Origin of the sequence: Mesorhizobium sp. CA8, assembly GCF_020164955.1 — a bacterium.
Taxonomy (GTDB): Bacteria; Pseudomonadota; Alphaproteobacteria; order Rhizobiales; family Rhizobiaceae; genus Mesorhizobium.
In genome coordinates this window covers 1-109,819 of record NZ_JAIUHG010000015.1, presented here as the reverse complement: position 1 = coordinate 109,819, position 109,819 = coordinate 1, and the positions used below count along the sequence as shown (strand labels likewise).

Below are 109,819 nucleotides of genomic sequence, written 5' to 3'. Positions count from 1 at the left end.
GCCGCCCTTGCCGAAGCGAAGGAGCTCGGACGGCCGATCCTGCTCTCCATCGGCTACGCCGCCTGCCACTGGTGCCATGTCATGGCCCACGAAAGCTTCGAGAACAACGCCGTGGCGGCCGTCATGAACCGGCTCTACGTGAATATCAAGGTCGATCGCGAGGAGCGGCCCGACATCGACCAGATCTATATGGCGGCATTGCAGGCCCTGGGCGAGCAGGGCGGCTGGCCGCTCACGATGTTCCTGACGCCCGACGGCAAGCCCTTCTGGGGCGGCACCTATTTTCCGCGCGAGGCGCGTTACGGAAGGCCAGGCTTCATCCAGGTGCTGGAAGCGGTCGACAAGGCCTGGCGCGAAAAGCAGCAGAGCCTCGCCGGAAGCGCCGACGGGTTGATCGCCCATGTCGAGCAGCAACTCGCTGGCGCAAAAGGCAAGGCGGTGCTCGACCGCGACACGCTCGCCGATCTCGCCGGCCGCATCGACGGCATGATCGACCGCGATCTTGGCGGCTTGAAAGGCGCGCCGAAATTCCCCAATGCGCCCTTCATGCACGCGCTCTGGCTATCGTGGCTGCGCGACGGCCAAGCGAACCATCGTGATGCCGTGCTCATCAGCCTCGATAAAATGCTCGCCGGCGGCATCTACGATCACATCGGCGGCGGCCTCAGCCGCTATTCGACCGATGCCGAATGGCTGGTGCCGCATTTTGAGAAGATGCTTTACGACAACGCCCAGCTCATCCGCCTGTGCAACTGGGCCTATGCCGCGAGCCGCAACGACCTGTTCCGAATACGAATCGAAGAGACCGTCGACTGGCTGCTGCGCGAAATGCGGGTCGACGGCGGCGCCTTCGCCGCAAGTCTCGATGCCGACAGTGACGGCGAGGAGGGGCTTTTCTACACCTGGAACCGCGACGAAGTCGAAGCCGCGCTCGGCGACGATGCGTCGACCTTCTTCCGGTATTTCGAGCTCGCCGCCCCGTCTGCCTGGGAAGGCAAGCCGATCATTCGCCAGAGCGAGGCGCAGCAAGCTCAAGGCGTCGCCGACTACGCGCAACTTGCGCCTCTGAAGGCAAAGCTGTTGGGCGTTCGCGAAGGGCGGGTCAGGCCAGGGCGCGACGGCAAGGCGCTCACCGACTGGAACGGGCTGATGATCGCCGCGCTTGCGGAGGTGGGTCGCTCGGTTGGGCGGCCCGACTGGATCGACGCGGCAGCCAAGGCCTTTGACCATATCGTCGAGGCCAGCCAGGACGGCCGCCTGCCACATTCCATGCTCGGCGCGAAAAAACTCTTTCCGGCGCTGTCCAGCGACTACGCCGCCATGACCAACGCGGCGATCGCGCTGTTCGAGGCGACCTGCGATCCGGTCTATTCCGATCGCGCCAGGCAGTTCGTCGGCGAGCTCGACCGCTGGCATCTGGATGGCGATCAGACCGGCTACTGGCTGACGGCGTCGGACAGCGGCGACGTGCCGATCCGCATCCGCGGCGATGTCGATGAAGCAATCCCCTCGGCCACCAGCCAGATCGTCGAGGCGCTGGTGCGGCTTTCCTCGCTCACCGGCGATCCCGATCTCTGGGAAAAGGCCTGGGCGACCGCCGAACACGCCATGGGCCGCGCATCCCAGCAGGCCTATGGCCAGGCCGGCATCGTCAACGCCTGCGCGCTGGCGCTCGAACCATTGAAGCTCGTCATCATAGACAAGCCGGAGTCTTCAAGCCTCGTTCCGGTTGCGAATCGGAACCCCGACCCACGTCGGGTCGACATCTTTGTGCCGATTGGTACGCAAGCGAATCGACCGTCGCTGCCGGGCGGCGTTTTGCCGCCGACGGACAAGGCGGGCGCCTGGTTCTGCAGCGGACAGGTGTGTCTGCCGGTGGTGACGGATGCGGAGGAGTTGGAGAAATTGCTGCGGCGATAGCGCCGAGACGGATGAGGGGTGTTCCAGCGGAGTGAGACGCTGGCTTTCCCTGGAGCACCCCTCATCCGTCGCCTTCGGCGACACCATCCCCCACAAGGGGGGAAGGGCCGCCCAATCACGTATTCATCGAATCGAAGAAATCCGCGTTGGTCTTGGTCTGCTTGAGCTTGTCGATGAGGAACTCGATCGCGTCGGTCGTGCCCATCGGCGCGAGGATGCGGCGCAGCACGAAGATCTTCTGCAGGTCCGCCCGCGGCACAAGCAGGTCTTCCTTGCGGGTGCCGGACTTGAGGATGTCCATCGCCGGGTAGATGCGCTTGTCGGCCACCTTGCGGTCGAGCTGGATTTCGCAGTTGCCGGTGCCCTTGAACTCTTCGAAGATGACTTCGTCCATGCGGCTGCCGGTATCGATCAGCGCGGTCGCGATGATGGTCAGCGACCCGCCTTCCTCGATATTGCGGGCGGCGCCGAAGAAGCGCTTCGGGCGCTGCAGCGCGTTGGCGTCGACACCGCCGGTCAGCACCTTGCCGGATGACGGCACCACGGTGTTGTAGGCGCGGCCGAGGCGGGTGATAGAATCCAGAAGGATGACGACGTCACGGCCATGCTCGACCAAGCGCTTGGCCTTCTCGATCACCATTTCGGCGACCTGCACGTGACGCGCCGCCGGCTCGTCGAAGGTCGAGGAGATCACCTCACCCTTCACCGAACGCTGCATGTCGGTCACCTCCTCCGGACGCTCGTCGATCAGAAGCACGATCAGATAGCATTCGGGATGGTTGGCGGTGATCGAATGGGCGATGTTCTGCATCAGCACCGTCTTGCCGGTGCGCGGCTGTGCGTTGATCAGCGCGCGCTGGCCCTTGCCGATCGGCGCGACCAGATCGATCACGCGTGGCGAGATGTCCTTGGAGGTCGGATTGTCGACCTCCATCTTCAGCCGCTTGGTCGGATAGAGCGGCGTCAGATTGTCGAAATGGATCTTGTGCCGGATCTTTTCGGGATCGTCGAAATTGATGGTGTTGACCTTGAGCAGCGCGAAATAGCGCTCGCCCTCTTTCGGACTCCGGATCGGTCCTTCGACCGTATCGCCGGTCTTGAGCGAAAAGCGCCTGATCTGCGACGGCGAGATATAGATGTCGTCGGGGCCCGGCAGGTAGTTGGCGTTGGCCGAGCGCAGGAAGCCGAAACCATCCTGCAGCACCTCGACCACGCCGTCGCCGATGATCTCGATGTCCTGGGCGGCGAGCTTCTTCAGGATCGCGAACATCAGCTCCTGCTTGCGCATGACGCTGGCGTTCTCCACCTCGAGCGATTCGGCATAAGCGATCAGCTCTGGCGGCTTCTTGTTCTTGAACTCTGCGAGTTTCATTTCTTGCATTAGATAGACTCTGGGTAGGCTTTGGGGAGAAAAATCGGCTGAATACGACAAATGCCGGGCGCGGCCGAAAGCGAGTGAAAGGGGCGGCGCATGACGGGAAGGAAGACCCGTCTTTTATCGTCGGTCGCCTGAAAGAGCAAGCCGCCTTTTGCGGATCCTGGCTGGGCCGGGGGAAGCTAAAGCATGATCCCCGAATCGGGGTCAGCGTGAGCTAAAAGTGGGAACCGGCTTTCGGAAAAAACCATGCTCCTGATCTAGAACGGCTTCACGATCACCAGGATGACGATGACGATCATCAACAATGTGGGGATCTCGTTGACGATCCGCCAGTGCCGCGCCGGTTTTTCGTTCTTGTCCTCGGCGAATTTCCTGACCGCGCCGGCGAGATAGCCATGCAGGCCCGACAGGACGAGCACCAGCGCGATCTTGGCGTGCAGCCAGCCGCCCTGGAATGCAAAGCCTTTCCAGGCCAGCCAAAGCCCGAACACCCAGGTCACGATCATCGCCGGATTGATGATGGCCCTGAGCAGCCGGCGTTCCATCACCTTGAAGGTCTCGGACTGGACCGAGCCTTTCTCGGCATCGACGTGATAGACGAACAGCCTGGGCAGATAGAGCATGCCGGCCATCCAGGAGATGACCGCGATCACATGGATCGCCTTCGCCCAGAGATAGAAGCCGTCGCCGGCCACGACATAGAGAAGCGCCGTCGCCACGACGAGCAGGGCAATGCCGATCACCATGCGCTTCATCGCCTGGCCAGTGCTGTTCCCGCTGCTCGCGCTGCTCTCGTTGTTCATCGCTGGCCCCTCACCATCTTGACCATCGCCTCGACATGCGCCACCGGCGTTTCCGGCGTGATGCCGTGGCCGAGATTGAAGATCAGCGGCCCGCCACCCAAGTTCCTCAAAATGGCATCGACTCCGTCGGCCAGCGCCTCGCCGCCGGCGACCAGGCGCAGCGGATCGAGATTGCCTTGCACCGCGCCGTCACGCTGCAATTCCTTCGCCATCGACAAAGGCACGGTCCAGTCGAGGCCGAGGCCGGCAATGCCGGTCTTCTTCCTATAGTCGCGATAGCGTTCGCCGGCTCCCTTCGGAAAGCCGATCACCGGCACATCGGGGTAAACCGCTTTCACCTGACGAACGATCTTGGCCACCGGTTCGACGCAGAAGGCCTCGAAGGACGGTTCGTCCAGCACGCCCGACCACGAATCGAAAATCTGCACCGCATCGGCGCCGGCTTCGATCTGGCGGATCAGATAGGCGGCCGAATGATCGGCCAGTGTCTTCAAAAGCTTGGCAAAGGCTTCGGGCTCGCGATAGGCGAAAAGCCGCGCCGGTCCCTGGTCGGGCGTGCCGTGCCCGGCAATCATATAGGTCGCCACCGTCCAGGGCGCTCCGCAGAAGCCGATCAGCGTCGTCTCGTTGGGCAGTTTCGCCCGCAACCGGCGCACGGTCTCATAGACCGGTTCGAGATTCACGTGAAACACATCGCCGTTCAATGCTGCAATCTCGGCAGCCGAGATCGGCTTCAGGATCGGGCCGCGGCCTTCCTCGAAGCGAACCTCGCGTCCCAGGGCATTGGGCACGACGAGAATGTCGGAGAACAGGATCGAGGCGTCGAAGCCGAAGCGTTCGATCGGCTGCAGCGTCACCTCGACGGCGAGGTCCGGATCGTAGCAGAGATCGAGGAAGGATCCCGCTCGCTTCCTGGTCTCGCGATACTCCGGAAGATAGCGGCCTGCCTGACGCATCATCCAGAGCGGCGGCGGTGAAACCGTCTCGCCCTTGAGGACGTCCAGCATGATCCGTTTCCCAGCCATCCTGCGCTGCCCTCTCCGGTCCCTTTAAATCAAATATCTATTTTAAAAGAGTCTTCTGATTCTAAGAGTCTGTTGGTTGTGATGGTTGCGACCTGTCCAGCCTGCGGCTCGAAAAGGCCAGTCAGCATATTGTCGCGTACTCGCTTTCGCAATTTGGATGGCTCTGGGGACAAAGCGGATTCAGGCTTTGGAGTCAAAAGCTTGGGCTTTCCGTTCCGAACTCCGTGCTGTGGACGAAATCGGCCAACAAAAGTTGATCCCCGGTTTTGTCCCCAGCGCCGCGACAAAGCCTACAGCGGGTCGAATTGTGGACAAGCGGCCATCTGATACAGTCGTTTGCTTAGCCGAGGCCTGCCCATCCAGCCTTGTCCACAATTGCCCACAGCCTGGACCCATCCCTGTGAACAAACCTCAGAGCTTCTTCCACCTGCACCTGATCTCCGACGCCACCGGCGAGACGCTGCTGGCGGCCGGCCGCGCGGCGTCCGCGCAATACAAGGACGCGCGCGCCATCGAGCATATCTATCCGCTGATCCGCACTGAGAAGCAGGTCGCCAAGGTCTTCGATGACATCGAGGAGGAGCCCGGCATCATCCTCTACACGGTCGTCGACCAGAAGCTCGCCCGCTCGATCGACGAGCGCTGCGCGGCGATGGGCCTGCCTTGCGTCTCGGTGCTGGAACCGGTGCTCACCGTCTTCCAGTCCTATCTCGGCACGCCGGCCGGCCGCCGCGTCGGCGCCCAGCACGTGCTCGACGCCGAGTATTTCCGCCGCATCGATGCCTTGAACTTCACCATGGAGCATGATGACGGCCAGCTCCCGGCCAATATGGACGATGCCGATGTCGTGCTGATCGGCATCTCGCGCACCTCGAAGACGCCGACCAGCATCTATCTCGCCAATCGCGGCATCAAGACCGCCAACATCCCGATCGTGCTCGGCGTGCCGCTGCCCGAAAGCCTGATCGTCGCCAAGACGCCTTTGGTCGTCGGCCTGGTCGCCACGGCCGAGCGTATCTCGCATGTGAGGCAGAACCGCATTCTCGGCAACAGCGCCGCCTTCGTGCCGACCGACTATGTCGACCGCGCCGCCATCAACGAGGAGCTGGCCTATGCCCGCCAGCTCTGCACGAGGCATGGCTGGCCGATGATCGATGTCAGCCGCCGCTCCATCGAGGAAACGGCGGCCGCCATCGTTGCCCTTCGGGGCAAGACGCGCTAGGGCAAGCGACATAGGTGAGCACTCCGTCCAACACCCCTCATCCGACCGAGCTTCGCTCGGCCACCTTCTCCCACAAGGGGAGAAGGAAGAACGCGGCACCGGCATCCCGCAATTACCACTAGATAGCGGTTTTGCAGCGGCGATGGCCCAGGACTTTCCTTCTCCCCTTGTGGGAGAAGGTGGATCGGCGCGACAGCGCCGAGACGGATGAGGGGTGTCGGACGGGTCGCAATCGTTGGATGAACCATCATGGCCGAGAAAATCATCCTCGCTTCGGGCAGCCCGTACCGCAAGGCGATGCTCGTCAATGCCGGCCTCGACATCGAGGCGGTGCCGGCAAATGTCGACGAGCGCGCGCTCGAGGCTCCGCTGAAGGACAGCGGCGTTTCGCCGGAGGATGTCGCGTCGATCCTGGCCGAGGCCAAGGCGACCGACGTCAGCGAGCGCAGGCCAGCTTCCCTCGTGCTCGGCTGCGACCAGACCCTGTCGCTGGGCGACGAGATTTTTCATAAGCCCGCCGACATGGAAGGCGCTCGCCGCCACCTGCTCGCGCTCTCCGGCAAGACGCATCAATTGAACAGCGCCGCCGTGCTTTGCCGCGACGGCCAGGTGCTGTGGCGTCATGTCGGCGTCGCCAGCCTGACCATGCGCAAGCTCGATCCTGCCTTCATCGGCCGGCACCTGGCCCGCGTCGGCGCCAAGGCGCTGTCCAGCGTCGGCGCCTATCAGATCGAAGGCGAAGGCATCCAGCTGTTCGAGAAGATCGAGGGCGACTATTTCACCATCGTCGGCCTGCCGCTTTTGCCGTTGCTGAAGGAATTGCGCGGATTGGGAGCGATCGATGGCTGAGGCAAAAGCTTTTGTCACCGGACATCCGATCGCCCATTCGCGCTCGCCGAAGATCCATGGTTATTGGCTGGCGCAATATGGCATCGACGGCAGCTATGAAGCGATCGACGTCGCGCCGGCGGATTTCGCCGCCTTCCTGAAATCCCTCGGCGAGAACGGCTACCGTGGCGGCAATGTCACCATTCCGCACAAGGAAGCCGCTTTCGCCGGAGTGGCCCGCCGAGACCATGCGGCCGACGCGATCGGCGCCGTCAACACGCTGTGGTTCGAAGATGGCCTTCTCTGGGGCGGCAACACGGACGGCTACGGCTTCGCCGCCAACCTCGACGACCATGCGCCGGGCTGGGCTGCCAATGGGCCGGCCGTGGTTCTGGGCGCCGGCGGCGCCTCCCGCGCGGTCATCCATGCGCTGAAAGAGCGTGGCATCAAGGATATCCGCATCGTCAATCGGACGCTCGCGAGAGCCGAGGAACTCAGCCGCCACTTCGGCGCCGGCGTTTCGGCGCACGGCGCGGGCGCGGTCCGCGAGCTGCTTGCCGATGCCGGCCTGCTCATCAACACCACGGCGCTTGGCATGCATGGCAACGAAGCCCTCGCCGCCGAGCCGAGCGCGTTGCCCGGCCACACCATCGTCACCGACATTGTCTATGTGCCGCTCGAAACGCCTTTGCTTGCCGCGGCCAGGGCGCGCGGCCTGAAGACCGTCGATGGGCTCGGCATGCTGCTGCATCAGGCCGTGCCCGGCTTCGAGCGCTGGTTCGGCCGGAAGCCAGATGTCACGCCCGAATTGCGGCGCATGATCGTTGCCGACATCGAGGGCCATTGATGATCGTGCTCGGCCTCACCGGATCGATCGGCATGGGCAAGTCCGCCACGGCGAAAATGTTCGCCGAGGCCGGCGTGCCTGTGCATGATTCGGATGAGACGGTGCATCGCCTTTATTCCGGCAAGGCAGCGCCTTTGGTCGAAGCGGCTTTCCCGGGCACGACGCAGGCAGGCGCGGTCGATCGCGCGAAGCTCGCCGGAAAAGTGCTCACCGATCCAGCTGCGCTGAAGCAGCTCGAGGCGATCATTCACCCGCTGGTGCGCGCCGACGCCGATGCGTTTCTGGCGAGACATCGCGCCGCCGGCGCGCCGCTCGCCGTGCTCGACATCCCGTTGCTGTTCGAAACCGGCGGCCGCAACCGCGTCGACAAGGTCGTGGTCGTCACCGCGTCGCCCGAGATCCAGCGCCAGCGCGTGCTCGCCAGGCCCGGCATGGACGAGGAGAAGTTTTCGTCCATCCTCGCCAAGCAGGTGCCCGACGCCGAAAAGCGCCGCCAGGCCGATTTCGTCATCGACACCGGCCATGGCTTCGATGCGGCGCGAAAGGCGGTCGAGGCGATCATCGCCGAACTCTCAGGGGAAAAGTCCGGCAAAGCCGGCTCCTGACATTACAGCGCCGCGCGTCCGTTCGGACGCGCAAGGACGCTGTAACGCTTTGATTTCGCGCATGATCCTTTTCCGAAAATCGATTCCGATTTTCGGAGGTCATGCGTCAGGCCGTCACCAGCCCCCATTGCCATTTTGTTCTGGTGTATGATTCTGCTCGCTTGGGAAGCGAACTGATTCGAATGCGTGAAATCATCTTCGATACGGAAACCACTGGCCTCGATTTGCGCGACGACCGCATTATCGAGCTCGGCGGCGTCGAGCTGGTCAACCGTTTCCCGACCGGCCGCACCTTCCACAAATTCATCAATCCGCAAGGGCGCGCCATCCACGCCGAGGCGCAGGCCGTGCATGGGATCAGCGCCGCCGACCTGGTCGGCAAGCCGACCTTCGCCGAAATCGTCGATGAGTGGCTGGCCTTCACCGACGGCGCCAAGCTGATCGCGCACAACGCCACCTTCGACCTCGGCTTCCTCAACCTCGAATATAGCCGGCTCGACCATCCGGCCATCGATCCCGGCCGCATCGTCGACACGCTCGCTTTGGCCCGCCGCAAGCATCCGATGGGCCCAAACTCGCTCGATGCGCTCTGCCGGCGCTACGGCATCGACAACACACGCCGCACCAAGCACGGCGCGTTGCTCGACTCCGAATTGCTGGCCGAGGTCTATATCGAGCTCATCGGCGGCAAACAGGCGGCGCTGGTTCTGGAATCCGTGGCCGTGCAGATGAACGGCGCCGGCGAGGTGGCCGATATCGACATCTCCATCGGCGCCCGGCCCATCGCCCTGCCGCCGCGGCTGAGCGAAGCGGACCGCGCGGCGCATGCCGGGCTGGTTTCGACGCTGGGCGAAAAGGCGCTGTGGCTCAAGGTGGCGGTGGCTTGAGCGGGCGCTGTTGGCGCTGACGTTGGAGATTGGCCAAAACCTCCGTGACGTCGTCATACTCGGGCTTGACCCGAGTATCCATGCCGTGCCCGTTGCCGTAGGGTGCAACGGAGCAGAATTCTGTAACCGTTGCAACGCATTGGCTTAACGGCATGGATTCCAGGGTCTGCGCGCGTCGCTCCGCTCCTTGCTCCGCCCTGGAATGACGACCGCGCGGAGGTTTTCGCCAATCTCCGACGTCTAAACAAAACAGCCCGGCGCGAAGCCGGGCTCTCGAAGTGGTATGGCGTCGTTCGCCTCAGCTCACCTGGACTTTGCTCGCCGCAGCCTGATCCTCGGCAATCCTCTGCTGGAACATCTGCGCGAAGTCGATCGGGTCGAGCATCAGCGGCGGGAAGCCGCCATTGCGGGTGGCGTCGGCGATGATCTGGCGGGCAAAGGGGAACAGCAGCCGCGGGCATTCGATGAAGAGCAGCGGCAGCATGTGTTCCTGCGGGAAGCCCGAAATGGCAAAGACGCCGCCATAGACCAGCTCGACATTGAACAGCACTTCCTGGTCGAAGGAAGCCTTGGCGTTCAGCGTCAGATTGACGTCGAACTGCTTGTCCGAAAGCGGGTTGGCGTTGACGTTGACATTGATGGCGATGCCCGGAGCCTTGTCGCGGCCACGCAGCGAATTGGGCGCGCCGGGGCTCTCGAAGGACAGGTCCTTCACATATTGCGCAAGCACATTGAGCGAGGGCTGGTTCTGGGTGCCGTTGCCGTTGCCGTTGGCGGCGCCGGTCGCCGCGTCATCGTTGCTGGCCATGAGCCTTTAAGTCCTTTTGCCTGGGCAGCATTGCTGACCGGATTGAAATCGCGGGTTCGCTACCATGCTCGGCCGGACAAAACAAGTTTTGCCGCCCCTATCGGCGACAGGTCCGGGACTAATCGTTTTTCAGCCGCCGCCAGGGCGAATTGTGGTCCGGCCGGTTCGGATAATCGTCGCGCGAATAGTCGCTGTCGTCGAGGTCGATGACGTTGTCGCGCCGGCGGGCCGAAAAGCCGCTGCCGAAGCTGGTCGCCATGACGATGCGGTTCTTGAGCAGGCGCCAGGCGAAGTCCCGCAGCGGCGGCAACAAGAGAAGAATGGCGAAGATGTCGGTGATGAAGCCCGGGATGATCAGAAGGATCGCCGCAAGCACGATCATCGCGCCATGCGCGAGCTGGCGGCTGGGGTCGCGCCCGGCATCCATTTCCGTCCGCACCCGCGCCATGACGCCGAAACCCTGATGCCGAAGCAGCAGGCTGCCGGCGACGCTGGACAGGATGACCAGCCCGACCGTCGCCAAAGCGCCGATTTCGCGGCCGACGACGACGAAGCCGGCGATCTCCAGCAGCGGCAGCAACAGCAGGAACAACGGAATGAAGGAAATGCGCAAAGTCTCGACCGATCGCTTTCTTCTTTTGCGGCGCTCGCGGACAATCGCCGCTGGCCTTGGCGCCTTTAGATAGGTATGGCTGCCTTTGATTTGAATGATAGCGCCTGCCGTTCTATATGCTTTGGGTGTTGAACGCTATGCGACCGCGATCCCCGAGGGGTTTACGCCGGTGCGGCAAGGACAGGGATCGAGTTGGCGGAAATTATGGGTTTCTTCGACTTCGGCACGATTTTCTTTTTGATTGCGGCGGTTGTGATCTTTTTCCAGCTGCGCAACGTGCTTGGACGTCGCACTGGAAACGAACGCCCGCCCTTCGATCCCTATTCGGCGAGCCGCACGCGCGAGGCCGATGCGGGGCAGAAGCCTGAAAATGTCGTGTCGCTGCCGCGCAAGCGCATGCCGGGCGAACCCGCGGCCGACACCTATGCCGCGATCGACGCCTTCGCCAAGCCGGATACCGACCTCAACAGGGGCCTGCGCACGATCAAGGACAATGATCCGTCCTTCGATCCCAAGACCTTCGTCGACGGCGCCAAGATGGCCTATGAGATGATCGTCATGGCCTATGCCGACGGCGACCGTAAGACGCTGAAGAATCTCCTGTCGCGCGAAGTCTATGACGGCTTCGTCGCCGCGATCGGCGAACGCGAGGCGAAGTCGGAAAAAATCCAGTCCTCCTTCGTCGGCATCGACAAGGCCGATATCGTCGCCGCCGAAATGAAGGGCTCGGAAGCGCATATCACGCTGCGCGTCGTCTCCGAGCTGATCTCGGCGACCCGCGACCAGGCCGGCGCCGTGATCGACGGCGACCCGGAGACGGTGGCCGAGGTCAAGGACGTCTGGACCTTCGCCCGCGACACCCGCTCGCGCGACCCGAACTGGAAGCTCGTCGCCACCGAAGAAGAAGACTAGATCCAGGCGGCGGGGCTCGGTCGTGCCGCTCTCTCCCATACTCAGCGAAAAATCTTTTGACGACCTGCCCGGGTGGCGCGGGGATGATCATACTGCAGCCTTCGCTGCGTTTCGCCGCTCGGCTTTCCAGGCGCCGATAAAACCCTACCGGACCGGATCGCTTGGCGTCGATTTCAATGCGTTTGCCGATGCCTATGCCGAGGCGCGCGCCGTTTCGGCGCCGGGCAGGTCCGAGGCGCGATCCTTCTTCGAGCGGCATTTCGTACCGATGCTGGTCAAGGCTGAAAACGGCTCGGGTCTCGTCACCGGCTTCTACGAACCCGAGGTCGAGGCCTCGCCGGTCAGGACCGGGCGGTTCACCGTGCCGTTGCTGTCCCGCCCCTCCGACCTGATCGACGTCGACGACGGCAACCGGCCGGCCGGCATGGATGCCTATCTGGCCTTCGCCCGCCGGACGGATGGTGTTCCGGTCGAATATTTCGACCGCGGCGAAATCGAGCGCGGCGCGCTCGCTGGCAAAAATCTCGAAATCGCCTGGCTCGCCGAGAAGGTCGACGCCTTCTTCATCCATGTGCAGGGCGCTGCGCGCCTGAAGATGACCGACGGCAGGCTCGCCCGCGTCACCTATGCCGCGAAGTCCGGCCAGCGCTTCACCGGCCCGGGCAAGATCTTGAGCGATCTCGGCGAAATCCCGCTGGAAAAGGTGACGATGCAGTCGATCCGTGCCTGGTTCAAGGCGCATCCCGACCGGGTCGACGAGATCCTCTGGCAGAACCGCTCTTATATCTTCTTCCGCGAGGCCGCGGTCGATGACGCCGCGCTTGGTCCGATCGCCGCTGCCAAGGTGCCGCTGACGCCGGGCCGCTCGGTCGCGGTCGACCGCCTGCTGCACACATTCGGCACGCCCTTCTACATCGATGCGCCGACCCTCACCGCCTTCGATGAAAAACCGTTCCGGAGGCTGATGATCGCGCAGGACACCGGCTCGGCCATCACCGGACCCGCGCGGGGCGATCTCTTCGCCGGCTCCGGCGGTGCCGCCGGCGAAATCGCCGGCGTGGTCCGCAACGCGGCCGACTTCTATGCGCTGGTGCCGCGTGCGCTTCTGCATGGAGCGACCCGGTGAGCCGCCGTGACGACCATCTCAGCGACGACGACCGCATCCTGTGGAACCTGGTCGCCCGCTCGGCCCGGCCGCTGAAGGGCAAGACCGCCGTCGAGATCCCCGACATCGTCGAGCCCAAGCCCGAGCCGCCGCGGCCTGCCGCCAATGGCGTCGCGGCCGTGGCCGCCAAGCCGAAGACCCCGCATGTGGCGCACTCGCTCGACGACCAGACGCTGCACAAGTTGGAGAAAGGCCGGCTGCCGATCGAAGGCCGCGTCGACCTGCACGGCATGACGCAGGACGAGGCCTATTCGCTGCTGCTGACCTTCCTCAACCGCGCACATGCCGGCGGCGTCCGCTACGTGCTGATCATCACCGGCAAGGGATCGTCCTCGGGCGGCGACGGCATCCTGCGCCGCGCCGTGCCGGCCTGGCTGTCGACGCCCGCCTTCCGCCACCTCGTTTCCAGCCACGACCATGCCGCCCGCAACCATGGCGGCTCGGGCGCTCTCTATGTTCGGCTGCGGCGGACGCGTCCATGAGGCGACCGGTGTGACCCCGTTCGGCGAGAAGCTCAGGGCGCTGCGCGCCGAGCGCGGCGTCAGCCAGAAGGCGATGGCCGAAGCCATCGGCGTCAGCGCCGCCTATCTGTCGGCGCTCGAGCACGGCCGCCGCGGCGCGCCGACCTGGACCCTGATCCAGAAGATCATCGGTTATTTCAATATCATCTGGGACGATGCGGAGGACCTAGCCCGGCTCGCGGAAAGCTCGCATCCCAGGGTCAGGATCGACACGTCCGGCCTGTCGCCGGCGGCGACCGAGCTGGCCAATCTGCTCGCCGAGAGCATCGAGAGGCTCGATGAGGCGGAACTGCGCCGCCTCAGCGCATCGATCCGCACGGCTCTTGGCCGGCGTCCATAATTCCAGGTGTCTGGCACCAGCGGATCGCATTGTCCGCTGGCGCTTGGTTCGGCTCTGTCTGAAGTCTTGAGATCAGGGTTTGCCGGCGCTGCCGCCATTGGTGCTGCCCCGGCCGCCATTGCCTTGATGGCCCTGATGATCGCGGCCACCATTGCCGCCGCCAAGGCAGTTCGCGGAGCTGACGCTGCAGCAGCGGCCGCTCCACAGGTCGTTGAGACTGGTCTTGGCGCAGCTTTTGGTGGTCTCGTCCGCCAGGGCCGATCCGCTCAGGGCCGACGCGGCGATGGCCGCAAGCAAAGTGTTTCGCAGGCAAGCAGTCATTGAAATTCTCCATGGTTGGGTTTGTCGTCCACGGCTATGTGTCGCCGGCCGAACGGAAACGGTTCATGGAGTCGAGAAAAATTTCGAAGTGCGTGAGCCTGAGGCTTTCGCCTACTGCACGGAACCGACAAGCACCTGCTGGCCGTCGCGGATCGAGACCCAGCGTCCGGTGTTGTCGATCGCCTGGCGCTTGAGGAAGCGATAGCCGGTCGCGTCCCAGGCTTTGATCTTGTCGGTCAGATTGTCGAGAACGTAGTCGCCCTTGTCGGTGCGCACCGTCAGCACCGAATGGCCTTCGCCATCGGGCTTGCGCACGACGGTGATCAAAAGGTCCGCCAGCGACATGCCCATTCGGTAGAGCTGGCGGCGCTTTTCCAGCACATAGTCCTCGCAATCGCCATAGCCGTCGTCCGGATAGGCCCAGACTTCGTCCTTGCCATAGTGATCGAGGTCGCTCATCGGCTTGACGGCGGCGTTGACCTTGGCCGTCACGCTGATCAGCCGGCGCCACAGGCTATCCGTCATCCTGGCCGGATCGAGATCGACCGGGCGGATGTTGCATTCGCTCGGATGCGACTTGCAGAAATCATAATGGCCGATCGGCTGCGACGTTAGGCCGCCCGTGGACATTGCGCCCGCCGCCCATGCCGGCGCCGCCCAATGCGCAGAGATCGCCAGTCCTGCGGCTGCGCATAGGCGCAGTATCCGCGTCATCGCTGAGGAAGTCATTGCCCCCGCCCTGTTCTTTATTAACGAAACGTTAAGGGCGATTTACAGTCCGTGTCAATTAGAGACGACGGCCAGTTTGACGGCATGGTTACCTGGACGATCCCGTAGCGACACTTTCGCAACAGAGGCATGGGCGCAACACCGCCAGCCGCCGGGCGGCGGCGGAACGAAGGAGTTGCGCCGTTCAGCTTTTTGCGGAACGGACCAGCTTCGGCTTTGTCGCCACCCGGTTCTGGCGGCCATAGCTGGAAGTGAAGTCGACGATGCGCGGCACGATCTCCGAGCGGAAGCGCGAGCCGTTGAATACGCCGTAATGGCCGACGGCCGGCTGCATGTAATGCGCTTTTTTGTCGGCCGGGACGTTGACGCAAAGGTCATGCGCGGCCTGGGTCTGGCCGAGTCCGGAAATGTCGTCGTTCTCGCCTTCGATGGTCAAAAGCGCGACGTTGCGGATCGCCCTCGGATCGACCGGCTCGCCGCGATGCGTCATCTCGCCTTTCGGCAAAGCGTGGCGCACGAACACGGTGTCGACCGTCTGCAGGTAGAACTCCGCCGTCAGGTCCATCACCGCAAGATATTCGTCGTAGAAGTCGCGGTGCTTCTCGGCGCTGTCACCGTCATGCTTCACAAGGTGCATGAAGAAATCCTTGTGGGCGATGATATGGCGATCGAGGTTCATGCTCATGAAGCCCGAAAGCTGCAGGAAACCCGGATAGACCTCGCGGCCGAAGCCTGGCACCGGCCACGGCGCCTGCATGATGACATTGTCGCGGAACCAGTCGCTGCCTTTTTCCTCGGCCAGGAGATTGACCGCGGTCGGATTGCGGCGGGTGTCGACCGGACCGCCCATCAGCGTCATGGTCGAGGGCACGAACGGGTCGCCGCGCTTCTCCATCACCGAGACCGCCGCCAGCACTGGAACGGAAGGCTGGCACACGGCCATCACATGCGTGTCGGGGCCGAGCGCGTGGAACATGTCGATGACATAGTCGATATAGTCGTCGAGATCGAAGCTGCCTTGCGAGACCGGCACCATGCGGGCATCGACCCAGTCGGTGATGTGCACGTCGGCATGGGGCAGCATCGCCTCGACCGTGCCGCGCAGCAGCGTCGCATAATGGCCCGACATCGGCGCCACGATCAAAAGCTTCGGGTCGGGCTTGCGGCCGGCGGGCAGCGCGCGCTCGAAACGGATGAGGTTGCAGAAGGGCTTCGACCAGACCGTCTTTTCCGTGACGTCGACGTTTTTCCAGTCGACCACGGTCTTGTCGAGGCCGAATTGCGGCTTGCCATAGCGCCGGGTGGTGCGCTCGAAGAGCTCGGCGGTCGCAGCCACCGAGCGGCCGAAGGGTGTGTGGGAAATCGGATTGAGCGGGTTGGAGTAGAAGAGCCGCACCGCGTCGGCATAGAGACGGGCCGGCTGCAGCGCCGCATGGTTCAGTTCGTAGAGCTGGTAGAACATCGCGAACCTCGCTGCCGTCCGACGACCAAAAGGACGACGAACAGCGCCGAGCCTTGAATGTCTCCCGGCGAGGTTAGCAAGATATTGTTGCGATGCAATACGTCATTTTGTCTGACGAATGCTTCTTTGGTTTAACCTGTTGAGAATCAGCCTCGAACGGTGGAGCCGGCTCAGTGTGCAGTGCCGAAGTGTGAAGGATATGTGTCCGGCCCCTCATGCCGGACACCGGCCACGATCCGGGACCCGCAGGCTCGCCTTGGATCGTGGTGCGACAGCAAGAGCGTGGTGCCGAAAAAGCGCGAGGCGGCTCGGTCGAGCCCAGGCTCCGTTTTCGATTCAGAGCCGGATCAGACGCGCGCCATACAGACTGCGGTGTGGCCCGAACCGATGAAGCCGAGCTCGCTGGCGGCGCCGCGGGACAGATCGAGCATGCGTCCCCTCACGAACGGACCGCGATCGTTGATGCGCACGACCACGCTGCGGCCGTTGTTCTTGTTGGTGACCCTGAGCTTGGTGCCGAAGGGCAGGGAGCGGTGGGCGGCGGTCAGTGCCGAGGGGTTCATGCGTTCCCCTGAGGCGGTTCTGGAATGCAGCGCATACCAGGAAGCGCGACCGCACTGCGCGGCGGCGGAGGAGGCGGACGAGGCGCCAGCCATCAGGCCAGCCGCGATCGTTACCGCGACAAGCGCGGTCCGGTTGGTTTTCTTCATGCTTTGGGGGAGGCTCCGTTGATCGAATAGCCCCGCCTAGGTGCCGAATGAGGCGGGAAATGCGGCAGCGTTCTGGCGGTTCCATGGCGGCGGCACACGTTTGGAGTCGCCGCGAAACAGTTTGTCATGATATTTCTGAAGCCGGAGGGCCGTATTCTTAAGGAATATCGGACCGGCATCCGGGAACGTTCCGGGCAAGATCGGTCTGCAGAATTTGCACTACAGAGGAACCGAACTGTTTCGATTCCTCAGCGTCTTTGTTGCGTCCCCGTTGCTGTTCAGGATCGACTTTAGAAGAGGGTCAATCCGATGCGATTGATCAGATTTGTGCTGGCGCTGATTGTGCTGTCTGTGGGTGTGCTGTGGTCGCTGCAAGGCCTCGGTCTGGTCAAGGGCAGCTTCATGACCGGGCAGGCGCAATGGCTCTATATCGGCCTCGTCACCTTGCTGGTCGGCTTGGTCGGGCTGCGCTGGGCGAACCGCTCGCGCATCTGATCTTGCGCATGTGATTTTTGAATTGCCGGCCGACGCCGGCGCCGCGCTCAAACCCGGCCGAACAGCTGGTCCAGGATGGCGCCTTCGATCCGGGCAAGCTCCGCCGAACCGTGCCGCCGCGGCCGTGCCACCGCCACGTCGAGGTCGAAAGCGATCTTGCCGGCGCTGATCACCACGACGCGGTCGGCCAAAGCGACGGCTTCGCCGACATCATGCGTCACCAGCACGGCGGTGAACTTCTGGTCGAGCCATATGCGCTCCAGAAGCTGCTGCATCTCGATGCGGGTCAGCGCGTCCAGCGCGCCGAGCGGCTCGTCCAGCGCCAGGATCTGCGGCTGGCCGACCAGCGCGCGGGCAAGCGCCACGCGCTGTTTTTGACCGCCCGACAGCACCGACGGCCACTCGCCGGCGCGATCGGCGAGCCCGACCTCGTCCAGCATGGCAAGCGCCCGCTGCCTGGCCTCGGTGCCGCCGGCGATGCCGGTCAGTCCGATCTCGACATTTTTCACCACGCTGGTCCAGGGCAGCAAGCGCGGTTCCTGGAACATGAAGCGCGTGCGGCTGTGACCTTCCTCGTCCGAGAGGGTCACTGAACCGCTGCTCGGGCGGTCGAGCCCGGCCAGCAGCCGAAGCAGCGTGCTCTTGCCGCAGCCGCTTTTGCCGATGACGGCCAGGAATTGTCCGGCCCGCACGTCGAGGCTGATGCCGTCGAGGACGATCTTGTCACCGAAACGTTTCCCCACCTCCTTGAAGGCGAAGGCCCGGCGGCCCCCGACCGAGCCGATCGCCCGCGCATGCGCGGGCGCCGCGATGAGGGAACGTGCAGTCAGGGTGGCGGCCGGCATCTTTGTTCTCACCCTTTCTGGAAGGCGGGATGCCAGCCGAGCGACAGGCGCTCGAGCAGGCGGGCCAGGCTGTCGGCGAGCTTGCCGAGCAGCGCATAGATCAGGATCGACAGCACCACGACATCGATCAGCAGGAACTCGCGCGCCTGCATGGCCATGTAGCCGAGGCCGGAACTGGCCGAGATCGTCTCGGCGACGATCAGCGTCAGCCACATGATGCCCAGCGCATAGCGCAGGCCGACGAAGATCGAGGGCAGCGCGCCGGGCAGGATCACGCGCAAGAACAAGGCGCGCCGGTCGAGCCCGTAGACCCGGCCCATCTCGACCAGCTGCGGATCGACGCTCTGGATGCCGAGCAGCGTGTTGACATAGATCGGGAAGAACACGCCGAGCGCCACCAGGAAGAGCTTGGCCTCCTCGTCGATGCCGAACCACAGGATGACGAGCGGGATCAGCGCCAGATGCGGGACGTTGCGGATCATCTGCAGCGTGGTGTCGGTGAGGCCGCGGCTCAGCGTCGACAATCCGTTGGCGAGGCCGAGCGCGAAGCCGATCGAGCCGCCGATGGCGAAGCCCGACAGCGCGCGCAAAGTGGAGACGCCGATGTTGCGGATCAGTTCGCCCGACAGCGTCAGCCGCCAGAAGGCCTCGGCCACCGCGCTCGGCGCCGGCAGCACATTGGCCGGGATCAAGCCGGCGCGCGCGGCGGCTTCCCAGCCGGCGATGATTGCCGCCGGCAGCAGCCAGCCGGCCGCGCCGTTGTGGGCAAGACGCGCGGCAAGCCTCACGACGCCGCCTGCAGTCGGCCGGCGCCGTGGAAGCCGACGGTGAATTCGTTGGCGATGTCCTTGTGCGCCCGCTGCCGCTGCGTGCCGAGGCCGAGCCGCGGGAACAGGAGTTCGGCGACGCGGTAGGCTTCCTCGAGATGCGGATAGCCGGAGCCGATGATGGTGTCGATGCCGATCGCCTGGTATTCGCCGATGCGCTCAGTGATCTGCTCCGGCGTGCCGACCAGCGCCGTGCCGGCGCCGCCGCGCACAAGTCCCACGCCGGCCCACAGATTCGGCGAGACGACGAGCCGGTCGCGCCGGCCGCCATGCAGTTCGGCCATGCGCCGCTGCCCGACCGAGTCCATCTCCTTGAGGAAACGCGCCTGCGCGTTTTCGATCTGCGCGTCGGTAACATGGCTGATCAGCCGCTCGGCGGCGCGCCAGGCCTCGTCCTCGGTCTCGCGCACGATGAAATGCAGCCTGATGCCGAAACGCAGTTTGCGGCCGCGCCGCGCCGCCTTCTCGCGCGCCGAGGCGATCTTGCCGGCGACCTGCGCCGGCAGCTCGCCCCAGGTTAGATACATGTCGACGAGGTCGGCCGCGAGCTCCTGGCCGGCGTCGGACGAGCCACCGAAATAAAGCGGCGGCCGCTCCTGCAGCGGCAAGAGATCGAGGCGGCCGTTCTCGACGCGGTAATATCTGCCGTCGAAATTCACCCGCTCGCCGGACACCAGGCCGCGCCAGATGGTGAGGAATTCCTGCGCCTGCGCATAACGCTCGTCATGCGGCAGGAACACGCCGTCGCCGGCAAGCTCGGTCGGATTGCCGCCGACCACGACATTGAGCAGCAGGCGGCCGTTGCTCAGCCGGTCGAGCGCCGCGGTCTGGCGCGCCGCGAAGGTCGGCAGCGTCACGCCGGGCCTCAGCGCGACAAGGAATTTCAGCCTTTCGGTCAGCGTCGCAAGGCCGGCGGCGGTGATCCAGGAATCCTCGCAGTTCTGCCCGGTGGGCAACAGCACGCCGGGGAAACCCAGCCTGTCGACCGCCTGCGCGATCTCCTTGAAGTAGCCGAATTCGGGCGGACGCTGCTGCTTCTCGGTGCCGAGATAGGAACCGTCGCCATGCGTGGGGATGAACCAGAAGAAATCGAGCGGGCTTGATGATGCGGTCATGGCTGATACCCGGGAGAAGACGGACGAAAACAAAGGCGGCGCCTGGCGTTCGCCGCCCGGCGCGGTGACAGGGCTCAGTTGCCCGGCGCGGTCCAGACGGCGTCGGATATGCGCACGGCTTTCGGGATCAGCCCAAGCTTGAAGAAGCGGTCGGCCGTCGCCTGCTGGCCGGCGACGATCTCGTCGGTGATCGGGTAGATGCCGAATTTGGAGCGGTTGGCGGCGATGGTCTGCGCATCGAGCGGCACGCCGGTCACCTCATGCAGCGCCTCAGCCACCTTGTCGCGGTTCTGGTCGGCCCATTTCGCCGCGTCGCCAAGCGCGGCGATCGTCGTCGAGACGAAATCCGGATGCGCCTTGGCGAAATCCTTGTTGGCGAGGAAATAGGTGTTGACCTTGAGCACGTCGCTGGAGCGGGCAAGCACGCGTGGCTGGTAGCGGGTCTCGGCGATGGCGAAGAACGGATCCCACACCGCCCAGGCGTCGATCTGGTCGCTGGCGAAAGCGGCGGCCGCGTCCGCCGGGCTGAGATAGACCGGCGTGACCTGGTCGAAGGAGATGCCCGTCTTCTCCAGCGCCGCGACCAGGAGATTATGCGCGCTGGTGCCCTTGCCGACGCCGATGCGCTTGCCCTTGAGATCGGCCAGCGACTGGGTCGGCGAGGTCGGCTTGACGAAGATCGCTTCGCCGTCGCCATTGGAGGGCAGCGCCGCCGCATAGACGATGTTGGCGCCGGCCGACTGGCCGAAGATCGGCGGCGCGTCGCCAGTCCAGCCGACATCGATGGCCCCGACATTCAAGGCTTCCACCAGTGGCGGGCCGGCGGTGAACTCGACCCATTTCACCGCCACACCCTTGTCGGCCAATGCCTTTTCGATGATCTGCTGCTGCCGGGCGATCACCGGCAGGCCGGCCTTCTGGTAGCCGATGTTGAACGCCTTGAGGTCCGGCGCCGCGGCGCCGAAAGATGTCGTCCCAAAAGATGCGGCAAGGGCCGCCGCTGCCAGCAGGCCGAAAGCGCGTCTCGTCAGATTGAACATGATCCTCTCCTTCGATGGCCCGGCTGTGGGGCCGTTTGGAATGAGGTCAGGTTAGGTAACTCTATAAAGTTAGTAGAGGAATGATCTTGCGAGTTCGCGGCGCAAGCTGGAATCGTTTTTCCACAACCGGCTCCGCCGCCACGCGCCGGTCCGCCTGGAACAGGGAACGCCGCTGCGGCCTGTCATTGCGACCAGTACTGCCAGGCCCAGTAGAAGCTCTCGTCGCGCGGCGGCAGGCGGTCGCGTTCGCCGGCAAACAGCACCGGGGTCGGCGATTTCGGCTCGTCCTGCGGCCGCTTGTCTTCCAGGCGCTTTTCGCTCGGCGGCAGACGCAACAGCCATGTGCCGACATGCGCGAACAGCACTGCGGTGGAATGGGTCATCGTCTTTCTCCTTTCGCTTGCGTTCATTCCCGCCCCGCCCAGGGCACCAGGACCCGCTCGATCCGGCGGATGACGAATTCCAGGGCAAAGGCGATAATCGCGATCACCAGAATGCCCATCACCACCACGTCGGTGACCAGGAACTGGGCCGCCGACTGGATCATGAAGCCGAGCCCGCGCGTCGCCGCCACCAGCTCGGCCGCCACCAGCGTTGACCAGCCGGCGCCGAGCGCGATGCGCAGGCCGGTGAGGATCGAAGGCAGCGCGCTGGGCAGAATCACATGGCGGATGACCTGGGCTCGGGTGGCGCCGAGCGATCGCGCCGCGTCGACGCGCTCGCGCGAAACACCCCGCACGCCGGCGGCGGTCGACAGCGCGACCGGCGCGAGCATGGCGATGGCGATCACCAGGATCTTCGACGGCTCGCCGATGCCGAACCAGATGATGATCAGCGGCAGATAGGCGAGCGGCGGGATCGGCCGCAGGAATTCGAGCAGCGGATCGAACACGCCGCGCCCGACCCGGCTGATGCCGATGGCGAGGCCGACCGGGACGCCGACGAGGATCGCGGCGATCAGCGCCGCGAACACGCGCCAGAGTGACGCGACGACGTGCTGGAGCAGCGTCGCGTCGATGAAACCGTCGCGGGCGACGATGACGAACTTGGCCCAGACAGCCGCCGGCGAGGGCAGGAAAACCGGCGGCACCAGCTGCAGCGAGGCCGACACCGTCCAGGCGGCGAGCAGCACGAGGATGGTGATCGCGCTGACGAGCCTGGCTGAAACGGCCGTCCGTTTCGGCCGCGGCCGCGACCATGGTACCGAAAATCCCTCGGTCTCGCCGGCCTTAGCTTTCGCGCGTTCGCTATAGGCGTCGACGCTCATGCAGCTTCTCCCTCGAAGATCGCATCGGTCAACTCCGCACGTGCCGCGGCAAAGGCCGGATCCGCCTTGATCGCGCGGATCGGCTTGCCGGCCGCGTAGCGGCGGCCGAAACAGGTTTCGAAACTCCGCACGACGTGCCCCGGTGCCGGCGCCAGCACGACGATCCGGGTGGCCAGCACCAGCGCCTCCTCGATACCGTGCGTCACCATCAGCACGCCGACCTTGCTTGCGGCCCACAGATCGATCAGCGTCGTCTGCATGCGCTCGCGCGTCAGCGCGTCGAGCGCGCCGAGCGGCTCGTCGAGCAGCAGGAATTCGGGTTCGGCGGCCAAAGCGCGGGCAAGGCCGACGCGCTGGCGCATGCCGCCGGAAAGCTCCCAGACGCGCTTGTCGCCGGCATCGCCGAGCTTGACCAGCGACAGCAATTCGTCGGCGCGGCGCGCCCGCTTGTCGGCCGACACACCGCGCAGCCTGAGCGCGAAGGCGACGTTTTCCCGCGCCGTCAGCCAGGGGAACAAAGCATCGTTCTGGAACACCACGGCGCGGTTCGGCCCGGGCCCGGTGATCGGCCGGCCGCCAACCGTGGCCAGACCAGCCGCGGGCTCGACCAGGCCGGCGGCGACGTTGAGCAGCGAGGTCTTGCCGCAGCCGGAACGGCCGACCAGCACGACGAAATCGCCCTTGCCGACGTCGAGCGAAACGCGCTCGACCGCCGGTGCCGGCTGGCCGTTATAATGGACGCTGACCTTATCGAGGGTAAGATGCGGCATTGGGTTCTGCCTCTGCTGCCAAGCAATTCCAGGAAGTGTGAAACGCTTGGGCCCGGCGGCTTCGCCGTAGCTTGCGTCCGGAATTGCGTTAAACGAGAAAGGGCGCCTGCCCCGAAGCCGCGCCTCGTAAGCGGTTTCGGGACAGGCAAGCGCAAGGCCAGGGAAGAAGGCGCCGCGCTTCGGACAATCCCCGGAAAGGCGGTCATCCCTCCGGGAATTGCATGGAGAAAGCTCAATTCGAGGCGAGCGCCTCGCTGGCATATTTCGCCGTCACATATTTCGAATAGTCGGGCAGCACGGCATCGACCTTGCCCTGCTCCTTGAGGAAGGCCGACGTCGCCGCGACGGCCTTGACGGTTGCGCCGCCGAGGAACTTGTCCGAAGCCTGCTCTTCGAGCGACGGGAAGACATAGCCCTTGAGCAGTTCCGGCACCTCCTCCAGCTTGGCGCCGGTGAGCTTGGCGATCTTGCCGGCCTCCGGCGAAGACACCGACCACGCCTTCGGCTTGGCGAGGAACTGCGCATAGGCCTTGCCGGTCACCTTGACGAAATCGCTCACGGCCTCGGGGTGCTTTTCGGCAAAATCGCTGCGCACGATCCACGCATCGAAGGTCGGCGCGCCCCAGGCGGCCACCTGCGAGGAGTCCAGCACCACCTTGCCGGACGTCTTGACCTGGCCGAGGGCCGGATCCCAGACATAGGCTGCGTCGATGTCGCCGCGCGCGAAGGCGGCGGCGATCTCCGGCGGCCTCAGATTCAGGATTTGCACCGACTTCGGGTGGACGCCTTCATGCTTCAGCGCCGCGAGCAGGCTGTAATGCGTGGTCGAGACGAACGGCACGGCGACCTTCTTGCCGGCGAGGTCGGCGACCTTCTCGATGCCTGAGCCGTTGCGGGCAACCAGCGCTTCCGACGGGCCGATCAGGCCGACGACGAAGATGGTCTCAATCGGTAATTCGCGGCTGGCGGCCGCGGCCAGCGGGCTCGAGCCGACATAGCCGATATCGACCGAGCCGGAGGCGATCGCGGCGATCACGTCGGCACCGGAATCGAACTTGCGCCAGTCGATCGCGGCCTTGGTCGCCTTTTCATAGGCGCCGTTGGCCTGCGGCACCTTCGAAGGCTCGACCACCGTCTGGTAGCCGATGGTGATCTTGAAATCCTCGGCGCTGGCCGGACCGAGCAAGGTGGCGGTGGCAAGCGCCGCCGACGAGAAAAGCAGAACGCGTCGTGAAAGGATTGACATTGAAAGGCTCCATAACCCCTGAAACTGGATTGCCTTTCTATCGTCTGCTAATTCTATTTAGTTTGTAGAGTTACATCCTTCCAACGAAGGGCGCATTGTTGGAAAAGTGTCACCGGGTACCGACGGAATGGGCGCAAAAGGACGGTCGCGGATAGCGGGGGAGGACGCCTGCTGCACCTTCGGTCGCCCTTGGGATTGGCGGAGCCGTCCCTCAGGTCGTCACTCTAGGGCGGAGCAAGGAGCGAAGCGACGCGCGCAGACCCTAGAATCCATGCCGTGACACAGGAGCGATGCGGCGGTGCAGAACTATCTTTTCAGACAGGTTCGACGGAGTTCCATTCTCAACCGCTGCATCTCTCGCGAAGGTAACGTCATGGATTCCAGGGTCTACGCTCCGCTTCGCGTCGCTCCGCCCTAGAATGACGAAGATGTAGTAGGCCGCCGGATGCCAGTCGAACGAAAAATCCGCTCATCATCCCATCTCGGCAAATCCATGCCGCAAATGGCGCGGCAATTGGAACTGCGGTTTCGTGCCCGGGCTGCTTAGTATAGTAATCTTATCAACATTGGGAGTGAGAGAACGATGCGCGACCCTCTGAAGACCGTTCCGGCGATCGTTCGCGGCCTGCAGCCGAGGCCGCCCGCGGCGTTCGCCGCCCACTGATCGCTCCGTCACGTTTCGGGTAGCAGTCATGGTTGGACGCGCCAATTCCATCATCATTGTCGGCGGCGGCGCCAGCGGCGTCGTGCTGGCCGCGCATCTGTTGAAGTCGCCCAATCCGGACCTGCGCGTCACTCTGATCGAGAAGCGGCCGCATTTCGGCCAGGGCATGGCCTATTCGACGCTGCTTTCGGCGCATGTGCTCAACGTCAACGCCTCCGGCATGAGCGCTTATGCCGACGACCCGACCCATTTCGCGCGCTGGGTCCTGAAGCGTGGTCTCGCCAAGCCGGACCAGGGGCCGTTCTATGCGCCGCGCAGCCTTTACGCCCGCTATCTGCAGGACGTGCTCGAGAGCCTCGAGGAGCGCGAGCGCGAGACCGGGCGTCTCAGGCTGATCCGCGAGGAGAGCCTGTCGATCTCGCCGACACCGTCGGGTGTCGAGGTCGCGCTCGCCAACGGCACCAGCGTCGTGGCGCATCTCGCCGTTTTGGCCACCGGCCATGACGAGCAGCCCGGCGCCTTCCAGGGCCATGCCATCCGCATGGGGACGGAGGCCGATACCGCGCTCGATCCGCAAGCCGCCGTCCTGCTGCTCGGCACGGGCTTGAGCATGGTCGACGCTTTCCTGTCGCTCGAACAACGCGGCCATCGCGGCGCCATCGTCGCGGTGTCGCGGCGCGGCCTGCTGCCCTCGCCGCATCGCAAGGGCAACCCGATCAAGCTCGATATCGCCGATATCCCGCTCGGCACCCAGCTTTCCTATTTCGTCGGCTGGTTCCGCAATCTGATCCGCGAGACCCAGAAGGCGGGCGGCGACTGGCGCGACGTCGTCGATGGTCTCAGACCCTTCAACCAGACGATCTGGCAGAACTGGCCGTCCTCGGCCAAACGCCGCTTCGTCGAGCACACCAAGGCCTGGTGGGACATCCACCGCCACCGCATGGCGCCGGAAGTCTACGCGCGCGTCACCGAAGCGGTCAGCTCAGGCCGCATCCGCCTCGTCGCCGGCAGGGTGGTGGAGATAGAACCGAACGATGGCTTCGTCGTGAAGATCCAGCCGCGCGGCACGCAGGATGTCGAGACCTTGGAGGTCACCCGCCTCTATGATTGCATGGGCATCGCCCGCGATAGTTCGAGGACGTCCAACGGTGTCGTGCGCTCGCTGATCGAGCGCGGCCTGGCGCGGCCCGACCCGCTGCGCCTCGGCCTCGATGTCACCGCGAAATGCGAGCTGATCGCGGCCGACGGCACGGTGTCGTCGAAGCTGCTCGCCGTCGGCCCGCTGACGCGCGGCACCTTCTTCGAGATCGACGCCATTCCCGACATCCGCGTGCAGTGCGCGAAGCTGAGCAAGCAGTTGCTGGGATAAGGCAGAGCTGGAGCAATTCCAGGAAAGGTGCGTAGCGGCTGGGCTCGGCGACTTCGCCGTAGCCTTCCGTCCACAATTGCGTAAAAACAAAAAACTCTAGCCGCCCAGCGCCTCACAGACGACGCGCGCGGTTTCGGCGCCGGAAAAATTCTGCTGCCCGGTGACGAGGTTGCCGTCGCGCACGGCAAAGCCGCGCCACAACCCGGCCTGGATATAATTGGCGCCGATCGCCTTGAGCTCGTCCTCGATCCGCCACGGCATCAAATGCTTGCCGCGTTCGAGTGCCCCCATCGCCCAGGTGGCGTTGTCGGCAAAATCCTCCTCGGCATTGGCAAAGCCGGTCACCGTCTTGCCCGCGGCAAGCAGCGATCCGTCGGCGCGCCTGGCATAGCGCAGGATGGCGGTGCCGTGGCAGAGCGCGGCGGCCACCTTGCCGGCCTCGTGGAAGGCGACGAAGGTCTGCTGGAGACCGGTCGCGCCCTCATAGGTGAACATCGGCGACTGGCCGCCGGCGACGACGATGGCGTCGAAGCGAGCGACATCGATCTCGGCCACCGGCCGCGTGTTGTCGACCATCGCTTGGAGCTTTGGGTTCGAAATGAAACCCAGCGAGATGAGATCGGTTTCCGAATAGCCCGACGGATCGCGCGGATCGCTCAGCGCGTCGGCTTCGCATTTGCCGCCATCGGGCGAAAAAATTTCGACCTCGTAGCCGCGCTCGGTGAAAGCGAACCAGGGATGGGTGAGCTCGCTCCACCAGAAGCCGACCGGCCACCCCGTTATGGTCGAGACGGACGGACTGGCGATCACGATCGCCACCCGCTTCGGCTTTCGTGCATTGACCGGATTGGGGTCCCGAACACTCATTTTGCTCTCCCTTTATGAAGTCGTCGCCGACAAAGCCAGGCACGGCAATCTGGCCACATGGCGGGGTAAATTCCGCTTTTGCCGCGCGCGGCCCTTGCCTAGGATCGGCGCATGACACAACGCGGTAGACTCTATGGCTGCCCGGTCGAGTTCGCGCTCGACGCGCTCGGCGGCAAATGGAAGACGGTGATCATTGCGCGGATCAAGCAAGGACCGCTGCGCTATTCCGAACTGCGCCGGCTGATCCCTGCGCTTTCCGACAAGATGCTGACGCAGCGCCTGGCCGATCTTGTCGAGATCGGCTTCGTCACGCTCGAAACCTCGCCGGATGGCAAGGCGCGCTACGCGCTGACCGAGCGCGGCCGTGACCTCGCCGCGGCGCTGCAGGCGCTCTACGATTGGGGCATCCTGCATGGCCGCGCGGAGGGCGTGCGCTTCCGCACCGACATCGAAGCCGCGGCCTAAAGCAATTCCGGGAAAAGTGCGCAGCGGTTGGGCTCGGCGGCTTCGCCGTAGCTTTCTGTCCGCAATTGCGTAAAACAAAGCTCTAGCCCTAAATCAAACAGCATCGGCAAGCGCGCCGCGAAAGCCCGCGACGTCGGTGACGACGGCTTCGCCAACAAAGCGCAGCGTCGCCATCGAGCGGTCGCGCGCTTCGCCATTGCCGAAGCCGCAGGCGTCCTCGATCACCACGGCGACGAAGCCGTTGTCGGTCGCCTGGCGCGCCGTCGGCTCGATGCCGATCTCCATGGCGATCCCGGCGAGCGCCACCGCACGGACGCCGCAGTCACGCAGCGCAAAGCCGAGCGGCGTGGAATCGAAGGCCGAGAGGGTCAGCTTGTCGAACACCGCCTCGTCCGCGCGCGGGGCGAGTTCCGGCACGATCCGCGTCGCCTCAGCGTCGCGCGGGAACCATGGCTGGACCGCGTCGGGGCTATCGCACCGCTGCCAGGCCATGGCGGTGCGCAGCTGCGTGGCGCCCATCCATTTTTTCGGCAGCGACAAATGACGCGTGAATGCTACCCGCATGCCTGCCGAGCGCGCCGCTTCCAATGCCGTGCCGGTGCGTTCGACGATCGCCGCAGCGCCTTCGACCTGGCGGCAGATGCCGACCTGCATGTCGTAGACGACCAGCGCCATGCGGCGCGGATCGCACCATTCGGCCAGGCGCTGCGGAATCTCGATGCCTTCGCCGGAGCAGATCATGCCGCCGTCCGATCCCAGGGTTTGGCGATGTCGACGGTCGGGTCGAACAGGAATTCCAGCGGCAGCGGCGCGTCGAAAGCGATGAAATGCCATTCCAGCAGCCCGGCCTTGGAGAGCGGGAAATCATCGGTATAGCGCATGGCCTGCTCGATGCTGTCGAGCTCGAAGACGATGATGACGCCGCCGACATCGGCGCGCGCATAGTTCTCGCGCACGATGCCTTGCTTCCACAGCCGCCATACATTCGAGACCTCGTCGCGCAGATAGGGCCTGAGATCGTCGAGCGTGACGCCGGCCTTGAAATTGTCATAAGCAAGAATCTTCATCGGCCGCTCCTTGGCACTTGCTGTCCGCCCCCGCGCTTCATTCGGCTAGCATGATGGAATCGGCATCGGCAACGAACGATATGGTGCGTTGAACAGCCCCTTGAGCTGGTCCTCTGTGTCGCTTGATTTGAGGCGAAGGCGGCCGGTCATTGCCGGCATGGAGGAACGAGAGTGACCATCGAAAGGTTGAACCCGCGAGGCATGCACAGCAACCCCGCCTATTCGCAAGGCGTGTCGCTGCCTGCTTCCGCACGCATCGTGTTGGTCGGAGGGCAGAACGGCGTCGATGGCGAGGGCAACATCGTCGGCAAGGGCGATCTCGCGGCGCAGACGACGCAGGCGCTGGCCAATCTGGCCAAGGTGCTGGAAGCTGGCGGAGCAAAGCTGGAGAATCTCGTCAGCCTGTCGGTCTATGTCGCTGGCGACCAGGATATCGCTCCGGGCTTTGGCGCCTGGATGGCGTTCTGGGCCAACCGTGCTCCGCCGCCCATCATGAAGGTGCTGCGCGTTGTGGGCTTCGGCAATCCGGACTTCCTGATCGAGATCGAGGGCCAGGCGGCGGTTGCGTAGTTTCCCGCTTGAGGGGACAGACGACGCGTCCGTGAAATTCCATTCCTCCACTCGCCGCCGGATTGGCACGATCTATCTTCTTTCCTGATGAAAAGGGCTGGAAAAGACAGGGCGCGCGATCCGCGAAACCGGAATGGATTCCCGCGGCTTCCCGCGCGAGATTGCCGACATCCGCCTCGAACTGCTTCGATGGAGCACTCAAGATGAGCGAGCAGACAAAAGCGGCGCCGAAGGGCGCGCACATCAGCCTGTCGAGACTTCGTCCGCCTTACGCTTCGGTGCTCGACCTGATCGGCCAGACGCCGATCGTCGAGCTGACCAAATTCGACACCGGCAAGTGCCGCCTGTTCATCAAGCTCGAAAGCCAGAATCCGGGCGGCTCGATCAAAGACCGCATCGCGCTGTCGATGATTGCCGCCGCCGAGAAGGCGGGCAAGTTGAGGCGCGGCGGCACCATCGTCGAGGCCACGGCCGGCAACACCGGCCTCGGCCTCGCCCAGGTCGGCATCCCGAAAGGCTACCGCATCATCCTCGTTGTGCCCGACAAGATGTCGCGCGAGAAGATCCAGCATCTGCGCGCGCTGGGCGCCGAGGTGCGCATGACCCGCTCCGATGTCGGCAAGGGCCATCCCGAATATTACCAGGACATGGCCGAGAAGATCGCCGCCGAGCTGCCCGGCGCCTTCTATGCCAACCAGTTCGCCAACCCGGCCAACCCGTTGGCGCATGAGACGACGACCGGCCCGGAGATCTTTTCGCAGCTCGAAGGCGATGTCGACGCTGTAGTGGTCGGCGTCGGCTCCGGCGGCACGCTCACCGGCCTCGGCCGCTTTTTTACGAAACACTCGCCGAAGACCGAGATGGTGCTGGCCGATCCGGTCGGCTCGGTGCTGGCGCCGCTGATCAAGACCGGCAAGATGGAAGAGGCCGGCAGCTGGACCGTCGAAGGCATCGGCGAGGATTTCGTGCCGCCCAATGCCGATCTCTCTCTGGTGAAAAAGGCCTACTCCATTCCTGACAAGCAAAGCATGCTTGCGGTGCGCGATCTGTTGTCCAGGGAAGGCATCCTGGCCGGCTCGTCCTCGGGCACGCTGCTGTCGGCGGCACTTCGCTATTGCCGCGAGCAGACGGTGCCCAAGCGCGTCGTCACTTTCGTCTGCGACAGCGGCAACAAATATCTTTCGAAAGTCTTCGACGATATCTGGCTGGCCGAGCAGGGCCTTGCCGACCAGGAACAGCATGGCGATCTGCGCGACCTGGTCATGCGCTCGCCGCGCACCGGCGACATCGTGACCGTCGGCCCGGAGGAAAGCCTGCTCAACGCCTATGGCCGCATGCGCCGTTCCGACGTCTCGCAGCTGCCGGTGCTGGACGAAGGCAGGCTGGTCGGCATAGTCGACGAGAGCGATATTTTAGCCAAGGTCGACGGACCCTATGACGGCCGCTGGGACCGTTTCAACGCGCCGGTGCGCACGGCCATGACGTCGAACCTGCACACGCTGCAGGCCAATCAGACGCTGGACGCGCTGCTGCCTGTCTTCGACCGCAACGAGGTCGCCATCGTCTTCGATGGCGAAGAGTTCATCGGCCTGATAACTCGTATCGACCTGATCAACCATCTGAGGCGCCGCGCAAGATGACTTCGAACGGCAAGAACCGCCTGGCCTTTTCCACCCGCGCCATCCATGGCGGCCAGAGCCACGATCCGCTGACCGGCGCCGTGATGGTGCCGATCTATGCCACCTCCACCTACCGCCAGCAGTCGCCCGGCGTGCACAAGGGTTTTGAGTACGCCCGCAGCCAGAACCCGACGCGCTTTGCCTTCGAGCGCGCGGTGGCAGACCTCGAGAGCGGCTCGGCTGCTTTCGCCTTCGCCTCCGGCCTGGCGGCGATCGGCACGGTGCTCGAGCTCCTCGATGCCGGCGCCCATATCGTCGCCACCGACGACATCTATGGCGGCTCGTTCCGCCTGATGGAGCGGGTGCGCAAGCGCTCGGCAGGCCTCCAGGTGAGTTTTGCCGACTTCACCGACCTCGCCGCGGTCGAGGCTGCGATCCGCCCGGAAACAAAACTGCTCTGGGTCGAGACGCCGACCAACCCGCTGCTGCGCATCGTCGATCTCGAAGCGGTCGCCGCCCTGGCCAAACGCAAGGGGCTGCTCACCGTCGCCGACAACACCTTCTGCAGCCCCTATATCCAGCGCCCGCTGGAGCTCGGCATCGACATCGTCGTGCATTCGACGACGAAATATCTCAACGGCCATTCCGACATGGTCGGCGGCGTGGCGGTCGTCGGCGACAACAAGGACCTCGCCGCCCAGCTGAAATTTCTGCAGAACGCCATCGGCGCCATTTCCGGCCCGTTCGACAGTTTTCTGGCGCTGCGCGGTATAAAAACCCTGGCGCTCAGGATGGAGCGTCATTCGGCCAACGGCCTGAAAATAGCGCAATGGCTGGAAACGCGAAGAGATGTCCGCCGGGTCATCTATCCCGGCCTCGCCAGCCACCCGCAGCATTCCATCGCCGTCCAGCAAATGCACGCCTTCGGCGGCATGATCTCGGTCGACCTCGACCGCGACCTGACGGGAACAAAACGCTTCCTCGAACGTACGCAGCTCTTCACTTTGGCCGAAAGCCTGGGCGGCGTCGAAAGCCTGATCGAGCACCCGGCGCTGATGACGCATGGCTCGATCCCAGCGGAAAAGCGCGGTGCGATCGGGATATCGGATTCCCTGGTGCGGCTGTCGTGTGGGATCGAGGACGGCGATGATCTGATCGCGGATCTGGAGCAGGCACTGGGGTAGGTGAGGTCTTGGGGGCAGTCGTCGAGTTCCGTCACACCCCCCTCTGGCCTGCTGGCCATCTCCCCCGCAAGGGGGGAGATTGGATGTCGCGACCGCTTTCGCGAATCATCGACGTTGCAGGAAAGGCGCCGCCGGCGGAGCTGCTAATCTCCCCCCTTGCAGGGGAGATGCCCGGCAGGGCAGAGGGGGTGTTGTCTCGCCAACCTGTCCTTCGTCATTCTAGGGCGGAGCAAGGAGCGAAGCGACGCGCGAAGACCCTAGAATCCATGCCGTGACGGTTGAGAGCTACCACGGTTCAGAACGCTCACCAGCCGATCCCGCGAAACAGCTCGAACCATTCCGGGTTGGCATTCTCTATCAGCTCGACCTTCCATCGGCGAGGCCAGCGTTTCAGTGACGTCTCACGCTGGATGGCATCAGCGATGTCGAAATATTCCTCGTACCAGACGAGACGCTGCACACCGTAACGGCTGGTGAAGCTGGAACCTTGGCCATTGTTGTGCTCAGGCATGCGACGCGCAAGGTCATTGGTGACACCGATATAGATCGTGCCGCCCTTCTGGCTTGCGGTCATGTAGACGTAACCTGTCATGTCGCGACCTATCTGGCGCCATTGCCAGCCGCTATTCCGGACCGTTGCATTCTATGGCCAATGTCATGGCATGGATTCTAGGGTCTGCGCGCGTCGCTTCGCTCCTTGCTCCGCCCTAGAATGACGAAGCGCCATTTGCATCGCCCTGACTACGAGGGGCGCTGTCCCGCTGACCTCTCGGTATGTGTGCCATTGCGCGCCGCCATCCACCCTCTAAACTGCCCCAACTTGCGATCTCCGGAGGCGCCATGCGCGTGATCGTGTTGGGTGGCGGCGTGGTCGGTGTCACCACGGCCTATCAGCTGCAGAAGGACGGGCACGAGGTCGTCATCCTCGAGCGGCGCGCCGAAGTCGCCGCCGAAACCAGCTGGGGCAATGCCGGCATGATCGCGCCGGGGCATTCCTTCGTCTGGTCCTCGCCCAGGGCGCCGATGATCCTGTTGAAATCACTGGTGCTGAAAGACCAGGCGCTGCGCTTCAAGCTTTCGGCCGATCCGCGGCTCTACAGCTGGTCATGGCTGTTCCTGATGGAATGCACGGCCGAAAAGGCCAGGCGCAACACGCTGCTTAAGCATCGGCTCGCCGTCTATTCGCAATCCGTGCTGCACGAGGTCGTCGCCGACGAGGCGATAGACTATGACCGCAACGATCGCGGCATCCTCTATTTCTATCGCAGCCAGCAGGCGCTCGACAAAGGCGTCGAGCATATGAAGCTGCTGGAATCCGACGGCCAGCTGATCAAGGTGCTCGACCGCGACGCCATCGTCGCCCTCGATCCGGCGCTGGCTTCCGCCAAGGAAAAAATCGCCGGCGGCATCCATTGTCCGACCGACGAGACCGGCGATCCGGCGAAATTCACCCGCGCGCTGGCGGCAAAAGTGGCCGCGCGCGGCGGCGAGATCCGCACCGGCACGACCATCACCGGCATCGAGACGTCCGGCGACGATGTCGCCCGGGTGCTGACCGACAAGGGAAGCGTCAAGGGCGACGCCTATGTGCTGGCGCTCGGCTCCTACAGCCCGCTGGTCGCGAGCACCGTCGGCATCAGCTTGCCGATCTATCCGATCAAGGGCTATTCGCTGACCATTCCGATCGGCAACCAGCCGCGGCCGCCGACCATCGCCGCGATCGACGAGCACAATCTGGTCGCCGTGTCGCGCTTCGGCGACCGGCTGCGCGTCACCGCTACGGCCGAGTTCGCCGGTTACGATACCAGCCACAAACCGGCCGATTTCGCCTTCATGAAAGGGGTGACCGAGGAGCTCTATCCCGAAGGCGCCGACTACGACCGCGCCGAGATGTGGGCGGGCCTGCGGCCGATGACGCCCAACAATCTGCCTGAATTTGGCCGGCGCCGCCTCAGCAATCTCTATCTCAACACCGGGCACGGCCATATCGGCTGGACCATGTCGCATGGCTCGGCCCGCATTACCGCCGACCTGATCGCCGGCCGCAAGCCGGCGATCTCGATGGACGGAATTTTGAACTGAGAGCATGATCCCGGAGGGGATCGAGCAGGAAAGGGAATGCCATGTCTGTCAGCGCGGCCGCTACCCGCCCGCAATCGCCAGGGCCGATCGATTTGGGCGTCCTTCCGTCGGAGATCGACGGCGGCCTCGCCTCGCGCGCGGCGATCGGCTTGGCGATCCTTGCCACCGACCAGACGCTGGAGCACGAGTTCCGCGCGCTGATCCGCATTCCGGGCGTCGCCTTCTACGAGGCGCGCCTGTTCAACGACAACGACATTACGCCCGATACTTTGCGCGCCATCGGCCCGCGCATCACGCCGACCGTCGATCTGATCCTGCCCAGCATCCCGCTCGACGTCGTAGGCTTCGGCTGCACCTCGGCCACCATGACGCTCGGCGAGGAAGCCGTCTTCGCCGAGATCCGCAAGGCGCGGCCGGGCGTCGCCTGCACCACGCCGGTCACCGGCGCTTTGGCCGCCTTCAAGGCGCTCGGCGCCAGGGGCATCGGCCTGCTGACCCCTTATGCACCCGAGATCAACCAGGGCCTGCTCCGCTATTTCACCGGCCGCGGCCTCGACATATCAGCCGTCGCCACTTTCGACCGGCGCGACGACCGCGAGGCTGCCCGCATCTCGCTCGCCTCGATTGAGTCGGCGGCAGAGCGCATGGCCGCCGTGCCGGGGGTGGACGCGATCTTCATCTCCTGCACCAGCCTGCGCGTAGCGGAAGCGGTCGCCGAGCTGGAGCGGCGCATCGGCATTCCGGTCACCTCCTCCAACCACGCCATGGCCTGGCATTGCCTGCGCCTTGCCGGCATCGACGACATCGTGCCGGCGGGTGGGAGGCTTTTCGCGCTGCCTGCCGTTTGATCGGCGGAGGCGGACTTTCGGGCCGATCGGAAGCGCATCCGGCATCCAATCGCATAGGGCGCTCCCCTCTCCGTCTCGGCTTCGCCGAGCCACCTCTCCCCCGCCTTTGGCGGGGGCGAGGAACCCTTGCGAAGGGCGCTGCCTAGGCGATTGGCGTTTCCTTGCCCCCACAAAGTGGGGGAGAGGTGGCCGCGCAGCGGACGGAGAGGGGGAGCGCTGCCCTTTTGCGATTAACGCAGATCGCCGTGTTAACCGAATCGGAAGGAGATGTTTAACGCTTCCTCTCTATGTCCCTCCCCCGGGAGGCAAAGACAGAGCGAGCATGATGAACGACAGCCCCGAAAAGCGAAATGAATGGCGTGCTATCTTTTACGTGCAGGCGCGCGTCGCTATCCTGTTTGTGCCGGTTGTGCTCAGCCTCCTCCTCATCGGTCTCGTCGCCGGCAATGAGCGAAAATCCGTTCCCGACGCCGTCGATCCGACCGTGACGAGCTCGGTGCGTTAAACCGGACGCTTGGCCGCCGGCTTGCCCGGCGCCGTCAAACAAACTTCGGGATCGGCCCGTTCTGCGTCGTCGTATCGCCTTCGAGGTCGATGAACACCTCGTCGACGAAGCACCAGCCCCAGCCTTCCGGCGGGTCGTAGCCCTCGATGATCGGATGCCGCGTGGCATGAAAATGCTTTGTCGCGTGGCGGTTGGGCGAGTCGTCGCAGCAGCCGACATGGCCGCAGGTGCGGCAGAGCCTGAGATGCACGCACCAGGAGCCGCTCTTCAGGCATTCCTCGCAGCCCAGCGCGCTCGGCGTGACCTTTTTGATGTCCTTGGTGTGCCTGCATTCGTCCATCACGGTCTCCTCGCCGGTTCGGCATTTTGCGCCAGATAGCCATGGAGCGCCGCCACCACCTGCGCGCCCTCGCCGACGGCGGCCGCGACACGCTTGGTCGAGCCGCAGCGCACGTCGCCGATGGCGAACACGCCGCTGCGGCTGGTCTCCATCAGGCCGCGGCCCGGCGCCACGTCCGGCCCGGTGCGCACGAAACCCTTGGCGTCCAGCGCCACGTTGCAATTCGCCAGCCAGTCGGTGTTCGGGTCGGCACCGATGAACAGGAAGAGGTGGCGGATGGCGCGCGTCGTCTCTTCGCCGGTCGTCCGGTTGCGCCAGCGCAGCGCTTCCAGATTGCCGTCTTGGCCCTCCAGCGCCGCGATCTCGGTCTCCGTCAGCACCTCGATGTTGGGCTGCGCCGCGATGCGCTCGACCAGATAGCGCGACATGGTGGCGTCGAGGCTGTCGCGGCGCGCCAGCAGCGTCACCTTGCGCACCTGGCTCGCCAGATAGACGGCCGCCTGTCCCGCCGAATTGCCTGCGCCGACCAGCGCCACCTCCTGCTCTTGGCAAAGCCGCGCCTCGATCGGCGAAGCCCAGTAATGCACTGAGGTTCCCTCGAATTGCGCGAGGTTCGCGATGTCAAGGCGGCGGTAGCGCGCGCCGCTGGCGATCACCACCGCGCGTGAGCGCACGCTCTGGCCGTCGCCGATGGCAAGCTGGTAGCGGGCGCCGTCGCCGGCGTCGTCGAGCAGCTTCGCCTCGTCGGGGATGACCATCTCGACGCCGAATTTCTGCGCCTGGTTGTAGGCGCGCGCCATCAGCGCCATGCCGGTGATACCAGTCGGGAAGCCGAGATAGTTTTCGATCCGCGCCGAGGCGCCCGCCTGCCCGCCGAAGGCGCGGCAATCGAGCACGATGGTCGACAGCCCTTCCGAGGCGGCATAGACCGCGGCCGCCAGCCCCGCCGGCCCGGCGCCGACGATCGCCACGTCATAGACCTTATCGGCGTCGATCGGCCGCAGCAGGCCGACACAGCGGGCAAGCTCGGTCTCGCCCGGATTGTGCATCAGCTTGCCGTTCGGACAGAGCACGATCGGCAAGTGGTGCGGGTCGACGTGAAAGCGCTCGATCAGCGTTTTCGCGCAAGGGTCGGTGTCGGAATCGAGAGCACGATGGGGAAGTCCGCTGCGCCGCAGGAAACCCTGCAGCCGCAGCACGTCGCCATTGCCCGGCGGGCCGATCACGACCGGCCCGCTGACGCCGCTTTCGAGCAGGCCGACACGGCGCAGGATCAGCGCGCGCATGACGCGCTCGCCGAGATTGGCCTCCTGCACCATCAGGTCGCGCAGCCGCTGCGAGGGGATGACGATCGCCTCGACCGGTCCGTTCGCCTCGGCATTGACCAGCGACGGCCGGTTCGACAACTGCGCCAGCTCGCCGACAAAGTTGCCGGGGCCGTAGGTGATGATCGCCTCGCGCGGGCCAAGCCCGCCGGCCTCGGTGATGTCGACCTTGCCCGACAGGATGAGGATCACGCCTGGCGAAACCGTGCCGGCGGTCACGATGCGATCGCCGGCGGCATAGGCACGTGGCTCGCCGAACCGGCGCATGCGCTCGATGTCTGCGTCGGTGAGGATCGGAAACATTTGGTCGCGGCGCGCGGCGATGGTCGGGCTGACGGAAGGGGCCATGAGACGGACCGTAGCGTCAGGGGCGATGTGTTTGAAGCGGTTTGTTGGGGGGCTGGCCGGAAGGGAGGTTGGCCCACGGCCTGCAACTCAGAGGCCAGGGGTAATTGTGAATGCCGTGAATCTCACAAGCTATCCCGTTGGCAGTCGGGATGAGATGGTGCCCAGAAGAGGACTCGAACCTCCACTCCTTGCGGAACACGGACCTGAACCGTGCGCGTCTACCAATTCCGCCATCTGGGCTGGTGGGCGCTCATGTAAGCGGGCAAGCGATATGTGTCAACGCGCTTTTTTCGAGACCGCATTGCCTGAGCCGGCTTGCCTCACCCCTCCAGCACTTCTTTCTTTGCAACGGTGGAATCGGCGTGGAGCTTGTAGATCACCGGCACGCCGGTGCCGAGCTCGAGCTTGACGATCTCATCGCCTGACTTGCCGTCCAGCGCCATGATCAGCGCGCGCAGCGAATTGCCGTGCGCGGCGACCAGTACCGTCTCGCCGCGCAGTACATGCGGCTGCACCTCGTGCAGGTAATAGGGCCACACGCGCGCGCCGGTGTCCTTCAGGCTTTCGCCGCCGGGCGGCGCGATGTCGTAGGAGCGGCGCCAGATATGCACCTGCTCCTCGCCCCACTTCTTGCGCGCGTCGTCCTTGTTGAGGCCGGAGAGATCGCCATAGTCGCGCTCGTTCAGCGCCTGGTCGCGGATCGTCTTGAGCTCGCTCTGGCCGACGATGTCGAGAATGTGCTGGCAGGTCTTCTGCGCCCGCTTCAAGGCAGACGTGTAGGCGATGTCGAATTTCAGGCCGCGCGCCTTGAGCTTCTCGCCGGCCGCGAGCGCCTCGGCGGTGCCCTGGTCGGTCAGGTCGACGTCGCGCCAGCCGGTGAACAGGTTCTTCAGGTTCCATTCGCTCTGGCCGTGGCGCACGAGCACGAGAGTTCCCGACATGTTTGCTCCTTCGAGATTTTGCGGAAGAGAGACGCCTCAGCTCAAGCCGAGCACGTGCCGCATGGAATAAAGCCCGGGTTTTTTGCCGCGCGCCCAAAGCGCAGCCTTGACGGCGCCGCGGGCGAAGATGGCCCGGTCCTCGGCATGGTGGGACAGCGTGATGCGCTCACCGGTGCCGGCAAGGATCACGCTGTGGTCGCCGACGACGGAGCCGCCGCGCAGCGTCGCGAAGCCGATCGAGCCGGCCTTGCGCACGCCGGTATGGCCGTCGCGCACCCGCACGCTGTTCTCGGCAAGGTCGATGCCGCGCCCCTTCGCCGCCGCCTCGCCGAGCAGCAGCGCCGTGCCGGACGGCGCGTCCACCTTGTGGCGATGGTGCATTTCCAGGATCTCGATGTCGAAATCCTCAGGGTCGAGCGCCTTCGCCGCCTGCTCGACCAGCACGGCCAAAAGATTGACGCCGAGGCTCATATTGCCGGATTTGACGATCGTCGCATGGCGCGCGGCGGCGGCGATCTTCGCATTGTCCTCGGCCGAGCAGCCGGTGGTGCCGATGACATGGACGATGCGCGCCTGCGCGGTATAGCCGGCGAATTCGACGCTCGCGCTCGGAGCGGTGAAATCGAGCACACCGTCGGCCTTGGCGAAGGCCGGCAGCGGGTCGTCGACGATCGGCACGTTGATGATGCCGATGCCGGCAAGCTCGCCGGCATCCTTGCCGAGATGGCCCGAGTCTGGCCGCTCGATCGCGGCGGCGACGCGCGCGCCGGGCATGGAGTGGATGGCGCGGATCAGCGTCTGGCCCATGCGGCCGGCGGCGCCCACCACCACCAGGCCCATATCGCCGGCTTCACTCATGCGCTTCTCCTGACGGTTTTCTTCGCGCGGCTGCGCGGTGCGGGAGTTTGGGCCGAAGTCTGGCTTGCCTTGACGTCGTCGACAAGCCCCAAGCCTTTCTTGCCCTGGATCCGGTGGAAGCGGGCATAGATGCTGTGCGGGTCCGCCATCAGCGAGGCGTGCGTGCCTTCCTCGACCAGCCGCCCCTCTTCCAGCACGATGATGTGGTCGGCATTGACCACGGTCGAAAGCCGGTGCGCGATCACGATCGTCGTGCGCCCCTCCATCACATGGGTCAGCGCTTCCTGGACGCGCGCCTCGGCCTCGTTGTCGAGCGCCGAGGTCGCCTCGTCGAGCAAAAGGATCGGCGCGTGGCGCACGATGGCGCGCGCAATCGACACGCGCTGGCGCTGGCCGCCGGAAAGCGTCGAGCCGCCTTCGCCGACCGGCGTGTCGTAGCCTTGCGGCTGCTGGCGGATGAACTCGTCGGCGGCCGCCTGTTTCGCAGCCTGCTCGATCTCGGCGTCGGTGGCCGACAGCCGGCCGTAGCGGATATTGTCGCGGATCGTGCCCTCGAAGAGATAAGGCGCCTGCGCCACATAGGCGATCGATTGGCGCAGCGAATGCTTGGTGACCTTGGCGATATCCTGGCCGTCGACCTCGATCGAGCCCTTGTCGACGTCGTAGAAGCGCTGCAGCAGCGCCACTATCGTCGACTTGCCGGCACCCGAGGCGCCGACGATGGCCGTGACCTTGCCGGCCGCCGCGGTAAAGCTCAGATCCCGCAACACCGGCGTGTCGGCGCTGTAGCCGAATGTCACATTGTTGAAGCGCACCTCGCCGGTGGTGACCTTCGCCTCGACCGCATCGGGGGCGTCGCTCTGCTTCGGCTCGAGATCGAGCAGCTCGTAGATCATGCGCGCATTGACCAGCGCGCGTTCCATGCCGACCTGCGTGCGCGCCAGGCGCCTTGCCGGGTCGTAGGCCATGATCAGCGCGGTGATGAAGGAGAACACCGCGCCCGGCGGTTGTCCGAGCACCAGCGCCCGATAGCCGGAATAGGCCAGCACGGCGGTAATGGCGAGGCCGCCCAGAATCTCGGAAATCGGCGACAGCCGCTCCGCGACGCGGGCGATCTTGTTGTTACGCTGCTCGGCGGCGTCGGCCATGATGCCGATGCGGCGCGCCAGCTCGTCCTCCAGGGTGAAGGCCTTGACGATGGCGATGCCTTGCGTGGCCTCCTGCACCGACCCGTTCAGCCGCGAGTTGATCAGCACCGATTCCCGGTTGATCCGCCGCAGCCGGCGGGTGATGTAGACGACGGCCCAGATAAGCGGCGGCCCGATCAGCAGCGAGCTGAGCGACAACACCGGGTCCTGGTAGATCATCACGCCGACAAGCGCGACCAGCGAGACCGCGTCGCGGCTGATGGAGGTCAGCGTCAGCGACAGCAGGTCGCGAATGCCGCCGACATTCTCGTTGACCTGCGCCGCCAGCCGGCCGGAACGGGTCTCGTTGAAGAAGTGGACGCCGAGCTTCATCAGATGGTCGAAGCTGCGCTTCTGATAGCGGGCGACCAGATTGTTGCCGATTCTGGCCAGCGCCACGGCCTGGCCGTAGCCGGCGAAGCCGCGCAGCAGGGAGGCGCCCATGAAACCGGCGCAGATCCAGACGATCATGTCGCTGCGCCGTTCGTAGAAGATCTGGTTGATCATCGGGGCCATGATCCACGCCGTGAAGGCGGTGGTGCCGGAGACGATCAGCAGGCAGGCGACGGCGACGACATAGGTCCAGCGGTATTCCCTGCCGTTTTCGGCCAGGATGCGGCGCAGCACCGCGCTGACCTCGGCGGGCTGAACTTTCAGTTTAAGGGAAGTTTGAACAGTCAAATCAGGGGCGCTTCGTGGTTTTCCGCGTGTCGGATGGGCCGCATTTCCGGCATCCTCTTAACGCCCCGGCTACGGCTTGCCTATGGCGAAACTTCGTCGCGGCGCCCGGTCGATATCCCGAAACCGGGCGCGATCAGGCGCGCCAGTACCGTCCCGCCGTCTGCACGCCGAACAGCGAAGGCGTCCTGGCATAGGCGGCAAGGCCGAGCAGCGCCGCCAGCGGATGGGTGATGACATAGACCGGCATTTCGCGCATCAGCGCGCTGTGCGGCGCCTTGTCCTCGAAGGCGGCGCGGAAATTGCCTTCCTTCAGCGCCGGCACGATCTTTTGCGCGATGCCGCCGGTGAGGAACACCCCGCCGCGGCCCATGAACACCAGCGCCAGATCCCCGGCCGTGCGGCCGAGGCAGGTGACGAACAGTTCCAGCGCCTCCTCCGCCACCGGATCGGTTTTGGCGAGCGCGGCCGCGGTGATCTCGGCCGGCGTCGTCAAGGGCGTCGGCTTGCCGTCCGTCCTGGCCACGGCGCGGTAGACGTTGACCAACCCGCGTCCGCACAGGATCTGCTCGCCGGAGATGCGGCCTTCGAGCTTGTCGATATGCGGGAACACCGCGAAGTCGCGCGGTGTGCGCGGGCCGATATCCATATGCCCGCCCTCGCCCGGCACCGGGATCCAGTGGTTGAGCGCATAGATCAGCCCGGCGACGCCAAGGCCCGTGCCGGGGCCGAGCACGACGCGGCTTGCATGGGGTTCCGGCGCGCCGCCGCCGATCTTTTCCATATGCTCCTCGCCGAGCGCTACCACCGCCAGCGCCTGCGCTTCGAAATCGTTGAGCACGACGACCTCGCCCAGGCCCAGATTGGCAAGCATCTGCCGGGGTTTTACGACCCAGGGGCAGTTCGTGAGCGGGATCTCGTCGCCGTCGACCGGCCCGGCGACCGCCAGCACGGCCGAGTTCGGCCGGATGGACGAACGGTCGAGCACCGCCGCCTGGATCGCCTCGTCGATTATCTTGAAATTCGCCGTCTGGACGATCTGCGGCTCTGTCGCTTCCGAATTGGCGTCGAGCACGATCGAGAAGCGCGCATTGGTGCCGCCAATGTCACCGATCAGGACCGGAAACCGCAGTCCCTTCTCGTCTTCGCCTGCCATGCTCTTGATCGTCCTCGTTGTGGCGCCCCTGCGGCGTCTTCAATCGCCCATTTCAATCGATTGACTAGCGCATGACCCCGCAAAGGGGAAGCGGGTTCGGCGTCAGGCTTGAACTCCTGGCTCGCCGGCGCCCTCTTCGCCCTTGAGGGGGAGATGGCCGCAAAGCGGCCAGAGGGGGCCGTCTCACATAGATCGCCAGCGTTGTCTTTCGTCGCGGAAGACGCTGGCGCTTTATGCTCGGCGACCCCTCTGTCGCCTTCGGCGACATCTCCCCCTCAAGGGGGGAGATTACCCAGGGCCTCAGTTCCCCGGCCGTGGACGCGGCAGCGGGATGCCGATCTTTGGCGTCGGCGCGAAAGCGCTTGCCGCCGCCGGGATTGCGGCGTTGCCGCTGGAGATCGTCTCCGCCGGCTCGGTCGGCTGCGGTTCGGCCACGGCGATCGCGGCGCCGCCGCCATGATAGGTCACCGCCTCCAGCGATGGCGCGTCCGGTGCGTTGACCACGTCCTGGCATTGCTTCGGCGGGTTGGCCATCGTCATCAGGTCGCGCGCCTTGGGCGCATCCGGGTTCTTGTTCGGCCGCCACGGCTCCTCGGTGAACCACCAGGCCAGCGGCTTGCCGCAGCCGTCGTCGCCCGGCGTCGCTTCCTGCCCCTTGCAGAAGGGCGAGCCAGGCTGGCAGCCGATGCGCATATGGAAATGATAGTCATGGCCCCAGAACGGCCGGATCTTACGCAGCCAGGAGCGGTCGCTGCTGACGGTGTCGCAGAGCTTCTTCTTGATACCGGGATTGACCAGGATGCGCTCGACCTCTGGGTAGCTCGCCGCGCGTTTCAAAAGCCGCGTATGCGCCGGCGTCCACAGCGCATCCTTCACCAGATGCGTCTTCTCGTCGACCATCAGCGTCGCGCTCATAGTCTCGCGCTGCGCGATGGTCAGCGGCCGCTTCGGCATCGGCGTCAGCCAGATATCGGCGTCGAGCCCGATCTGATGCGAGGCGTGGCCGGTCATCATCGGTCCGCCGCGCGGCTGCGAGACGTCGCCGACCAGAAGCCCCGGCCAGCCGTCGGCCTGAGCATCGCGCGAAAGCTTTTCGATCAGCGCAATCATCGCCGGATGGCCCCAGCGCCGGTTGCGCGACGGGCGCATCACTTCCCAGGTCGGGCCGTCCATCGGCAGCGCCACGCCGCCGGTGAAGCAGCCTTTGGAGTAGAAGCCGAAGGATTGCGCGGGCGCCACGGCCGGCAGTTTTCGGGCGCCGAACAACTCCTTGGCGCGGGGTTCGGCCGAAATGGCGACGGCCGCCAGCGCGGCCAGGGCCACCAGCGCCAGCGCGGCAGTCAGGAACGGCTTGCGGTCAGGCAGCGATCGCAAATTCATGAGGCTGGGTTCCCTCTCCAGTCTACCCCTTTGCCGTATGGCCAGGCGAACCCGGCCAGGGACGAATCATACCACGCCGCCCGTCCCGCATCGATCAAAGCAGTAGAACACGATGTCTCGTCCGACCGCTTCACTCCGGCGTCATCTTCTCATCGAGCTACGCGGCTCTCCGTCCCGCCAGTTGCCTTCGGCCCACATCCGCTCCAGCGCCACCCGGTAGTTGGGAAACCGGAAGCGGTAGCCGGCCGCCTTGATCGCCTGATTCGCGACGCGCTTGTTCTCGCCATAGAAAGACCGCGCCATGGGCGAAAGTTGGGCGGTCTCGAAGGGAATTTCCGGCGGCGGTGTGACACCCATCAGCCCGGCGGCGTAAGCGACGACATCCTGCGGCGGCGCCGGCTCGTCATCTGTGACGTTGAAGATCCCGCCGAGATTCTTTTCGGCAAGATGCCAGAGCGCGCCGGCGATGTCGTCGCAATGGATGCGGTTGAACACTTGGTCCCTTTTGACCAGCCGCCGCGCCGTGCCGTCCTCGAGATTGGCCAGCGCATTGCGCCCCGGCCCGTAGATGCCGGAAAGCCGCAGGATCGCCACCGGCTTGCCGATCTCCCGGCCAAGCTTCAGCCATTCCTGTTCGGCCGCCACCCGCATCGTCGAACGCTTCGACATCGGCCGGCAGTCGCTGGTCTCGTCCACCCAGGCGCCGCCATGATCGCCGTAGACGCCGACGGTCGAGAGATAGCCGATCCACTCCAGCGCCGGCATCTTTTCCTTGACGGCATCGCCGGCGGCGTTGAGCACCGGATCGCCGCCCTCGTCGGGAGCGATCGAGACGATGAGATGCGTGGTTTTGGCAAGCGCGTCGCGGAGCTCGGGCGACAGCGCGCCGTCGAATTGCAGCGGCTCGATGCCGGCCGATCGCAGCGCCTCGAACTTTTCCGGCGCCCGGGTCGTGCCGGAGACCAACGCGCGTCGCTCGTTGGCCCGCGCGAAAGCCTTGGCCGAATAGCCGGCGCCAAAGATGAAGAAGCGTCTTTCGCCCATCAAGGAATCCCCTTCAATCGGCCTTCATGGCCAGCGCTCCCAGCCATTCCTCCCGCACCGTCGCATCGGTCTCGGTTTTCGCAGCGGTCGCGGCAAGGCTGCCAAACTCGCCCTTGGAGAGCAGTCGCGACAGAGCCCAGATTGCCGCACCCCGCACCAGCGGCGAGGCGTCGCCCAGCAGGCGGCGCGCAATGGGCGATAGCGAAGCGTCGCCCGAATTGCCGGCGGCAATCAGCACATTGCGGATGAAACGGTCGCGGCCGATGCGCTTGATCGGCGAGCCCGAGAAGAATGAGCGAAACCCTGCATCGTCGAGGAGCAACAGCTCCGAAAGCGGCGGCTCGCGCAGATCGGTGCGCGCGGCAAGCTTCGCCTCCGAAGCCGCGCGGGCGAATTTGTTCCAGGGGCAGGCGGCCAGGCAATCGTCGCAGCCATAGATGCGGTTGCCGATCGCCTCGCGGAATTCGCGCGGGATCGCCCCCTTGTTCTCGATGGTCAGGTAGGAGATGCAGCGCCGCGCATCGAGCCGGTAGGGCGCGGGAAACGCGTCGGTCGGGCATACGTCGAGACAGGCGCGGCAGGAACCGCAATGGTCGATCTCAGGTTTGTCCGGCTCCAGCTCGGCCGTGGTGAAGATCGTGCCGAGGAACAGCCACGATCCATGCGCGCGGCTGACCAGATTGGTGTGCTTGCCCTGCCAGCCGAGGCCGGCCGCTTCCGCCAACGGCTTTTCCATCACGGGTGCTGTATCGACAAACACCTTCACATCGCCGCCGGCCTTCGCCACGATCTTGCCGGCGATGTTCTTTAGCCGGCCCTTCATCACGTCATGATAGTCGCGGTTTTGCGCGTAGACCGAGATCGCGCCGCGGTCGGATTTTGCGAGAACATCGCGCGGATCGCGGTCCGGGCCGTAATTCATGGCGAGAACGATGATCGAGCGCACCTCCGGCCACAGCGCCGAGGGCTCGGCCCGGCGCTGAAGCGTCTCGGCGATCCACTCCATCGAGCCATGGAAACGGTCCGAGACGAATTCGGCCAAGCGCGCGGGCGCCAGCGGGATCGCGTCCGGCCTAGTCACGGCAACCGCCTCGAAGCCGGCGCGGCGCGCCTCCGCCTCGATCAGCGCGCGTAAGGTTTCAGAAGTCGAGGTCCGCATAATGCGATACCGGCGACAGGCCGCGTACCCGGTCGGAGAGCAGCGGCCGGAACGACGGCCGTGATTTCACCCGTGTGTACCATTCGCGCGCGGCGCCATGCTCGCGCCAATCGATCTCGCCGAGATAGTCGAGCACCGAAAGCGTCGCCGCCGCCGCGAGATCGGCATAGGTCACCTTGTTGCCGGCCAGCCAATGGCGCGTGCCGGCCAGCCAGTTGGTGTATTTCATGTGCTGGCGGATGTTGGCGCGCGCGGCGCGGATCGCGGCCGAATCCGGTGAGCCGCCGCCGGCGGTTTCCGGCATGACCGGCTTCAATACGCGCTCGCGCACCAGATGCCGCGTGACTTCGCTTTCGGCCTTCGCCAGATACCAGTCGGTCAGCCGGCGGATTTCGGCGCGCTGCATCGGGTCCTCTGCGAACAGCCGCTTGTCGCGCTTCAACACGCCGCGCGTCTCATCCAGATATTCGGCGATCACCATGGCCCCGACGATCGGCACGTCGCCTTCGGCGAGCAGGATCGGCAGCGTGCCGGCGGGGTTCAGCGCCAGAAACTCCTTGCGCCGGGTCCAAGGCTTTTCCTCGATCAGCGCCAGCTCCTCGCCATACTCGCCGAAAGCGAGGCGCACGAACCGGCAGGTGGCGAACATGGGATGATGGAAAAGCGTCAGCATGGTTCCGCGATGATAGGGCGCACTGGCAATTGGCCGGCCGCGCCGGTAAGTCTTGGCCGCCCGATTCCAGGGACTGTCATGGTGCTGCGACCTATAGGGGGACTTCCGCCCCATGACAAGCAAGCCCTTCCCTTAGCCGTCATTCAAAAGCAGAGGTTGCCATGGAAAGCCAGACCATCGTCGAAGCGCTGCTGCTTGGGCTGCTGGAGGGCCTGACCGAGTTCATCCCGGTGTCCTCGACCGGCCACATCCTGCTTGCCGGCCATTTCCTTGGTTTCCATTCCACCGGCAAGGCCTTCGAGATCCTGATTCAGCTTGGCGCGATCCTGGCGATCCTCAGCGTCTATTTCAGCAAGCTCTGGCAGATGCTGGTCAAGCTGCCCAGCGACCCGCAGACCCGGCATTTCGTCATCGGCATCCTGATTGCCTTCCTGCCGGCTGCGGTGATCGGCGCGCTGGCGCATGATGTCATCAAGACAATCCTGTTCGAATCGCCCCGGCTGATCTGCATCATGCTGATCATTGGCGGCGTGGTGCTGCTTATCGTCGACCGCATCACCTTCAAGCCGCGCTTCCACGATGTCGCGCGCTTCCCATTGAGCGTTTACCTCAAGATCGGCCTGTTCCAATGCCTATCGCTGATCCCCGGCACCTCGCGCTCCGGCTCGACCATCGTCGGCGCGCTGCTGATGGGCGTCGACAAGCGCGCGGCGGCCGAGTTCTCCTTTTTCCTCGCCATGCCCACAATGGTCGGCGCCTTCGCCTTCGATCTCTTCAAGAACCGCAACGTGCTGACCTCGGCCGATTTGCCGATCATCGCCGTCGGCTTCATCGCCGCCTTCGTCACCGCTTTGCTCGTGGTGCGCTTCCTGCTCGATTATGTCTCACGGAACGGCTACGCGCTGTTCGGCTGGTGGCGGCTTGCGGTGGGTATTGCGGGGCTGGCGGCGCTATTCATTTGGGGGTGAGAGCCCGCAGGAATGGGAACCAAACGCGGCGCTCCCCCTCACCCAGCCTCCGCTTCGCTCGGCTGACCTCTCCCCGAGGGGAGAGGAGACTGTTGGCCCCGGCGCCAACCTCTTCTCCCCACGGGAGAAGGTGGCCGCGAAGCGGCCGGATGAGGGGGCCAGCGCCGCCGTATGCGATTGTCCTGCCCTTGTAGCGGGGTAAGCCCGCTCAATTCCTTCCATAAAACGCGTTCTCGACATGCACCGGCCAGCGCCAGGGCAGCACCGCCACCATGTCGAAACGCATCGACAGCCGGCCGTAATCCGGCTGGCGCGACAGCCACAAATCCGCGGCGCCCTCGATCCGGCGCTCCGATTCACGGCCGATCGCTTCCATCGCCTCGATCAACGTCCGCCGCGCCTTGACCTCGACGAACAGCACGAGGTCGCCGCGCCGGGCGATGAGGTCGATCTCGCCGAGTCTGGTGCGGTGACGGCGGGCAAGGATGCGGTAGCCTTTCAGCATCAGCGCCAGCGCCGCTAGCCACTCGCCGCGATGACCGCGCCGATAGGCTTTGCGGCGATGGCCGACCGTGCGTTCAGCCATCCCCGTCCGCCTTGAGCTCGATCAGCCGGCGGTAAAGCGCCTGTTTCTGACCGCCGGTCATTTTCGCCGCCTCCGCCGCTGCCTTCGATGCCGGCATTTCGGCGGCTAAGGACAAAAGCAGCCGGTCGATGTCGGCCGGCTGGTCCTCCGCCGCTTCCGGCGGACCGACACAGATGACGATCTCGCCTTTAGGCGTGTCTGCGGCGGCATAGTGGCCGGCCAGTTCGGCCAGGGTTCCGGTGCGCATTTCCTCGAAGGCCTTGGTCAGCTCGCGGCCGATCGCGGCCTTCCGGGCGCCGCCCAGCGCCTCGACCATCGCGCCAAGCGTCTCCGCCAGACGGCGCGGGGATTCGAAGAAGATCAGTGTCGCCGGCACCGCCTTGAACGTTTCGAGCTTGGTCAGCCTCTGTCCGGTCTTCACGGGCAGGAACCCTGCGAACAGGAAAGCATCGGACGGCAGGCCCGACGCGGTCAGCGCTGCAAGCGGAGCCGAAGGTCCGGGGATAGGCACGACGCGGATGCCATGATCCAGCGCCTCGCCGACCAGCCGGTAGCCGGGATCGGAGACCAAAGGCGTGCCGGCGTCCGAGATCAGCGCCACGCTCTGCCCGGCAGCCATCGCCTCGATCAGCTTCGGCCCGGCCTCACTCGCATTGTGCTCATGATAGGCGGTGGTGCGGCGGCGGATGCCGTAGCGTTCGAGCAGCACGCGCGAGACGCGCGTGTCCTCGCAGGCGACGATATCGGCAGCCGACAGCGTCTCCAGCGCGCGCAGCGTGATGTCGGCCAGGTTGCCGATCGGTGTCGCCACCAGATAAAGAGCCGGCTGAAGCGGCCGCGCCGCGATCTCGCTCTGTCCGATCAGATAGCTGCGTTTGTCGCCGGTCACCGAATGCCCCTCATTCCGAGCAATTCCAGGAAAAGTGCGTCGCGGTTTTCCGTCCGGAATTGCGAAGAACCAAGTCTGTTTCGCATGGCTGAAGCCCCGTTGCAAAACGTGAGGTCGAGGTAAGGAAATCGCCTTGCCTTTGCCACAGTGCGGAACGAAACCCACATCGGCGAATTTAACCCCTGATTCCCCGGGAGGAGGCAGGACCGAACGATGCCCAATCGCTTCGATATTTTTATCGGCCGACTTGAAAGCAAGACCGCCCGCGAGGGCATCCCTCCACACCCCATCGCCGCCGAGTCCGGCGCGCGCCGCGACAAGGCCGACCAGAAGCCTGTCCGTCACGGCGAGGCGCATGGCGAAAAGCACCGCGGCAAGCACCGCCAGAAGCACGACGCTTAAGGCGTCGCGTCCATCGTCATTGGCCGCGAGCGGCCGCACTTCGTCATTCCAGGGCGAAGCAAGGAGCGAAGCGACGCGCGCAGACCCTGGAATCCATGCCGTTACATAGACGTTCCGCCAGCGGTGCAGAATTCTGTTCCGCAGCGTCCTTGCGCGTTGGTCACGGAATGGATTCTCGGGTCAAGCCCGAGAATGACGAACGCGCGGGAAACGCCACATCTCAGAGAGGGAAAACCAGCACTACTCGTCCATAATCTCGCGGATTGATTTCATAAGTGGGATGTACTGATCCAGAGTAAGTCCGTTCAAGTCGAATTCTATCGAATCGTCTTTTGCGATTGTCCTTAAATTTATCCCGACATAAGTCATGAAGCTGCGCACGACGTCAAACTCGCTCAAGCCCGATGTTTTGTGTTTCTTCGATTTCTGGTTTCTGCTGAATACGGTCACTGCTTCATAGAAGTCGGAATGCTCACGGGATTTCGAAATCTCGGTCAATCCAAACTCAAAAACATCATCCGTGTTTAAAGTTCGCAGCGTCTCATGGATCAGGAACTTCATTGCAGGTCCCATTGGATGCGTGGAAATGGCATTCGGCTTAGGGCAGGCCAATATCTAACATCATCGGGCAGACTAACAAACCAGTCGGCTGCTGCTCTACCGCGCCAAATCTGCGACCACCGCATCGAGCACGATCATCCCCGCCGTCGTAGCGCGGAGCCTTGCATTGCCGACCGGCGCCACCAGCCCTTCCTCTTGCAGCACCGAGAGCCGCGCGCTTGAAAGGCCGCGACCCGAGAGCGCCTCGTAACGCTGCAGGTCGATGCCTTCGGCGAGCCTTAGGCCCATCAGCAGGAACTCGTCCGCCTCTTCGGAACGCGTCAGGATCTCGCCGCCGGTGACGCCGTGGCCTTTGGCCTCGACCAGATTGACCCAGGTCTCCGGCATTCTTTCTGCAATCGTCACGGTGCGGCGGCCGTTCTCGACGAAGCGACCATGCGCGCCCGGACCGACGCCGACATATTCGCCGTAGCGCCAATAGGTCAGATTGTGCCGGCTCTCGGCGCCCGGCCGGGCGTGGTTGGAAATCTCATAGGCCGGCAGGCCATGCGCCGCCGTCAACTCCTGCGTCAGCGCGTAGAGGTCGGCGGCATGGTCATTGTCGGGCAGCGTGAATTTGCGTGCCGCGTAAAGCGCGTGGAAGGGCGTGCCCTCCTCGATGGTCAGCTGATAGAGCGACAGGTGGTCGACGGCATAGCCGATCGCCTGTTCCAGTTCCGCCCCCCATGCTTCCGGCGTCTGGCCTGGCCGCGCGTAGATCAGGTCGAAGGACAGCCGTGGAAAAATTTCGCGCGCAAGGCCGATGGCGTGCAGTGCCTCCTCGACATTGTGCAACCGGCCGAGGAAGCGCAGATCCTTGTCGTTCAGGGCCTGCACGCCGAGCGAGATGCGGTTGACGCCGGCGGCGCGATAGCCGCGGAAGCGCTCGGCCTCGACCGAGGACGGGTTGGCCTCCAGCGTCACCTCGATGCCGGCAGGCACCGTCCAGTTCCTCGCCACGGCCTCCAGGACGGCGGCCACCGTTTCCGGCTTCATCAGCGACGGCGTGCCGCCGCCGAGGAAGATGCTGGTCACCTCGCGCGGCCCGGTGCGGTCGCGCATGGTTGCGAGCTCCGTCTCGAAGGCGCGGGCAAAACGCTCCTGGTCGACCGGCTGGTGGCGGACATGGCTGTTGAAGTCGCAGTAAGGGCACTTGGCCGCGCAGAACGGCCAGTGGATATAGACGCCGAAGCCGGGGCTGCGGTCGAGCGGGATGGTGACCGCGCTCATGCCGATCCTAGCCTGGCCAAGTCCAGACGCCCCAAATCCAATCGCGCTTGCGCGAATTTCTGGAAAGCGCGGGCGCGGTGCGAAAGCGCCGTCGTCTGGCCGGGCTTCCAGCCATGCTTTTCTTCTGCGCTCATCTCGCCAAAGGTCTTGTCGAAACCGTTGGGCAGGAACACCGGATCGTAGCCGAAACCGAGCGTGCCGCGCGGCGGCCACACCAGCGTGCCTTCGGCCTCGCCGCGATAATATTCGGCCTCGCCATCCGGAAAGGCGAGGCAGATAACGGCGACGAAGCGGCCGGTGCGTTGCGCCGGCTCCGCCGCGCCGACCTCCTGCAGCGCGGTTTCGGTCTTCTGCATGGCCATGCCGAAATCCCTGCTGCCGTCCGGCGTCTCGGCCCAGTTGGCGGTATAGACCCCCGGCGCGCCGTCGAGCGCGTCGACGCAGAGCCCGGAATCATCCGACAGCGCCGGCAGGCCGGTCGCCTTGGCGGCGGCATATGCCTTGATATAGGCGTTCTCCTCGAAGGTGGTGCCGGTCTCGTCGGGCTCGGGCAGGCCGAATTCCCTGGCCGATTTCGCCTCGAAGCCGAACGGAGCCATCAGGTCGGCGAATTCGCGCAGCTTGCCTTCATTGTGGCTGGCGACGACGATCTTGCGTCCATTGAGAGAGTGCATCAGAACCCCCAGATCCTTGGCTCGGCGAACTCGATCGAATTGCCCGACGGGTCGCGGATATAGATCGAGTGCCCGCCCTGCGGCCATTCGAAATCGCTTTCGATGGCGATGTTGTTCGCGGCGAGATGCTTGCGCCATGCGGCGATTTCATCGGCGGTTGCCGCAAAGCAGAGGTGCCCTTCGCCGGCCGTGCCGTGCGGCGGCACCTTCAGCCGAGCGTCCGGCGCCGGCGGGATTTTCGTCGCCTCGGCGTTGAAGAGAAGCAATACGCCGTTGCCGCAACGGAAGAAGACATGCCGGCCCTCGACCTTGCCCAAGGCTTCGAGACCAATGATGTCGCGGTAGAAGGCTTCGGCGGCCTTGAGATCATTCACATAAAGCGCTGATTCCAAAATTGCGGAGGGTATCACGAGGCACCCCCCTCTGGCCTGCCGGCCATCTCCCCCGCAAGGGGGGAGATTGGCAGCGTCGCCGCCGCCGCGAACTTTTCAGCGTTGGAGATTGGCGAAGGCCGAGACAACACCTGATCTCCCCCCTTGCGGGGGAGATGGCCGGCAGGCCAGAGGGGGGTGTGAAGGATCGCCGACCTCATCGCATTCAACGTTAGGCCACCGCCATCTGCTGCAGGCTCACCAGCCGCGAAATACCCTTCTTCGCCAACCCCATCAGCGCCGCGAACTGCTCCTCGGAGAACGGCTCACCCTCGGCTGTGCCCTGAATCTCGACGATGCCGCCCTTGCCGGTCATGACAAAATTGGCGTCGGTGCCGGCCGAGGAATCCTCGAGGTAATCGAGGTCGATGACCGGCTGGCCGTCATGGATGCCGCAGGAAATCGCCGCGACATGGTCCTTCAGCACTTTGGAAACGCTCACCATCTGGCGCGCTTCCATCCAGCGCAGGCAATCATAGAGCGCCACCCAACCGCCGGTTATCGAGGCCGTGCGTGTGCCGCCATCGGCCTGGATCACGTCGCAGTCGACGGTGATCTGCTGTTCGCCCAGCGCCTGCAGGTCGACCACGGCCCGCAACGAGCGGCCGATCAGCCGCTGGATCTCCAACGTGCGGCCGCCCTGCTTTCCGGCGGAGGCCTCGCGCCGCATGCGCTCGCCGGTCGAGCGCGGCAGCATGCCGTATTCGGCCGTCACCCAACCCTTGCCGGAATTGCGCATCCAGGCCGGCACCTTTTCCTCCAGGCTGGCCGTGCACAAGACATGCGTGTCGCCGAACTTCACCAGGCACGAGCCTTCGGCATGCTTGGAGACGCCGCGCTCGAAGGAGATGGCGCGCATTTCGTCGGCTTGGCGTTTGGAGGGGCGCATCGAGGCTCTTTCTGTTCTTTCCCGGATTCGTCGGCGGCTTGTAGACGCATGCGCAGCATGGCGCAAAGGAAAACGAGGTCGCAAAGGAAAAGGGCTGGGTAACCGCAAACGCGCACCCACGCCCGCAAACGCGCTACGTGACCGCGAATGCGGCACCGGGTTGCGCCGCTGTGGCTTAAGTCTATATCTTTCGGCAGGAGGTTTCTCGCCGGAATGAACAAACCAGTCGATCCGACGTCCCAGAGTCCCGGGCTTCAGTCGCCCGTACTTCAGTCACTCGACATGCGCTCGCGCGATATTTTCCGGCGGATCGTCGATTCCTACCTGCGCGACGGCGAGCCGGTCGGCTCGCGCAGCCTGTCGCGCATCCTGCCCTCCTCGCTGTCGCCCGCCACCATCCGCAACGTGATGAGCGATCTCGAGCATCTGGGGCTGATCTACGCGCCGCATGTGTCCGCCGGGCGGCTGCCGACCCAGACAGGCCTGCGCTTCTTCGTCGACGCCTTCATGGAGCTCGGCGACCTTTCCGACGACGAGCGCCGCACCATCGAAGCGCAGGTGCGCGCCTCCGGCTCGGGCGCGACGCTGGAGCATATGCTGACCGAAGCCAGCCAGATGCTGTCCGGCATGTCGCGCGGTGCCGGCCTCGTGCTTGCCTCCAAGCACGAGGTGGCGCTGAAGCACATCGAATTCATCCAGCTCGAGCCCACCAAGGCGCTTGCCGTGCTAGTGTCGCAGAACGGCGACGTCGAGAACCGAGTCGTCGAGCTGCCGGCCGGCATCACCGTGTCGCAGCTGCATGAGGCGTCCAATTTCCTCAACGCCCATATTCGTGGCCGCACCCTGGCCGAGGCGCGCGCCGAGATCGCCCGCATCAAGGAGGAGACCAGGGCGGCCCTCGACACGCTGTCGCAGGATCTGGTCGAGAAGGGCCTCGCGGTCTGGGCCGGCGCTGAAAGCGGCCTGCCGGCGCGTCTCATCGTGCGCGGCCGCGCCAATCTTCTGGAAAACGTCACCGCCCAGGCCGATCTCGAATTGCTGCGTCATCTGTTCGAGGATTTGGAAACGCAGGACGGCTTGCTGCAGCTGCTCGACCTTGCCGAGGAAGGGCCGGGCGTGCGCATCTTCATCGGCTCGGAGAACAAGCTGTTTTCGCTGTCCGGCTCGTCGCTGGTCGTCGCTCCCTATCGCGACAAGGACGCCCGTGTCGTCGGCGCGCTTGGCGTCATCGGCCCGACGCGCCTGAATTACGCCCGCATCGTGCCGATGGTCGACTATACCGCACAGCTGATTTCCCGCATGCTTCGTTAGGTGTATCGATTTTCAGGTGATGGCGGCCTGCGAACGGCGGCTTCCTGTGCTTCCTGCCTTCGCCGGCCGAAGCGCTTGTGAGTGGCGCGGCAGCTAGATTAAGGCTACGGTCGGCGTAGGCCGGTGCTCACGTACTTTAAGTGCGCTCCGCTCCGGTTCTCGGAATCCACCGTTCTCGACTCGGCCTGACCTGAATCTCGACACACCTAAGATCGCCGCAGAGGAGAAAAACATGGCGCTGGAATCGTTGAAAGCCCAGATCAGCCTGCTGCTCGAGGAGATGGTCAACCAGCCCGAGGACGAGCATGAGATCCAGGAGCAGCTGCGCGAGAAGTTGCGGGAAATGCGCGCCATGGGCCTGCCCTTGCCGGCCGACCTCGTCGAATTGGAAAAGCGCCTCGACGACGATCTGGATGCCGAAGAGGTCTGAGCCCGGCGTTCCGTCAAATCACGTGCGCGAGCTTCTCTTTTCGATCGTTAGCCCAATATGTTCTGTCTCCGGGCGCCTTATCGAGTGAGGCGCCCAGAGACAGGACATGTTGGCAGACGACGGAGGACAGCATGATGCGGATCGCCGGCCTTGTGGGCCTCGCGCTGGTTTTTGCCACGGCTGCCTTTGCGCAGCAGGCCGATCGGCCCTTGCTCAGCGGCGAAAAGGCCTTCGGCGACTGGAAGGCCGACCGCCCGGGCGTGCGCCGGCTGCTGAAACCCGAGGATTTGCCGAAACCCGATGTGACGGAGTCCGCCTCTAATGGCGGCGGCGTCACCGATCGCCCCGAGGACGCGAAGCCGAAGCTTCCGCCCGGTTTTTCCGCCGAGCTGGTCGCTTCCGGCATCGACAGTCCTCGTGTCGTGCGCGTGGCGCCGAACGGCGATCTCTTCGTCGCCGACAGCCGGGCGAACCAGGTCCGCGTCTATCGCCTCGCGGAAGGCAGCGCCAAGCCCGCGCAGAGGTCGATCTTCGCCGAGGGCCTGACTCGGCCCTACGGCATCGCCTTCTATCCGCCGGGCGACAAGCCGCAATGGGTCTATGTCGCCAACAGCAACAGCGTCCTCCGCTTCCCCTATCGCGACGGTGACCTGGAAGCGTCGGGCAAGCCGGAAACCATCGTCGCCAAGGTCCCCGCCAGCCACCATTGGACGCGCGACATCGCCTTCTCGCCCGACGGCAAGACGCTCTATCTGTCGGTCGGCTCCGGCTCCAACATCGCCGAAGACATGGGCGCAAAGCCGAAGGGCGGTGTCGAGGAATGGGCGAAATCGCAGCCGCTCGGCGAGGCCTGGGGCGCGGAACAGGGCCGCGCCGACGTGCTGGCCTTCGACCCCGACGGCAACAATCGCAGGACGGTCGCCACCGGCCTGCGCAATTGCTCCGGCATGACCGTGCAGCCGGCGACGGGCGCGCTCTGGTGCGTCGTCAACGAGCGCGACGAGCTTGGCGACAACACCCCCTTCGAATATGCGACCGCCGTGAAGGAAGGCGCCTTCTATGGCTGGCCCTGGTATTACATCGGCGACAATGAGGACCCGCGCCACGAGGGCGCGCGCCCCGACCTCGCCGGCAAGGTCACCGTTCCGGATGTGCTGATACAGGCGCATTCGGCGCCGCTCAACATGGCCTTTTACGACGGCGGGAATTTTCCGGCTGATTATAAGGGCGACGCCTTCGTCACGCTGCACGGCTCGTGGAACCGCAATGTCCGCACCGGCTACAAGGTGGTGCGGCTGAGATTCAAGGACGGCAAGCCGACCGGCGAATACGAGGACTTCGCCACCGGCTTCGTCATATCCGACGACGCGGTCTGGGGCCGGCCGGTCGGCGTCGCCGTGGCCAGGGACGGCGCGCTGATCCTCACCGAGGACGGCAACGGCACGATTTGGCGTGTAACTTACGGCGGGTAGACTTATGGTGGCTAGCTCCCGGTCGAGTTGTAGCGGCTCCCCCCTCACCCGGATTGCCATCCGAATTGCGAACAGCAATTCGGGCCAATCCGACCTCTCCCCAAGGGGAGAGGAGCAGGCAAGCGCCGGCGCCAACCTCTTCTCCCCCCGGGGAGAAGGTGGCCGCGCAGCGGCCCGATGAGGGGGCTGGCGCAAACGAATCCGGACCTAAGCGAATTCATTCCCGTTCCGTTTCGTGCAATAGACGCGTCCGATCCCAGGCCAGAACGATGACACTCACCGGATTCCTCGCTTACAGCGCCGCGCTCGGCATCGCCGCGGCCATCCCGGGCCCAGGCGTCACGGCGCTTGTCGCCCGCGCGCTCGGCTCCGGCTTCCGTTCCTCGCTCGCCATGTCGTTCGGCCTGATGCTCGGCGACCTCACCTACCTCACCGCCGTGGTGCTCGGGCTCGCCTTCGTCGCCCACACCTTCGCCATGGTCTTCCTCGCCATCAAATGGGCGGGCGTTGCCTATCTCGCCTTCCTTGCCTGGCGCTTCTGGACCAGCGGCATCACGCCCGAAAACCTCGAGGCGCGGAAGGCCAAGGGCGGGCTGGTGTCGAGCTTCATCGCCGGGCTGACGGTGACGCTCGGCAATCCCAAGACGATGATCTTCTATCTCGCCATCACGCCGACCGTCGTCGACCTGAAGACGATCACGCTCGCCGACTACGCCATCCTCGCGACGCTCACCGTGGTGGTTCTGTTCGTGGTACTGGTGCCTTATCTGGCGCTGGCCGCCAAGGCGCGCTGGTTCCTGAAATCGCCGCGCGCGCTGAAGGTGCTGAACCGCACCGCCGCCGGCTTCATGATGGGGGCGGCTGCCGCCATAGCGGCGCGTCAATAGGTTCCAATCTCAACCGATCCCGGATTCGGCCAAACTATTCCTGAAACCCGTCGTGGCGGAAAATGCATTTCCGGCCGTGGGCGCTTTTGAGCAACCGCCCCACTCGGATATTTTCCAGCCTCAGCCTATCTTGCGCGGCTGAAAGCCCTATTCTGTCTGCCTGTGCCATTGCCTTGGGAGCGAAACCAATGAACAAGCCCGTGACCTCCGCGCGCGTGCCCGGCCGCGGCCGCGTCTTCAACTCGATCACGGAGACGATTGGCGACACGCCGCTGGTCAGGCTGGACAAATTTGCGAAGGAGAAGGGCATCGTCGCCGACCTTCTGGCCAAGCTCGAATTCTTCAACCCGATCGCCTCGGTCAAGGACCGCATCGGTGTCGCCATGATCGAGGCGCTGGAGGAAGCCGGCAAGATTTCGCCCGGCAAGACGACGCTGATCGAGCCGACCTCCGGCAACACCGGCATCGCGCTTGCCTTCGCCGCAGCCGCCAAGGGCTACAAGCTGATCCTCACCATGCCGGAGACGATGTCGGTCGAGCGCCGCAAGATGCTCGCGCTGCTCGGCGCCGAGCTGGTGCTGACCGAAGGCCCGAAAGGCATGAAGGGCGCCATCGCCAAGGCCGACGAGCTCGCCGCCACGCTGCCCAACGCCATCATCCCGCAGCAGTTCGAGAATCCGGCCAATCCCGAAATCCACCGCCGCACCACGGCCGAGGAAATCTGGAACGACACCAATGGCGAGGTCGACATCTTCGTTGCCGGCATCGGCACCGGCGGCACCATCACCGGCGTCGGCCAGGTGCTGAAGAAGCGCAAGCCCTCGCTGCACGTTGTGGCGGTCGAGCCGGAAGCCTCGCCGGTTCTGTCGGGCGGCCAGCCCGGCCCGCATAAGATCCAGGGCATCGGCGCCGGCTTTGCGCCCAAAATCCTCGACACCTCGATCTATGACGAGGTCGTCAGGGTCTCGAACGAGGATTCGCTCGCCAATGCACGCCTTGTTGCCCGCCTCGAAGGCGTGCCGGTCGGCATCTCGTCGGGCGCGGCACTCCAGGCCGCTATCGTCGTCGGCTCGCGGCCGGAGAACAAGGGCAAGACCCTTGTCGTCGTCATCCCCTCCTTCGCCGAGCGCTATCTTTCGACCATCCTGTTCGATGGGCTGGGAGCCTGAACGGACTGGACCGCTGAAAAGGCGCCGGTGGCATTCGTCGGCGGCTTGAACCAGGCGCCGCTTCCGGCTCATATCGCCGCCGGCCCTAGTCGGCCGGCGGGAGGATTTTCATGTACAAGCTCTATACGCGCCCAAACAGCGGCGGCTTCGTCGCCGAGGCCGCGCTTGCCATGGCCGGCGTGCCCTTCGAGCAGATCGACGTGCCCAAGAAGGATCCGCCGGATCCGGCCTTCCTCGCCATCAGCCCTTTGAACCAGGTGCCCGTGCTGACGCTGCCGGACGGTCATTCGCTGACCGAATCGGCGGCAATCTGCATCCTGCTTGCTGAACGCCACCCTGAAGCCCATCTCGCGCCGCAAGCGGGCTCGCCCGACCGCGCCGATTTCCTGCGCTGGCTGGCTTTCATGTCGTCGGTGCTCTACCCGGCGGTCCTGCGGCTATATTACGCCCATCGCTACACCGCCGATGGCGACGGCCTGCAGCCGGTTAAGCAGGCGGCGGTCGCCGAGATGGATCGCGGCTTTGCCATTCTCGACCAGGCTTTGGCTGGCCGTGACTGGCTGGCCGGCGAGACGCTGTCGCTGGCGGACATCTACCTCGTCATGCTGGTGGCCTGGCATCCCGAGGTCCAGAAGGTGCGCGGCGCCTGGCCGAACATCGAACGTCTCTGGGCGAGGCTGCGCGAGAATGAGCTGATGCGCAAGCTGAACGCATCGCACGAGATGTGGCCCGAAAGCTAGTTCCTGACGAGCTTCGCCTTCTCGCCCTGCAGGAAACGCCGCAGCGCCGGATCGCGCTCGAGGCCGATCGCCCTGTCGTAGGATTCTGCCGCCTGTTTGATATTGCCGAGCCTTGCGAGCAGCCCGGCGCGGGCCGCCCAATAGGGCTGGTAGTCCTGCAGCCGCTTGTCGTCGCCCAGCACGTAAAGCGCCGCCAGTCCGGCCGTGACGCCCTCGGTTTCGGCGATCGCCACCGCGCGGTTGATCGCCACCACCGGCGAGCCGGCCACGGCCAGAAGCGCATCATAGAGCTGGCGGATCGCCGCCCAGTCGGTGCCGCTGCCGCGCCGGCGCGCCGTATGGGCGGACTGCACGGCGGCCTCCAGCTGATAGCGGCCGATGATGCCCCTTTGCGCGGCGCGCACCAGCAAGGCCTCCGCCTCATCGATCAGTCGGTCGTCCCAGAGCGCGATATCCTGCTCGGCTAAAGGCACGAAATCCCCCTCCGGGCCGCGCCTCGCCGAGCGGCGCGCTTCGGCGAACAGCATCAGCGCCAGCAGTCCCAGCGCCTCTGGCTCGTCCGGCATCAGCGAGGCGACCAGCCGTCCAAGCCAGATGCCTTCGGCGGCGAGATTGCGCCGCCGGCTATCCGTGCCGGTCGGATCCGACCAGCCTTCGGCGAAGGTGGCATAGATCGCTTCGAGCACCGCGCCCAGCCGCTCGCTCAGTTCCGCCTGCTCCGGCACGCGAAACGGAATCCCGGTCTCGCGGATGCGCGCCTTGGCCCGCACCAGCCGCTGGCCCATCGTCGCCGGCGAAACCAGAAAGGCCGAGGCGATCGTCGCGGCGTCGAAGCCGAGGATCGTCTGCAGGATCAGCGGCGCGCGCACGCTGGCTTCGATCGCAGGATGGGCGCAGGCAAACATCAGCCGCAACCGGTCGTCGGGCAGGTCTTCGCCCCGCACGCGCGCCTCCATCTCCTCGGCGATCAGCTTCAGGTGGTCGCGCGCCGCCTCGCCGGTCAGCCGCCGCCGCACGGCGTCCACGTCGCGCCGCCGCGCCACGGCAAGCAGCCAGGCTTCGGGCTGCGCCGGCACGCCGGTTCGCGGCCAGCGTTCGAGCGCGGCGGCGAAGGCATCGGCCAGCGCGTCCTCGGCGCCGGCGACGTCGCGCGTGCGCGCCGCGAGCCAGGCGACCAGCTTGCCGTAGCTGCGCCGGGCGGCCGCCTCGGCCGCCGCCCGCGCGATCTCCGAACGATCATCCATCGCGGGGTCACTCCGCGGCGGCGACGTACTCGGCCATTTCCCAGATCGGCCGCAGCTCGACCGTGCCGGTGCTGGACGCCGGGCAGCGCGCGGCCCATTCGATGGCCGTGTCGATGTCGGCCGCCTCGATCATGTAGAAACCGGCTAATTGCTCCTTGGTGTCGGCATAGGGGCCGTCGAGCACGTTGGTCTTGCCGTTCGCCATCCGCACCGCGGTGGCCGCCTGGGTCGGGCGCAGCCGCTCGCCGGCGATGTACGCGCCGGATTTCTTCAGCGCCTCGGTATAGGCGCCATAGGCCGCGAGCACCTGCTGGGTCTGCTCCTTCGGAGCGTTCGCCATCGCGGCTTCGTCATTGTAGATCAAAAGCATGTATCGCATGGTCTTCTCCCGTTTCTTGAAGGCCGCATCATCGCGTGCCGGCCTATGTCGTGCGGCCTTGGCCGATTTCGACAGGCGCCGGAAAAATTTTCGTCCCCAATGCAATCGAGCGCAAGCCGGCGCTTTCGCAGCCGCTCAACCGTTCGTCTAATAGATGCAATTGCGGGTTGGCATTTGGCTCCTCCCGTCTAAACTCCCAACTTCGCACCGGGGAGGCGGTGTGGCGCGACCCTTTCAGGAGGAGGAAACCCTATGTTCAATTTCTGGACCAAGTCTATTGCCGCCGGCACGCTGGCCTTATCGCTCGGCCTTGGCGCCGTATCGGCCGGGGCGCAGGAATTCATAAATGTGCTCACCGGCGGCACGTCCGGCGTCTACTATCCGCTCGGCGTCGCCCTGTCGGAGATTTACGGCAAGGGGATCGAGGGCGCCCGCACGCAGGTTCAGGCGACCAAGGCTTCGGTCGAAAACCTCAACCTGCTGCAGCAGGGCAAGGGCGAGATCGCCTTTGCGCTCGGCGATTCGGTCAAGATGGCCGCCGAAGGCAACACGGAGGCCGGCTTCCCGGGCAAGCTCGACAAGTTGCGCGGCATCGCCGCCATCTATCCCAATTATATCCAGATCGTCGCCAGCCAGGACTCCGGCATCAAGACGCTCTCCGACCTCAAGGGCAAGAGCCTGTCGGTCGGCGCGCCTGCCTCCGGCACCGAGCTCAACGCGCGCGCCATCTTCGCCGCCGCCGGTCTCAAATACGAGGATCTCGGGCGGGTCGAATATCTGCCTTTCGCCGAGTCGGTCGAGCTGATCAAGAACCGCCAGCTCGACGCCACCTTGCAGTCGGCCGGCCTCGGCGTCGCCTCCATCCGCGATCTCGCGACCTCGGTTCCCATCAACGTCGTCGCCGTGCCGCCCGAGGACGTCGCCAAGATCGGCGCGCCCTATCTCTCCGTGGTCATCCCGAAAGGCACCTATGAAGGCCAGGCGGAAGATGTCGCGACGGCCGCGGTCGGCAATTTCCTCATTACCCGCGCCGACGTCTCCGACGAGACCGCCTATCAGATGACCAAGCTGCTGTTCGAGCATCTCGACCAGCTGGTCGCCGCCCATTCCGCAGCCAAGGCGATCGATCCGGCCAAGGCGCTGGACGGCATGCCTGTGGCGCTGCATCCTGGCGCGGAGAAATACTACAGGGAAAAAGGGCTGCTGAAGTAAAAAGAGTGACGCGGCTAACTGAGATGTCCATCCTGGAGCCCGTCGGATGACCGAAGCAACGTCCGGAACAACAACCGACGGCAAATCGGCCACGTTGCATCTTCCCGTCGCCGAGGAACAAATCGAAGGTCTGCCGCCCGGTTTTGGCGAAGGCCTCGGCGGCAAGGCGGCCTTCCTCATCGCGGTCGCCTTCTCCGTTTTCCAGATCTACATCGCCGCCTATGGCAGCCTGCCCAGCCAGGTGGTGCGCGCCATGCATGTCGGCTTCCTGCTGCTGCTCGGTTTCGGCCTGATCGCCAATCTGCGCGCCAGGAGCGCCGCGGCGAAGGCGGGCTTCTGGGTGCTTGGCCTGCTCGGCTTCGGCACAGGCCTCTACAACTGGGTCTTCTATGCCGACCTCATCCGCCGCTCCGGCTTCCTCACCACGCCGGACCTGATCGTCGGCACGCTGCTGGTGGCGCTGGTCTTCGAGGCGGCGCGGCGGCTGATGGGCCTTCCGCTGGCGGTCATCGCCTTCATCTTCCTCGCCTATTGCTTCGTCGGCAATCACCTGCCGCCGCCCTTCATCCATCGCGGCTATGATTTCGCGCAGCTTGTCGACACCTTCGCCTATGGCACCGAAGGCATATACGGCACGCCGGTTTACGTCTCGGCCGCCTACATCTTCATCTTCGTCGTCTTTGCCGCCTTCCTTGAACGGGCCGGCATGATCGCGCTGTTCAACGATTTCGCGCTCGGCCTCGTCGGTTCGTGGCGCGGCGGCCCGGCCCAGGTCTGCGTGCTGTCCTCGGCGCTGATGGGCACCATCTCCGGTTCGGGCGTCGCCAATGTCGTCGCCAGCGGCCAGTTCACCATCCCTCTGATGAAGCGCTTCGGTTTCCGCTCCGCCTTCGCCGGCGCGGTCGAGGCGACCTCCTCGATGGGCGGCCAGATCATGCCGCCGGTGATGGGAGCCGTCGCCTTCATCATGGCCGAGACGCTGAACATCCCTTACGCCGAGGTGGTCAAGGCGGCGATCATCCCGGCGCTGCTCTATTTCGGCGCCTGCTTCTGGCAGGTGCATCTGGAAGCCGGCAAGGCCGGCCTGCACGGCATGGCCAAGGCCGAGCTGCCCAATCCGTGGGAAGCGGTCAGGAAGCACTGGCCGCTGGTGCTGCCGCTCGCCGTGCTGGTCTATCTGCTCTTTGCCGGTTACACGCCGATCTTCGCCGGCACGATGGGCCTCGCGCTGACCGTCGTGCTCATCCTCGGCACGCCGCTGGCGGCGTTGATCGGACCGGTTGCCTTTCGCTTCGTCTTCTGGCTGGCGCTCGGGCTTGCCGCGGCGTCCTTCATGCGCTTCGGCGTCAATGTGCTGAGCCTCGTCATCGCGGCGCTCGTCATTGCCTGCCTCGCCTTCAGGGGCGGGCGCGAGACGCTGCGCATTTGCGTCGACTCGCTTGCCGAAGGAGCCAAGAACGCCCTGCCCGTCGGCATCGCCTGTGCCATCGTCGGCATCGTCATCGGCACGCTGACGCTCACCGGCATCGCCTCCACCTTCATCGGTTGGATCATCTCCATCGGAGAGAACAATTTGTTCCTGTCGCTGGTGTTGACCATGCTCACCTGCCTGGTTCTCGGCATGGGCATTCCGACCATCCCGAACTACATCATCACCTCCTCGCTTGCCGGCCCGGCGCTGCTATCGCTCGGCGTGCCGCTGGTGGTCAGCCACATGTTCGTCTTCTATTTCGGCATCATGGCGGACCTGACCCCGCCGGTGGCGCTCGCCGCCTTCGCCGCCGCGCCCATGGCGAAGGAAAGCGGATTGAAGATCGGCATCCAGGCGACCAAGCTCGCCATTGCCGGCTTCGTCGTGCCGTTCATGGCGGTCTACACGCCGGCCCTCATGCTGCAGGACGCGGGCCCGATCGCCGCCTCGTTCGGCTATCCCGTCGAGGTCGCCTATATCGTCGTCAAGGCCTGCATGGGCATCGTGCTCTGGGGCGCAGCCGCCGTCGGCTTCCTCGCCCGCCGCATGGCCTTGTGGGAGCGTCTCGTCGCGTTCTGCGCCGGCCTGCTTCTGGTGGCCGCATTGCCGCTCACCGACGAGGCTGGCTGGGCGCTGGCGCTGGCGTGGATTGCCTGGCATTGCTGGCGTGCCCGCCGGCTGTCCACGGCCGGCACCGCATGAGCCTATGCATCCTCGCCGCCGGCAAGACGGTGACGCTCGCCGTCGCCGCCTTCACGCTGTCCTGGACGCATTCGGTGGAACGGACGCGCTGGCAGGAGGACTGGAAAGTGTCGCCTGCGGGACTGCAGGTCGTTGAGGCGCGGGTCAAGGGCTCCGGCGCGGGCATGGAGCCGCCGGAGGGCTCGGTGCTGCGCGGCAGCTGGTGGGTCTATGCGCCGCGGATCGGGCCCCAGCCGCGCCTGGTGCTCGCGGCGTCCGGCGCCACCTGGGAAGGCTGGACGCTTTGCACGGCCGACGGCTGCCGGGAACTGAGCGAGACGGCCGGCGAACCCACCGTGCTCCAGCCATGCAGCCAGCCGCGATAGCGCACGATCAGCCCGGCCGCCGCTTTTTGCAGTAAACCTCGCTCTTGGCCGTCAGCCGATCAGCCGCTCCCGCAACTCGGCCGAAGGTATCTCGCAACTGTCTTTCCGGCCGAACAGCGTGTAGCGGTTCTTGGCGACGCGGTCATAGAGCCAGTCGCGCAGCGGCCGCGGCAGGATGAGCAGCGCCTTCGCCGCGCGCCATGGCCAGCCGAGCGCGGCCATGACGGCGACGAAACTGTCGAGCTTCGTGAAGGCCGCGCCGTCGATGATGGCGAGGTTGCTGTGGTAATCGTCGGTCGGAAGGCCATGCCGGCGAAACAGCGCCTCGCCGAGCCGCGATTGCGCCGTGGCGAAACGGAAGCGTTTTTTCCGGTCGAGCTTGAGGATGAGCTGGACGAAGCCCGAGCAGAACACGCAGACGCCGTCGAGACGATCAGCGGCTGGCGGGCGTCATAGGCCTGGCTGGGGAAGGCGGGACGGTGCGGTTCGGGCAGGTCGGTCATCGCGGCCCCGGCTGCTTGTGTTTTTAGACACTAAGCCAGCCGGCGGCGGCGTCAAAGCCGCGGCGTTGTCGCACGCCAGTTGGCGGCGAGCGTCAGGCGCTCGGCGCGATAGGTCGTGGCACGCTGGTCGGCGGCCGGCCGGCAGATGCGGCTGTGGTGGGCGCGTAGGCTGGTCATGTCAGTTCGCGCTGACGCCCAGCGAGTTGCCGCGGCGCGCGCAGGCCGGACCCGGGCCGCGCATGTAGTAGCGCTCCGGCCGATAGGTCGGCGCGACGAATTCGCGAATGGCGGCGGCGTAGCCGGCGATCTGATTCCAGAAGTTCATTTTACCCTGTCCCTGTCCCGCTTTCGGATGTCCCGTCCGAACTGTTCGAGAGCATAGCGTCGAGGCGTGAATAGTCGGTGAACGTGATGTTAATTTCTGGTCCGAAACGCGTTGCATCGTGGCCGGATTGCGGCTGATTCGCGGTCTTTCGGTGCCTTTCGTCGCGTTTCCGGCTCATGTGACTTTTGCATCACATATGTTTCGTTCCGATGTCGCTTGGCCGCGCTTCTGTTTCACGTTCGTCCGGCGACGGGAAATTTCCTTTCGCGCGCCCGGCGGGCCGGAACCTGCCACGGAAGCCGACGTTGACCCGCGAGGCCGGAGCGAACCCGGCCCGTGTTGACGGCTTTCCCGCCGCGCAACTTCCCGACAATGCGAAACATGGAAAGGCAACCGCCATGGGCTTCTTTTCGAAAGATATCAAGACGCTGGACGATCTCTTCATCCACACGCTCCGCGACATCTATTATGCCGAGAAGCAGATCGAGAAATCGCTGCCGAAGATGATCGACAAGGCGACCGATCCGCAATTGAAAGCCGGCTTCGAGAAGCATCTCACGCAGACCAAGGGTCACATCGAGCGGGTCGAGCAGGTGTTCGAGCTGCACGGTGTCAAGGCCAAGACCGTCAACTGCCCCGCCATCGACGGCATCCTTGAAGAGGCCGACGAGGTCAGCGGCGATGTCGACGACAAGGAAGTCCTCGATGCAGCACTGATCGCCTCCGCGCAGGCGGTCGAGCATTACGAGATAACGCGCTACGGCACGCTGATTGCCTGGGCCAAGCAGCTTGGCCGCAGCGACTGCGCCAACGTGTTGGCCAAGAACCTCAAGGAAGAAGAGGCGACCGACCGCAAGCTCACCGAGATCGCCGAAAGCAAGGTGAACTTGCAGGCGGCCGAATAGCCGTGCCCGCAAAGGCCGGCGCACGTGGCGTCGGCCTTCCTGTCCGGGAACCGAAGCGGCGCCCCGGCCGTTTCGGTTTGTCCGATGCTGCAAGGAGTTCGTCATGGCGCCGCGTCCCGCCTGGAGCGGTTATCTCAAGCTTTCACTGGTCACCTGCGCCATCGAACTGAGCAACGTCGTCACCCACGCCGAAAAGGTGTCCTTCCACATCCTCAACCGCAAGACCGGCAACAGGGTCCGGCGTGTCTATGTCGACCAGAAAAGCGGCAAGCCGCTGGAAGAGGATGAGAAGGTCAGGGGCTTCGAGGTCGGCAAGGACGAATTCATCCGCATCGAGGACGAGGATATCGAAGCGGTCCAGATCGAGTCCTCGCACACGCTCGATCTCAACGGCTTCGTCGACAAGGCTTCGATCGACCAGGTTTACCTCGACACGCCCTATTACGTCTCGCCGGCCGACAAGGTGTCGGAGGAGGCTTTCGCCGTCATTCGCGATGCCCTGGCCGAGAAGAAAATGGCCGGCCTCGCCCGCATCGTGCTTTATCAGCGCGAGCGCCCGGCGGTGATCGAGCCGTTTGGCAAAGGCATGCTGCTGACGACGCTGCGTTACGGCGATACGGTGCGCGACGCGTCCGCCATCTTCGCCGATATTCAGTCCGTGAAGCTGGACGGCGAGATGGTCGAACTGGCCGAGCATATCATCGACAAGAAGAAGGCGAAGTTCGACCCCGCCAAATTCAGGGATCACTACGAGGAATCGCTGCTCGAGCTGGTCCGCGCCAAGAAGGCGGGCAGAAAGGCGCCAAAGGCCAAGGCATCGCCGAAACCGTCCAATGTCGTCAATCTGTTCGACGCGCTGAAGCAGAGCCTCAATGCGGATGACGGCAAAGCCAGCAAGGCATCGTCCAAGTCGCCGGCCAAACGGGCGAAGGCCAAGGCCGCGCCGAAGCGCAAGTCCGCATAGGAGCCACGCCGATGGCCAGCCTTGAACAATATCACGCCAAACGCGATTTCAAGAAAACCGCCGAGCCGACCGGCAAGGTGACGCGCGGCAAGCAGGCCGGCGGCATCTTCGTCGTCCAGAAACATGCCGCGACGCGGCTTCATTACGATTTCCGCCTCGAGCATGACGGCGTCTTGTGGAGCTGGGCGGTGACACGCGGCCCGAGCCTCGACCCGCATGAGAAGCGGCTGGCCGTGCATGTCGAGGACCATCCGATCGATTATGCTTCCTTCGAAGGCACCATTCCGAAGGGCCAATATGGCGGCGGCTCGGTCCTGGTATGGGATGAAGGCACATGGACGTCGGATGGCGATCCGGCCAAGGGCATGAAGAAGGGCCATATCGACTTCGAGCTCCAAGGACACAAGCTCAACGGCCGCTGGCATCTGGTCAGGCTGAAGCCCCGCCCCGGCGAGAAGCGCGACAACTGGCTGCTGATCAAATCCGATGACGCCGCCGCCCGGCCCGGCGAGGACATTCTGGTGGAGGAGCCTCGTTCGGTTAAATCCGGCCTGACCATCGAGGAAGTCGGCGAGGGCAAGGCCGCCAAGGGGCAGACACCGAGAGTCTGGCAATCCAACAAGCCTGCCAAAGCCAAGGCCGGGCAGGTGAGGCGCCTCGAATTCGTCGAGCCGCAGCTGGCGACGCTGGAGAAGGAAGCGCCCGGCGGCGACGACTGGCTGCATGAAGTGAAGTTCGACGGCTACCGCATGCAGGCGCAGATCGAAGGCAGCGAGGTCAGGCTGCTCACCCGCGCCGGCCTCGACTGGACCGGGAAATTCGAGGGCCCGGTCACCACCGCGCTGGCCAAATTGAAATGCCGCGACGCCATCATCGACGGCGAGATCGTGGTGCTCGCCGACAGCGGCGTGTCGTCCTTCCCGTTGCTGCAGGCGGATCTGTCGGCGCGCCGCGCCGACCGCTTCATCTATTATGTCTTCGACCTGATGCGGCTCGACGGCGAGGATCTGCGCCGCGAGCCGCTGGTCGAGCGCAAGCAGGCGCTGGCCGAGCTGCTCGGCGAACAGTCCGAGGATTCGGCGCTGCGCTTCAGCGATCATTTCCACGAGCCCGGCAAGATCATGCTGCAGCATGTCTGCCGCATGGGCCTGGAAGGTGTGGTGTCGAAGCGCGCCGACGCGCCCTATCGCAGCGGGCGCGGCCTCAGCTGGATCAAGTCGAAATGCACGCTCCGGCAGGAATTCGTCATCGGCGGCTATCTGCCTTCGGACAAGACGGGCCGCGGCCTGCGCTCGCTGCTGGTCGGCTTCAATGAAGGCGGCAAGCTGCATTATGCCGGCCGTGTCGGCACCGGTTTTTCCGGCAAGGTGATGACGGATCTGAAAAAGAAGCTCGACAGCCTCGAGACGAAGACCTCGCCTTTCTCGACCGCGGTGCCCAAGGGCAAGGGCCTCACCTTCGTCAAGCCGGAACTTGTCGGCGAGGTAGAGTTTCGCAGCTGGACATCCGACCGTATAATCCGCCACGCCTCCTTCCAGGGGCTTCGCGAGGACAAGCCGGCGGAGGAAGTCGTGCAGGAAAAGCCGAAGCAGGCCGGGAGCGAAGCAAAGCCGGGCGGAAAACCCGTCAAGACCTCAGCCGGAGCGGCGAAAACCTCGATAAAACTCTCGCATCCCGACAAGCTGCTGTGGCCCGACGAGAAGGTTTCGAAACAGGACCTGCTCGATCACTACGCGCTGGTCTGGCCGCGCATGGCTGAATTCGTCGTCAACCGGCCGCTGAGCTTGGTGCGCGCACCGGATGGCATCCACGGCCAGCGCTTCTTCCAGAAACACGCCTCGCCCGGCATGAGCGACAAGATCGCCCGCATGAAAGATCCCACCGATGGCGAGGAGATCCTCTACATCAAGGACTTCGACGGGCTGGCGGCGCTCGTCCAGTACGGCGTGGTCGAGGTCCATATCTGGGGCTCGACCATCGACCAGCTGGAAAAGCCGGACCAGATCATCTTCGATCTCGATCCGGACGAAGGCATCGACGCCAGCCGCGTGCGCGAGGCGGCGCTCGACATTCGCAAGCAGCTCGACGAGCTGTCGCTGCCCAACCTGGTCAAGACTTCCGGCGGCAAGGGCTATCATGTGCTGGTGCCGCTGAAACCCTCGGCGGAGTGGGACGAGGTCAAGGACTTCGCGCATGATTTCGCCCGCGCCCTGGAGCAGGCTGCGCCCGACCGCTACACCTCGACATTGTCGAAGAAGGCCCGAACCGGAAAGATCTTTGTCGACTATCTGCGCAACGGCCGCGGCGCGACCACGGTCGCGCCCTATTCCTCGCGCGCCAAGAAGGGCGCCACGATATCCATGCCGGTGACCTGGCCGGAGATCGAGAAAGGGCTTGCGCCGAATGCCTTCCCGCTTGGCGATGCATCCACGCTGGCCCAGCTGAAGAAGGCCGATCCGTGGAACGAGTTCTTCAAGCTGGGGAAGGTGCTGAAGCGGGGGTGATTTTCAGCGCCGAGGGACAGCATCGTGAGATTGTCCGCCTAGGAGAGAAACACCCTCTCGAACGCCTGCCTGCCCGTCGGCGAGAACACCACGGCGCGGCTGTCCTTCTCGCGCCGCGCCCATCTCTCGGCGATGATCTTGTCGAGGATGGCGGCGCCCAGCGTGCCGGCCAGATGCGAGCGCCGCACGCTCCAGTCGAGGCAGGCGCGGCACACCGGCCGCCGCGCCTTGACGTGGGTCTCGATGCCGAGCGCGGAAAAATGCGAGACGCCGGCTGACGAGAGCCTGATCTGGTTGTCCTCGCGCAGCAAAAGCTTCCTATCGAACAGCCGGTCGAGCATGGCCACCGCCTGCTCGCCGGCGAGGTGATCGTAGCAGACGCGCGCCACGCGCATCGCCGCGTCGCGCGGACCGGGCCGCACCCGTTTCGGGCCGACCGCCTCGGCAACGCCGATGATCGCCTCGATCATGCCGGCCACTTGCGCGCTGGCGAGGCCGTAATAGCGGTGGCGGCCCTGGCTGGCCAAGGTGAGCAGCCCGCCCTCCATCAGCTTCGACAGATGCGAGGAAGCGGTGGGCAGCGACACGCCGGCTTCCAGCGCCAGTTCCGACGCCGTCAGCGCCGTGCCGCCCATGAGAGCGTTGAGCATGTTGGCGCGCGCCGGGTCGCCGACCAGGCTGGCGATGCGGGCAATGTCCGGTCCTTCACGCATGGTTCGATCCTCATCGAAGCATTCCCGTCAGAGAGGCATTATCCTGGGGCCATCTCAAGCAGCCCGGGCAAACACTCCTGACAGGAGAATGCCTAGCACAATCACGGAAACGATGTTTCGACCGTGGTCGAACCGTCGTCGTCGAAAACCAACGGACGAGGAGACGACATGACCATCACCTGTTTCATCCGCTACGAGATCGACCCGTTCGGCAAGGCCGCCTTCGAGCAATATGCGCGGGCCTGGGGCCAGGCCATTCCGCGCTGCGGCGCCGACCTGATCGGCTATTACGCGCCGCATGAGGGCTCGGCCACCACGGCCTATGCCGCCTACAGCATCGAGAGCCTCGCAGCCTATGAAGCCTATCGCGCGCGGCTTGCCGCCGACCCGGCGGGCAAGGCAAATTACGAATTCGCGCGGCGCGAGAAATTCATCTTGAAGGAAGATCGCGTCTTTCTGAAGCTGGTCTCCGGCCCACATGGCCCAAGACAGTTCTTTCGCACCGACGTGACCGCCAAGGAGGAAATAGAAGCATGATTGCTGTCATCTTCGAGGTCGAGCCGGCCGAAGGCAAGCGCGATGCCTATCTCGGCATCGCCGCCGAGCTTAAGCCGCTGCTCGAGAGCATCGACGGCTTCGTCTCGGTCGAGCGCTTCCAGAGCCTGACCGATCCCAAGCGGGTGCTGTCATTGTCCTTCTGGCGCGATGAGGAAGCGGTGAAGGCCTGGCGCAACACTACGGAGCACCGGCAGGCCCAGCAGGCCGGCCGCGGCGGCATCTTTGCCGGCTACCGTCTGCGCATCGCCCATGTCGTGCGCGACTACGGTATGGAGGAAAGGGCAGAGGCACCGGAGGATAGTCGCGTCGTGAATGGATGAAGCGCGGCGCTCCCTTCTCCCGCAAAGGGAGAAGGTAAAGAGCTAAGCATTCCCGATCAGCACGCCCGCGCCGAACACCAGCGCGCCGCCCAGCACCACCTGGAAGGCGGCGCGCCAGAAGGGCGTCTGCATGTAGCGGTTCTGGATGAAGGCGATCGCCCAGAGCTCGAAGAACACCACGACCGCCGCAACGATCGTCGCTGTCCAGAAATGGGGAATGAGATAGGGCAGCGCATGGCCGAGCCCGCCCAGCGTCGTCATGATGCCGACGGTGAGGCCGCGCTTGATCGGCGAACCGCGCCCCGACAGCTTGCCGTCGTCGGAGGCGACTTCGGTGAAGCCCATAGAAATGCCGGCGCCGATCGAGGCGGCAAGGCCGACGAGGAAAGTCTGGAATGTCGCATGCGTCGCGAAGGCAGCGGCGAAGATCGGCGCCAGCGTCGACACCGACCCGTCCATCAGCCCGGCCAGCCCCGGCTGCACATAGGTGAGGATGAATTGGCGTTGCTCGGCCGTCGCCTCCTCCATCTTGACCGTGCCCGGCACATGCTCCTGCTCCAGTTCATGCGCCGAGCTCTCATGGCCCTGCTCGGCCACGGCGAGGTCGTCGAGCAGCTTTCGCGTCGAGGCGTCGGTGGTGCGCTTGGCCGCCTCGACATAGAAGCGATAGGCCTGCCGCTCCATTTCCTCGGCCTGCCGCCGCACATGCTCGATGCCGAGCGGCTTCACTAGCCAGTCCGGCTTGCGCTCGAAATAGCCCTTCACATGCTCGCGCCGGATCAGCGGGATGCGCTCGCCGAAGCGCTTGCGGTAAAGCTCGATGAGGGAATCGCGATGGCCATCCTCCTCCTCGGCCATCGCCTCGAACACTTTTGCCGATTGCGGAAAATCTTCTGCCAGCCCATCGGCATAGGCGCGGTAGATGCGCCCGTCATCTTCCTCGGAAGAGATCGCCAGCGCCAGGATCTCCTGCTCCGACAGCGAATCGAAGGAACGGCGGCCGAAGCCGAAAACACGGGAAAGCATGATGGGATCACTCTAGTTTAGAATCGTTCTAAACTAGGATCTTGACCGCCTGCCGTCAATCGCCGGCGCCGTCGACGCGCTCGCAAATGCTTGATCCCAGCGCGTTCGGGCCGCTCTTCATTATTGCCGAATGTTTGCCTATATGGACGGCAACAGCCGAAATTGAAGGAGACCAACCGAATGACGGACAAGAAGCCTCCGCACGCATTCGATGCGAAGCCCGTTCTCGACCTCATCGCCAGCATCGAGGCCGACCTGCAGCGCCTCAAGGATCTGGTCGAGCAGCAGATCGAGAAATTCGATCCCGCCAATCCGCACAACAAGACACCCGACGGCAAGCTCACCGAGGAAGGCGTCGAGTGCTGCTATCGCATGTTCGACGAGGGGAAGTCGCGCTACACCGTCGCCCAGCAGATGAAGATCTCCTTCGCCGCCGCCACCCACCGCTTCAACAATTGGCGCAAGCTGGGCGGCAGCAAAAGGACGAAGACGCTCTTGGGGTGAAGGGACGGTCCTTCGCTTCTTGAGGGAGTCGATCGAGCGCCTGCACGACGTTGAACCGCGCAAGGCGGGCGAAGGCGACGGCGGGCTCCTGCCAATTCCCGAGGTCTGGAACGCTCCGCCCAGCCTGTATAGCCGCTACTGCTCCTCGATGGTCGTGATGCCTTCGATTTCCGGCAGCCAGTGCAACGCCGAGCGGTGCCAGACCTGTCTTCTCGGCACCAGTTGGTCGCGCTGGCGCGCCGTGCCCACCCTGATGCCATAGACTTTCGGTCCATCGCCTACCGACGTCGCAAAAAGATGCGATCCGCATTCGCCGCAAAACGCCTGCGCGCGCTTGGCGCCGCTGGATCCGGTCTTGATATACACTTTCGGCGTGCCCTTGGTGATCCTGTAGTCGCTTTCCGGCGCCGGAACGGTGACGCGAAAGGCCGTGCCGGTCAGCTGCTGGCAGTCCGTGCAGTGGCAGATCGAGGTCTTCTCAGGATCGACCTCCGCCTCATAGGTGATTGCCCCGCAATGGCATCCGCCCTCGATCTTCATCGGCCGTCCTCCTCACAAGTTTCGCTCTGCTCAACCTAACTCTCGTCCGCAGCCTCGGCCATGGCCTTGCGCCGCCGCTCCCATGTGCCAGTGGCCTGAGGCTTGACGAAGAGCCTGGAGATTTGCGGCATTTCCTGCTGGAGCCTTGCTTCCAGGCGCTCGACGCAGGCTTCGATCTCGGGCGCGGTGAGATGATCTTCGAATTCGATGCTCAAGCCCGCGACGATCTCCTCCGGGCCGATATGGACGCTCACTATCCCGTTCGCCCGCTGCACCGCCGGATCCGCCTGGGCGATCTCCAGGACCTGGCGCTGCACTTCCGGGGAGGCGGGCTCGCCCAAGAGCAGTCCCTTGCTTTCGCGCGCCAGGAAGACCGCCGTCGCTCCGAGAATGATCGCAATGCCGATCGAACCGACGCCGTCGAGCTCGGGGATCTCCAGGAGTTCGGCGGACAGGATGCCGGCGAAGGCGACGGTGAGGCCGAGCAGCGCGGCGCTGTCCTCGAACAGCACCGTATAGACGCTGGGATCCTTGCTGCGGCGCACCGCCTGGATCCAGCCTTGCCTGCCCTTCTGCTGCCGAAACTCCTTCAGCGCGACCAGCCATGAGCTGCCCTCGAAGAGGAAGGAGAGGCCGAGCACGGTATAGTTGACCTTGGCATTGACGACCGGTTCGGGCGCCATGATGTGGGTGACGCCCTCATAGAAGGACACGCCGGCGCCGAGCGCGAACACCAGAAGCGCGACGATGAGGCTCCAGAAATAGAGCTCGCGCCCGTGGCCGAGCGGATGCGTGCGGTCGGGCGGCCGCGCGGCGCGATGCATGCCGTAGAGGAGCAGCGTGCCGTTGCCTGTGTCGACCAGCGAATGCACGCCTTCCGACAGCATGGCGGACGAACCGGTGAAGGCTGCCGCCGCGAATTTGGTGAGCGCGATCGCCAGATTGCCGGCAAGCGCAGCGTAGATCACCCGTTTCGATCCGCTATGTCCTGCCATCCGATCTCCGACCTGCCCCGCGCCCGAGCTTAGCGGCCCGCCCCTTGAAGCTCCACAGACAATGCGCCAGCCCCTGCGAGGTTTCGAAGCGGTGTCGAGCCGGAAATCGGTTGACAGCCGATCGGCCGGCTTCGCAAAGCGGCACAGCCTCTTGCAGTCCGGCATTTCTCTTGTTTCAGTTGGACCGCCCACAAACCGGAGGAGCGAATCATGGCAAAAGGTGCGATGAAGGCGGGCAAGGAACCCCGCAAGCCGAAGAAGGATGCCAAGAAGCCCGCCGCGGCCCCGGCTCCGAAGGCGCCGCCGGTCAAGGCGCTGCGCATCAAGGAAAAGTAAGCGACCGGCTTCGGCCGACCCGGCTCGATCCAGGCTTCAACCGGCAGCATGCCATGCTGCCGGTGTTTTGTTGATCGTAAAAAACAAGGGCACCCTATATCCAGGGGCGAGGACGACCTCGCTTTGTCCGAAAAACCGGCCGGGACGACCCGCCACACCGAGCATCCCAGCCGATGCTGGATGACGGAGTGCTTAGATGTCCTGGATATTTCTTTTCTTCGCCGGCCTTTTCGAGATCGGCTGGGCGATCGGTCTCAAATATACCGACGGCTTCTCCAAACCGCTGCCGACCCTTCTTACCATCGCCTCGATGATCGTCAGCCTCGGCCTGCTCGGCCTGGCGTTGAAGACGCTGCCTGTCGGCACGGCCTATGCGGTGTGGACCGGCATCGGCACCGTCGGCACGGCGCTGCTCGGGATCTGGCTGCTCGGCGAGCCCGCGACCGCTGTCCGGCTCGCATGTATCGGCCTGATCGTTTGCGGCATCGTCGGCCTCAAACTGGTAGCTTGAGCGTTTTCAGGCACAAACACGTTCAGGGCCGCTTTCGGCGACCCTGACTCATTTTTCAGCAAACCCGAACTTAGCGGGCGGAGAAGCCCGGAGGCGCCCTGCCGACGCGCGCCTTGCGGGCGGCGTAGCGTGCGTCACGCTTGGCCTTGCGCTCGGCCTCGTCGGCGAGCTCAAGCGCGATCCGCTGGGCCTCCTCGGCCTCGCGGCGCCTGGCCTCTTCGGCCGCCGCCGCTTCCGCCGCAAGACGCGCCGCTTCGGCAATCGCCTCGCGTTCGGCCTTTTCGGCCGCTTCACGCGCCAGCTTTTCCTGCTTCAGTCTTGCCTTTTCGGCCTCGCGGATGGCGCGGGCCTCAAGGATAGCCTTGCGTTCGGCCTGGCGGGCCAGAACGGCTGGATCATCCGCCGCCGGCTTTGCCTTGAAGCGCTCGAGCAGCGCCTTCTTTGCCTCGTTCGCGGCGTTGCGCCGCTCGAAAATGTCTTTTTCCCTGTAGATAGCCAAGTGTACTTCCCTGCAGTCTATTCGCGACGCTTACATACGCGTGAAAGCGCCGAGTTCAAGCGCCAATTCGGTATGCCAGCCATGAAAAATCCGGGCTTGTTGCCGCAGGGATACGGCGCGGCGATGCGCGATGCACTGTTCACAGACCGCACCTCTGGCGGTCGGCAAGGCAGATCGTTACGTCTAGCGCCGACAAGCAACATCCACATGAACGCCCTAGGACGCAACCAGATGGAACTCGGTCTCTACACTTTCGCCGATGTCAGCCCGGAGCCGGGCACCGGCGCGATCGGCCCTCATGAGCGGCTGCGCAACCTCATCGAGGAAATCGAGCTGGCCGACCAGGTCGGCCTCGACGTGTTCGGCCTCGGCGAGCATCACCGCCCCGACTACGCGGCCTCGGCGCCTGTGGTGGCGCTGGCCGCGGCGGCCGAGCGCACGAAGCGCATCAAGCTCACCAGCGCGGTCACCGTGCTCTCCTCCGACGATCCGGTGCGCGTCTTCCAGCAATTCGCGACGCTTGACCTTCTATCCAACGGCCGCGCCGAGATCATGGCCGGGCGCGGTTCCTTCATCGAATCCTTCCCACTGTTCGGCTACAACCTCGAGGACTATGACGAGCTCTTCGCCGAAAAGCTCGACCTGCTTTTGGCCATCCGCGACCAGGTCAAGGTGACGTGGCAGGGCAAGCTGCGCGCGCCGATCAACGGCCGCGGCGTCTATCCGCGTCCATTGCAGGAAAAGCTGCCGATCTGGATCGCCATCGGCGGCACGCCGCAATCCGCCGCCCGCGCAGGCGTGCTCGGCCTGCCGCTGGCGCTTGCCATTATCGGCGGCGAGCCGGCCCGCTTCGCGCCGCTGTTCGAGATCTACCGCGAGGCGGCGCGACGCGCCGGCACCGATCCGGCAACGCTTGCCACCAGCATCAACGTGCACGGCTTCATCGCCGAGACGACCGAACAGGCGGCCGACGATTTCTACGCACCGCAGGCCGAGGTGATGAACCGCATCGGCCGCGAGCGCGGCTGGGGTCCGACCTCGCGCGCGCATTTCGATCAGGCGCGGGGCCCGAACGGCGCGCTCTTCGTCGGCAGTCCTGAGGCCGTGGCGGAAAAGATCGTCGCCCAACACAAGATCTTCGGCAACGACCGCTTCCTGCTGCAAATGGCGATCGGCACCATGCCGCACGCCAGGATCATGAAGGCGATCGAGCTCTACGGCACCAAGGTGGCGCCGATCGTGCGCAGGGAGACGGCAGAGGCGGCATCCCCTGCGCCGGCTGCAATGTCGAGGGTGACTGGCGCCTGAGCGGCAGCTGCCCGAGGTCCTCCATGATCGCCGGCTAACGGAACCTTGGCGCGGCGAGCACGTTTTCCCCGTCGATTGCACCGGTTGCGGTGCCTTGTTTTGACGCAATTCCGGACGGAAAACCGCTCATACTTTTCCTGGAATTGCTCTAGGGGAACCGATGAAAACCGAACCGATCGCTTCGGGCGCAAGCGTTACCGAAAATCCTGACGCGCGCGCCGAGGCGCGGGCGGACATGCGCCTGATGCGCTCGCTGGTGATCGGAATCTTCATTCTGGTGACGGCGGCCGCGCTCTATTTCGCCCGCGCCTTCTTCATGCCGGTGATACTTGCGTTCCTGCTGGCGTTGACGCTGACGCCGATCGTGCGCTTCCTGCGCAAGCGCGGCATTCCGGAAGTGGTCTCGGCGACGCTGCTCGTGCTGCTGTCGATCTTCATTTTCGCCACCGCCGGCTATCTGCTCAGCGGCCCGGTCATCGACCTCATCAACAACTCCTATTCGATCGGCCAGCAGCTGACGGAACGGCTGGCGCCGTTTAAGCGGCCGCTCGAAAGGATGATGGATCTTGCACGTCAATTGGAGGCGCTGACGGAGACCTCGCAGGAGCCCGGCCTTCAACGGGTCGCGGTCGCGCCTTCCGGCATCCTATCCACGGCGGCCAGCAACATCCTGGAAGCCGGCACCGCGATCACCATAGTGTTCGTGCTCTCGCTGTTCCTGCTCGCCTCCGGCACGCTGTTCTACGAGAAGATCGTTCAGTCTTTCACCAGTATGACGCAAAAGAAGCGGGCGTTGCGTATCGTCTATGACGTCGAGCGCGAGATTTCGCACTATCTGCTCACGGTCTCAATCATCAACATGGGTCTTGGCACGGTGATCGGACTGGGTCTCTGGGCGCTCGGCATGCCCAATCCGCTGGTCTGGGGGGCGATGGCGGCATTGCTCAATTTCCTGCCCTATGTCGGCGCGCTGATGACCGTCTTGATCGTCGCCGTCATCGCGCTGATCAGCTTCGACACGATCGCCTATGCGCTCCTGGCGCCGGCCTTCGTGGTGTTGTGCGACATCGTCGAAGGACAGTTCGTGACGCCGACGGTGGTCGGGCGACGCCTCGAGATCAATGCGGTGGCGATCTTCATCGCCATCGCCTTCTGGTCCTGGCTGTGGGGCTTCGTCGGCGCGTTGATGGCGGTGCCGCTGCTGGTCGTCATCAAGGTTTTTTGCGACCATTTCGAAAACCTGAGCCCGGTCGGCAATTTCCTGGCGGCGCAACATACGGCTGTCGTCGATGAAGAGCCGGCCGGGAACAATCACAATCCGGCGGCGTGAGGCTGGCCCAATCTCAAACCTCGGCCATTGTTTGCGACACCGGTGACCAGTGCCTATATCGGCTCGGTCAAGCCGGACCTGCCCCTGAATGAGCGACTTCGATCTCGATGGCTATTTCGCCCGCATCGGTTATGGCGGACCGGCCAACCCTTCGCTGGCCACGCTGCAGGCGCTGCACGCCGCGCACCCGCAGGCGATCCCGTTCGAGAACATCGATGCCTTGATGGGCGTTTCCGTCGGCCTCGACATCGCTTCGCTGCAGGACAAGATTTTTCGCCATGGCCGTGGCGGCTATTGCTTCGAGCACAATCTGGTCTTCATGCACGCGCTTGACGCGCTGGGCTTCACCGTCAGCGGACTTGCCGCCCGCGTGCTCTGGGGCCAGCCGGACGACGCCATTACCGCGCGCAGCCATATGCTGCTGCGCATCGAGCTCGGCGGCCGCACTTACATTGCCGATGTCGGCTTCGGCGGCCTGACCCTGACGGCGCCTCTGCTTTTGCAACCCGGGCTGGAGCAGCAGACGCCACACGAAACCTTTCGCCTCGTCGAGACCGGCGGACAATTCCGCCTGCAGGCCGATGTCGGCGGGGATTGGCGCACGCTCTATCGCTTCGATATGAGCCAGGCCTATGAGGTCGACAACCGGGTCGCCAGCCATTTCCTCTCGACGCATCCGAGCTCGCATTTCCTGACCACGCTGGTTGCCGCGCTGGCCCTGCCCGACCGGCGCTATGCGCTGCGCAACAACCGGCTGTCGACGCATCGTGCCGGCGGCCGCAGCGAGCAGCGCGAGATCGCGACGGCTCCCGAGCTCGCCGACGTGCTGGAGAACCAGCTCGCCATCGTCATTCCCGACCGCGCCCCCTTCGAGGCGAGGCTGCGGGAAAAACGCATCGTGGAGACCTGACCAATGACTGACCTTTCGGTTCTCGACCTGTCGCCGATCACGCAAGGCAGCACCGCCTCGCAGTCGCTTGCCAATTCGCTTGACCTCGCCCGCCACGCCGAGCGTCTGGGCTACCGGCGCTACTGGCTGGCCGAGCATCACAACATGCCGGGCATCGCCAGCGCAGCGACGCCCGTCGTGATCGCGCATGTCGCCGGCGGCACCAAGACGATCCGCGTCGGCGCCGGCGGCATCATGCTGCCCAATCATGCGCCGCTGGTGATCGCCGAGCAGTTCGGCACGCTGGCGGCGCTTTTCCCCGGCCGCATCGACCTCGGCCTCGGCCGCGCGCCGGGCACCGACATGCTGACCGCGCGGGCGCTGCGGCGGAATCTGGAAAGCGCCGACAATTTCCCGCAGGACGTGGTCGAGCTGATGGGCTATTTCCAGCCGGCCGAGGAAGGCCAACGCATCCGCGCCGTGCCCGGCGAAGGCCAGACCGTGCCGGTGTGGATACTCGGCTCCAGCCTCTATGGCGCGCAGCTCGCGGCGCTGCTCGGCCTGCCGTACGCCTTCGCCTCGCATTTCGCGCCGGCCGAGCTCCATCATGCGCTGGAGGTTTATCGCACGCGGTTCCAGCCGTCGGCGCAACTCGACAAGCCCTATGTCATGCTCGGCGTCAATGTCTTTGCCGCACCGACGGACGCCGAGGCGAAGCTTCTGTTCAGCTCGCTGCAGCAGGCCTTCGTCAATCTGCGCATCGGCCGACCCGGACAATTGCCGCCGCCGGTCGAGAACTACGACCGCGATCTCGATCCAGCGGCGAAAACCATGCTTGCCCAGGCGCTGTCCTGCGCCGTCGTCGGTTCGCCGGAAACGGTGCGCCAGGGCATCGACGCCTTCATCCGCCGCACCGGCGCCGACGAATTGATGGTGACGGCGCAGTGCTTCGACCACGCAGCGCGCGTGCGTTCCTTCGAGATCCTCGCCGACGTGCACAAATCGATGTCGAAGGCGGCCTGACGGCGCCATGGCTTCTGACATACCCGTCTGATAGAGTTTTTCACCGTTTCGCGAAAACGGCGGACCGCTCTATCTCTTTGCTTTGACGCAATTCCGGGCGGAAAACCGCTCGCACCTTTCGTGGAATTGCTCTAAGGGCAGGCTCCCTGCCAAGCGCGAGCCTGCTCATGAACCATGATCTCGATGACCGCATGCATTTCACCATCGACCTGGCGCGGCGCGCCGGCGAGCTGGGGCTAAAATATTTTCGCGACCTCGACAATCTGGCCGTCGAGAGCAAGGGCCACCAGGACCTGGTTTCCGAGGCCGACCGCGAGGTCGAGCTGTTCATCCGCGCCGCGATCGCCGAGGCCTATCCGCAAGACGGCATCGTCGGCGAGGAGCACGCGGCGGTGACCGGAACAACCGGTCATGTCTGGGTGATCGATCCGATCGACGGCACCGCCAATTTCGTGCGCGGCATTCCCGCCTGGTGCGTGGTGATCGCCTGCGCCAGGGACGGCGAGACGATCGTCGGCGTCATCCATGAGCCTTCGACCAACGAGACGTTCTACGCCCGCCTGGGCGGCGGCGCCTTCCTCAACGGCAAGCCGATCAAGGCCAGCAATGCGGCGTCGCTTTCCGAGGGCGCCGTCGGCACCGGGCTTTCCAACCGCGCCTCGACCAAGAATGTCGTCGTGCTCATCGGCCTGATCATGGCCAAAGGCGGCGTCTTCTTCCGCAATGCCTCGGGCGCGCTGATGCTTGCCTATGCGGCGTCCGGCCGGTTGCTCGGCTATGCCGAGGAACACATGAACGCCTGGGACTGCCTTGCCGGCATGCTGCTGGTCGAAGAGGCCGGCGGCACGATGCTGAAAGCCGATCCGGAGACGGTGATCGACCAAGGCACGCGGGTGATCACCGGCGGCAGGCACATCTTCCCAAAGCTGCAGGCGCTGTGCGCAGAGGCCTTCGAACCTACGCGCTGACGCTCTGCGCGACCGCGCCCAGCGGCCGGCAGGAATTGCGGATCATCAGCCGGCCCTTCAGCACGAGCTTGCGCGGCGGCGCGTCGCGGTTGCCGGCCAGCCGGTCAAGCAGAAGGTTCGCCGCCTGCTCGCCGATCGCCTGCACCGGCTGCGCCACGGTGGTGAGCTGCGGGACGAACACGTCCGACCAGGGGAAATCGTCGAAGCAGGCGACCGAAATGTCCTCGGGACAGGATAGGCCGATGTCGCGGATCGCCTTCATGGTGCCGATCACCATCGGGTTGTTGGCCGAGAAGATCGCGCTCGGCCGGTCGTGCAGCGACAAGAGCTGCATGGTCGCGTTGTAGCCGTCGATCTCGTGGAAGTTGCCGGAGCGCACGAGCTCCTCCGCCACCGGCAGGCCGGCCGCCTGCAGCGCCTCGCGATAGCCGATCATGCGGTCATGCATGGGGGATATGTCGGATGTGCCGGTGATGTAGCCGATGCGGCGATGGCCGAGATGGATCAGATAGGTGACGGCGTCGAACACGGCGCGCCGATTGTCCAGCACTACCGCGTCGGTGTCGACGCCCTCGCAGAGACGGTCGAGCAGCACCACCGGCACATTGGCGTCCTCGACGATGTCCTTCAGAATGCCGCCGTCGCCGACGCGCGCCACGATCAGCCCGTCGACCATGCGGTCGAGCAGCAGGCGGATCTGCTCGTCCTGGGTGTTCAGATCTTCGTCGGTGCAGCACAGCATAACGGCATAGCCGGCGCGGTCGAACGCCTGCTGGATGACCGAGACAACATCAGTGAAGAACGGGTTGGTGATGTGCGGCACGGTGAGGCCGATGGTGCGTGTGGTGCCCATCTTCAGGCTGCGGGCAATGGCATTGCGCTTGTAGCCGATGTCGCGGATCGCCTGCTCGATGCGTTGCGTAAGCTCGGGGCTGACGGTGGCGGTGCCATTGAGCAATGCCGAGACAGTGGCCACCGACACACGCGCCGCCTCGGCAACGTGCTGCATGGTCGGCGCCGTGGATTTCCGCTGGTTTTTCCGCTCTGACACCGTCATTTTCGAAACGTTTAGCCGCCCCTATTCGACCAACCCTACGTAAAGCCGGCATTTTTCGCAAGAATTGAAATGCATCAATCCTCAGCGCCTAGATAGACGCTTGACAGATTCGAAACGTTTAGATTAGCGTTCAGGCATCGAAGACGACGGAGGGAGGCCGTCCTTTGCCATGCAGCGCGCTGATTCCATCACGACTGGCAATGTGGCCGCCGCCGGTCCCGCCGTCGTCCTGAGCGCGACCGGCATTTCCAAGCGGTTTGGCGGCATCACCGCGCTGTCCGATGTGAGCCTGGATCTCAGAAGCGGCGAGGTGCATGCGCTGATGGGCGAGAACGGCGCCGGCAAGTCGACGCTGATGAAGATCCTCTCCGGCGTCTATACGGATTACGAAGGCACTGTTGCCGTCGACGGCAAGCCGGTCCGTTTCGCTGGCGTCCGCGATGCCGAAGACGCCGGCATCGCCATCATCCATCAGGAGCTCAACCTCGTTCCCGAACTCAGCGTCGCCGACAACATCTTCCTCGGCCGCGAAAAGCTGATCGCCGGGCTGGTCGTCGACCGCAAGGCGAGCAGCCGTGCGGCCAGCGCGCTGCTGCAGCGTCTCGGCATCGAGCTCGATCCGGAAGCGCGCATCGGCACGCTGAGGGTCGGCGAGCAGCAGCTGGTGGAGATCGCCAAGGCGCTGTCGAAATCGGCGCGCATCCTGATCATGGACGAGCCGACCTCGGCCCTGTCGCCGGCCGAGTGCGAGCGACTGTTCCGCATTATCCGCCAGCTCGCGGCAAGCGGCGTCGCCATCATCTACATCTCGCATCGCATCGACGAGGTCATGCACCTGGCGAGCCGGGTGACGGTGCTGCGCGACGGACGCCATGTCTTCACTGAGGACATGGCGGGACTGAGCGAAGACGCCATCATCTCGGCCATGGTCGGGCGCGACCTTCTGGCGTCCTCCGATCATGAGCGCGGCCCCGGCGGCAAGGTGGTGCTCTCGGTCAGGGGCCTGTCGCTGTCGAAACCCGACCGGCATGGCTGGCGCACGGTGATCGACGGTGTCGGCTTCGACCTTTGCGCCGGCGAAATCCTCGGCATAGGCGGGCTATTGGGTTCCGGCCGCACCGAAATCCTCGAGGCGATCTTCGGCTCCAGCGACGGCCGCACCGGCGGCGAGATCCGGCTCGACGGCGTGCCGGTCGAGATCGGCTCGCCGCGCGAGGCCCGCCGGCTCGGCATCGCTTTGGTCACCGAGGACCGCAAGACCCAAGGCCTGCATCTCAAGGCCTCGATCACCGATAATGTCGCGCTGCCGCTGGTCGGCGCGCTGGCGCGCTTCGGCCTGCGCTCGCGTTCGGGCGAGCAAGGCCTGGCGCGCGAGGCGGTGAGCGCGCTCGGCATACGCTGCGAAAGCATCGAGCAGGCCGCCGGCACGCTGTCCGGCGGCAACCAGCAGAAGGTGGTGATCGGCAAATGGCTAGCGACGCGGCCGCGCGTGCTTCTGCTCGACGAGCCGACGCGCGGCATCGATGTCGGCGCCAAGCGCGAAATCTACGACCTCATCTTCAAACTCGCCGGCGATGGACTGGCGATCGCCGTGATCAGCTCCGAACTGCCCGAGCTCCTGCATCTGGCCGACCGCATCCTGGTCATGGCGGAGGGCCGCCAGCGCGGAATCCTGTCCCGCGCCGAGGCCAGCGAGGAGGCGATCATGCGGCTTGCCGCACCAAGACGGGCAGCGAGACCAGCCGCATGAGCCTCATCAATCTTCTCTCCCGCACCAAGCTCTATTGGGGGCTGATCGCCATCTTCCTGATCGGCGTCTTCGGCTCGCCGATCAGCTCCAAGGGCAACAACATCTTCTTATCCTACGGCAACCTGCTCGACGTGCTGCGCCAGGTGTCGACCACCGGCCTCATCGCCACCGGCATGACCGCGGTGATCCTGACCGGCGGTATCGATCTTTCCGTCGGCTCGCTGATGGCGATCTGCTCGGTCGTCTGCGCCATGCTTCTCACCGTGCCGGGCGCCACCCCGTCGGCGGCGCTCGGCTTGCCGACGACCGCGCTGGCGGCTCTCTGCCTCGGCGCGCTGGCCACGCGCTTCATCCTGCTCAACATCGAGAAATCCTGCGCCGGCGCGCAAGCCGGCCCTGAGGCTCGGCTGGACAAGACGCGCGGACTTGTCATCCCGGGCATCGTCGGCGTGGTGCTGTGCTGCCTTTCGCTGTGGTACCTGCTGCCGCAGGTGGAGACTAAGTTCGGCGTGCTCGGCGTGCTTCTGGTGGCGCCTTGCGTCGGGCTCCTGTTCGGCACCATCAACGGCTTCATCATCGTCGCCGGCCGTCTGCAGCCCTTCATCGTGACACTCGCGATGATGGTAACGGCGCTCGGCATCGCCAGGCTGACCGCCGGCCAGAACAACGCGGTGCTGCCGGTCTATACCGGCTCCAACGCCACCGCCGACTTCGAGATCCTGCGCTCGCTGGTGTTCGGCGTCGTGCCGATGCCAGGTCTCTTCTTCCTCGGCGCAGTCGTGATCTACGGCGCGGTGCTGCGCTTCACGCCCTTCGGCCGCTATGTCTATGCCATCGGCGGCAATGAGGAGGCGGCGCGACTCTCCGGCATTGCGGCAGGGCGCGTCAAGATCGCCACCTATGCCGTGTCCGGCTTGCTCGCCGGCATCGCGGCGGTGCTTTACGTGGCGCAATACCGGCAAGGCAAGCCGGACGCCGGCGCCGGGCTGGAGCTCGACGCCATCGCCGCTGTGGTCATCGGCGGCACCAGCCTGATGGGCGGCCGCGGCAGCCTGATCGGCACCTTCTGCGGCGTGCTCATCTTCGGGCTGCTCTCCAACATCCTGCAGCTGCACAACATCAATTCGAACCTTCAGCTGGTGCTGAAGGGGGCGATCATCATCGGCACCGTGCTCGTGCAGGAGCGCAACGCCGGCGACATCTTAAGCTATCTGCGCCTGCCCGGCGGACGGACGGCGCAAAAGGAAACGGCCGCGGCAAAACGGCGGTCACAGGAGACCTCGTCTCTATAATCCGGAGGAAACAGGACCATGAAACGACGTGATATGCTGAAGCTCGCCACCTTCGCGGCGGCACTTCTGACGACGACCGCTCTCTTTTCCAGCAACCACGCCTTTGCCCAGGACAAGAAGTGGAAGATCGGCTTCTCGCAGGTGACGACCATCGAGCCCTGGCGCGCCCAGTTCAACAAGGACATCATCGCCGAAGCCGCCAAGCACCCGGAAGTCGAGCTGATCATCACCGACGGTGAGGACAAGACCGAAAAGCAGGTCGCCGATGTCGAGAACCTGATCCGCCAGGAGGTCGATGCACTGCTGGTGTCGCCGAAGGAATCGGCAGGTCTCACCGGCGTCGTGCAGCAGGCGATCGACGCCAAGATCCCGGTCTTCGTGCTCGACCGCAATGTCGACACCAAGGACTACACGCAGTTCGTCGGCGGCGACAACAAGCTGATCGGCCGGGCCGCGGGCGAATATGCCGTCGAGCTCCTGGGCGGCAAGGGCAAGGCGGCCGGCAACGTCGTCGAGATCTGGGGCGGCATGGGCACGCAGCCTGCGCATGACCGCCATGACGGCTTCCATGAATTCACCGACAAGGAGCCGGGCATCAAGTACCTGCTCGACCAGCAGTCGGGCGACTGGAAGCAGGACCAGGCCTACAACATCATGGCCAACGCGCTGAAGACCAACGAGAAGATCGACCTTGTCTATGGCCACAACGATCCGATGGCCTATGGCGCCTATCTCGCGGCCAAGGACGTCGGGCGTGAGAAGGACATCAAGTTCATCGGCATTGACGGCCTGCCCAACGAAGGCGTGCAGATGGTGAACAAGGGCGAGCTGACGGCGACCTTCACCTATGTCACGCCGGGCGCCGAGGGCCTGCGCCAGGCGATCAAGTTCCTCAACGGCGAGAAGGTCGAGAAGACCATCACGCTGCCGACGGAAAGGATCACCAAGGAGAACGCCGCCAAGATCCTGAAGGACAACGGGCTCTAAGTTCGCAATTGCCCTGCCGGGCAACGCGCCCGGCAGGGCTTTGCCCGAGCGCCAGGCGCTCCTCACTGCTTGCGCAGTATGCGCGAAGCGTCGCCGCAACGCTCATTTTCCGCTCTTTCGCGACCGAAAGTCACGCCCGAAACGGCAAGTCCTGACCTTGCCGGTCGGCAGATCTGCATGCCCCTAGTCGGCGCCGCTTTAAAAAATCCAGCTGGAACAGTAGGATACACCGACCTCAGACCGGCTCGGGCGCAGAGCACGGCAGGTCTCCTTCCGCTCGCTGCCAGGTTGACGGACAGCTTGCGCAGAATGCTTGCGCCTTGTGCCGCCTGTTCTTATATACGCGCCAGCCGTCCAGCCCTGAAAAGCGGGGACATGACGGGATTTCTTGTGAACAGGGGCTTTCGTCGGAACGCCTTTTGAAGGGTCCAGAGAGCCTGCTTAGAGGAGAGATTAGAACAATGGCAAAAGTTATCGGTATCGATCTCGGCACCACCAACTCGTGTATCGCCATCATGGATGGCAAGGACCCCAAGGTGATCGAGAATGCTGAAGGCGCGCGCACGACGCCTTCCATCGTCGCCATCTCGAGCGACGGCGAACGTCTCGTCGGCCAGCCGGCCAAGCGCCAGGCGGTAACCAATCCGGAAAACACCATCTTCGCGGTCAAGCGTCTGATCGGCCGCCGCTACGACGACCCGGTGACGGAGAAGGACAAGAAGCTTGTCCCCTACAAGATCGTCAAGGGCGACAATGGCGACGCCTGGGTCGAGGCCGGCGGCAAGAAGCAGTCGCCCAGCCAGATCTCGGCCATGATCCTGCAGAAGATGAAGGAGACGGCGGAAGCCTATCTCGGCGAGAAGGTCGAGAAGGCGGTCATCACCGTTCCGGCCTATTTCAACGACGCCCAGCGCCAGGCGACCAAGGACGCCGGCCGGATCGCCGGCCTCGAGGTGCTGCGCATCATCAACGAGCCCACGGCCGCCGCGCTTGCCTATGGCCTGGAAAAGAAGGACGGCAAGACCATCGCCGTCTATGACCTTGGCGGCGGCACCTTCGATATTTCCGTGCTGGAAATCGGCGACGGCGTGTTCGAGGTGAAGTCGACCAATGGCGACACCTTCCTCGGCGGCGAGGACTTCGACATGCGGCTCGTCGAATATCTGGCGGCCGAGTTCAAGAAGGAACAGGGCATCGACCTCAAGGCCGACAAGCTCGCGCTGCAGCGCCTGAAGGAAGCGGCCGAAAAGGCCAAGATCGAGCTGTCGTCGACGACGCAGACCGAGATCAACCTTCCCTTCATCACCGCCGATGCCAGCGGCCCGAAGCACCTGACGATGAAGCTCACCCGGGCGAAATTCGAAAGCCTGGTCGAGGACCTCGTGCAGCGCACCATCGACCCCTGCAAGGCGGCGCTCAAGGATGCCGGCCTGAAGGCGGGCGAGATCGACGAAGTGGTCCTGGTCGGCGGCATGACCCGCATGCCCAAGATCCAGGAGATCGTGAAGCAGTTCTTCGGCAAGGAGCCGCATAAGGGCGTCAACCCGGATGAGGTCGTGGCGCTCGGCGCCGCCATCCAGGCCGGCGTGCTGCAGGGCGACGTCAAGGACGTGCTCCTGCTCGACGTGACGCCGCTGTCGCTGGGCATCGAGACGCTGGGTGGCGTGTTCACCCGACTGATCGAGCGCAACACGACGATCCCGACCAAGAAGAGCCAGACCTTCTCGACCGCCGAGGATTCGCAGTCGGCGGTGACGATCCGCGTCTTCCAGGGCGAGCGCGAAATGGCGGCCGACAACAAGCTGCTTGGCCAGTTCGACCTGGTCGGCATCCCGCCGGCTCCGCGCGGCGTGCCGCAGATCGAGGTCACCTTTGACATCGACGCCAACGGCATCGTCAACGTCTCGGCCAAGGACAAGGGCACCGGCAAGGAGCACCAGATTCGCATCCAGGCTTCGGGCGGTCTGTCCGACGCCGACATCGAGAAGATGGTGAAGGACGCCGAGGCCAATGCCGACGCAGACAAGAAGCGCCGCGCACTGGTCGAGGCCCGCAACCAGGCCGAGGCGCTGGTGCATTCGTCCGAGAAGTCGCTCAAGGACTATGGCGACAAGGTCTCGGAGGCTGACCGCACCGCGATCTCGGACGCGATCGCCGCGCTGAAGACCGCCGCCGAAGGCGACGACCCGGCCGACATCGAGGCCAAGTCGCAGTCGCTCGCCGAAGTGTCGATGAAGCTCGGCCAGGCCATGTACGAGGCCTCGCAGAAGGAAGCGGCCGAAGCCGACGCCAAGGCGGATGCCGCCAAGGATTCGGATGTGGTCGACGCGGACTTCGAGGAAATCGACGAAGACGACGAGAAGAAGAAGTCGGCCTGAGCCGGCTGACGGCGGATCATGCGAAAAGCCCGGCGCAAGGCCGGGCTTTTTTGCAACCCTGCCCGAAAAAGTGACAGAAAAACCCGGAGTGGCCCGGCTTAGTACTAGCATCCGGGAAACATCGCTCCTAAATCCAAGAACGTGCCGGCAAACGTCGCCAACAATGCTTGAAGACATTGAGCATCCGGACAGCGGGAAAAAATGAAAGCTGATTTCTACGAAACGCTGGGCGTGCAAAAAGGCGCCGACGACAAGGAACTCAAGAGCGCTTTCCGCAAGCTCGCCATGCAGTTCCATCCCGACCGCAACCCCGGCGACCATGCCTGCGAGCACAAGTTCAAGGAAATCAACGAAGCCTACGAGACGCTGAAGGACCCGCAGAAGCGCGCCGCATACGACCGTTTCGGCCACGCCGCCTTCGAGGGCGGCATGAACGGCGCGGCACACGGCTTCGGCGCCGGCGGCTTCGCCGACATCTTCGAGGATATCTTCGGCGACATGATGGGCGGCCGGCAGCGCCGTTCGTCGGGCGGCCGCGAACGCGGCGCCGATCTGCGCTACAATATGGAAATCACGCTGGAAGAAGCCTTTTCCGGCAAAACGGCGCAGATCCGCGTGCCGGCCTCCATCTCCTGCGCGGAATGCTCCGGCAGCGGCGCCAGGCCGGGCACGCAGCCGGTGACCTGCTCGATGTGCCACGGCCACGGCAAGGTGCGCGCCACGCAGGGCTTCTTCTCGATCGAGCGGACCTGCCCGCAATGCCAGGGCCGCGGCCAGACGATCAAGGACCCCTGCCCGAAATGCGCCGGCCAGGGCCGCGTCACCGAGGAACGCTCACTGTCGGTCAATATCCCCGCCGGCATCGAGGACGGCACCCGCATCCGGCTTGCCAACGAGGGCGAGGCGGGCCTGCGCGGCGGACCATCCGGCGACCTTTACATTTTCCTGGCGGTCAAGCCGCACGAATTCTTCCAGCGCGACGGCGCCGATCTTTATTGCAAGGTGCCGATCTCGATGACGACGGCCGCCCTTGGCGGTTCCTTCGAAGTCACCACGCTGGACGGCACGCAGACCAAGGTGAAAGTGCCGGAAGGCACCCAGAACGGCCGTCAGTTCCGCCTGAAGGGTAAGGGTATGCCGGTGCTGCGCCAGCCCAATGTCGGCGACCTCTATATCCAGACGGCGGTCGAGACGCCGCAGAACCTGACGCGCCGCCAGCGCGAATTGCTGGAAGAGTTCGAGCAGCTTTCGTCCAAGGACAACTCGCCCCAGTCGAGCGGCTTTTTCGCGCGCATGAAGGACTTCTTCGAGTCGTTCGGCGAAAACTGACCGCCACAGCGGCATCGGCGGAGCGACCTGCTGCCCAAGCGTCATCAACACCTTATGCCAGCTTGACGCCTTGCCTTGTTCCACCCACCTGCTAAGTAGCGGAGCGGGAGGCTGAGCATTGAGGAGAGCTCGTGATGGCACGTAGTCCCGGGTTGCGCAAAGCGCTGGCCGAAAAATTCGACGACGAGCTGAAGTTCTTCAAAGGCTGGATTGACAAGCCGAAGACGGTCGGCTCGATCGTTCCCACCAGTTCCATCACCGCGCGCAAGATGGCGTCGATCGTCAATCCGAGATCGGGCCTGCCGGTGCTCGAAGTCGGGCCCGGCACCGGTGTCATCACCCGCGCCATCCTTGCCCAGGGCGTGAAGCCCGAAAACCTGTACGCGGTCGAATATTCGACCGACTTCGTTCGCCATCTGCGCGGGCTCTATCCCGGCGTCAACGTGATCGAGGGCGACGCCTTCAATCTCTATGCCACGCTCGGCGACAAGCGCGACCTGGTGTTCGATTCGGTCGTTTCCGGCGTGCCGCTGCTCAACTTCCCGGTCGCCCAGCGCATCGCCTATATCGAAAGCCTGCTCGACCGCATTCCCGCCGGACGGCCGATCGTGCAACTGACCTACGGCCCGCTGTCGCCGATCCCGGCCGGGCGCGGCGATTACACGGTCGAACATTTCGATTTCATCTTCCGCAACATCCCGCCGACGCAGCTGTGGATCTACCGGCGCGCAGGGCATTAGTTTCTACCTGCAAAAGTGTTCGGGCATCGCCCGTGGCGGCAGCGTCCTGGCGACTGGCCGAAGCGCCCGTCACTTCGTCCTCCACGGGCGGAGCAAGGAGCGAACCGACGCGGCGGAGACCCGAGGATCCATTCCGTGACTTTCGAAGCGTTGCGACGATCCAGAATTCTGCTCCGCTGCGCCTCTACGATTGGGGTAAGGGAATGGATCCTCGGGTCTTCGCGACGCCGCTTCTCGGCTGCTTCGCCCGTGGATGACGAAGCTGGTAGGTGGCGACCAATCCTCGAACGTTTTCTGCCACCCCCTCGTTGATTTGAATGCTCCTTGGCTGTACCTGTCCCCGAACAAGGGTGGCCAATGGCAGTGATCCCAAGAATCCTCGTCTTCGCCGGTTCGGCCCGGAGCGGCGCCTTCAGCGGCCGGACCGCCGACGTGGCGCAGAAGGAACTGGCCATGCAGGGCGCGGAGGTGACGCGCATCTCGCTCGGCGATTATCCGCTGCCGATCATGGACGAGGACCTGGAAAAGGAAAAAGGCCTCCCCGAGAACGCGATCAAGCTCGGCCGCCAGATCGCCGCGCATGACGGCTTGCTCATCGCGACGCCCGAATATAACGGCTCGATCCCGCCATTGCTCAAGAACGCCATCGACTGGGTGAGCCGGATTCGGCGCGAGGGCAGCCGCACGTTCAGGCCGCTTGCCGGCAAGCCGGTCGGGCTCTGCTCGTCCTCCGGGGGCAAGTTCGCCGGCATACGTTGCATCAACCATCTGCGCGCGGTGCTGGTGCGCTGCCAGATGGAGGTGATCACGCCCGAATGCTCGGTCTCCGAGGCAGGCGAAGCCTTCGCCGAGGACGGACAATTCCGGGACGCCAGACTACACCAATCGATGGAGCGCCTATGCCGCACACTGATCGAAACCTCGCGCATGCTGTCGGCCCGGATCGAGGCGTGATCACTTTCGCGGCGGCCGACACCATGCGAGACAGGCTGATTGTGGGGCTGGACCTGCCGACGCTGAAGGAGGCCGAGAGAGCGGTGCGCGAGCTCGAAGGCACGGTTTCCTTCTACAAGATCGGCTACCAGCTCGCCTTCGCCGGCGGGTTGGATTTCGCCCGGGAGCTCGCCAGCGGCGGCACCAAAGTGTTCCTCGACATGAAGCTGCTCGACATCGACAACACGGTCGCCAAGGGCGTCGAGAACATCGTCAAGATGGGCATGACGATGCTGACGCTGCATGCCTATCCCAAAACCATGAGAGCGGCTGTCGAGGCGGCCAAGGGCAGCGAGCTCTGCCTGCTTGGCGTGACGGTGCTGACCTCGATGGACGAGCAGGACGTGATCGACGCCGGCTACGAACACGACCCGCACACGCTGGTGCTCCGGCGCTCCGAACAGGCGCTGCATGCCGGCATGGGCGGCATCGTCTGCTCGGCGGAAGAGGCCGAAGCGGTGCGCCGTATCGTCGGACCCGACCTGGCGGTGGTGACGCCGGGCATCCGGCCGGCGGGCAGCGAGCATGGCGACCAGAAACGCGTAGTGACGCCGGCGCAGGCGATCCGCAACGGCTCCAGCCATCTGGTCGTCGGCCGGCCGATTGTCGCCGCGCTGGACCGCCGCGCCGCGGCAGAGGCGATCCTCGCGGAGATGCAATCAGCCTGAGGACCAGTCCTCGCTCAAGCACAAACAGGAGAAAAAGAATGCCGAAGGGATATTGGATTGCCCGCGTCGATGTGCGCGACGCCGAGGGCTACAAGGACTATGTCGCCGCCGCGAAGCTCGCCTTCGACCGCTTCGGCGCCAAGTTCCTGGCGCGCGGCGGTGAGCATGAAAAGGCCGAAGGGCCGGGGCGCGCCCGCAACGTCATCATCGAGTTCGAATCACTGGCGGCGGCGCATGACTGCTACCACTCGCCGGAATACCAGCGCGCCGTTGCCATCCGCCAGAAAGTGGCCGACGGCGAGATCGTGCTGGTCGAGGGCGTTTAGTCAGCAAAAAGCCGGTTGGCGGCGGTCTCTGCCATCGCGTCGGCGAGTTCCATGCCCCACTGCTTTCGGCAATAGTTCCGGAAATCGAAGCAGGGCAGGCCGGGGCAGACTTCGAACTCGATGAGGTGCACGGTGTCGTCGGCCTCGACCCGGAAGTCGACGGAAAAGATATCTTTCAGGCCGAGACCGCTTATCAGCTTCTGCGCAATGGCGCGGATTTTCCGATCCGCCTCCGGCTGACTGGCGCCCACGGCCTCAAGTTCCGGCTCGGCATAGGTGCCAGCATCCTTCGCCGCCTGACCGGTCTCGCCATAGAGTGCCATCGAGTCGGCCATGGTCTGGAAGTCGCCGCCGGAATCGACGAAGAATATGCCCAAAGCCTCGACGCCGATTTCTTCCTTCAACCCAAGGAAGCTCGCCCGCACGTTGCGGCCGGCGACATAGGGCTGGACGACGACATCGTCGCGGTAATGCGAAAACACACGCCGGCTAAGCTCCAGCGCATGGCCTGGATCGGCGGTGCGCGAATCCGGCCAGATGCCGATCTTAGCGCCGAGCCGGTTGGGTTTGACGAACCAGCCTTTGGGCGAGGGCGGCGGCTCGACCAGCCATGCGCCGTTGCGCGCCAGGCCGGCCTGCGGCACCGGCAGGCCGAGCGCAGCGAGCACGGCGCCGGAACGCAGCTTGTCCTGGCAGAGCGCGAATAGTGAATCATCGGCGCCGATGGTCCGCAGCCCATTCAGCCGCGCAAGCGCCGGCGCCACACCGCCGCGGAAATAAGCAATGCCGTCGGTCAGGGCCCAGACCAGCGCCCTTGCGGGATCGGCTTTCGCCAGGATCGGCGCCGCACCGTCGAGCTCGACAGGCTCGAAGGCGAGGTCGCGCTTGTCGCAAGCCTCGGCGAGCCGGCCGAACTCCGGCTTAAGGTCGGTCGATTGCGCCAGATAGGACGAGATTTCCACGGCACGATCCGGCGGGTAGCCGTCGGCGGATAGGCGGTCGAGGCAAGCCTTTTCCGGTTCGTAGACGAGGATGAGGGTCGGCTTGTCCTGCGGCATGGACGTCTGCCCTGGTCAAAATCAGGGCGCTACCATCGCACGGCCGCGGCAATCGGCTTGCGGGAAACCGACCGGCGCGGGCGGTTGCGTGACAGCGCTCAGGCGATCCGCACGCGCGGCTCGAAGCGGCCTTTGACCGGAATGTCGAGCAGGAAGGTCATGCCGGCCTGCGGATCGAGCGCGCGCTGCTTCTCGTCCTTGCCCTTCCAGGCGGAGGTAACAGCCAGACGGTCCGCTTTTGCACCGACAAAAGCGGGACAGGAAGCCTGCGTCACCGGCATGGCGATCTCGCGCAGCAGCGTGCCGTCCGGCGCATAGGCCTTCACCGCCTTGCCGCCCCAGACGGCGTTCCAGAGAACCCCGTCGCGGTCGACGACCGAACCGTCGACATAGCCTTTCGAGGAGCGATGATCGACGAACACCTTCGGCCCGCCCTCGGGCAGGCCGGTCGCCGGATCGCAGGCGACGCGCATCAGAAGCCCGGTCGCCGTGTCGGTGTAATAGGCGATCGTCCCATCCTCGGAAAAGCAGATCGAGTTCGAGACGGTGATGTCGGAAAACAGCCGGCGCAATTCGCCCTTGAAGAACCAGTAGATCGAGCCGGCGCCCTTCTCCTCGCCCTTGCCCATCGTGCCGGTCCAGAGCGCGCCGCACGGGTGGACGCGCGAATCGTTGGAGCGGGTCAGCGGGTTATCGGCCTCGATCGGCGTGTGCAGCGTCAATCTACCGGTCCTGACGTCCCTGACCTGCAGGCCGACCTCGGTGGCGATCAGCTGGCGCTCGTCGTCGATGACGGCGACGGCGCTGGCCATGACGCCGAGATCATGGATTTTCAGCTTCCCGGCGAGCGGCTTTTCCAGAAGCTTGCCGTTGACGATGTCGAACCAGAACAGCGCGTCGGTGGCGGGATCGTAGCTCGGGCCTTCGCCGAGCTCGCAGATATGATCGGAAAAAACCGAAACGCCGTCCATCGTCATCCTCCGAAGGCCTCGTCCCAGGCGGCGACCGCGACGCGAGCGCGCTGCGCCACCTCCTCGACCGTCGCGCCCGGCTTATAGAGGCTGGACCCAAGCCCGAAGACGCTGACGCCGACCGCTTTGTATCCGGCAAAATCCTTGTCGGAAACGCCGCCAACGGCGCCGATCAAGGTTGCGGGCGGCAGGACGGCACGCACCGCCGCAACGCCGCTCGATCCAAGCACGCTCGCCGGGAAGAACTTCAGCGCCGAGGCCCCGAGCCGGATCGCCTGGAAGGCTTCGGTCGGCGTGAACACGCCAGGCATCGTCACCATGGAGTAATGCATGGCGCGCCCCATGACCTCGGCGTCGATGTTGGGGCTGACCAGCAACTTGCCGCCGGCCTTATGCAAGGCGTCGACATCGGCGGCGGTCAGCACCGTGCCGGCGCCGATCAGCGCGCTTTGCGGCAGCGCCTTGACCAGACCGGCGATGGAGGCGAACGGCTCCGGCGAATTGAGCGGCACTTCGATGGCCTCGATGCCGGCGTCGTGGATCGCGCGGCCGATCGCCACCGCCTCGGACGGCTTCAAGCCGCGCAGGATGGCGACAAGCCCGCGCTTGAGCTTCGGGAAGGGTGCGGTCTGGCTCATGAAGCGCCTCCAATCATGCCGTTCTCGCGCGCGGCCTCGACGAGACCGGCACGCACCGCTTCATCGGCGTCCACGCTGCGGAAAGCAAGGCCGGCAAAACGGAGCGCCGCGCCATAAAGCGTGGCCAGCGCGCCCGAGGCGATCAGCGCCACCGGCGCTTCGATGGCGCCGTAGCGCCGCTTCGCCGAGGCGATCTCACCGCCGATCAATAGCCCGGACAGGCATGCCGCCGCGTCGGCGGGCTGCAGATCCTGCAGAAGCCCGGCAGCGCGGATGGCAAACAGTTTCGAGGTGACGTCGCCGCCTTCGCCCAAGGCCCGCTCGCACCATTGCCGAAAAAATGGGCTGTCCGCGGCGACCGGAGCGGGATGCTCGCCCAGTGAATGTTTCAGGATCGAGTGCGTGGCCAGCACGGAAAACAGCTCGCCGGTCGGCCAGGTGCCGAAACCTTCGACCGCGCCGTCTTCGACCGCGACCCATTTGGAATGCGTGCCGGGCATGCAGACGAGGTGGCGCCCCTTTGCCGGCAAACCGGCGCCGGCAAGCTGGGTCTCTTCGCCGCGCATCACGTCCGGCGCGTCGGCCAGCCGTTGGGCGAGGCCGGGCACGATGCGGATGTCGCGGCGTGAGCCCTCGACGCGAGCGGCGCCGCGCAGGATCGCGCCGATCGGCGCCGGCACGGTGACGTAAGGCGCCTCGATCCAGCCTTGCCGGGAACCGGCCATGCCGCAAATGATGACGGGCAGCGTGTCCGGCGCGCCCATGGCGGCAAGGTGGCTCTCCAGCACCTTGGCAAAACCCTTTTCGCGGGCGGTGATCAGTCCGTCGTCGCCGCGCCGCTCGGCAAGCACCTTGCCCGTGCCGTCGAGCAGCCAGGCCCTGAGCCTGGTCGTGCCCCAGTCGAGCGCGGCGACCGCGGGTGTTGGGCTCACAGGAAGCCTCCATCGACGATCAGCATCTGGGCGGTCAGCATGCGCGAGGCGTCCGACGCCAGGAACAGCACCGTGCCCACCATGTCGTCGGGCTGCATCACATCCTTGATGCATTGCTTGGCGACATGGGCGGCGAGCGCCTCGTCGGTGACCCAGAGCTTGCGCTGCCGTTCGGTGATGACCCAGCCTGGCGCCACCGCGTTGACGCGGATGCGGTCCTGCCCAAGCTTGCCTGCAAGGCCCTTGGTGAGGCCGAGTATGCCTGCCTTGGCCGCGGTGTAGGCCGGCATATCGGGATGGTTGATCAGGTAAGAGGTGGAGGTGAAGTTGATGATCGAGCCGCCGCCGGCGCGCTTCATGCCGGGCGCCACGGCCTGGGCGGTGAAGAAATGCGGGCGCAGGTTGATGGCGAGATTGTTGTCCCAAAACTCGACGGTGACGTCTTCCACTGCGTGACGGTCGTCGAGCGCGGCATTGTTGACCAGCACCGTGACATCGCCATGCGCCTCGGCCGCCTTGGCAACGGCTGCGCGCAGTGCCTCGATGTCGCGCAGGTCGGCCTTGAGATAAAGCGGGCGGTGGCCAAGCTCCTTCTCCAATCGGTCGGCAAGGGCCATGCTTGGCTTATCAGCGATGTCGATGAACGCGACCCTGGCGCCCTGCCGCACAAAACCTTCGGTCAGCGCCGCGCCGATGCCGGAGCCGCCGCCGGTGATCAGCACCGAGGCGCCGTCCAGGTCGGCGAAACGCGCCGATGGCATCATGATCTCTTCTCCCGTTTGGCCGGCGCGCATCCTAGCCGCGCCGGGCCGGGGGGCAAGGGCGAAAAGATGGATTCGGTGGCTTATGTCCGACAAATAAGGTCTGCACCTCCGTCTCCCCGGAAGCAGCTCAAGGTTTGTTGAGATTCAGGTCAGGCCGAGTCGCAAATGGTGGCTTTCGAGAACGTGAGCACCGGAAGCGCAGGAGGCCGCCATTTGCAGACCGGCCTCACCTGAATATCAACAGACCTTGTCAGATCGCCTTGGCGCGCAGCGCGCCACGATAGGAATCGCGCAGATAGCCGAGCGTGGCGTCGGCATCGACCGGCTTGCCGAACAGGTAGCCCTGCCCGCCGGCGCAGCCGAACTGGACGAGGCGGTCGGCCTGCGCTTCATCCTCGATGCCCTCGGCGACGACATCCATGCCGAGCCCTTCGCACATGGCCAGGATGGCGCGGATGATGTGCTCCGAGGGCCGGTCGTCGAGGATAGAGGAGACGAAAGCGCGGTCGATCTTGAGCTTGTCGAAATGGAACTCGCGCAGGCGGCCGAGCGACGACTGGCCGGTGCCGAAATCGTCGAGCGAGACGCGGATGCCGACCCGGCGCAAATCCTCGACGATCTTCTCGGCCGAGGCCGGGTCGTTCATCAGGCCGGTCTCGGTGATCTCGATCTCCAGCCGGCGCGGATCGAAGCCGGTGCGGTCGAGTATGGCCAGGATATGGAGCCCGGTGTTCTGGTCGACAAGCTGCGAGGGCGACAGGTTGAAGGACAAGAACAGCTCCTTCGGCCAGCTGCGTGCCGCTTCGGTCGCCTTGCGCAGCACCAGCTGCGACAGCGGGCCGATGATGCCGCGTTCCTCGGCGATCGGGATGAAGACCGATGGCGGCACGACGCCGAGGTCGCGGTCGGTCCAGCGCGCCAGCGTCTCGAAGCCGATGGTGCGGCGGCTGTTCAAGTCGACGATCGGCTGGAAATGCGGCTCGACCTCGCCGGCCGAGACGGCGCGGCGCAGCGCCTGCTCGATGCGGGTGACGCGCTTGGCCGCCTCTTCCATCTCACGGGTGTAGACGACGACGCGGCCGCGGCCCGAACGCTTGGCGTGATAGAGCGCGGTCTCGGCCTTGTTGAGGAGGATCTCGGTGGTCTCGTCGCCTGAATAGAAGAGCGAGCAGCCCACCGAGGCCGAGAGCCTGGCGGTGCGTTCGCCGACGTCATAGGGCGCCGACAAGATCTCGATCAGCATGCGCGACGTCTCGGCCGCCTGCTCCTCCGAGAACACCATCGGGTAGAGAAAGGCGAACTCGTCGGCGCCGATGCGGCAGACGGTGGAATAGCCGTCCATCGATGCGCGCAGCCGCATCGCCACCTGGACCAGGATGTCGTCGCCGGCCTTGTGGCCGAACAGGTCGTTGATCGGCTTGAAGCCGTCGAGGTCGAGGATGCCGACGGTAAAGGGGGCGGGATCGTCGGCGCGGTCGCCGATCAGGCGATCGACCTTGTCGAAGAAGCGGCGATGGTTGCCGAGCCCGGTCAACGAATCGGTGAAGGCCAGATCCGTGTTTTCCTTGGCCGGCCGACCCGTGCCAAACGTCGTTTGCATCATATCTCTGTTCTGATGTCGGTATTTTCAGCCAGACTGACAGCAAAGCGTTTAGGAAACGTATCGGAAAATCGATTTTTCCCTCGTCCGGAAGTTGCCTGCGTCGCGGGCGGTGGTTCAGCTTCGGGCAAAGAAGTCTAGTTCAGCCCATATATTCGTTTATGCGTAGCTTCTAATGAAGATGTCGAACAGTCCTTTCCCGGCGATGCAGCTTCCATTCAAGTAGTTGCGATCCAACGACCGTTTCGCACTTTCGGGACTTTGCTTTAGCCGGCTTGCTTTACGCGATAGAGCTCGATCGGGCTGCCCTTGGTCTCGCTGACCGGCTCGAGCCAGTCCGGCACGGAGCCGCGCAGCAGGCCGGCAAGGAAGCCCTGCGGGGCTTTCCGGGTGAGGATCAGGGTCTCGATATTGCCGGGGCAGATGGCGACGAGACCGACGCGATGCGCCTCGACGATTGCCCGCGCGTCATCGGCCGAGCCGAGAAAGGCGTCCAGCGCCAGGAGATTGCCGGCGACGTTGCGGTGATAGGGGCCGGCGAAAACGCGATGGCCGCTATAAGCGAGGACTGGCGCTCCGAGATTGGAGATCGTCAGCACGGTGGTATCGGCCATGCCGCCGAGCGGCGCAAAACTGGCCTTCTTCTGGCAAGTCCTGTCCGAGGCGCCGCCGTCCGCGACGGCCTTGCCTTTCTCGAACGCCACCGAGGCGGCCGCGGCGACGCCCGTCCAGACCGGGTTGATCGAGACCAGCCAGACGGCCGCAAGGCGCAGCGCCACGCCGAGCGAGGAGCTGGCTTCGGCCCGCGCCCGCCATTTGGCGATCCAGGTCGACAACGGAACGACGGCAAAGGCGATCGAGAAGGTGGTGCCGCGCACCTGCCACGCGCCGACCGCGAAGGCGACGACGAGCAGTGCCGCAACGAGGCTGTCCTGCCGCCGCCAGCCGCCGCGGCGCAAGTGCCGTGCCATCAGGACGATCGCGACCAGCGGCGTCGCGTAACGCGCCGCCACGCGCGCCGGATCGCGGACAAGCAGCGCGAGCAGCGACTGGGCCTCGTCGATGTGGTCGAGCCACAGTTCCTTGAGGCGCGGATCGAGGGAGGCATAAGGCGCGGAGAGGCATTGCGGGAACAGCACCGCCACGACCACGCCGAGCACGACCCCCAGAAGGGCAAGCGACCCCAGCCTGCGCGGCCAGCTGCCGGCGGCGGGCTCGACGGAGGCGATAGCGGCAAGCCCCACGCCGGCAATGGCCGCGATGACAAACTGCGCGACCGAGAAGGCGTCGCACTGCGCCACGCCCCATGCGGAAGGCGGAACGGTGACGGCGAAGACAAGCGCCGCGACACCGGCGAAGCCAAGGCCGAAATTCCGGGCGATCGCCCGTTCGCCGCCTGGATCGGCGACGAACAGCAGCGCCACGCACACGCCGATAATGGCGACATAGGGCACGGTTTCCATGCCGACGGCGAGCGTCAGCGCGGCGCAGAGGCCGGACAACAACGCGGCCCAGCGTCGGGAGGGCGCCTCGAGCAGCAAAGCGAGGCTCGCCATGGTCAGCATCAGCTGGGCGTTGTGGTGATCGAGCGCGCCGGGGTCATAGATGCCGATGAAATAATAGCCGGCGGCGCCGATCAGGATAGCGGGAAGCACCGCGCCGCCACCGCCGAAGCTGCGCGCGGCGCGGGCGGTGAAGAACAAGGTCGACCAGAAGAGCAGCGCCGGCCACATCACCTGCGCCACGTCCTCGCCGAGCGGCCTGCTGCCGGTGAGCGCCGAGGCCGCAAGCGCGATGGCGGCGATCGGCGCGTCGACCAGCCGCGACCAGTGCATGACAAAGCCGCCTTCCAGCCCCATCCGGTATTGGTGCAGGTCGAACCAGCCCTGGCCGGCGAGCAGGTCGCGGACCTCGACGAGGCGCAGCAGATTGTCGTTGTCGCCGCCGGCGTCGGTCAGTTGGCCAAGCCCGGCCCATGCATTGATAGCGAATGCGAGCAGGGCCGCAAGCAGCGCCAACGCCAGATCGGACTTCCAGGCGGCGGCGCCGGTCTCGGCTGTGCCCATTGCTGTGGCCTTTGAAGGGAGAGGATCGGTTTTAAACCTAGCCTTAACGGCTTCAATAAATAGTAAAACGGCTCGACAGGGCCGGCATGAGCACGGCCGGAGGCTGGATCGGGCGTCCGGAGACAGACATGCCGCATGCAGTCCGCCACGAGCCGGTCATCGCCGTGCTCCTGCCTTGCTACAACGAGGAGCTGACGATCGGCGACGTCGTGCGGCGCTTCCGCGAGACGCTGCCTTCGGCCGCGATCTATGTTTACGACAACAATTCCAAGGACCTCACGGCGCTGAAAGCCCGCGCCGCCGGCGCCGTCGTCGTGCGCGAGCCGCGCCAGGGCAAGGGCAATGTGGTGCGGCGCATGTTCGCCGACATCGACGCGGATATCTATGTGATGGCCGACGGGGACGGCACCTATGCGCCGGAGGATGCGCCGCAGCTGATCAACGTCCTGCAGACCGAGCGCTCCGACATGGTGGTAGGCACCAGGCGCGGCGTGAGCGACGATGCCGGCCGCAACGGCCACGCTTTCGGCAACCGCATCTTCAACCGCCTCTACAAGGGCCTGTTCGGGACCGACTTCACTGATATCTTCTCCGGCTACCGGGTGTTTTCGCGCCGCTTCGTCAAAAGCTTTCCGGCCGTTTCCGGCGGCTTCGAGATCGAGACCGAGATGTCGGTGCATGCCTCGCAGCTGAAGCTGCCGGTGAGCGAGATGGCGCTCGATTACGGCCGCCGCCCGGAAGGCTCGTCGTCGAAGCTGTCGACCTTCCGCGACGGCGCCAGGATACTGTGGATGTTCGCCATGCTGGTGAAGGAGACGCAGCCGCTGCGCTTCTTCGGCACGTTCGCGCTGTTCTTCCTGGCGGCCAGCATCGGCTTGATGATCCCGGTACTGGTCGAGTTCGCGCAGACGGGGCTGGTGCCGCGCATGCCGACCTGGGTGCTGTCGATCGGCATGCTGCTGTTGGCCATGCTGTCGATGATGACCGGGCTGATCCTCGATTCCGTCTCGCGCGGCCGGGCCGAGCAGAAGCGCATCTTCTATCTGTCGATTTCCTCCGGCCGCGCCGAGCGCGGGATATCCGGGCAGGCCTCGCCCAAGGGCGAACCGGGCAAGTCCTCGCGGGCGGCATAGTGGACCGCCTCGTCCGCTTCATCCTTGCCGGCGGCATCGGCTTCGTCGCCGACGCCGCGGCGCTCTGGCTGCTGCTTGCTGCCACGCCGCTCGGCCCGATGGCGGCGCGCCTGCTGTCGATCGGCTTCGCGCTCTGCGTCACCTGGCAGATCAACCGCCATCTGACCTTCGCGCCGTCGAGCCGGGGCATCGCGCAGGAAGGCGTGCGTTATGGCAGCGTCGGCATCGCTACCGGCATCGTCAACTATCTGATCTATTGCGCCGTCCTGTTCGCGCTGCCTGCCCTGCCGCCGCTGGCGGCGCTGGCCTTTGCCTCGATCGTCGCGATGGCGCTGTCCTTCCTCGGCTACTCCAGGCTGGTCTTCGACCGCTAAGCGTCTGCACCAAGCGAGCACGATTGGCAGGCGCCGCCGATTTCCTTATATCGGGCGTCTGAGTTCCCCGGAGACCGCAAATGCCGTTGAAGATCGCCGTCCAAATGGACCATGTCTCCACCGTGTCGATCGCCGGCGACACGACCTTCGCGCTGTCGCTGGAGGCGCAGCGGCGCGGCCACAAGCTTTTCCACTACACGCCCGACCGGCTGTCGATGGTGGGCGGCAAGGTGTTCGCGCGCGTCGAGGAGATGCAGGTGCGCGACGAGAAGGGCAATCATTACGCGCTGGGCGAGAAGGTGCGCACCGACCTCTCCGAGATGGACGTCGTGCTGCTCAGGCAAGACCCGCCCTTCGACATGAATTACATCACCACCACGCACATATTGGAGCGCATCCATCCGAAGACGCTGGTGGTCAACGACCCAGCCTGGGTGCGCAACAGCCCGGAGAAGATCTTCGTCACCGAGTTCCCGGACCTGATGCCGGAGACGCTGATCACCAAGGACCCCCAGGAAGTGGCGGCCTTCCGCAAGGAGTTCGGCGACATCATCGTCAAGCCGCTCTACGGCAATGGCGGCGCCGGCATCTTTCATCTGCACGAGGCCGACCGCAATCTCGCCTCGCTGCTCGAAATGTTCGGCCAACTGTTCCGCGAGCCCTATATCGTGCAGCGTTATCTCAAGGACGTGCGCAAGGGCGACAAGCGCATCATCCTGATCGACGGCGAGCCTGTCGGCGCCATCAACCGCGTGCCGGCCGAGCACGATTCCCGCTCCAACATGCATGTCGGCGGCCGCGCCGAGAAGACCGAGCTGACCGAGCGCGAGCGCGAGATCTGCGCCCGCATCGGACCGGCGCTCAGGGAGCGCGGCTTCATCCTGGTCGGCATCGACGTGATCGGCGATTACATGACCGAGATCAACGTCACCTCGCCGACCGGCGTGCGCGAAGTGCAGCGGTTTGGCGGGGCGGATATTGCAAGCTTGTTTTGGGATTGCGTGGAGGGGAAGCGGGGGTAATTCTCTCCACGATGCAGGTGGCGCTCCATACATCGGATCTGCCGATGCCCTCGAAGAAGATGACGGGTGAACCCCACGCCGGGCTATGAGCTATTTGAGAGGCGAGCTGCCAACGTGCTGCCTATGATCGTGAACGCTCTCGCTCTCTACCCACTATGGCAGAGCCTAGATCTCCGTTTTTCAGGAGCGGCAATTTCATGATAATTGTCACTGCAAGCGACAATAACTTTGTGCCTGGACTTTTTTTATTCATCTTTTCTGCTTGGATTCATAATCGAGAGGCGAAATTCGTCGTTATCGACGCGGGAATAGAGCCCGCGACCGTGATAGAGCTTCGCCGTTTTTGTGAACGAAAAGGAATTGACTGTCAGATCGTCCAAGCAGACGCCGAGCGGATTTCCGATCTGCCGACAAGAGGCAAGCTGCTGACGACTGCGGCATATGCCCGAATACTCATTCCCGAGATATTGCCTGATTGCGACAAGGCCATCTACATGGATGCGGATACGCTAGTGGTATCCGATCTCGGCGGTCTCTGGTCGGCGGACTTGGGCGACAATTTGGTAGCCGGCGTGATTGACGGCTTTGTCGAGCAGGAGGAACTCGACGAGATCGAAATGTCCCGGAATGAATATATCAATTCGGGCGTTCTGACGATGAACCTCGTTGCATGGCGCAGAGAAGGCATTGCGAACAGGATCTTTGCAAAAGTTCGGGAAACCGCAAAGTCGCGGTACCTCGACCAGACCGCCTTGAATACAGTGGTGCGCGGCCGGGTTCTTTTCCTGGGCAGGGAATGGAATTTCTTTTCAGAGCGGTATGTGGAAATCGAATGGCGGCTTCCCAGGGTGATCCATTATGCGGGGTCCGCCAAGCCCTGGCGCTACAGGCGCGTGCCTTTCGCCGATGTTTTCAATTTCTACAGAACCATGTCGGGATTAGATATTCCGGAAGGGACACTGATTTTGAAATCCGCCCGTAGGCGGAAAATGATCCTTGGCCTTATCGGGCTGCGAAGAAAATACTGGTCCTCTGCCCTGGCAACTCACTACTATCGCAGTCGATTCACCAAGCCGCATCTACGAGACCTGGGTAGGATGTTCTCGAAGGTTCCGTTGCCGCCGCAACATTCGACTGCTGCGCCGTAACGAGAAGCGCGGTGCGTGCGTTCCCGTAATGTTCTTGCCCAAAGCGAAAATCTGTGGTTGTCTAGCCTGACTTCGCTCGCGGCCCGATCGCAAAGCCGCGCGAGCCGGTATTGGGGGCTTGGACAAAATGGTGGCGCGGGTTCGCACGGTGGCTTTCCAGGGCATCGAGGCTTTGCCGGTCGATGTCCAGGTGATGGTCGGGCCGGGCAAGGTCGGCATGCAAATCGTCGGTCTGCCGGACAAGGCGGTGGCCGAAAGCCGCGAGCGCGTGCAGGCCGCACTCCATGCCTCGGGCCTGTCGATGCCGTCGAAGAAGGTGACGGTGAACCTCGCGCCGGCCGATCTTCCCAAGGAAGGCAGCCATTTCGACCTGCCGATCGCGCTTGGCTTGATGGCGGCGCTTGGCGCCATTCCGGGCGATATGCTGGCCGGCTATGTGGTGCTTGGCGAATTATCGCTCGACGGCACCATTGCGGGCGTGGCCGGCGCGCTGCCGGCGGCCATCGGCGCCAATGCCGAAGGCAAGGGCTTGATCTGTCCCTTCGCCTGCGGCCCGGAGGCGGCTTGGGCAGGCAAGGATTTCGACATATTGGCGCCGCGCAGCCTGATCGCGATCGCCAACCATTTTCGCGGCACGCAGGTGCTGTCGCGGCCCGAAGCCGGCATCCAGCTTGCCGCGCGCGACCTGCCGGATCTCGCCGACATCAAGGGCCAGGAAAGCGCCAAGCGGACGCTGGAAGTGGCGGCGGCCGGCGGCCACAATCTGCTTATGATCGGCCCGCCAGGCTCGGGCAAGTCGATGCTGGCGCAGCGCCTGCCTTCGATCCTGCCGCCGCTGGCGCCGAAGGAGCTGCTCGAAGTGTCGATGATCGCTTCCGTTGCCGGCGAGCTCGGCGAAGGCAAGCTGACCGACCGGCGGCCGTTCCGCGCGCCGCATCATTCGGCCTCAATGGCGGCGATGGTGGGCGGCGGGCTGCGCGCACGTCCGGGCGAGGCTTCGCTCGCCCATCACGGCGTGCTGTTCCTCGACGAGCTGCCGGAATTTTCGCCGCAGACGCTGGATGCGCTGCGCCAGCCGCTGGAAACCGGCGACTGCATGATCGCGCGCGCCAATCACCGCGTCACCTATCCGGCGCGCATCCAGCTGGTGGCGGCGATGAATCCGTGCCGCTGCGGCATGTCGGGCGAGCCCGGCTATCGCTGCCTGCGCGGCGACCGCTGCCGCACCGAATACCAGGCGCGCATTTCCGGCCCGTTGCTCGACCGGATCGACCTCAGGATCGAAGTGCCGGCGGTCTCGGCGAGCGACTTGATCCGGCCGGACAAGGCCGAGACGAGCGCGGCGGTGGCGCAGCGCGTTGCGCGTGCGCGCGCCATGCAGCGCGAACGACTGGAGAAGCTCGGCGCCGGCGCCACCACCAACGCGCATTGCCCGCCCTCGATCATCGAAGAGATCGCCAAGCCCGATGCCGCCGGCCTGACGCTGCTCAAGGACGCCAGCGAAAAGCTCGGCTTTTCGGCGCGGGCCTATCACCGCGTGCTCAAAGTGGCCCGCACCCTGGCCGACCTCGACGCCAGCGAAACGGTCGGCCGCATCCATCTCGCCGAAGCGATTTCCTATCGCATGAGCGCGGAGCGCATGGCGCAGGCGGCGTGAAGCGGGCGCGGTTAGCCGCTTCTCCCCGTAAACGGGAAGAAGGACGCTCTGGCCGGTGATTTCGCCAATCACCAAAGCCGCAGGTTTCGTAACACGCAAGCCGTGACGTTGGTCGAAACGGGCGCGGGCGCTACCTCATCCGCTCGCGTGCCTTCAGCTCCAGTCGCCGCTTATGCAGCACCGGCTCCGTATAGCCGTTGGGCTGGACCGCTCCCTTGAACACCAGGTCGCAGGCGGCCTGGAAGGCGATGGAGTTCTCGAAATCCGGCGCCATCGGGCGGTAGAGCGGGTCGCCGACATTCTGGCGGTCGACGATCGCCGCCATGCGCTGCAGCGAGTCTCTCACCTGGATTTCCGAGCAGACCTTGTGGCGCAGCCAGTTGGCGATGTGCTGCGAGGAGATGCGCAGCGTGGCGCGGTCCTCCATCAGGCCGACATCGTTGATATCGGGCACTTTCGAGCAGCCGACGCCCTGGTCGATCCAGCGCACGACGTAACCCAGGATGCCCTGCGCGTTGTTGTCGAGCTCGCGCTGGATCTCGTCCGGCGTCCAGTTCGGCCGCCTTGCTACCGGCACCGACAGGATGTCGTCGAGCTTCGCCTTCGGCCGGCTCTTCAGCGCCGCCTGCACGGCGTGCACGTCGACCTTGTGATAGTGCGTGGCGTGAAGCGTCGCGGCCGTCGGCGACGGCACCCAGGCGGTGTTGGCGCCGGCCTTGGGATGCGCGATCTTCTCAACCAGCATCGCCGCCATCAGGTCCGGCATCGCCCACATGCCCTTGCCGATCTGGGCGTGGCCGGCGAGCCCGCATTCCAGCCCCGTATCGACATTCCAGGCCTCATAGGCGGAAATCCAGGCGGCCTGTTTCATGTCGCCCTTGCGGATCATCGGGCCGGCTTCCATCGAGGTGTGGATCTCGTCGCCGGTACGGTCGAGGAAGCCGGTGTTGATGAACACCACGCGCTCTCTTGCGGCGCGGATCGCTTCCTTGAGGTTGACGGTGGTGCGCCGCTCCTCGTCCATGATGCCCATCTTGATGGTGTTCTTCGCCATGCCGAGCAGCGCTTCGACGCGGTCGAAAATCTCGACGGCGAACGCGACCTCTTCCGGCCCGTGCATCTTCGGCTTCACCACATACATCGAGCCCGCGCGGGAATTCATCCGCCGCCCATTCGGGCCGACATCGTGCAGCGCGATCAGCGCCGTGATCGCCGCATCCATGATGCCCTCCGGCACCTCGTTGCCGTCGCGGGCGGTGATCGCCGGATTGGTCATCAGGTGGCCGACATTGCGCACCAGCATCAGCGAGCGGCCAGGCAAGGTGATCGTGCCGCCGCCCCGCGAGCTGTAGGTGCGGTCCGGGTTGAGCTTGCGGACGAAGGTCTTGCCGCCCTTGGTGATCTCTTCCGCCAGGTCGCCCTTCATCAGGCCGAGCCAGTTGCGATAGACGACGACCTTGTCCTCGGCGTCGACGGCGGCGACCGAATCCTCGCAGTCCTGGATGGTGGTCAACGCGGCTTCGAGGAGGACGTCGGCGATGCCGGCCGGGTCGGTCCTGCCGATCTGGTTGGCGCGGTCGATCACGATCTCGATATGCAGGCCATTCTTCACCAGAAGCACGGCTTCCGGATTGGCGGCATCGCCGCGATAGCCGACGAACTGCCTTGGATCGGCGAGCGTCGTGGCGCCTGCGCCTTCGCCCGCTTTCAGCGCGCCATTCGCCACCGACAGCCCGTTGACGCCGGCCCACTTGCCTGTGGTCAGCGGCACGGACTGGTCGAGGAAATCCTTCGCCCAGGCGATCACCTTGGCGCCGCGCGTGGGATTGAAGCCCTTGCCCTTCTCGGCGCCGCCGGTCTCGGGAATGGCGTCGGTGCCGTAGAGCGCATCATAGAGCGAACCCCAGCGCGCATTGGCGGCGTTGAGCGCATAGCGCGCATTCATCACCGGCACGACGAGCTGCGGTCCGGCAACGACGGCAATCTCGGGATCGACATGTTCCGTGCTGACGCTGAAGGCCGGCCCTTCCGGCACCAGATAGCCGATCTCCTTGAGGAAATTCTTGTAGGCCTCCATGTCGATCGGCGCGCCATTGGCGCGATACCAGAAGTCGAGCTTTTCCTGCATCGCGTCGCGCTTGGCGAGCAGCGCGCGGTTCTTCGGCGCCAGGTCGTGGACGATGGCCGAAAAGCCGGTCCAGAATTTTTCCGGGTCGATGCCGGTGCCGGGCGCGGCCTCCTCGGCGACGAAGTCATGGAGCTCCCGGGCAATCTGCAACCCGGCGATCTCGATGCGGTCGGTCATCTGCACGTCTCCAGATAGGTGGCTTGGGGCGTTTGGCATGTTTGGGGTTGCGGGGTCAATTCAGCTTAGGGTGTAGGGCGGATCTTGGCGACGAGCGAATCTCCCCCTTGAGGGCATAGGCGCTAAGATAGGTATTGCGGCGCGGAATCGGTTGTGATTCTACGCTGGAGATGACACACGAATCGCTTGTTGATGATGGCTGGGCCGAGACACTTGAGCTTCTCGGCGGCGAAGAGTTGATCGCAGGAAGTGCGCGCGAGACGAAGGCGTTCCTGCGACCACGCGGCATCAGGTCGGCGAGCGACCTGTTGCGCCTGACGCTGGCTTACTGCCTTGGCAAGGTAGGGATGCGGGGCGTCGTGGCCTGGGCGGCGGCAAGCGGCATTGCCGACATTTCGGACGTGGCCTTGCTCGGCCGGCTGCGCAATGCAGGGCCATGGCTGCAGCAGTTGATCGGGCATCTTTTGAAGCGCGAGGAGGAGGCAGGCTTGGCCAAAGGCCGGCTGATCCGCATCCTCGATGCGACGGCGGTTGCCAAGGCCGGTGCGCATGAGAAGAAGAACAATGGTCTTTGGCGCATGCACTGCGCCTTCGAGCTTGAGCGCGAGCGGTTCGATTTCCTCGAGATCACCGACCAGAGCGAGGCCGAGCTGATCGACCGCGTGCCGGTGGTGGCGGGCATATGCGCTAAGATAGCTTTGGCATGGCTTGAAATTTGCGCTTTCGAGGTGGCTCGCGCCAACGATGTCGCAAGGCATGGAGATTTCGGCGCAGGATTGCCAAGGGCGGCTGAGTAAAGATGGCTGTGATCAGGGAGGCGACGATCTGG

115 protein-coding genes and 1 tRNA gene (1 of these 116 cut by a window edge) are annotated in these 109,819 nt (G+C 64.8%); 58 read left to right on the top strand and 58 right to left on the bottom strand.

Going from position 1 to position 109,819, the window contains the following annotated elements; genetic code table 11:
• Positions 1–1,920, top strand: the 3' portion of a protein-coding gene (locus LB553_RS17860) for a thioredoxin domain-containing protein (RefSeq protein WP_224515316.1). Its footprint begins 96 nt before the window's first position; 1,920 of the gene's 2,016 nt are visible here — the last part of the coding sequence; the start codon falls outside the window, past its left edge; its stop codon occupies positions 1,918–1,920.
• Positions 1,921–2,035: 115 nt separating this feature from the next.
• Here LB553_RS17860 and rho read toward each other — a convergent pair whose 3' ends face one another.
• The 3 genes from rho to hemE form a co-directional block, all read right to left on the bottom strand.
• Positions 2,036–3,301: a transcription termination factor Rho gene (rho, locus tag LB553_RS17855; protein ID WP_127230347.1), complete on the bottom strand. Its 1,266-nt coding sequence runs from the start codon at positions 3,299–3,301 to the stop codon at positions 2,036–2,038.
• A gap of 254 nt (positions 3,302–3,555) precedes the next feature.
• Positions 3,556–4,101, bottom strand: coding sequence for a protoporphyrinogen oxidase HemJ (gene hemJ, locus LB553_RS17850; RefSeq protein WP_224515314.1), 546 nt, complete (start codon positions 4,099–4,101; stop codon positions 3,556–3,558).
• Entirely contained in the window at positions 4,098–5,126 is a 1,029-nt protein-coding gene (gene hemE / locus LB553_RS17845) for a uroporphyrinogen decarboxylase (RefSeq protein WP_224515312.1), read from the bottom strand. The genes hemJ and hemE overlap by 4 nt, the downstream gene beginning before the upstream one ends.
• Before the next feature lie 253 nt (positions 5,127–5,379).
• Between hemE and LB553_RS17840 the strand changes: the two genes are divergently transcribed.
• The 5 genes from LB553_RS17840 (at position 5,380) to dnaQ (ending at position 9,515) form a co-directional block, all read left to right on the top strand.
• Entirely contained in the window at positions 5,380–6,348 is a 969-nt protein-coding gene (locus LB553_RS17840) for a pyruvate, water dikinase regulatory protein (protein WP_263484108.1), read from the top strand.
• 249 nt (positions 6,349–6,597) lie between these two features.
• Complete coding sequence (locus LB553_RS17835; RefSeq protein WP_224515308.1) at positions 6,598–7,197, top strand: Maf-like protein; 600 nt, start codon at positions 6,598–6,600, stop codon at positions 7,195–7,197.
• Positions 7,190–8,023: a shikimate dehydrogenase gene (locus LB553_RS17830; protein WP_224515306.1), complete on the top strand. Its 834-nt coding sequence runs from the start codon at positions 7,190–7,192 to the stop codon at positions 8,021–8,023. Before LB553_RS17835 ends, LB553_RS17830 begins: the two co-directional genes overlap by 8 nt.
• Positions 8,023–8,628 carry a dephospho-CoA kinase gene (gene coaE / locus LB553_RS17825; protein WP_224515304.1) on the top strand — a complete coding sequence of 202 codons (606 nt, stop codon included), beginning with the start codon at positions 8,023–8,025 and terminating at the stop codon, positions 8,626–8,628. Before LB553_RS17830 ends, coaE begins: the two co-directional genes overlap by 1 nt.
• Before the next feature lie 182 nt (positions 8,629–8,810).
• Complete coding sequence (dnaQ, locus tag LB553_RS17820) at positions 8,811–9,515, top strand: DNA polymerase III subunit epsilon (RefSeq protein WP_224515302.1); 705 nt, start codon at positions 8,811–8,813, stop codon at positions 9,513–9,515.
• A 298-nt stretch (positions 9,516–9,813) separates the two neighbouring features.
• Here the strand turns inward: dnaQ and secB are convergent, their stop codons facing one another.
• Both secB and LB553_RS17810 read right to left on the bottom strand, forming a co-directional pair.
• Positions 9,814–10,323: a protein-export chaperone SecB gene (gene secB, locus LB553_RS17815; RefSeq protein WP_224515300.1), complete on the bottom strand. Its 510-nt coding sequence runs from the start codon at positions 10,321–10,323 to the stop codon at positions 9,814–9,816.
• A 118-nt stretch (positions 10,324–10,441) separates the two neighbouring features.
• Positions 10,442–10,936, bottom strand: a complete 495-nt coding sequence (locus LB553_RS17810; protein WP_224515298.1) for an FxsA family protein — start codon at positions 10,934–10,936, stop codon at positions 10,442–10,444.
• A 204-nt stretch (positions 10,937–11,140) separates the two neighbouring features.
• Here LB553_RS17810 and LB553_RS17805 point away from each other — a divergent pair, with 204 nt between their 5' ends.
• The 4 genes from LB553_RS17805 to LB553_RS17790 are packed head-to-tail and all read left to right on the top strand — an operon-like array spanning position 11,141 to position 13,874.
• Positions 11,141–11,848: a Tim44/TimA family putative adaptor protein gene (locus tag LB553_RS17805; RefSeq protein WP_224515296.1), complete on the top strand. Its 708-nt coding sequence runs from the start codon at positions 11,141–11,143 to the stop codon at positions 11,846–11,848.
• A gap of 22 nt (positions 11,849–11,870) precedes the next feature.
• Positions 11,871–12,974 carry a murein transglycosylase A gene (locus LB553_RS17800; RefSeq protein WP_224515294.1) on the top strand — a complete coding sequence of 368 codons (1,104 nt, stop codon included), beginning with the start codon at positions 11,871–11,873 and terminating at the stop codon, positions 12,972–12,974.
• Positions 12,971–13,495, top strand: coding sequence for a Smr/MutS family protein (locus tag LB553_RS17795; RefSeq protein ID WP_224515291.1), 525 nt, complete (start codon positions 12,971–12,973; stop codon positions 13,493–13,495). Before LB553_RS17800 ends, LB553_RS17795 begins: the two co-directional genes overlap by 4 nt.
• 10 nt (positions 13,496–13,505) lie before the next feature.
• Positions 13,506–13,874, top strand: a complete 369-nt coding sequence (locus LB553_RS17790; RefSeq protein ID WP_224515389.1) for a helix-turn-helix domain-containing protein — start codon at positions 13,506–13,508, stop codon at positions 13,872–13,874.
• A gap of 72 nt (positions 13,875–13,946) precedes the next feature.
• Here LB553_RS17790 and LB553_RS17785 read toward each other — a convergent pair whose 3' ends face one another.
• From LB553_RS17785 to LB553_RS17770, 4 genes are all read right to left on the bottom strand, one after another.
• On the bottom strand, positions 13,947–14,195 hold the full coding sequence (locus LB553_RS17785) for a hypothetical protein (RefSeq protein WP_224515289.1): 249 nt from the start codon (positions 14,193–14,195) through the stop codon (positions 13,947–13,949).
• Between the two features lie 111 nt (positions 14,196–14,306).
• Positions 14,307–14,924, bottom strand: coding sequence for a transglutaminase-like cysteine peptidase (locus LB553_RS17780; protein WP_224515287.1), 618 nt, complete (start codon positions 14,922–14,924; stop codon positions 14,307–14,309).
• A 184-nt stretch (positions 14,925–15,108) separates the two neighbouring features.
• On the bottom strand, positions 15,109–16,386 hold the full coding sequence (locus tag LB553_RS17775) for a polyhydroxyalkanoate depolymerase (RefSeq protein WP_224515285.1): 1,278 nt from the start codon (positions 16,384–16,386) through the stop codon (positions 15,109–15,111).
• Between the two features lie 347 nt (positions 16,387–16,733).
• The gene (locus tag LB553_RS17770) at positions 16,734–17,096 is read right to left on the bottom strand and encodes a septal ring lytic transglycosylase RlpA family protein (RefSeq protein ID WP_224515283.1); all 363 of its coding nucleotides are present in this window, start codon (positions 17,094–17,096) and stop codon (positions 16,734–16,736) included.
• A gap of 309 nt (positions 17,097–17,405) precedes the next feature.
• On the opposite strand from LB553_RS17770, the gene LB553_RS17765 reads away from it, so the two are divergent.
• Positions 17,406–17,591, top strand: coding sequence for a hypothetical protein (locus LB553_RS17765; protein WP_224515281.1), 186 nt, complete (start codon positions 17,406–17,408; stop codon positions 17,589–17,591).
• 47 nt (positions 17,592–17,638) lie between these two features.
• On the opposite strand, the gene LB553_RS17760 is transcribed toward LB553_RS17765, so the two are convergent.
• From LB553_RS17760 to tauA, 8 genes are all read right to left on the bottom strand, one after another.
• Positions 17,639–18,436: an ABC transporter ATP-binding protein gene (locus LB553_RS17760; protein WP_224515279.1), complete on the bottom strand. Its 798-nt coding sequence runs from the start codon at positions 18,434–18,436 to the stop codon at positions 17,639–17,641.
• A gap of 8 nt (positions 18,437–18,444) precedes the next feature.
• Entirely contained in the window at positions 18,445–19,224 is a 780-nt protein-coding gene (locus LB553_RS17755) for an ABC transporter permease subunit (protein WP_224515277.1), read from the bottom strand.
• The gene (gene ssuD, locus LB553_RS17750; RefSeq protein ID WP_224515275.1) at positions 19,221–20,378 is read right to left on the bottom strand and encodes an FMNH2-dependent alkanesulfonate monooxygenase; all 1,158 of its coding nucleotides are present in this window, start codon (positions 20,376–20,378) and stop codon (positions 19,221–19,223) included. Before ssuD ends, LB553_RS17755 begins: the two co-directional genes overlap by 4 nt.
• Before the next feature lie 74 nt (positions 20,379–20,452).
• Positions 20,453–21,418, bottom strand: a complete 966-nt coding sequence (locus LB553_RS17745; RefSeq protein WP_224515273.1) for a sulfonate ABC transporter substrate-binding protein — start codon at positions 21,416–21,418, stop codon at positions 20,453–20,455.
• A gap of 182 nt (positions 21,419–21,600) precedes the next feature.
• Positions 21,601–21,801, bottom strand: a complete 201-nt coding sequence (locus LB553_RS17740) for a hypothetical protein (protein ID WP_224515271.1) — start codon at positions 21,799–21,801, stop codon at positions 21,601–21,603.
• A gap of 23 nt (positions 21,802–21,824) precedes the next feature.
• Positions 21,825–22,685: an ABC transporter permease subunit gene (locus LB553_RS17735; protein WP_224515269.1), complete on the bottom strand. Its 861-nt coding sequence runs from the start codon at positions 22,683–22,685 to the stop codon at positions 21,825–21,827.
• Complete coding sequence (locus LB553_RS17730) at positions 22,682–23,455, bottom strand: taurine ABC transporter ATP-binding protein (RefSeq protein WP_224515267.1); 774 nt, start codon at positions 23,453–23,455, stop codon at positions 22,682–22,684. Before LB553_RS17730 ends, LB553_RS17735 begins: the two co-directional genes overlap by 4 nt.
• A 232-nt stretch (positions 23,456–23,687) precedes the next feature.
• The gene (tauA, locus tag LB553_RS17725; RefSeq protein ID WP_224515264.1) at positions 23,688–24,701 is read right to left on the bottom strand and encodes a taurine ABC transporter substrate-binding protein; all 1,014 of its coding nucleotides are present in this window, start codon (positions 24,699–24,701) and stop codon (positions 23,688–23,690) included.
• A 692-nt stretch (positions 24,702–25,393) separates the two neighbouring features.
• Here tauA and LB553_RS17720 point away from each other — a divergent pair.
• Positions 25,394–26,734 (top strand): FAD/NAD(P)-binding protein, encoded by a 1,341-nt coding sequence (locus tag LB553_RS17720; protein WP_224515262.1) that lies wholly within the window; start codon positions 25,394–25,396, stop codon positions 26,732–26,734.
• A gap of 96 nt (positions 26,735–26,830) precedes the next feature.
• On the opposite strand, the gene LB553_RS17715 is transcribed toward LB553_RS17720, so the two are convergent.
• Complete coding sequence (locus LB553_RS17715; protein ID WP_224515260.1) at positions 26,831–27,601, bottom strand: type 1 glutamine amidotransferase domain-containing protein; 771 nt, start codon at positions 27,599–27,601, stop codon at positions 26,831–26,833.
• 111 nt (positions 27,602–27,712) lie between these two features.
• Between LB553_RS17715 and LB553_RS17710 the strand changes: the two genes are divergently transcribed.
• A complete protein-coding gene (locus LB553_RS17710) occupies positions 27,713–28,066 on the top strand; it encodes a winged helix-turn-helix transcriptional regulator (protein ID WP_224515258.1) in 354 nt (117 codons plus the stop codon).
• Positions 28,067–28,159: 93 nt separating this feature from the next.
• On the opposite strand, the gene LB553_RS17705 is transcribed toward LB553_RS17710, so the two are convergent.
• Both LB553_RS17705 and LB553_RS17700 read right to left on the bottom strand, forming a co-directional pair.
• A complete protein-coding gene (locus tag LB553_RS17705) occupies positions 28,160–28,807 on the bottom strand; it encodes a cysteine hydrolase (RefSeq protein WP_224515256.1) in 648 nt (215 codons plus the stop codon).
• Positions 28,804–29,133 (bottom strand): hypothetical protein, encoded by a 330-nt coding sequence (locus tag LB553_RS17700; protein WP_224515255.1) that lies wholly within the window; start codon positions 29,131–29,133, stop codon positions 28,804–28,806. The genes LB553_RS17705 and LB553_RS17700 overlap by 4 nt, the downstream gene beginning before the upstream one ends.
• 171 nt (positions 29,134–29,304) lie before the next feature.
• Between LB553_RS17700 and LB553_RS17695 the strand changes: the two genes are divergently transcribed.
• The 3 genes from LB553_RS17695 (at position 29,305) to LB553_RS17685 (ending at position 32,506) form a co-directional block, all read left to right on the top strand.
• Positions 29,305–29,703 (top strand): RidA family protein, encoded by a 399-nt coding sequence (locus LB553_RS17695; protein ID WP_224515253.1) that lies wholly within the window; start codon positions 29,305–29,307, stop codon positions 29,701–29,703.
• Between the two features lie 203 nt (positions 29,704–29,906).
• A complete protein-coding gene (locus tag LB553_RS17690; protein ID WP_224515251.1) occupies positions 29,907–31,343 on the top strand; it encodes a pyridoxal-phosphate dependent enzyme in 1,437 nt (478 codons plus the stop codon).
• Positions 31,340–32,506 carry a cystathionine gamma-synthase gene (locus LB553_RS17685; protein WP_224515250.1) on the top strand — a complete coding sequence of 389 codons (1,167 nt, stop codon included), beginning with the start codon at positions 31,340–31,342 and terminating at the stop codon, positions 32,504–32,506. The genes LB553_RS17690 and LB553_RS17685 overlap by 4 nt, the downstream gene beginning before the upstream one ends.
• 304 nt (positions 32,507–32,810) lie before the next feature.
• Here the strand turns inward: LB553_RS17685 and LB553_RS17680 are convergent, their stop codons facing one another.
• Positions 32,811–33,098, bottom strand: a complete 288-nt coding sequence (locus LB553_RS17680) for a GIY-YIG nuclease family protein (RefSeq protein ID WP_224515249.1) — start codon at positions 33,096–33,098, stop codon at positions 32,811–32,813.
• 248 nt (positions 33,099–33,346) lie between these two features.
• Here LB553_RS17680 and LB553_RS17675 point away from each other — a divergent pair, with 248 nt between their 5' ends.
• From LB553_RS17675 to LB553_RS17665, 3 genes are all read left to right on the top strand, one after another.
• A complete protein-coding gene (locus tag LB553_RS17675) occupies positions 33,347–34,588 on the top strand; it encodes a D-amino acid dehydrogenase (RefSeq protein WP_224515248.1) in 1,242 nt (413 codons plus the stop codon).
• A 41-nt stretch (positions 34,589–34,629) separates the two neighbouring features.
• Entirely contained in the window at positions 34,630–35,436 is an 807-nt protein-coding gene (locus LB553_RS17670; RefSeq protein ID WP_224515247.1) for an aspartate/glutamate racemase family protein, read from the top strand.
• Positions 35,437–35,758: 322 nt separating this feature from the next.
• The gene (locus tag LB553_RS17665; RefSeq protein WP_224515246.1) at positions 35,759–35,941 is read left to right on the top strand and encodes a hypothetical protein; all 183 of its coding nucleotides are present in this window, start codon (positions 35,759–35,761) and stop codon (positions 35,939–35,941) included.
• 34 nt (positions 35,942–35,975) lie between these two features.
• Here LB553_RS17665 and LB553_RS17660 read toward each other — a convergent pair whose 3' ends face one another.
• The 11 genes from LB553_RS17660 to LB553_RS17610 all read right to left on the bottom strand — a co-directional run bounded on the left by LB553_RS17660 (position 35,976) and on the right by LB553_RS17610 (position 47,030).
• The gene (locus LB553_RS17660; RefSeq protein ID WP_224515245.1) at positions 35,976–36,281 is read right to left on the bottom strand and encodes a UBP-type zinc finger domain-containing protein; all 306 of its coding nucleotides are present in this window, start codon (positions 36,279–36,281) and stop codon (positions 35,976–35,978) included.
• On the bottom strand, positions 36,281–37,954 hold the full coding sequence (locus LB553_RS17655; RefSeq protein ID WP_224515244.1) for an FAD-dependent oxidoreductase: 1,674 nt from the start codon (positions 37,952–37,954) through the stop codon (positions 36,281–36,283). The genes LB553_RS17660 and LB553_RS17655 overlap by 1 nt, the downstream gene beginning before the upstream one ends.
• 155 nt (positions 37,955–38,109) lie before the next feature.
• Positions 38,110–38,194 (bottom strand) — tRNA-Leu (locus LB553_RS17650).
• Between the two features lie 80 nt (positions 38,195–38,274).
• Positions 38,275–38,895, bottom strand: coding sequence for a 2,3-bisphosphoglycerate-dependent phosphoglycerate mutase (locus tag LB553_RS17645; RefSeq protein WP_224515243.1), 621 nt, complete (start codon positions 38,893–38,895; stop codon positions 38,275–38,277).
• 36 nt (positions 38,896–38,931) lie between these two features.
• Complete coding sequence (gene dapB / locus LB553_RS17640) at positions 38,932–39,753, bottom strand: 4-hydroxy-tetrahydrodipicolinate reductase (protein ID WP_224515242.1); 822 nt, start codon at positions 39,751–39,753, stop codon at positions 38,932–38,934.
• Positions 39,750–41,621, bottom strand: coding sequence for an ABC transporter ATP-binding protein (locus LB553_RS17635; protein WP_224515241.1), 1,872 nt, complete (start codon positions 41,619–41,621; stop codon positions 39,750–39,752). Before LB553_RS17635 ends, dapB begins: the two co-directional genes overlap by 4 nt.
• A 133-nt stretch (positions 41,622–41,754) precedes the next feature.
• On the bottom strand, positions 41,755–42,774 hold the full coding sequence (locus tag LB553_RS17630; protein ID WP_224515239.1) for a glucokinase: 1,020 nt from the start codon (positions 42,772–42,774) through the stop codon (positions 41,755–41,757).
• 300 nt (positions 42,775–43,074) lie between these two features.
• Positions 43,075–44,154: a penicillin-insensitive murein endopeptidase gene (gene mepA, locus LB553_RS17625; protein WP_224515237.1), complete on the bottom strand. Its 1,080-nt coding sequence runs from the start codon at positions 44,152–44,154 to the stop codon at positions 43,075–43,077.
• A gap of 141 nt (positions 44,155–44,295) precedes the next feature.
• Complete coding sequence (locus LB553_RS17620; protein WP_224515234.1) at positions 44,296–45,198, bottom strand: SDR family oxidoreductase; 903 nt, start codon at positions 45,196–45,198, stop codon at positions 44,296–44,298.
• 13 nt (positions 45,199–45,211) lie between these two features.
• Positions 45,212–46,357 (bottom strand): tRNA epoxyqueuosine(34) reductase QueG, encoded by a 1,146-nt coding sequence (queG, locus tag LB553_RS17615; RefSeq protein WP_224515233.1) that lies wholly within the window; start codon positions 46,355–46,357, stop codon positions 45,212–45,214.
• Positions 46,338–47,030 carry a glutathione S-transferase family protein gene (locus tag LB553_RS17610; RefSeq protein ID WP_040986376.1) on the bottom strand — a complete coding sequence of 231 codons (693 nt, stop codon included), beginning with the start codon at positions 47,028–47,030 and terminating at the stop codon, positions 46,338–46,340. Before LB553_RS17610 ends, queG begins: the two co-directional genes overlap by 20 nt.
• 161 nt (positions 47,031–47,191) lie before the next feature.
• On the opposite strand from LB553_RS17610, the gene LB553_RS17605 reads away from it, so the two are divergent.
• Positions 47,192–47,998: an undecaprenyl-diphosphate phosphatase gene (locus tag LB553_RS17605; RefSeq protein WP_224515230.1), complete on the top strand. Its 807-nt coding sequence runs from the start codon at positions 47,192–47,194 to the stop codon at positions 47,996–47,998.
• 208 nt (positions 47,999–48,206) lie between these two features.
• On the opposite strand, the gene LB553_RS17600 is transcribed toward LB553_RS17605, so the two are convergent.
• Positions 48,207–48,584, bottom strand: coding sequence for a YraN family protein (locus tag LB553_RS17600; protein ID WP_140547157.1), 378 nt, complete (start codon positions 48,582–48,584; stop codon positions 48,207–48,209).
• Positions 48,577–49,473, bottom strand: coding sequence for a 16S rRNA (cytidine(1402)-2'-O)-methyltransferase (rsmI, locus tag LB553_RS17595; RefSeq protein WP_224515228.1), 897 nt, complete (start codon positions 49,471–49,473; stop codon positions 48,577–48,579). The genes LB553_RS17600 and rsmI overlap by 8 nt, the downstream gene beginning before the upstream one ends.
• Positions 49,474–49,686: 213 nt before the next feature.
• On the opposite strand from rsmI, the gene LB553_RS17590 reads away from it, so the two are divergent.
• Positions 49,687–49,875: a hypothetical protein gene (locus tag LB553_RS17590; protein WP_224515226.1), complete on the top strand. Its 189-nt coding sequence runs from the start codon at positions 49,687–49,689 to the stop codon at positions 49,873–49,875.
• Between the two features lie 240 nt (positions 49,876–50,115).
• Here LB553_RS17590 and LB553_RS17585 read toward each other — a convergent pair whose 3' ends face one another.
• The 5 genes from LB553_RS17585 to rph all read right to left on the bottom strand — a co-directional run bounded on the left by LB553_RS17585 (position 50,116) and on the right by rph (position 53,699).
• The gene (locus LB553_RS17585; RefSeq protein WP_224515224.1) at positions 50,116–50,436 is read right to left on the bottom strand and encodes a hypothetical protein; all 321 of its coding nucleotides are present in this window, start codon (positions 50,434–50,436) and stop codon (positions 50,116–50,118) included.
• Between the two features lie 96 nt (positions 50,437–50,532).
• Positions 50,533–51,705 carry a radical SAM family heme chaperone HemW gene (hemW, locus tag LB553_RS17580; RefSeq protein WP_224515221.1) on the bottom strand — a complete coding sequence of 391 codons (1,173 nt, stop codon included), beginning with the start codon at positions 51,703–51,705 and terminating at the stop codon, positions 50,533–50,535.
• Complete coding sequence (rdgB, locus tag LB553_RS17575) at positions 51,702–52,379, bottom strand: RdgB/HAM1 family non-canonical purine NTP pyrophosphatase (protein ID WP_224515219.1); 678 nt, start codon at positions 52,377–52,379, stop codon at positions 51,702–51,704. The genes hemW and rdgB overlap by 4 nt, the downstream gene beginning before the upstream one ends.
• Positions 52,379–52,789 carry a VOC family protein gene (locus LB553_RS17570; protein ID WP_224515217.1) on the bottom strand — a complete coding sequence of 137 codons (411 nt, stop codon included), beginning with the start codon at positions 52,787–52,789 and terminating at the stop codon, positions 52,379–52,381. Before LB553_RS17570 ends, rdgB begins: the two co-directional genes overlap by 1 nt.
• A 193-nt stretch (positions 52,790–52,982) precedes the next feature.
• A complete protein-coding gene (gene rph, locus LB553_RS17565) occupies positions 52,983–53,699 on the bottom strand; it encodes a ribonuclease PH (RefSeq protein WP_112098165.1) in 717 nt (238 codons plus the stop codon).
• 213 nt (positions 53,700–53,912) lie between these two features.
• On the opposite strand from rph, the gene hrcA reads away from it, so the two are divergent.
• The 6 genes from hrcA to LB553_RS17535 all read left to right on the top strand — a co-directional run bounded on the left by hrcA (position 53,913) and on the right by LB553_RS17535 (position 59,708).
• Positions 53,913–55,010: a heat-inducible transcriptional repressor HrcA gene (gene hrcA / locus LB553_RS17560; RefSeq protein ID WP_224515215.1), complete on the top strand. Its 1,098-nt coding sequence runs from the start codon at positions 53,913–53,915 to the stop codon at positions 55,008–55,010.
• A 232-nt stretch (positions 55,011–55,242) separates the two neighbouring features.
• Entirely contained in the window at positions 55,243–55,440 is a 198-nt protein-coding gene (locus LB553_RS17555; protein ID WP_224515213.1) for a hypothetical protein, read from the top strand.
• A 131-nt stretch (positions 55,441–55,571) separates the two neighbouring features.
• Positions 55,572–56,912, top strand: a complete 1,341-nt coding sequence (locus tag LB553_RS17550) for a PQQ-dependent sugar dehydrogenase (protein ID WP_224515211.1) — start codon at positions 55,572–55,574, stop codon at positions 56,910–56,912.
• Between the two features lie 269 nt (positions 56,913–57,181).
• Positions 57,182–57,799: a LysE family translocator gene (locus LB553_RS17545; RefSeq protein WP_224515209.1), complete on the top strand. Its 618-nt coding sequence runs from the start codon at positions 57,182–57,184 to the stop codon at positions 57,797–57,799.
• 188 nt (positions 57,800–57,987) lie between these two features.
• Positions 57,988–58,968: a cysteine synthase A gene (gene cysK, locus LB553_RS17540; protein ID WP_224515207.1), complete on the top strand. Its 981-nt coding sequence runs from the start codon at positions 57,988–57,990 to the stop codon at positions 58,966–58,968.
• 110 nt (positions 58,969–59,078) lie between these two features.
• Positions 59,079–59,708 (top strand): glutathione S-transferase family protein, encoded by a 630-nt coding sequence (locus LB553_RS17535; RefSeq protein WP_224515205.1) that lies wholly within the window; start codon positions 59,079–59,081, stop codon positions 59,706–59,708.
• On the opposite strand, the gene LB553_RS17530 is transcribed toward LB553_RS17535, so the two are convergent.
• Entirely contained in the window at positions 59,705–60,952 is a 1,248-nt protein-coding gene (locus LB553_RS17530) for an RNA polymerase sigma factor (RefSeq protein WP_224515203.1), read from the bottom strand. The genes LB553_RS17535 and LB553_RS17530 overlap by 4 nt on opposite strands.
• A gap of 7 nt (positions 60,953–60,959) precedes the next feature.
• Positions 60,960–61,331 (bottom strand): YciI family protein, encoded by a 372-nt coding sequence (locus LB553_RS17525; protein ID WP_224515202.1) that lies wholly within the window; start codon positions 61,329–61,331, stop codon positions 60,960–60,962.
• Positions 61,332–61,583: 252 nt separating this feature from the next.
• Here LB553_RS17525 and LB553_RS17520 point away from each other — a divergent pair, with 252 nt between their 5' ends.
• From LB553_RS17520 to LB553_RS17510, 3 genes are read left to right on the top strand one after another with little or no spacing between them, the layout of a single operon-like run.
• Positions 61,584–62,543, top strand: coding sequence for a TAXI family TRAP transporter solute-binding subunit (locus LB553_RS17520; RefSeq protein WP_224515201.1), 960 nt, complete (start codon positions 61,584–61,586; stop codon positions 62,541–62,543).
• Positions 62,544–62,589: 46 nt separating this feature from the next.
• Positions 62,590–64,716 (top strand): TRAP transporter permease, encoded by a 2,127-nt coding sequence (locus LB553_RS17515; protein WP_224515200.1) that lies wholly within the window; start codon positions 62,590–62,592, stop codon positions 64,714–64,716.
• Positions 64,713–65,081 carry a DUF1850 domain-containing protein gene (locus tag LB553_RS17510; RefSeq protein WP_224515199.1) on the top strand — a complete coding sequence of 123 codons (369 nt, stop codon included), beginning with the start codon at positions 64,713–64,715 and terminating at the stop codon, positions 65,079–65,081. Before LB553_RS17515 ends, LB553_RS17510 begins: the two co-directional genes overlap by 4 nt.
• A 51-nt stretch (positions 65,082–65,132) precedes the next feature.
• Here LB553_RS17510 and LB553_RS17505 read toward each other — a convergent pair whose 3' ends face one another.
• From LB553_RS17505 to LB553_RS17500, 3 genes are all read right to left on the bottom strand, one after another.
• Positions 65,133–65,495: a thiol-disulfide oxidoreductase DCC family protein gene (locus tag LB553_RS17505; RefSeq protein WP_224515198.1), complete on the bottom strand. Its 363-nt coding sequence runs from the start codon at positions 65,493–65,495 to the stop codon at positions 65,133–65,135.
• 140 nt (positions 65,496–65,635) lie between these two features.
• Positions 65,636–65,761, bottom strand: a complete 126-nt coding sequence (locus tag LB553_RS30560) for a hypothetical protein (protein WP_263484105.1) — start codon at positions 65,759–65,761, stop codon at positions 65,636–65,638.
• A gap of 1 nt (position 65,762) precedes the next feature.
• Complete coding sequence (locus tag LB553_RS17500; RefSeq protein ID WP_224515197.1) at positions 65,763–65,909, bottom strand: hypothetical protein; 147 nt, start codon at positions 65,907–65,909, stop codon at positions 65,763–65,765.
• Between the two features lie 398 nt (positions 65,910–66,307).
• On the opposite strand from LB553_RS17500, the gene LB553_RS17495 reads away from it, so the two are divergent.
• From LB553_RS17495 to ligD, 3 genes are all read left to right on the top strand, one after another.
• Positions 66,308–66,814 (top strand): ferritin-like domain-containing protein, encoded by a 507-nt coding sequence (locus tag LB553_RS17495; protein WP_224515196.1) that lies wholly within the window; start codon positions 66,308–66,310, stop codon positions 66,812–66,814.
• Positions 66,815–66,917: 103 nt separating this feature from the next.
• On the top strand, positions 66,918–67,778 hold the full coding sequence (locus LB553_RS17490; protein WP_224515195.1) for a Ku protein: 861 nt from the start codon (positions 66,918–66,920) through the stop codon (positions 67,776–67,778).
• Positions 67,779–67,789: 11 nt separating this feature from the next.
• The gene (gene ligD, locus LB553_RS17485; protein ID WP_224515194.1) at positions 67,790–70,282 is read left to right on the top strand and encodes a DNA ligase D; all 2,493 of its coding nucleotides are present in this window, start codon (positions 67,790–67,792) and stop codon (positions 70,280–70,282) included.
• 38 nt (positions 70,283–70,320) lie between these two features.
• Here ligD and LB553_RS17480 read toward each other — a convergent pair whose 3' ends face one another.
• Complete coding sequence (locus LB553_RS17480) at positions 70,321–70,995, bottom strand: ArsR/SmtB family transcription factor (protein WP_224515192.1); 675 nt, start codon at positions 70,993–70,995, stop codon at positions 70,321–70,323.
• A gap of 168 nt (positions 70,996–71,163) precedes the next feature.
• Between LB553_RS17480 and LB553_RS17475 the strand changes: the two genes are divergently transcribed.
• Positions 71,164–71,532: an NIPSNAP family protein gene (locus LB553_RS17475; RefSeq protein ID WP_224515189.1), complete on the top strand. Its 369-nt coding sequence runs from the start codon at positions 71,164–71,166 to the stop codon at positions 71,530–71,532.
• Complete coding sequence (locus tag LB553_RS17470; protein ID WP_224515186.1) at positions 71,529–71,873, top strand: antibiotic biosynthesis monooxygenase family protein; 345 nt, start codon at positions 71,529–71,531, stop codon at positions 71,871–71,873. Before LB553_RS17475 ends, LB553_RS17470 begins: the two co-directional genes overlap by 4 nt.
• 42 nt (positions 71,874–71,915) lie before the next feature.
• Here the strand turns inward: LB553_RS17470 and mbfA are convergent, their stop codons facing one another.
• The gene (gene mbfA / locus LB553_RS17465; protein ID WP_224515184.1) at positions 71,916–72,899 is read right to left on the bottom strand and encodes an iron exporter MbfA; all 984 of its coding nucleotides are present in this window, start codon (positions 72,897–72,899) and stop codon (positions 71,916–71,918) included.
• Between the two features lie 180 nt (positions 72,900–73,079).
• Here mbfA and LB553_RS17460 point away from each other — a divergent pair, with 180 nt between their 5' ends.
• Positions 73,080–73,403 carry a hypothetical protein gene (locus LB553_RS17460; RefSeq protein ID WP_224515182.1) on the top strand — a complete coding sequence of 108 codons (324 nt, stop codon included), beginning with the start codon at positions 73,080–73,082 and terminating at the stop codon, positions 73,401–73,403.
• Positions 73,404–73,538: 135 nt separating this feature from the next.
• Here LB553_RS17460 and LB553_RS17455 read toward each other — a convergent pair whose 3' ends face one another.
• Together LB553_RS17455 and LB553_RS17450 are read right to left on the bottom strand one after the other, a co-directional pair.
• A complete protein-coding gene (locus LB553_RS17455) occupies positions 73,539–73,943 on the bottom strand; it encodes a GFA family protein (RefSeq protein WP_224515180.1) in 405 nt (134 codons plus the stop codon).
• Positions 73,944–73,978: 35 nt separating this feature from the next.
• On the bottom strand, positions 73,979–74,938 hold the full coding sequence (locus LB553_RS17450; RefSeq protein WP_224515178.1) for a cation diffusion facilitator family transporter: 960 nt from the start codon (positions 74,936–74,938) through the stop codon (positions 73,979–73,981).
• A gap of 210 nt (positions 74,939–75,148) precedes the next feature.
• Between LB553_RS17450 and LB553_RS30555 the strand changes: the two genes are divergently transcribed.
• A complete protein-coding gene (locus LB553_RS30555) occupies positions 75,149–75,274 on the top strand; it encodes a hypothetical protein (protein WP_140752416.1) in 126 nt (41 codons plus the stop codon).
• Between the two features lie 196 nt (positions 75,275–75,470).
• Entirely contained in the window at positions 75,471–75,785 is a 315-nt protein-coding gene (gene sugE, locus LB553_RS17445) for a quaternary ammonium compound efflux SMR transporter SugE (protein WP_040986423.1), read from the top strand.
• Positions 75,786–75,855: 70 nt separating this feature from the next.
• Here sugE and LB553_RS17440 read toward each other — a convergent pair whose 3' ends face one another.
• The gene (locus LB553_RS17440; protein ID WP_224515176.1) at positions 75,856–76,284 is read right to left on the bottom strand and encodes a DUF6481 family protein; all 429 of its coding nucleotides are present in this window, start codon (positions 76,282–76,284) and stop codon (positions 75,856–75,858) included.
• Between the two features lie 231 nt (positions 76,285–76,515).
• On the opposite strand from LB553_RS17440, the gene LB553_RS17435 reads away from it, so the two are divergent.
• From LB553_RS17435 to LB553_RS17415, 5 genes are all read left to right on the top strand, one after another.
• Positions 76,516–77,592 carry an LLM class flavin-dependent oxidoreductase gene (locus LB553_RS17435; protein WP_224515388.1) on the top strand — a complete coding sequence of 359 codons (1,077 nt, stop codon included), beginning with the start codon at positions 76,516–76,518 and terminating at the stop codon, positions 77,590–77,592.
• A 160-nt stretch (positions 77,593–77,752) separates the two neighbouring features.
• Complete coding sequence (locus tag LB553_RS17430) at positions 77,753–78,922, top strand: AI-2E family transporter (RefSeq protein WP_224515173.1); 1,170 nt, start codon at positions 77,753–77,755, stop codon at positions 78,920–78,922.
• Positions 78,923–79,010: 88 nt separating this feature from the next.
• Entirely contained in the window at positions 79,011–79,832 is an 822-nt protein-coding gene (locus tag LB553_RS17425; protein WP_224515171.1) for an arylamine N-acetyltransferase family protein, read from the top strand.
• Between the two features lie 3 nt (positions 79,833–79,835).
• Positions 79,836–80,834, top strand: coding sequence for an LLM class flavin-dependent oxidoreductase (locus LB553_RS17420; RefSeq protein WP_224515169.1), 999 nt, complete (start codon positions 79,836–79,838; stop codon positions 80,832–80,834).
• A gap of 167 nt (positions 80,835–81,001) precedes the next feature.
• Positions 81,002–81,802 carry an inositol monophosphatase family protein gene (locus LB553_RS17415; RefSeq protein ID WP_224515167.1) on the top strand — a complete coding sequence of 267 codons (801 nt, stop codon included), beginning with the start codon at positions 81,002–81,004 and terminating at the stop codon, positions 81,800–81,802.
• Here the strand turns inward: LB553_RS17415 and LB553_RS17410 are convergent.
• Positions 81,792–82,811 (bottom strand): LacI family DNA-binding transcriptional regulator, encoded by a 1,020-nt coding sequence (locus LB553_RS17410; RefSeq protein ID WP_224515165.1) that lies wholly within the window; start codon positions 82,809–82,811, stop codon positions 81,792–81,794. The two genes, LB553_RS17415 and LB553_RS17410, sit on opposite strands and share 11 nt — an antisense overlap.
• Positions 82,812–83,028: 217 nt before the next feature.
• Here LB553_RS17410 and LB553_RS17405 point away from each other — a divergent pair, with 217 nt between their 5' ends.
• The 9 genes from LB553_RS17405 to LB553_RS17365 all read left to right on the top strand — a co-directional run bounded on the left by LB553_RS17405 (position 83,029) and on the right by LB553_RS17365 (position 93,322).
• The gene (locus tag LB553_RS17405) at positions 83,029–84,609 is read left to right on the top strand and encodes a sugar ABC transporter ATP-binding protein (RefSeq protein ID WP_224515163.1); all 1,581 of its coding nucleotides are present in this window, start codon (positions 83,029–83,031) and stop codon (positions 84,607–84,609) included.
• Positions 84,606–85,901, top strand: a complete 1,296-nt coding sequence (locus LB553_RS17400) for an ABC transporter permease (RefSeq protein WP_224515161.1) — start codon at positions 84,606–84,608, stop codon at positions 85,899–85,901. Before LB553_RS17405 ends, LB553_RS17400 begins: the two co-directional genes overlap by 4 nt.
• Before the next feature lie 18 nt (positions 85,902–85,919).
• Positions 85,920–86,888, top strand: a complete 969-nt coding sequence (locus LB553_RS17395) for a substrate-binding domain-containing protein (protein WP_224515160.1) — start codon at positions 85,920–85,922, stop codon at positions 86,886–86,888.
• A gap of 461 nt (positions 86,889–87,349) precedes the next feature.
• Entirely contained in the window at positions 87,350–89,266 is a 1,917-nt protein-coding gene (gene dnaK / locus LB553_RS17390) for a molecular chaperone DnaK (RefSeq protein ID WP_224515158.1), read from the top strand.
• Positions 89,267–89,467: 201 nt separating this feature from the next.
• Positions 89,468–90,595: a molecular chaperone DnaJ gene (gene dnaJ, locus LB553_RS17385; protein WP_224515156.1), complete on the top strand. Its 1,128-nt coding sequence runs from the start codon at positions 89,468–89,470 to the stop codon at positions 90,593–90,595.
• A gap of 134 nt (positions 90,596–90,729) precedes the next feature.
• On the top strand, positions 90,730–91,335 hold the full coding sequence (gene pmtA / locus LB553_RS17380; protein WP_224515154.1) for a phospholipid N-methyltransferase PmtA: 606 nt from the start codon (positions 90,730–90,732) through the stop codon (positions 91,333–91,335).
• Between the two features lie 357 nt (positions 91,336–91,692).
• Positions 91,693–92,289, top strand: a complete 597-nt coding sequence (locus tag LB553_RS17375; RefSeq protein WP_224515152.1) for an NADPH-dependent FMN reductase — start codon at positions 91,693–91,695, stop codon at positions 92,287–92,289.
• A 23-nt stretch (positions 92,290–92,312) separates the two neighbouring features.
• The gene (gene pyrF, locus LB553_RS17370; RefSeq protein WP_224515387.1) at positions 92,313–92,996 is read left to right on the top strand and encodes an orotidine-5'-phosphate decarboxylase; all 684 of its coding nucleotides are present in this window, start codon (positions 92,313–92,315) and stop codon (positions 92,994–92,996) included.
• Positions 92,997–93,034: 38 nt separating this feature from the next.
• Positions 93,035–93,322, top strand: a complete 288-nt coding sequence (locus tag LB553_RS17365; RefSeq protein ID WP_140682050.1) for a DUF1330 domain-containing protein — start codon at positions 93,035–93,037, stop codon at positions 93,320–93,322.
• Here LB553_RS17365 and LB553_RS17360 read toward each other — a convergent pair.
• The 7 genes from LB553_RS17360 to LB553_RS17330 all read right to left on the bottom strand — a co-directional run bounded on the left by LB553_RS17360 (position 93,319) and on the right by LB553_RS17330 (position 101,351).
• Positions 93,319–94,380, bottom strand: coding sequence for a D-alanine:D-lactate ligase-like protein (locus LB553_RS17360; protein ID WP_224515149.1), 1,062 nt, complete (start codon positions 94,378–94,380; stop codon positions 93,319–93,321). The two genes, LB553_RS17365 and LB553_RS17360, sit on opposite strands and share 4 nt — an antisense overlap.
• A 98-nt stretch (positions 94,381–94,478) precedes the next feature.
• On the bottom strand, positions 94,479–95,351 hold the full coding sequence (locus LB553_RS17355) for an SMP-30/gluconolactonase/LRE family protein (protein ID WP_412033352.1): 873 nt from the start codon (positions 95,349–95,351) through the stop codon (positions 94,479–94,481).
• A 2-nt stretch (positions 95,352–95,353) separates the two neighbouring features.
• Positions 95,354–95,989: a 2-dehydro-3-deoxy-6-phosphogalactonate aldolase gene (locus tag LB553_RS17350; RefSeq protein ID WP_224515145.1), complete on the bottom strand. Its 636-nt coding sequence runs from the start codon at positions 95,987–95,989 to the stop codon at positions 95,354–95,356.
• Positions 95,986–96,921: a 2-dehydro-3-deoxygalactonokinase gene (locus tag LB553_RS17345; RefSeq protein WP_224515143.1), complete on the bottom strand. Its 936-nt coding sequence runs from the start codon at positions 96,919–96,921 to the stop codon at positions 95,986–95,988. Before LB553_RS17345 ends, LB553_RS17350 begins: the two co-directional genes overlap by 4 nt.
• A complete protein-coding gene (locus LB553_RS17340) occupies positions 96,918–97,685 on the bottom strand; it encodes an SDR family NAD(P)-dependent oxidoreductase (RefSeq protein ID WP_224515140.1) in 768 nt (255 codons plus the stop codon). Before LB553_RS17340 ends, LB553_RS17345 begins: the two co-directional genes overlap by 4 nt.
• A 250-nt stretch (positions 97,686–97,935) precedes the next feature.
• On the bottom strand, positions 97,936–99,285 hold the full coding sequence (locus LB553_RS17335) for a putative bifunctional diguanylate cyclase/phosphodiesterase (RefSeq protein WP_224515386.1): 1,350 nt from the start codon (positions 99,283–99,285) through the stop codon (positions 97,936–97,938).
• A 266-nt stretch (positions 99,286–99,551) separates the two neighbouring features.
• On the bottom strand, positions 99,552–101,351 hold the full coding sequence (locus tag LB553_RS17330; protein ID WP_224515138.1) for a GtrA family protein: 1,800 nt from the start codon (positions 101,349–101,351) through the stop codon (positions 99,552–99,554).
• Between the two features lie 128 nt (positions 101,352–101,479).
• Here LB553_RS17330 and LB553_RS17325 point away from each other — a divergent pair, with 128 nt between their 5' ends.
• From LB553_RS17325 to LB553_RS17305, 5 genes are all read left to right on the top strand, one after another.
• A complete protein-coding gene (locus LB553_RS17325; RefSeq protein ID WP_224515136.1) occupies positions 101,480–102,484 on the top strand; it encodes a glycosyltransferase in 1,005 nt (334 codons plus the stop codon).
• Positions 102,484–102,858 carry a GtrA family protein gene (locus LB553_RS17320; protein WP_224515134.1) on the top strand — a complete coding sequence of 125 codons (375 nt, stop codon included), beginning with the start codon at positions 102,484–102,486 and terminating at the stop codon, positions 102,856–102,858. The genes LB553_RS17325 and LB553_RS17320 overlap by 1 nt, the downstream gene beginning before the upstream one ends.
• Before the next feature lie 80 nt (positions 102,859–102,938).
• Positions 102,939–103,880 (top strand): glutathione synthase, encoded by a 942-nt coding sequence (gene gshB / locus LB553_RS17315; RefSeq protein ID WP_224515131.1) that lies wholly within the window; start codon positions 102,939–102,941, stop codon positions 103,878–103,880.
• A 197-nt stretch (positions 103,881–104,077) separates the two neighbouring features.
• Positions 104,078–105,028 carry a glycosyltransferase family 8 protein gene (locus LB553_RS17310; RefSeq protein ID WP_224515130.1) on the top strand — a complete coding sequence of 317 codons (951 nt, stop codon included), beginning with the start codon at positions 104,078–104,080 and terminating at the stop codon, positions 105,026–105,028.
• 127 nt (positions 105,029–105,155) lie between these two features.
• Positions 105,156–106,685, top strand: coding sequence for a YifB family Mg chelatase-like AAA ATPase (locus tag LB553_RS17305; RefSeq protein ID WP_224515129.1), 1,530 nt, complete (start codon positions 105,156–105,158; stop codon positions 106,683–106,685).
• A gap of 130 nt (positions 106,686–106,815) precedes the next feature.
• Here LB553_RS17305 and LB553_RS17300 read toward each other — a convergent pair whose 3' ends face one another.
• Positions 106,816–108,990, bottom strand: coding sequence for a malate synthase G (locus LB553_RS17300; RefSeq protein WP_224515128.1), 2,175 nt, complete (start codon positions 108,988–108,990; stop codon positions 106,816–106,818).
• 170 nt (positions 108,991–109,160) lie between these two features.
• On the opposite strand from LB553_RS17300, the gene LB553_RS17295 reads away from it, so the two are divergent.
• A complete protein-coding gene (locus tag LB553_RS17295; RefSeq protein WP_224515127.1) occupies positions 109,161–109,787 on the top strand; it encodes a hypothetical protein in 627 nt (208 codons plus the stop codon).
• Positions 109,788–109,819 lie beyond the last annotated feature (32 nt).

Excerpts from the sequence above, each read along its gene's own strand:
- rho (WP_127230347.1), bottom strand. The coding sequence starts at position 3,301 with ATGCAAGAAATGAAACTCGCAGAGTTCAAGAACAAGAAGCCGCCAGAG.
- hemJ (WP_224515314.1), bottom strand. The coding sequence starts at position 4,101 with ATGAACAACGAGAGCAGCGCGAGCAGCGGGAACAGCACTGGCCAGGCG.
- hemE (WP_224515312.1), bottom strand. The coding sequence starts at position 5,126 with ATGGCTGGGAAACGGATCATGCTGGACGTCCTCAAGGGCGAGACGGTT.
- LB553_RS17835 (WP_224515308.1), top strand. The coding sequence starts at position 6,598 with ATGGCCGAGAAAATCATCCTCGCTTCGGGCAGCCCGTACCGCAAGGCG.
- LB553_RS17830 (WP_224515306.1), top strand. The coding sequence starts at position 7,190 with ATGGCTGAGGCAAAAGCTTTTGTCACCGGACATCCGATCGCCCATTCG.
- coaE (WP_224515304.1), top strand. The coding sequence starts at position 8,023 with ATGATCGTGCTCGGCCTCACCGGATCGATCGGCATGGGCAAGTCCGCC.
- dnaQ (WP_224515302.1), top strand. The coding sequence starts at position 8,811 with ATGCGTGAAATCATCTTCGATACGGAAACCACTGGCCTCGATTTGCGC.
- secB (WP_224515300.1), bottom strand. The coding sequence starts at position 10,323 with ATGGCCAGCAACGATGACGCGGCGACCGGCGCCGCCAACGGCAACGGC.
- LB553_RS17805 (WP_224515296.1), top strand. The coding sequence starts at position 11,141 with ATGGGTTTCTTCGACTTCGGCACGATTTTCTTTTTGATTGCGGCGGTT.
- LB553_RS17785 (WP_224515289.1), bottom strand. The coding sequence starts at position 14,195 with ATGACTGCTTGCCTGCGAAACACTTTGCTTGCGGCCATCGCCGCGTCG.
- LB553_RS17780 (WP_224515287.1), bottom strand. The coding sequence starts at position 14,924 with ATGACTTCCTCAGCGATGACGCGGATACTGCGCCTATGCGCAGCCGCA.
- LB553_RS17775 (WP_224515285.1), bottom strand. The coding sequence starts at position 16,386 with ATGTTCTACCAGCTCTACGAACTGAACCATGCGGCGCTGCAGCCGGCC.
- LB553_RS17770 (WP_224515283.1), bottom strand. The coding sequence starts at position 17,096 with ATGAAGAAAACCAACCGGACCGCGCTTGTCGCGGTAACGATCGCGGCT.
- LB553_RS17765 (WP_224515281.1), top strand. The coding sequence starts at position 17,406 with ATGCGATTGATCAGATTTGTGCTGGCGCTGATTGTGCTGTCTGTGGGT.
- LB553_RS17760 (WP_224515279.1), bottom strand. The coding sequence starts at position 18,436 with ATGCCGGCCGCCACCCTGACTGCACGTTCCCTCATCGCGGCGCCCGCG.
- ssuD (WP_224515275.1), bottom strand. The coding sequence starts at position 20,378 with ATGACCGCATCATCAAGCCCGCTCGATTTCTTCTGGTTCATCCCCACG.
- LB553_RS17745 (WP_224515273.1), bottom strand. The coding sequence starts at position 21,418 with ATGTTCAATCTGACGAGACGCGCTTTCGGCCTGCTGGCAGCGGCGGCC.
- LB553_RS17740 (WP_224515271.1), bottom strand. The coding sequence starts at position 21,801 with ATGACCCATTCCACCGCAGTGCTGTTCGCGCATGTCGGCACATGGCTG.
- LB553_RS17735 (WP_224515269.1), bottom strand. The coding sequence starts at position 22,685 with ATGAGCGTCGACGCCTATAGCGAACGCGCGAAAGCTAAGGCCGGCGAG.
- LB553_RS17730 (WP_224515267.1), bottom strand. The coding sequence starts at position 23,455 with ATGCCGCATCTTACCCTCGATAAGGTCAGCGTCCATTATAACGGCCAG.
- tauA (WP_224515264.1), bottom strand. The coding sequence starts at position 24,701 with ATGTCAATCCTTTCACGACGCGTTCTGCTTTTCTCGTCGGCGGCGCTT.
- LB553_RS17720 (WP_224515262.1), top strand. The coding sequence starts at position 25,394 with ATGGTTGGACGCGCCAATTCCATCATCATTGTCGGCGGCGGCGCCAGC.
- LB553_RS17715 (WP_224515260.1), bottom strand. The coding sequence starts at position 27,601 with ATGAGTGTTCGGGACCCCAATCCGGTCAATGCACGAAAGCCGAAGCGG.
- LB553_RS17710 (WP_224515258.1), top strand. The coding sequence starts at position 27,713 with ATGACACAACGCGGTAGACTCTATGGCTGCCCGGTCGAGTTCGCGCTC.
- LB553_RS17705 (WP_224515256.1), bottom strand. The coding sequence starts at position 28,807 with ATGATCTGCTCCGGCGAAGGCATCGAGATTCCGCAGCGCCTGGCCGAA.
- LB553_RS17700 (WP_224515255.1), bottom strand. The coding sequence starts at position 29,133 with ATGAAGATTCTTGCTTATGACAATTTCAAGGCCGGCGTCACGCTCGAC.
- LB553_RS17690 (WP_224515251.1), top strand. The coding sequence starts at position 29,907 with ATGAGCGAGCAGACAAAAGCGGCGCCGAAGGGCGCGCACATCAGCCTG.
- LB553_RS17685 (WP_224515250.1), top strand. The coding sequence starts at position 31,340 with ATGACTTCGAACGGCAAGAACCGCCTGGCCTTTTCCACCCGCGCCATC.
- LB553_RS17680 (WP_224515249.1), bottom strand. The coding sequence starts at position 33,098 with ATGACAGGTTACGTCTACATGACCGCAAGCCAGAAGGGCGGCACGATC.
- LB553_RS17675 (WP_224515248.1), top strand. The coding sequence starts at position 33,347 with ATGCGCGTGATCGTGTTGGGTGGCGGCGTGGTCGGTGTCACCACGGCC.
- LB553_RS17670 (WP_224515247.1), top strand. The coding sequence starts at position 34,630 with ATGTCTGTCAGCGCGGCCGCTACCCGCCCGCAATCGCCAGGGCCGATC.
- LB553_RS17665 (WP_224515246.1), top strand. The coding sequence starts at position 35,759 with ATGATGAACGACAGCCCCGAAAAGCGAAATGAATGGCGTGCTATCTTT.
- LB553_RS17660 (WP_224515245.1), bottom strand. The coding sequence starts at position 36,281 with ATGGACGAATGCAGGCACACCAAGGACATCAAAAAGGTCACGCCGAGC.
- LB553_RS17655 (WP_224515244.1), bottom strand. The coding sequence starts at position 37,954 with ATGGCCCCTTCCGTCAGCCCGACCATCGCCGCGCGCCGCGACCAAATG.
- LB553_RS17645 (WP_224515243.1), bottom strand. The coding sequence starts at position 38,895 with ATGTCGGGAACTCTCGTGCTCGTGCGCCACGGCCAGAGCGAATGGAAC.
- dapB (WP_224515242.1), bottom strand. The coding sequence starts at position 39,753 with ATGAGTGAAGCCGGCGATATGGGCCTGGTGGTGGTGGGCGCCGCCGGC.
- LB553_RS17630 (WP_224515239.1), bottom strand. The coding sequence starts at position 42,774 with ATGGCAGGCGAAGACGAGAAGGGACTGCGGTTTCCGGTCCTGATCGGT.
- mepA (WP_224515237.1), bottom strand. The coding sequence starts at position 44,154 with ATGAATTTGCGATCGCTGCCTGACCGCAAGCCGTTCCTGACTGCCGCG.
- LB553_RS17620 (WP_224515234.1), bottom strand. The coding sequence starts at position 45,198 with ATGGGCGAAAGACGCTTCTTCATCTTTGGCGCCGGCTATTCGGCCAAG.
- queG (WP_224515233.1), bottom strand. The coding sequence starts at position 46,357 with ATGCGGACCTCGACTTCTGAAACCTTACGCGCGCTGATCGAGGCGGAG.
- LB553_RS17610 (WP_040986376.1), bottom strand. The coding sequence starts at position 47,030 with ATGCTGACGCTTTTCCATCATCCCATGTTCGCCACCTGCCGGTTCGTG.
- LB553_RS17605 (WP_224515230.1), top strand. The coding sequence starts at position 47,192 with ATGGAAAGCCAGACCATCGTCGAAGCGCTGCTGCTTGGGCTGCTGGAG.
- LB553_RS17600 (WP_140547157.1), bottom strand. The coding sequence starts at position 48,584 with ATGGCTGAACGCACGGTCGGCCATCGCCGCAAAGCCTATCGGCGCGGT.
- LB553_RS17590 (WP_224515226.1), top strand. The coding sequence starts at position 49,687 with ATGCCCAATCGCTTCGATATTTTTATCGGCCGACTTGAAAGCAAGACC.
- LB553_RS17585 (WP_224515224.1), bottom strand. The coding sequence starts at position 50,436 with ATGAAGTTCCTGATCCATGAGACGCTGCGAACTTTAAACACGGATGAT.
- hemW (WP_224515221.1), bottom strand. The coding sequence starts at position 51,705 with ATGAGCGCGGTCACCATCCCGCTCGACCGCAGCCCCGGCTTCGGCGTC.
- rdgB (WP_224515219.1), bottom strand. The coding sequence starts at position 52,379 with ATGCACTCTCTCAATGGACGCAAGATCGTCGTCGCCAGCCACAATGAA.
- rph (WP_112098165.1), bottom strand. The coding sequence starts at position 53,699 with ATGCGCCCCTCCAAACGCCAAGCCGACGAAATGCGCGCCATCTCCTTC.
- hrcA (WP_224515215.1), top strand. The coding sequence starts at position 53,913 with ATGAACAAACCAGTCGATCCGACGTCCCAGAGTCCCGGGCTTCAGTCG.
- LB553_RS17555 (WP_224515213.1), top strand. The coding sequence starts at position 55,243 with ATGGCGCTGGAATCGTTGAAAGCCCAGATCAGCCTGCTGCTCGAGGAG.
- LB553_RS17550 (WP_224515211.1), top strand. The coding sequence starts at position 55,572 with ATGATGCGGATCGCCGGCCTTGTGGGCCTCGCGCTGGTTTTTGCCACG.
- LB553_RS17545 (WP_224515209.1), top strand. The coding sequence starts at position 57,182 with ATGACACTCACCGGATTCCTCGCTTACAGCGCCGCGCTCGGCATCGCC.
- cysK (WP_224515207.1), top strand. The coding sequence starts at position 57,988 with ATGAACAAGCCCGTGACCTCCGCGCGCGTGCCCGGCCGCGGCCGCGTC.
- LB553_RS17535 (WP_224515205.1), top strand. The coding sequence starts at position 59,079 with ATGTACAAGCTCTATACGCGCCCAAACAGCGGCGGCTTCGTCGCCGAG.
- LB553_RS17530 (WP_224515203.1), bottom strand. The coding sequence starts at position 60,952 with ATGGATGATCGTTCGGAGATCGCGCGGGCGGCGGCCGAGGCGGCCGCC.
- LB553_RS17525 (WP_224515202.1), bottom strand. The coding sequence starts at position 61,331 with ATGCGATACATGCTTTTGATCTACAATGACGAAGCCGCGATGGCGAAC.
- LB553_RS17520 (WP_224515201.1), top strand. The coding sequence starts at position 61,584 with ATGTTCAATTTCTGGACCAAGTCTATTGCCGCCGGCACGCTGGCCTTA.
- LB553_RS17515 (WP_224515200.1), top strand. The coding sequence starts at position 62,590 with ATGACCGAAGCAACGTCCGGAACAACAACCGACGGCAAATCGGCCACG.
- LB553_RS17510 (WP_224515199.1), top strand. The coding sequence starts at position 64,713 with ATGAGCCTATGCATCCTCGCCGCCGGCAAGACGGTGACGCTCGCCGTC.
- LB553_RS30560 (WP_263484105.1), bottom strand. The coding sequence starts at position 65,761 with ATGACCAGCCTACGCGCCCACCACAGCCGCATCTGCCGGCCGGCCGCC.
- LB553_RS17500 (WP_224515197.1), bottom strand. The coding sequence starts at position 65,909 with ATGAACTTCTGGAATCAGATCGCCGGCTACGCCGCCGCCATTCGCGAA.
- LB553_RS17495 (WP_224515196.1), top strand. The coding sequence starts at position 66,308 with ATGGGCTTCTTTTCGAAAGATATCAAGACGCTGGACGATCTCTTCATC.
- LB553_RS17490 (WP_224515195.1), top strand. The coding sequence starts at position 66,918 with ATGGCGCCGCGTCCCGCCTGGAGCGGTTATCTCAAGCTTTCACTGGTC.
- ligD (WP_224515194.1), top strand. The coding sequence starts at position 67,790 with ATGGCCAGCCTTGAACAATATCACGCCAAACGCGATTTCAAGAAAACC.
- LB553_RS17480 (WP_224515192.1), bottom strand. The coding sequence starts at position 70,995 with ATGCGTGAAGGACCGGACATTGCCCGCATCGCCAGCCTGGTCGGCGAC.
- LB553_RS17475 (WP_224515189.1), top strand. The coding sequence starts at position 71,164 with ATGACCATCACCTGTTTCATCCGCTACGAGATCGACCCGTTCGGCAAG.
- LB553_RS17470 (WP_224515186.1), top strand. The coding sequence starts at position 71,529 with ATGATTGCTGTCATCTTCGAGGTCGAGCCGGCCGAAGGCAAGCGCGAT.
- mbfA (WP_224515184.1), bottom strand. The coding sequence starts at position 72,899 with ATGCTTTCCCGTGTTTTCGGCTTCGGCCGCCGTTCCTTCGATTCGCTG.
- LB553_RS17460 (WP_224515182.1), top strand. The coding sequence starts at position 73,080 with ATGACGGACAAGAAGCCTCCGCACGCATTCGATGCGAAGCCCGTTCTC.
- LB553_RS17455 (WP_224515180.1), bottom strand. The coding sequence starts at position 73,943 with ATGAAGATCGAGGGCGGATGCCATTGCGGGGCAATCACCTATGAGGCG.
- LB553_RS17450 (WP_224515178.1), bottom strand. The coding sequence starts at position 74,938 with ATGGCAGGACATAGCGGATCGAAACGGGTGATCTACGCTGCGCTTGCC.
- LB553_RS30555 (WP_140752416.1), top strand. The coding sequence starts at position 75,149 with ATGGCAAAAGGTGCGATGAAGGCGGGCAAGGAACCCCGCAAGCCGAAG.
- sugE (WP_040986423.1), top strand. The coding sequence starts at position 75,471 with ATGTCCTGGATATTTCTTTTCTTCGCCGGCCTTTTCGAGATCGGCTGG.
- LB553_RS17435 (WP_224515388.1), top strand. The coding sequence starts at position 76,516 with ATGGAACTCGGTCTCTACACTTTCGCCGATGTCAGCCCGGAGCCGGGC.
- LB553_RS17430 (WP_224515173.1), top strand. The coding sequence starts at position 77,753 with ATGAAAACCGAACCGATCGCTTCGGGCGCAAGCGTTACCGAAAATCCT.
- LB553_RS17425 (WP_224515171.1), top strand. The coding sequence starts at position 79,011 with ATGAGCGACTTCGATCTCGATGGCTATTTCGCCCGCATCGGTTATGGC.
- LB553_RS17420 (WP_224515169.1), top strand. The coding sequence starts at position 79,836 with ATGACTGACCTTTCGGTTCTCGACCTGTCGCCGATCACGCAAGGCAGC.
- LB553_RS17415 (WP_224515167.1), top strand. The coding sequence starts at position 81,002 with ATGAACCATGATCTCGATGACCGCATGCATTTCACCATCGACCTGGCG.
- LB553_RS17410 (WP_224515165.1), bottom strand. The coding sequence starts at position 82,811 with ATGCAGCACGTTGCCGAGGCGGCGCGTGTGTCGGTGGCCACTGTCTCG.
- LB553_RS17405 (WP_224515163.1), top strand. The coding sequence starts at position 83,029 with ATGCAGCGCGCTGATTCCATCACGACTGGCAATGTGGCCGCCGCCGGT.
- LB553_RS17400 (WP_224515161.1), top strand. The coding sequence starts at position 84,606 with ATGAGCCTCATCAATCTTCTCTCCCGCACCAAGCTCTATTGGGGGCTG.
- LB553_RS17395 (WP_224515160.1), top strand. The coding sequence starts at position 85,920 with ATGAAACGACGTGATATGCTGAAGCTCGCCACCTTCGCGGCGGCACTT.
- dnaK (WP_224515158.1), top strand. The coding sequence starts at position 87,350 with ATGGCAAAAGTTATCGGTATCGATCTCGGCACCACCAACTCGTGTATC.
- dnaJ (WP_224515156.1), top strand. The coding sequence starts at position 89,468 with ATGAAAGCTGATTTCTACGAAACGCTGGGCGTGCAAAAAGGCGCCGAC.
- pmtA (WP_224515154.1), top strand. The coding sequence starts at position 90,730 with ATGGCACGTAGTCCCGGGTTGCGCAAAGCGCTGGCCGAAAAATTCGAC.
- LB553_RS17375 (WP_224515152.1), top strand. The coding sequence starts at position 91,693 with ATGGCAGTGATCCCAAGAATCCTCGTCTTCGCCGGTTCGGCCCGGAGC.
- pyrF (WP_224515387.1), top strand. The coding sequence starts at position 92,313 with ATGCGAGACAGGCTGATTGTGGGGCTGGACCTGCCGACGCTGAAGGAG.
- LB553_RS17365 (WP_140682050.1), top strand. The coding sequence starts at position 93,035 with ATGCCGAAGGGATATTGGATTGCCCGCGTCGATGTGCGCGACGCCGAG.
- LB553_RS17360 (WP_224515149.1), bottom strand. The coding sequence starts at position 94,380 with ATGCCGCAGGACAAGCCGACCCTCATCCTCGTCTACGAACCGGAAAAG.
- LB553_RS17355 (WP_412033352.1), bottom strand. The coding sequence starts at position 95,351 with ATGGACGGCGTTTCGGTTTTTTCCGATCATATCTGCGAGCTCGGCGAA.
- LB553_RS17350 (WP_224515145.1), bottom strand. The coding sequence starts at position 95,989 with ATGAGCCAGACCGCACCCTTCCCGAAGCTCAAGCGCGGGCTTGTCGCC.
- LB553_RS17340 (WP_224515140.1), bottom strand. The coding sequence starts at position 97,685 with ATGATGCCATCGGCGCGTTTCGCCGACCTGGACGGCGCCTCGGTGCTG.
- LB553_RS17335 (WP_224515386.1), bottom strand. The coding sequence starts at position 99,285 with ATGCAAACGACGTTTGGCACGGGTCGGCCGGCCAAGGAAAACACGGAT.
- LB553_RS17330 (WP_224515138.1), bottom strand. The coding sequence starts at position 101,351 with ATGGGCACAGCCGAGACCGGCGCCGCCGCCTGGAAGTCCGATCTGGCG.
- LB553_RS17325 (WP_224515136.1), top strand. The coding sequence starts at position 101,480 with ATGCCGCATGCAGTCCGCCACGAGCCGGTCATCGCCGTGCTCCTGCCT.
- gshB (WP_224515131.1), top strand. The coding sequence starts at position 102,939 with ATGCCGTTGAAGATCGCCGTCCAAATGGACCATGTCTCCACCGTGTCG.
- LB553_RS17310 (WP_224515130.1), top strand. The coding sequence starts at position 104,078 with ATGATAATTGTCACTGCAAGCGACAATAACTTTGTGCCTGGACTTTTT.
- LB553_RS17305 (WP_224515129.1), top strand. The coding sequence starts at position 105,156 with ATGGTGGCGCGGGTTCGCACGGTGGCTTTCCAGGGCATCGAGGCTTTG.
- LB553_RS17300 (WP_224515128.1), bottom strand. The coding sequence starts at position 108,990 with ATGACCGACCGCATCGAGATCGCCGGGTTGCAGATTGCCCGGGAGCTC.
- LB553_RS17295 (WP_224515127.1), top strand. The coding sequence starts at position 109,161 with ATGACACACGAATCGCTTGTTGATGATGGCTGGGCCGAGACACTTGAG.